103 protein-coding genes and 1 pseudogene (2 of these 104 only partly in view) are annotated in these 115,343 nt (G+C 57.9%); 51 read left to right on the forward strand and 53 right to left on the reverse strand.

Annotated elements, in window-relative coordinates; translation table 11 throughout:
* The 3 genes in view from nlpE to LGL98_RS20395 are tightly spaced (at most 42 nt apart) and all read right to left on the reverse strand, a layout consistent with a single transcriptional unit that may run on beyond the window.
* Positions 1 to 467, reverse strand: partial view of an envelope stress response activation lipoprotein NlpE gene (gene nlpE / locus LGL98_RS20385; RefSeq protein WP_136029090.1) — the 5' portion only. Its footprint begins 232 nt before the window's first position; only the first 467 of its 699 coding nucleotides appear in the window; the start codon lies at positions 465 to 467; its stop codon lies off the left edge, out of view.
* 42 nt (positions 468 to 509) lie between these two features.
* A complete protein-coding gene (arfB, locus tag LGL98_RS20390; RefSeq protein WP_136029088.1) occupies positions 510 to 923 on the reverse strand; it encodes an alternative ribosome rescue aminoacyl-tRNA hydrolase ArfB in 414 nt (137 codons plus the stop codon).
* Positions 920 to 1,465: a YaeQ family protein gene (locus LGL98_RS20395; protein ID WP_136029085.1), complete on the reverse strand. Its 546-nt coding sequence runs from the start codon at positions 1,463 to 1,465 to the stop codon at positions 920 to 922. The genes arfB and LGL98_RS20395 overlap by 4 nt, the downstream gene beginning before the upstream one ends.
* Before the next feature lie 196 nt (positions 1,466 to 1,661).
* Here LGL98_RS20395 and LGL98_RS20400 point away from each other — a divergent pair, with 196 nt between their 5' ends.
* Together LGL98_RS20400 and rof are read left to right on the forward strand one after the other, a co-directional pair.
* Positions 1,662 to 1,862: a YaeP family protein gene (locus tag LGL98_RS20400; protein ID WP_002889429.1), complete on the forward strand. Its 201-nt coding sequence runs from the start codon at positions 1,662 to 1,664 to the stop codon at positions 1,860 to 1,862.
* A complete protein-coding gene (gene rof, locus LGL98_RS20405) occupies positions 1,849 to 2,109 on the forward strand; it encodes a Rho-binding antiterminator (RefSeq protein ID WP_002889424.1) in 261 nt (86 codons plus the stop codon). The genes LGL98_RS20400 and rof overlap by 14 nt, the downstream gene beginning before the upstream one ends.
* Before the next feature lie 13 nt (positions 2,110 to 2,122).
* Here rof and tilS read toward each other — a convergent pair whose 3' ends face one another.
* From tilS to rpsB, 20 genes are all read right to left on the reverse strand, one after another.
* Positions 2,123 to 3,436: a tRNA lysidine(34) synthetase TilS gene (gene tilS / locus LGL98_RS20410; RefSeq protein ID WP_136029084.1), complete on the reverse strand. Its 1,314-nt coding sequence runs from the start codon at positions 3,434 to 3,436 to the stop codon at positions 2,123 to 2,125.
* Between the two features lie 53 nt (positions 3,437 to 3,489).
* A complete protein-coding gene (locus tag LGL98_RS20415) occupies positions 3,490 to 3,879 on the reverse strand; it encodes a VOC family protein (protein WP_004894112.1) in 390 nt (129 codons plus the stop codon).
* Between the two features lie 46 nt (positions 3,880 to 3,925).
* Positions 3,926 to 6,079, reverse strand: coding sequence for a lysine decarboxylase LdcC (locus LGL98_RS20420; RefSeq protein WP_136029104.1), 2,154 nt, complete (start codon positions 6,077 to 6,079; stop codon positions 3,926 to 3,928).
* Positions 6,080 to 6,192: 113 nt separating this feature from the next.
* Complete coding sequence (accA, locus tag LGL98_RS20425) at positions 6,193 to 7,152, reverse strand: acetyl-CoA carboxylase carboxyl transferase subunit alpha (RefSeq protein WP_004145855.1); 960 nt, start codon at positions 7,150 to 7,152, stop codon at positions 6,193 to 6,195.
* A gap of 12 nt (positions 7,153 to 7,164) precedes the next feature.
* Positions 7,165 to 10,647, reverse strand: coding sequence for a DNA polymerase III subunit alpha (gene dnaE, locus LGL98_RS20430; protein ID WP_136029082.1), 3,483 nt, complete (start codon positions 10,645 to 10,647; stop codon positions 7,165 to 7,167).
* A gap of 17 nt (positions 10,648 to 10,664) precedes the next feature.
* Positions 10,665 to 11,264: a ribonuclease HII gene (gene rnhB, locus LGL98_RS20435; protein WP_025712352.1), complete on the reverse strand. Its 600-nt coding sequence runs from the start codon at positions 11,262 to 11,264 to the stop codon at positions 10,665 to 10,667.
* Entirely contained in the window at positions 11,261 to 12,412 is a 1,152-nt protein-coding gene (lpxB, locus tag LGL98_RS20440) for a lipid-A-disaccharide synthase (protein WP_136029080.1), read from the reverse strand. Before lpxB ends, rnhB begins: the two co-directional genes overlap by 4 nt.
* A complete protein-coding gene (gene lpxA / locus LGL98_RS20445; RefSeq protein ID WP_004178647.1) occupies positions 12,412 to 13,200 on the reverse strand; it encodes an acyl-ACP--UDP-N-acetylglucosamine O-acyltransferase in 789 nt (262 codons plus the stop codon). The genes lpxB and lpxA overlap by 1 nt, the downstream gene beginning before the upstream one ends.
* 3 nt (positions 13,201 to 13,203) lie before the next feature.
* A complete protein-coding gene (gene fabZ / locus LGL98_RS20450) occupies positions 13,204 to 13,659 on the reverse strand; it encodes a 3-hydroxyacyl-ACP dehydratase FabZ (protein ID WP_004145858.1) in 456 nt (151 codons plus the stop codon).
* A gap of 105 nt (positions 13,660 to 13,764) precedes the next feature.
* Positions 13,765 to 14,790, reverse strand: coding sequence for a UDP-3-O-(3-hydroxymyristoyl)glucosamine N-acyltransferase (lpxD, locus tag LGL98_RS20455; RefSeq protein WP_080924768.1), 1,026 nt, complete (start codon positions 14,788 to 14,790; stop codon positions 13,765 to 13,767).
* Between the two features lie 3 nt (positions 14,791 to 14,793).
* On the reverse strand, positions 14,794 to 15,279 hold the full coding sequence (gene skp, locus LGL98_RS20460; protein ID WP_002889325.1) for a molecular chaperone Skp: 486 nt from the start codon (positions 15,277 to 15,279) through the stop codon (positions 14,794 to 14,796).
* 121 nt (positions 15,280 to 15,400) lie between these two features.
* Positions 15,401 to 17,830, reverse strand: a complete 2,430-nt coding sequence (bamA, locus tag LGL98_RS20465; RefSeq protein WP_025712348.1) for an outer membrane protein assembly factor BamA — start codon at positions 17,828 to 17,830, stop codon at positions 15,401 to 15,403.
* 31 nt (positions 17,831 to 17,861) lie between these two features.
* Positions 17,862 to 19,214: a sigma E protease regulator RseP gene (gene rseP / locus LGL98_RS20470; RefSeq protein WP_136029078.1), complete on the reverse strand. Its 1,353-nt coding sequence runs from the start codon at positions 19,212 to 19,214 to the stop codon at positions 17,862 to 17,864.
* 11 nt (positions 19,215 to 19,225) lie between these two features.
* The gene (gene cdsA / locus LGL98_RS20475; RefSeq protein ID WP_023292047.1) at positions 19,226 to 20,083 is read right to left on the reverse strand and encodes a phosphatidate cytidylyltransferase; all 858 of its coding nucleotides are present in this window, start codon (positions 20,081 to 20,083) and stop codon (positions 19,226 to 19,228) included.
* Between the two features lie 12 nt (positions 20,084 to 20,095).
* Complete coding sequence (gene ispU, locus LGL98_RS20480; RefSeq protein WP_002889316.1) at positions 20,096 to 20,854, reverse strand: (2E,6E)-farnesyl-diphosphate-specific ditrans,polycis-undecaprenyl-diphosphate synthase; 759 nt, start codon at positions 20,852 to 20,854, stop codon at positions 20,096 to 20,098.
* Positions 20,855 to 21,091: 237 nt separating this feature from the next.
* Positions 21,092 to 22,294, reverse strand: coding sequence for a 1-deoxy-D-xylulose-5-phosphate reductoisomerase (gene ispC / locus LGL98_RS20485; RefSeq protein WP_136029074.1), 1,203 nt, complete (start codon positions 22,292 to 22,294; stop codon positions 21,092 to 21,094).
* Between the two features lie 227 nt (positions 22,295 to 22,521).
* Entirely contained in the window at positions 22,522 to 23,079 is a 558-nt protein-coding gene (gene frr / locus LGL98_RS20490) for a ribosome recycling factor (RefSeq protein WP_002889308.1), read from the reverse strand.
* Between the two features lie 149 nt (positions 23,080 to 23,228).
* Positions 23,229 to 23,954 carry a UMP kinase gene (gene pyrH / locus LGL98_RS20495; RefSeq protein ID WP_004098747.1) on the reverse strand — a complete coding sequence of 242 codons (726 nt, stop codon included), beginning with the start codon at positions 23,952 to 23,954 and terminating at the stop codon, positions 23,229 to 23,231.
* Positions 23,955 to 24,104: 150 nt separating this feature from the next.
* Positions 24,105 to 24,956 (reverse strand): translation elongation factor Ts, encoded by an 852-nt coding sequence (gene tsf, locus LGL98_RS20500; RefSeq protein WP_025712342.1) that lies wholly within the window; start codon positions 24,954 to 24,956, stop codon positions 24,105 to 24,107.
* A gap of 119 nt (positions 24,957 to 25,075) precedes the next feature.
* Complete coding sequence (rpsB, locus tag LGL98_RS20505) at positions 25,076 to 25,801, reverse strand: 30S ribosomal protein S2 (RefSeq protein ID WP_025712341.1); 726 nt, start codon at positions 25,799 to 25,801, stop codon at positions 25,076 to 25,078.
* Positions 25,802 to 26,123: 322 nt separating this feature from the next.
* On the opposite strand from rpsB, the gene map reads away from it, so the two are divergent.
* From map to LGL98_RS20525, 4 genes are all read left to right on the forward strand, one after another.
* Complete coding sequence (map, locus tag LGL98_RS20510) at positions 26,124 to 26,918, forward strand: type I methionyl aminopeptidase (RefSeq protein ID WP_136029072.1); 795 nt, start codon at positions 26,124 to 26,126, stop codon at positions 26,916 to 26,918.
* 57 nt (positions 26,919 to 26,975) lie between these two features.
* The gene (gene glnD / locus LGL98_RS20515; RefSeq protein ID WP_136029070.1) at positions 26,976 to 29,639 is read left to right on the forward strand and encodes a bifunctional uridylyltransferase/uridylyl-removing protein GlnD; all 2,664 of its coding nucleotides are present in this window, start codon (positions 26,976 to 26,978) and stop codon (positions 29,637 to 29,639) included.
* A gap of 30 nt (positions 29,640 to 29,669) precedes the next feature.
* Positions 29,670 to 30,494, forward strand: a complete 825-nt coding sequence (dapD, locus tag LGL98_RS20520; RefSeq protein ID WP_002889295.1) for a 2,3,4,5-tetrahydropyridine-2,6-dicarboxylate N-succinyltransferase — start codon at positions 29,670 to 29,672, stop codon at positions 30,492 to 30,494.
* A 107-nt stretch (positions 30,495 to 30,601) separates the two neighbouring features.
* Positions 30,602 to 30,988 (forward strand): DUF3461 family protein, encoded by a 387-nt coding sequence (locus LGL98_RS20525; RefSeq protein WP_002889292.1) that lies wholly within the window; start codon positions 30,602 to 30,604, stop codon positions 30,986 to 30,988.
* A 92-nt stretch (positions 30,989 to 31,080) separates the two neighbouring features.
* On the opposite strand, the gene cdaR is transcribed toward LGL98_RS20525, so the two are convergent.
* From cdaR to dgt, 3 genes are all read right to left on the reverse strand, one after another.
* Positions 31,081 to 32,238, reverse strand: a complete 1,158-nt coding sequence (cdaR, locus tag LGL98_RS20530; RefSeq protein WP_012968907.1) for a DNA-binding transcriptional regulator CdaR — start codon at positions 32,236 to 32,238, stop codon at positions 31,081 to 31,083.
* A gap of 166 nt (positions 32,239 to 32,404) precedes the next feature.
* Positions 32,405 to 33,838, reverse strand: a complete 1,434-nt coding sequence (degP, locus tag LGL98_RS20535; protein WP_004145870.1) for a serine endoprotease DegP — start codon at positions 33,836 to 33,838, stop codon at positions 32,405 to 32,407.
* 134 nt (positions 33,839 to 33,972) lie between these two features.
* Positions 33,973 to 35,487, reverse strand: coding sequence for a dGTPase (gene dgt, locus LGL98_RS20540; protein ID WP_136029068.1), 1,515 nt, complete (start codon positions 35,485 to 35,487; stop codon positions 33,973 to 33,975).
* Positions 35,488 to 35,570: 83 nt separating this feature from the next.
* Between dgt and mtnN the strand changes: the two genes are divergently transcribed.
* The 3 genes from mtnN to LGL98_RS20555 are packed head-to-tail and all read left to right on the forward strand — an operon-like array spanning position 35,571 to position 37,721.
* Positions 35,571 to 36,269 (forward strand): 5'-methylthioadenosine/S-adenosylhomocysteine nucleosidase, encoded by a 699-nt coding sequence (gene mtnN, locus LGL98_RS20545; RefSeq protein WP_004204440.1) that lies wholly within the window; start codon positions 35,571 to 35,573, stop codon positions 36,267 to 36,269.
* A complete protein-coding gene (gene btuF / locus LGL98_RS20550; protein ID WP_136029066.1) occupies positions 36,262 to 37,062 on the forward strand; it encodes a vitamin B12 ABC transporter substrate-binding protein BtuF in 801 nt (266 codons plus the stop codon). Before mtnN ends, btuF begins: the two co-directional genes overlap by 8 nt.
* Positions 37,063 to 37,097: 35 nt before the next feature.
* Positions 37,098 to 37,721, forward strand: coding sequence for a TRIC cation channel family protein (locus LGL98_RS20555; RefSeq protein ID WP_002889277.1), 624 nt, complete (start codon positions 37,098 to 37,100; stop codon positions 37,719 to 37,721).
* A 70-nt stretch (positions 37,722 to 37,791) separates the two neighbouring features.
* Here the strand turns inward: LGL98_RS20555 and erpA are convergent, their stop codons facing one another.
* Both erpA and clcA read right to left on the reverse strand, forming a co-directional pair.
* Positions 37,792 to 38,136 carry an iron-sulfur cluster insertion protein ErpA gene (gene erpA / locus LGL98_RS20560; RefSeq protein ID WP_002889275.1) on the reverse strand — a complete coding sequence of 115 codons (345 nt, stop codon included), beginning with the start codon at positions 38,134 to 38,136 and terminating at the stop codon, positions 37,792 to 37,794.
* Positions 38,137 to 38,217: 81 nt separating this feature from the next.
* Positions 38,218 to 39,636, reverse strand: coding sequence for a H(+)/Cl(-) exchange transporter ClcA (gene clcA / locus LGL98_RS20565; RefSeq protein WP_136029064.1), 1,419 nt, complete (start codon positions 39,634 to 39,636; stop codon positions 38,218 to 38,220).
* Positions 39,637 to 39,816: 180 nt separating this feature from the next.
* Here clcA and hemL point away from each other — a divergent pair, with 180 nt between their 5' ends.
* Positions 39,817 to 41,097, forward strand: coding sequence for a glutamate-1-semialdehyde 2,1-aminomutase (gene hemL, locus LGL98_RS20570; RefSeq protein WP_136029062.1), 1,281 nt, complete (start codon positions 39,817 to 39,819; stop codon positions 41,095 to 41,097).
* A gap of 310 nt (positions 41,098 to 41,407) precedes the next feature.
* Here hemL and fhuB read toward each other — a convergent pair whose 3' ends face one another.
* From fhuB to mrcB, 5 genes are all read right to left on the reverse strand, one after another.
* Positions 41,408 to 43,390, reverse strand: a complete 1,983-nt coding sequence (gene fhuB, locus LGL98_RS20575; protein WP_136029060.1) for a Fe(3+)-hydroxamate ABC transporter permease FhuB — start codon at positions 43,388 to 43,390, stop codon at positions 41,408 to 41,410.
* Positions 43,387 to 44,277, reverse strand: coding sequence for a Fe(3+)-hydroxamate ABC transporter substrate-binding protein FhuD (gene fhuD, locus LGL98_RS20580; RefSeq protein WP_136029058.1), 891 nt, complete (start codon positions 44,275 to 44,277; stop codon positions 43,387 to 43,389). Before fhuD ends, fhuB begins: the two co-directional genes overlap by 4 nt.
* The gene (gene fhuC / locus LGL98_RS20585) at positions 44,277 to 45,074 is read right to left on the reverse strand and encodes a Fe3+-hydroxamate ABC transporter ATP-binding protein FhuC (protein ID WP_136029056.1); all 798 of its coding nucleotides are present in this window, start codon (positions 45,072 to 45,074) and stop codon (positions 44,277 to 44,279) included. Before fhuC ends, fhuD begins: the two co-directional genes overlap by 1 nt.
* A gap of 45 nt (positions 45,075 to 45,119) precedes the next feature.
* On the reverse strand, positions 45,120 to 47,333 hold the full coding sequence (fhuA, locus tag LGL98_RS20590) for a ferrichrome porin FhuA (protein ID WP_136029054.1): 2,214 nt from the start codon (positions 47,331 to 47,333) through the stop codon (positions 45,120 to 45,122).
* 234 nt (positions 47,334 to 47,567) lie between these two features.
* Positions 47,568 to 50,120, reverse strand: coding sequence for a bifunctional glycosyl transferase/transpeptidase (gene mrcB / locus LGL98_RS20595; RefSeq protein WP_136029052.1), 2,553 nt, complete (start codon positions 50,118 to 50,120; stop codon positions 47,568 to 47,570).
* 390 nt (positions 50,121 to 50,510) lie between these two features.
* Here mrcB and LGL98_RS20600 point away from each other — a divergent pair, with 390 nt between their 5' ends.
* A complete protein-coding gene (locus LGL98_RS20600) occupies positions 50,511 to 50,645 on the forward strand; it encodes a hypothetical protein (protein WP_168435173.1) in 135 nt (44 codons plus the stop codon).
* A gap of 62 nt (positions 50,646 to 50,707) precedes the next feature.
* Positions 50,708 to 51,082, forward strand: a complete 375-nt coding sequence (gspS, locus tag LGL98_RS20605) for a type II secretion system pilot lipoprotein GspS (RefSeq protein ID WP_136029103.1) — start codon at positions 50,708 to 50,710, stop codon at positions 51,080 to 51,082.
* Positions 51,083 to 51,121: 39 nt separating this feature from the next.
* Here the strand turns inward: gspS and gspB are convergent, their stop codons facing one another.
* Both gspB and pulA read right to left on the reverse strand, forming a co-directional pair.
* The gene (gene gspB, locus LGL98_RS20610) at positions 51,122 to 51,679 is read right to left on the reverse strand and encodes a type II secretion system assembly factor GspB (RefSeq protein WP_136029050.1); all 558 of its coding nucleotides are present in this window, start codon (positions 51,677 to 51,679) and stop codon (positions 51,122 to 51,124) included.
* A 256-nt stretch (positions 51,680 to 51,935) separates the two neighbouring features.
* Positions 51,936 to 55,226, reverse strand: coding sequence for a pullulanase-type alpha-1,6-glucosidase (pulA, locus tag LGL98_RS20615; protein WP_136029048.1), 3,291 nt, complete (start codon positions 55,224 to 55,226; stop codon positions 51,936 to 51,938).
* 184 nt (positions 55,227 to 55,410) lie between these two features.
* Between pulA and LGL98_RS20620 the strand changes: the two genes are divergently transcribed.
* The 14 genes and pseudogenes from LGL98_RS20620 to LGL98_RS20685 all read left to right on the forward strand — a co-directional run bounded on the left by LGL98_RS20620 (position 55,411) and on the right by LGL98_RS20685 (position 67,140).
* Complete coding sequence (locus LGL98_RS20620) at positions 55,411 to 55,530, forward strand: hypothetical protein (protein ID WP_168435180.1); 120 nt, start codon at positions 55,411 to 55,413, stop codon at positions 55,528 to 55,530.
* Positions 55,531 to 55,532: 2 nt separating this feature from the next.
* Complete coding sequence (gene gspC / locus LGL98_RS20625; protein WP_136029046.1) at positions 55,533 to 56,375, forward strand: type II secretion system protein GspC; 843 nt, start codon at positions 55,533 to 55,535, stop codon at positions 56,373 to 56,375.
* A gap of 9 nt (positions 56,376 to 56,384) precedes the next feature.
* Positions 56,385 to 58,358: a GspD family T2SS secretin variant PulD gene (pulD, locus tag LGL98_RS20630; RefSeq protein ID WP_136029101.1), complete on the forward strand. Its 1,974-nt coding sequence runs from the start codon at positions 56,385 to 56,387 to the stop codon at positions 58,356 to 58,358.
* Entirely contained in the window at positions 58,355 to 59,848 is a 1,494-nt protein-coding gene (gene gspE / locus LGL98_RS20635; RefSeq protein WP_136029044.1) for a type II secretion system ATPase GspE, read from the forward strand. The genes pulD and gspE (LGL98_RS20635) overlap by 4 nt, the downstream gene beginning before the upstream one ends.
* Before the next feature lies 1 nt (position 59,849).
* Positions 59,850 to 61,050 (forward strand): annotated as a pseudogene (gene gspF / locus LGL98_RS20640) (type II secretion system inner membrane protein GspF).
* A 20-nt stretch (positions 61,051 to 61,070) separates the two neighbouring features.
* Positions 61,071 to 61,493, forward strand: a complete 423-nt coding sequence (gene gspG, locus LGL98_RS20645; protein WP_136029042.1) for a type II secretion system major pseudopilin GspG — start codon at positions 61,071 to 61,073, stop codon at positions 61,491 to 61,493.
* Positions 61,493 to 62,008, forward strand: a complete 516-nt coding sequence (gene gspH / locus LGL98_RS20650; RefSeq protein WP_136029040.1) for a type II secretion system minor pseudopilin GspH — start codon at positions 61,493 to 61,495, stop codon at positions 62,006 to 62,008. The genes gspG and gspH overlap by 1 nt, the downstream gene beginning before the upstream one ends.
* A complete protein-coding gene (gene gspI, locus LGL98_RS20655; protein WP_136029038.1) occupies positions 62,005 to 62,370 on the forward strand; it encodes a type II secretion system minor pseudopilin GspI in 366 nt (121 codons plus the stop codon). Before gspH ends, gspI begins: the two co-directional genes overlap by 4 nt.
* On the forward strand, positions 62,367 to 62,963 hold the full coding sequence (gspJ, locus tag LGL98_RS20660; RefSeq protein ID WP_136029036.1) for a type II secretion system minor pseudopilin GspJ: 597 nt from the start codon (positions 62,367 to 62,369) through the stop codon (positions 62,961 to 62,963). Before gspI ends, gspJ begins: the two co-directional genes overlap by 4 nt.
* The gene (gene gspK, locus LGL98_RS20665) at positions 62,960 to 63,940 is read left to right on the forward strand and encodes a type II secretion system minor pseudopilin GspK (RefSeq protein WP_136029034.1); all 981 of its coding nucleotides are present in this window, start codon (positions 62,960 to 62,962) and stop codon (positions 63,938 to 63,940) included. The genes gspJ and gspK overlap by 4 nt, the downstream gene beginning before the upstream one ends.
* Positions 63,933 to 65,129, forward strand: coding sequence for a type II secretion system protein GspL (gene gspL, locus LGL98_RS20670; RefSeq protein WP_136029032.1), 1,197 nt, complete (start codon positions 63,933 to 63,935; stop codon positions 65,127 to 65,129). The genes gspK and gspL overlap by 8 nt, the downstream gene beginning before the upstream one ends.
* Complete coding sequence (locus LGL98_RS20675; RefSeq protein ID WP_136029030.1) at positions 65,122 to 65,607, forward strand: type II secretion system protein M; 486 nt, start codon at positions 65,122 to 65,124, stop codon at positions 65,605 to 65,607. Before gspL ends, LGL98_RS20675 begins: the two co-directional genes overlap by 8 nt.
* The gene (locus tag LGL98_RS20680; protein ID WP_136029028.1) at positions 65,597 to 66,343 is read left to right on the forward strand and encodes a type II secretion system protein N; all 747 of its coding nucleotides are present in this window, start codon (positions 65,597 to 65,599) and stop codon (positions 66,341 to 66,343) included. The genes LGL98_RS20675 and LGL98_RS20680 overlap by 11 nt, the downstream gene beginning before the upstream one ends.
* Entirely contained in the window at positions 66,340 to 67,140 is an 801-nt protein-coding gene (locus LGL98_RS20685; RefSeq protein WP_136029026.1) for a prepilin peptidase, read from the forward strand. The genes LGL98_RS20680 and LGL98_RS20685 overlap by 4 nt, the downstream gene beginning before the upstream one ends.
* 47 nt (positions 67,141 to 67,187) lie before the next feature.
* Here the strand turns inward: LGL98_RS20685 and hrpB are convergent, their stop codons facing one another.
* On the reverse strand, positions 67,188 to 69,617 hold the full coding sequence (hrpB, locus tag LGL98_RS20690; RefSeq protein WP_136029024.1) for an ATP-dependent helicase HrpB: 2,430 nt from the start codon (positions 69,615 to 69,617) through the stop codon (positions 67,188 to 67,190).
* A gap of 72 nt (positions 69,618 to 69,689) precedes the next feature.
* On the opposite strand from hrpB, the gene thpR reads away from it, so the two are divergent.
* The 9 genes from thpR to panD all read left to right on the forward strand — a co-directional run bounded on the left by thpR (position 69,690) and on the right by panD (position 76,684).
* On the forward strand, positions 69,690 to 70,226 hold the full coding sequence (thpR, locus tag LGL98_RS20695; protein WP_136029022.1) for an RNA 2',3'-cyclic phosphodiesterase: 537 nt from the start codon (positions 69,690 to 69,692) through the stop codon (positions 70,224 to 70,226).
* Positions 70,226 to 70,942, forward strand: coding sequence for a DNA/RNA nuclease SfsA (gene sfsA / locus LGL98_RS20700; protein ID WP_136029020.1), 717 nt, complete (start codon positions 70,226 to 70,228; stop codon positions 70,940 to 70,942). Before thpR ends, sfsA begins: the two co-directional genes overlap by 1 nt.
* Positions 70,943 to 71,104: 162 nt before the next feature.
* Positions 71,105 to 71,560 (forward strand): RNA polymerase-binding protein DksA, encoded by a 456-nt coding sequence (gene dksA, locus LGL98_RS20705; protein ID WP_002888845.1) that lies wholly within the window; start codon positions 71,105 to 71,107, stop codon positions 71,558 to 71,560.
* A gap of 59 nt (positions 71,561 to 71,619) precedes the next feature.
* Positions 71,620 to 72,501: a tRNA glutamyl-Q(34) synthetase GluQRS gene (gluQRS, locus tag LGL98_RS20710; RefSeq protein ID WP_136029018.1), complete on the forward strand. Its 882-nt coding sequence runs from the start codon at positions 71,620 to 71,622 to the stop codon at positions 72,499 to 72,501.
* A gap of 62 nt (positions 72,502 to 72,563) precedes the next feature.
* Positions 72,564 to 73,958 carry a polynucleotide adenylyltransferase PcnB gene (gene pcnB / locus LGL98_RS20715; RefSeq protein WP_071784135.1) on the forward strand — a complete coding sequence of 465 codons (1,395 nt, stop codon included), beginning with the start codon at positions 72,564 to 72,566 and terminating at the stop codon, positions 73,956 to 73,958.
* Positions 73,955 to 74,434, forward strand: coding sequence for a 2-amino-4-hydroxy-6-hydroxymethyldihydropteridine diphosphokinase (gene folK / locus LGL98_RS20720; protein WP_136029016.1), 480 nt, complete (start codon positions 73,955 to 73,957; stop codon positions 74,432 to 74,434). The genes pcnB and folK overlap by 4 nt, the downstream gene beginning before the upstream one ends.
* Before the next feature lie 119 nt (positions 74,435 to 74,553).
* Positions 74,554 to 75,345, forward strand: a complete 792-nt coding sequence (panB, locus tag LGL98_RS20725) for a 3-methyl-2-oxobutanoate hydroxymethyltransferase (protein ID WP_136029014.1) — start codon at positions 74,554 to 74,556, stop codon at positions 75,343 to 75,345.
* Positions 75,346 to 75,356: 11 nt separating this feature from the next.
* On the forward strand, positions 75,357 to 76,211 hold the full coding sequence (gene panC / locus LGL98_RS20730) for a pantoate--beta-alanine ligase (RefSeq protein ID WP_025714106.1): 855 nt from the start codon (positions 75,357 to 75,359) through the stop codon (positions 76,209 to 76,211).
* A gap of 92 nt (positions 76,212 to 76,303) precedes the next feature.
* Positions 76,304 to 76,684, forward strand: coding sequence for an aspartate 1-decarboxylase (gene panD, locus LGL98_RS20735; protein WP_025714107.1), 381 nt, complete (start codon positions 76,304 to 76,306; stop codon positions 76,682 to 76,684).
* Positions 76,685 to 76,719: 35 nt separating this feature from the next.
* Here the strand turns inward: panD and LGL98_RS20740 are convergent, their stop codons facing one another.
* From LGL98_RS20740 to LGL98_RS20755, 4 genes are all read right to left on the reverse strand, one after another.
* Entirely contained in the window at positions 76,720 to 77,973 is a 1,254-nt protein-coding gene (locus LGL98_RS20740) for a polysaccharide deacetylase family protein (RefSeq protein ID WP_136029012.1), read from the reverse strand.
* A 58-nt stretch (positions 77,974 to 78,031) separates the two neighbouring features.
* The gene (locus tag LGL98_RS20745; RefSeq protein WP_136029011.1) at positions 78,032 to 78,472 is read right to left on the reverse strand and encodes a PTS sugar transporter subunit IIA; all 441 of its coding nucleotides are present in this window, start codon (positions 78,470 to 78,472) and stop codon (positions 78,032 to 78,034) included.
* Between the two features lie 122 nt (positions 78,473 to 78,594).
* Positions 78,595 to 79,365, reverse strand: a complete 771-nt coding sequence (locus LGL98_RS20750; protein ID WP_025714110.1) for an ABC transporter permease — start codon at positions 79,363 to 79,365, stop codon at positions 78,595 to 78,597.
* Complete coding sequence (locus LGL98_RS20755; protein WP_136029009.1) at positions 79,362 to 80,288, reverse strand: ABC transporter ATP-binding protein; 927 nt, start codon at positions 80,286 to 80,288, stop codon at positions 79,362 to 79,364. The genes LGL98_RS20750 and LGL98_RS20755 overlap by 4 nt, the downstream gene beginning before the upstream one ends.
* 184 nt (positions 80,289 to 80,472) lie before the next feature.
* On the opposite strand from LGL98_RS20755, the gene can reads away from it, so the two are divergent.
* Entirely contained in the window at positions 80,473 to 81,135 is a 663-nt protein-coding gene (gene can, locus LGL98_RS20760; protein ID WP_004204385.1) for a carbonate dehydratase, read from the forward strand.
* 58 nt (positions 81,136 to 81,193) lie between these two features.
* On the opposite strand, the gene hpt is transcribed toward can, so the two are convergent.
* Entirely contained in the window at positions 81,194 to 81,730 is a 537-nt protein-coding gene (gene hpt / locus LGL98_RS20765) for a hypoxanthine phosphoribosyltransferase (protein WP_004204384.1), read from the reverse strand.
* A 4-nt stretch (positions 81,731 to 81,734) separates the two neighbouring features.
* Positions 81,735 to 81,854: a hypothetical protein gene (locus tag LGL98_RS20770; protein WP_012542835.1), complete on the reverse strand. Its 120-nt coding sequence runs from the start codon at positions 81,852 to 81,854 to the stop codon at positions 81,735 to 81,737.
* 79 nt (positions 81,855 to 81,933) lie between these two features.
* Between LGL98_RS20770 and LGL98_RS20775 the strand changes: the two genes are divergently transcribed.
* Positions 81,934 to 84,324, forward strand: a complete 2,391-nt coding sequence (locus LGL98_RS20775) for a glucose/quinate/shikimate family membrane-bound PQQ-dependent dehydrogenase (protein ID WP_136029007.1) — start codon at positions 81,934 to 81,936, stop codon at positions 84,322 to 84,324.
* Between the two features lie 74 nt (positions 84,325 to 84,398).
* Here the strand turns inward: LGL98_RS20775 and cueO are convergent, their stop codons facing one another.
* Positions 84,399 to 86,000, reverse strand: a complete 1,602-nt coding sequence (cueO, locus tag LGL98_RS20780; RefSeq protein WP_136029005.1) for a multicopper oxidase CueO — start codon at positions 85,998 to 86,000, stop codon at positions 84,399 to 84,401.
* A 145-nt stretch (positions 86,001 to 86,145) separates the two neighbouring features.
* Between cueO and LGL98_RS20785 the strand changes: the two genes are divergently transcribed.
* The 5 genes from LGL98_RS20785 to speD all read left to right on the forward strand — a co-directional run bounded on the left by LGL98_RS20785 (position 86,146) and on the right by speD (position 90,899).
* Positions 86,146 to 86,493: a YacC family pilotin-like protein gene (locus LGL98_RS20785; RefSeq protein ID WP_002888808.1), complete on the forward strand. Its 348-nt coding sequence runs from the start codon at positions 86,146 to 86,148 to the stop codon at positions 86,491 to 86,493.
* A 241-nt stretch (positions 86,494 to 86,734) separates the two neighbouring features.
* The gene (locus LGL98_RS20790; RefSeq protein WP_136029004.1) at positions 86,735 to 87,145 is read left to right on the forward strand and encodes a YuaE family lipoprotein; all 411 of its coding nucleotides are present in this window, start codon (positions 86,735 to 86,737) and stop codon (positions 87,143 to 87,145) included.
* A gap of 410 nt (positions 87,146 to 87,555) precedes the next feature.
* Positions 87,556 to 89,073 carry an FKBP-type peptidyl-prolyl cis-trans isomerase gene (locus tag LGL98_RS20795; protein WP_407660582.1) on the forward strand — a complete coding sequence of 506 codons (1,518 nt, stop codon included), beginning with the start codon at positions 87,556 to 87,558 and terminating at the stop codon, positions 89,071 to 89,073.
* A gap of 146 nt (positions 89,074 to 89,219) precedes the next feature.
* Positions 89,220 to 90,080 (forward strand): polyamine aminopropyltransferase, encoded by an 861-nt coding sequence (gene speE / locus LGL98_RS20800; RefSeq protein ID WP_136028999.1) that lies wholly within the window; start codon positions 89,220 to 89,222, stop codon positions 90,078 to 90,080.
* A gap of 24 nt (positions 90,081 to 90,104) precedes the next feature.
* A complete protein-coding gene (gene speD, locus LGL98_RS20805; RefSeq protein ID WP_136028997.1) occupies positions 90,105 to 90,899 on the forward strand; it encodes an adenosylmethionine decarboxylase in 795 nt (264 codons plus the stop codon).
* 155 nt (positions 90,900 to 91,054) lie between these two features.
* Here speD and yacL read toward each other — a convergent pair whose 3' ends face one another.
* Positions 91,055 to 91,417 carry a protein YacL gene (yacL, locus tag LGL98_RS20810; protein ID WP_136028995.1) on the reverse strand — a complete coding sequence of 121 codons (363 nt, stop codon included), beginning with the start codon at positions 91,415 to 91,417 and terminating at the stop codon, positions 91,055 to 91,057.
* A gap of 186 nt (positions 91,418 to 91,603) precedes the next feature.
* A complete protein-coding gene (gene acnB / locus LGL98_RS20815) occupies positions 91,604 to 94,201 on the reverse strand; it encodes a bifunctional aconitate hydratase 2/2-methylisocitrate dehydratase (RefSeq protein ID WP_136028993.1) in 2,598 nt (865 codons plus the stop codon).
* A 432-nt stretch (positions 94,202 to 94,633) separates the two neighbouring features.
* Here acnB and LGL98_RS20820 point away from each other — a divergent pair, with 432 nt between their 5' ends.
* Positions 94,634 to 96,232 carry a DUF3300 domain-containing protein gene (locus LGL98_RS20820; protein WP_136028992.1) on the forward strand — a complete coding sequence of 533 codons (1,599 nt, stop codon included), beginning with the start codon at positions 94,634 to 94,636 and terminating at the stop codon, positions 96,230 to 96,232.
* Positions 96,233 to 96,243: 11 nt separating this feature from the next.
* On the forward strand, positions 96,244 to 97,044 hold the full coding sequence (locus tag LGL98_RS20825; RefSeq protein ID WP_136028990.1) for a DUF2950 family protein: 801 nt from the start codon (positions 96,244 to 96,246) through the stop codon (positions 97,042 to 97,044).
* 44 nt (positions 97,045 to 97,088) lie between these two features.
* Here LGL98_RS20825 and LGL98_RS20830 read toward each other — a convergent pair whose 3' ends face one another.
* The 5 genes from LGL98_RS20830 to pdhR form a co-directional block, all read right to left on the reverse strand.
* Positions 97,089 to 97,373 (reverse strand): hypothetical protein, encoded by a 285-nt coding sequence (locus tag LGL98_RS20830; RefSeq protein WP_136028988.1) that lies wholly within the window; start codon positions 97,371 to 97,373, stop codon positions 97,089 to 97,091.
* Between the two features lie 164 nt (positions 97,374 to 97,537).
* Positions 97,538 to 98,962 (reverse strand): dihydrolipoyl dehydrogenase, encoded by a 1,425-nt coding sequence (gene lpdA, locus LGL98_RS20835; protein WP_002888731.1) that lies wholly within the window; start codon positions 98,960 to 98,962, stop codon positions 97,538 to 97,540.
* 206 nt (positions 98,963 to 99,168) lie between these two features.
* On the reverse strand, positions 99,169 to 101,064 hold the full coding sequence (gene aceF, locus LGL98_RS20840; RefSeq protein WP_136028986.1) for a pyruvate dehydrogenase complex dihydrolipoyllysine-residue acetyltransferase: 1,896 nt from the start codon (positions 101,062 to 101,064) through the stop codon (positions 99,169 to 99,171).
* A 14-nt stretch (positions 101,065 to 101,078) separates the two neighbouring features.
* Positions 101,079 to 103,742, reverse strand: coding sequence for a pyruvate dehydrogenase (acetyl-transferring), homodimeric type (gene aceE / locus LGL98_RS20845; protein ID WP_136028984.1), 2,664 nt, complete (start codon positions 103,740 to 103,742; stop codon positions 101,079 to 101,081).
* A 136-nt stretch (positions 103,743 to 103,878) separates the two neighbouring features.
* Positions 103,879 to 104,658 carry a pyruvate dehydrogenase complex transcriptional repressor PdhR gene (pdhR, locus tag LGL98_RS20850; protein ID WP_002888699.1) on the reverse strand — a complete coding sequence of 260 codons (780 nt, stop codon included), beginning with the start codon at positions 104,656 to 104,658 and terminating at the stop codon, positions 103,879 to 103,881.
* Positions 104,659 to 105,300: 642 nt separating this feature from the next.
* Between pdhR and aroP the strand changes: the two genes are divergently transcribed.
* The 3 genes from aroP to LGL98_RS20865 all read left to right on the forward strand — a co-directional run bounded on the left by aroP (position 105,301) and on the right by LGL98_RS20865 (position 109,212).
* Positions 105,301 to 106,671: an aromatic amino acid transporter AroP gene (gene aroP, locus LGL98_RS20855; protein WP_080924727.1), complete on the forward strand. Its 1,371-nt coding sequence runs from the start codon at positions 105,301 to 105,303 to the stop codon at positions 106,669 to 106,671.
* Positions 106,672 to 106,855: 184 nt separating this feature from the next.
* Complete coding sequence (locus LGL98_RS20860; protein WP_136028982.1) at positions 106,856 to 108,262, forward strand: glycoside-pentoside-hexuronide (GPH):cation symporter; 1,407 nt, start codon at positions 106,856 to 106,858, stop codon at positions 108,260 to 108,262.
* On the forward strand, positions 108,262 to 109,212 hold the full coding sequence (locus tag LGL98_RS20865) for a glycoside hydrolase family 43 protein (protein ID WP_136028981.1): 951 nt from the start codon (positions 108,262 to 108,264) through the stop codon (positions 109,210 to 109,212). Before LGL98_RS20860 ends, LGL98_RS20865 begins: the two co-directional genes overlap by 1 nt.
* A gap of 235 nt (positions 109,213 to 109,447) precedes the next feature.
* On the opposite strand, the gene ampE is transcribed toward LGL98_RS20865, so the two are convergent.
* Both ampE and ampD read right to left on the reverse strand, forming a co-directional pair.
* Complete coding sequence (ampE, locus tag LGL98_RS20870; RefSeq protein ID WP_136028979.1) at positions 109,448 to 110,302, reverse strand: beta-lactamase regulator AmpE; 855 nt, start codon at positions 110,300 to 110,302, stop codon at positions 109,448 to 109,450.
* Positions 110,299 to 110,862, reverse strand: a complete 564-nt coding sequence (ampD, locus tag LGL98_RS20875) for a 1,6-anhydro-N-acetylmuramyl-L-alanine amidase AmpD (protein WP_136028977.1) — start codon at positions 110,860 to 110,862, stop codon at positions 110,299 to 110,301. Before ampD ends, ampE begins: the two co-directional genes overlap by 4 nt.
* Before the next feature lie 133 nt (positions 110,863 to 110,995).
* On the opposite strand from ampD, the gene nadC reads away from it, so the two are divergent.
* The 4 genes from nadC to hofC all read left to right on the forward strand — a co-directional run bounded on the left by nadC (position 110,996) and on the right by hofC (position 115,093).
* Positions 110,996 to 111,889, forward strand: a complete 894-nt coding sequence (gene nadC / locus LGL98_RS20880) for a carboxylating nicotinate-nucleotide diphosphorylase (protein WP_025710981.1) — start codon at positions 110,996 to 110,998, stop codon at positions 111,887 to 111,889.
* A gap of 181 nt (positions 111,890 to 112,070) precedes the next feature.
* Positions 112,071 to 112,502 (forward strand): prepilin peptidase-dependent pilin, encoded by a 432-nt coding sequence (ppdD, locus tag LGL98_RS20885; protein ID WP_002888683.1) that lies wholly within the window; start codon positions 112,071 to 112,073, stop codon positions 112,500 to 112,502.
* A 10-nt stretch (positions 112,503 to 112,512) separates the two neighbouring features.
* Complete coding sequence (gene gspE / locus LGL98_RS20890; protein WP_136028975.1) at positions 112,513 to 113,898, forward strand: type II secretion system protein GspE; 1,386 nt, start codon at positions 112,513 to 112,515, stop codon at positions 113,896 to 113,898.
* Positions 113,888 to 115,093 carry a protein transport protein HofC gene (gene hofC, locus LGL98_RS20895; RefSeq protein WP_136028973.1) on the forward strand — a complete coding sequence of 402 codons (1,206 nt, stop codon included), beginning with the start codon at positions 113,888 to 113,890 and terminating at the stop codon, positions 115,091 to 115,093. Before gspE (LGL98_RS20890) ends, hofC begins: the two co-directional genes overlap by 11 nt.
* A gap of 36 nt (positions 115,094 to 115,129) precedes the next feature.
* Here hofC and LGL98_RS20900 read toward each other — a convergent pair whose 3' ends face one another.
* Positions 115,130 to 115,343, reverse strand: the 3' end of a protein-coding gene (locus LGL98_RS20900; RefSeq protein ID WP_136028971.1) for a GMP reductase. It continues 830 nt past the right edge of the window; the window shows 214 of its 1,044 coding nt (coding positions 831-1,044); its start codon lies beyond the right edge, outside the window; its stop codon occupies positions 115,130 to 115,132.

A 115,343-nucleotide genomic window follows, 5' to 3' on the forward strand; every position in this document is an offset into this window, starting at 1 on the left:
GCCATATAGAAATACATACCGCGCATCGCCATCGGGGTGATCGGTAGACTGGCCTTCACTGGCTCCAGGGTATAGTTGAGAGGAGACTGAACGGGGCTCCCGTTGCGGTCAAGCATCTCCAGCTTGTCGCCCTTCGCGCGAAAGTAAGATTTCTCGCCTTTGCTGTCGGTCAGCACCAGTTTATCCGCGGTACGCGCCCAGGTGCCATAAGAGGCAAAGGATGACGGTTCACGACGGGCCCCCAGGTAGTGCTCGTTCATCACCCAGGTTCCGTCTTTTTCCAGGAATAGTGAGGTGTCGATGCCTTCGCAATCCGCGCAAGGCAGCACGCCGCGCCAGCTTTGCTGCATCGGCTTGAGCTCTTCCATCGCCGACGGTTGGACCGTGTCAGTCTCGGCGCGATGGTTACAACCAAACAGCGCGAACAGCGAACAGGCCGCTATCACGGAGAATACGATTTTCTTCACTTTGCTTTCCTTATCATCCATTTTACCCGTTCGCCGACGCCTTCACTGGCGAACTTTCCCACGCAGCGCCTTGACTGAGGACTTTTGTGCCTTGGAAGCAAGGCGTCGCTCTTTGGATGCCCGAGTCGGTCGCGTCTCCCGGCGACTTTTTTGCACTGCGGTTAATTCTTTTATGAGGGCCACCAGCCGCGAGATCGCCGCTTCGCGGTTCATCTCCTGGCTGCGATATTCCTGAGCCTTAATGATAACCACACCGTCAGCAGAAATTAAGTGGTGGCTGGCGGCGAGCAGGCGCTCTTTGTAAAACGCCGGCAGGCTCGAGGCCTTGATATCAAAGCGGAGATGGATCGCCGTCGACGCTTTGTTCACATGCTGGCCTCCGGCCCCCTGGGCACGAATACCTTCCAGCGTGACCTCATTATCGGCAATGGCCACGCTGCGGCTAATGGTAATCATGCTGATGCTTGCCAGGCCGTTAAATGAATTTCCAGATTATTCCGAGCATCGGATAACCAGATACTACCGTCCTGCAGGGTGGCCTGCAGCGTCATGGTACGGTCGGCAAAGGCGCTAAGCTGTGCCAGTTGCGCGTCATCAAGATACCAGATGGTCAGCTTCGGGTACGCCGCAAGCTTGTTCTGATTCTGCTGCCACCAGATTTCAGCTGCCCGGCTATTATAGGCAAACAGCGCCACCGCCTGCGCCCGTGAACAGGCTTTCTTAATCCGCCGCTCATCCGGAAGCCCCAGCTCGATCCACAGATCGACCCCGAGATGATCGTTAAGCTGCCACAGCTCCGGCTCGTCTTCCGACGACAGGCCGCGGGTAAACTGCAGCCGTTCATCGGCATATTTGATCCACGCCAGCAGGCGCAGCATCATGCGCTCCTGGGTTTCTGACGGATGCTGCGCCAGCGTCAGGTTAGCATCCAGAAACTGGTTGCGATCCAGATCGGCTACATTCACCGCGGCTTTATATATCGTCGCTTTTAGCGCCATGAATAAACTCCTGAAAAAAATGGCGTACATTGTAGCGAAACTGGCGGCAAAAGGCTGTCGTCAATCGCAGCAACCTGTTTCATCCTGCTGAAATTGCTTAAATGACTATGATATAGTTCCCTTGCTAAACAGAGTTTATCTTCGTAGGCTTAAACTTGCATCCCACGGTTGAGTCAGAACGCTGACAGGAGGGCATGTGGACCACTATTGTGAGTTAATACGCAAGCGGTATGCGGAAATAGCCAGCGGAGACTTAGGGTATATCCCGGATGCGCTGGGTTGCGTGTTGAAAGTATTGAATGAGATTGCGGCGGATGAGGCCCTTTCGGAGTCAGTCAGGGAAAAGGCCGCTTATGCGGCAGCAAACTTACTGGTGAGCGATTATGTCAATGAATGATACTTATCAACCCATTAACTGCGATGATTACGACAACCTGGAGCTGGCCTGCCAGCATCACCTGGTGCTGACGCTGGCGCTGAAGGATGGCGAACAGCTGCAGGCCAAGGCCAGCGATCTAATCTCGCGTAAAAATATCGAGTATCTGGTGGTCGAACTCGCCGGCAATGTCCGCGAGCTGCGCCTGGATAAAATCGCCAGCTTCAGTCACCCGGAAATCGGCACCGTGGTGGTGAGCGAATCCTGAATCAAAAACGGGCTTAATCGCCCGTTTTCCTCCACGTCAGCCTGACCCCTTCCCCGTCCTTCACTTCACCTTCTGTGGTCACGAACAGATCGTCCGCTGCGGCAATCGGCGTTTCGCCGTAAAACAGCAACGGCGTGGTGTCTCGTCGCCATGGAGCAACGCCCAGCTCCTGCCAGATCTTCTTCAGCTTACGTCCGCCATGGCGCCCAACGATATGCAGATTGCCGCTGGCGCGAAAGCGGACTGTGATCGGTTCGTTCGCAGACGGTGGACGCAGCCTGCCGCCCGGCCGCAGCATCAGCTCACCGAGACCGTCGGCCAGCCGCAACGGCTGGCGCCAGTCGGGCCAGCGCTGGACGCTATCCGCCTGCCCAGGTACATACCTCACCCAGTACAAGCGCTGCTGAAAACGGCGGACGGTAAAATCCCCCAGCCGCAGACAAGGGCTGGCATCTTCCCGCGCCAGCGCCACCTCATGCCAGAGGCGCTCAGGCACCTCGCGGGCCGGCATCGGCGCCTGCTGCCCGGCGAGCCAGCGACGCAGCAGCGCCGCGCGGCGCGGCGGACTCATCGACGCCAGCGGCGCGATAGCCAGCGAGCCATCGTCGGCCACCAGCGACGTCAGCTCCGCCGCCAGCATCTCGTCCAGCAGTTGTTCCTGCTCGGCGCACAGGCTGGCGCTGCGGGCGACGGCCTCGCTAAAGTGCGGCCAACGCTCACGCAGCACCGGGATCACCCGCAGGCGCAGAAAGTTGCGATCATAGGTATCATCCTGATTACTCTCATCTTCAATCCACGACAGCTGATAGGCGAGCGCCCACTGGCGTAGTGATTCGCGGGTTTCATTGAGGAGAGGACGCAATAGTCGACTGCCGGCAAAGGCAGAGGATGGCGCCATCGCCGACAGGCCGGTAGGACCGCTGCCGCGTTTTAACGCCAGCAGCAGGGTTTCGCACTGATCGTCCTGGTGCTGGGCGGTCACTAACACCTCGCCAGCGTTGAGCGTTTCCTGAAAGGCCTGATAGCGTGCAGCACGTGCATGGGCCTCGACGCCCAGCCCGCCCCGGGCTAACGTCACGTGATGCACTACCAGCGGCACCTGCCACTGCTGGCAAACCTGACGACAGTGCGCCACCCAGTCGTCTGCGTGGGCGCTAAGGCCATGATGAACATGCACCGCCCGCAGCGTCAGCGAGGGATCCTGCTCCCGCAGCAGCACCAGCTGGTGCAGGAGAACCGTCGAGTCCAGACCGCCGCTGAAGGCCACCAGCAGCTGGCGATGGGGATGAAGCGTATGCGCAATATCAGCCGTCATATCCACGAACATACCGAGAAGTGATGGCCCGGCACGTTACCGGGCCAGGGTCGCGCTGGCAAGATTTACTGCTGATATATTTCCAGCGGCAGGTCGTCCGGATCGTTAAAGAAGGTAAAGCGTTTACCGGTAAAGGGATCGACGCGAATCGCTTCGCACTCGACGCCATGCGCGGTGAGATGCGCTACCGCAGCGTCGATATCATCCACGCTAAAGGCCAGATGACGCAGCCCGCAGGCTTCCGGTCGACTGGGTCGGGCCGGCGGAAACGGGAACGAGAACAGCTCAATCACGTACTCGCCGTTTAGCGCCAGATCGCCCTTCCAGGAGTCGCGCTCGGCGCGATAGAACTCGCTTTGCAGCGTAAACCCCAGAATATCGCAATAGAATGCTTTACTGCGGGCGTAGTCAGTCGCAATGATGGCAATATGGTGAACCCGTTTCAAACCCAGCATGGTCAAACTCCTTCTGTTAAGCCAGCCACGTTACTCGTGCACGCCGTTAACGCGCAAGCCTTTCGTCATTTTTTAAGACTCGTACCCGATACACGCCGTCCTCATCGCGCTTCGCCCCGTGAATATCGGTCTCAAACCCCGGGTAATGACGGCCGATGGAGCAGAGCATCAGCAGGAAATCGAGCACCGCCCGGCTTTCCTCCGTGATCATCTCTCCCGGCATCAGCAGCGGGACACCCGGCGGATAAGGGAGGATCATGTTGGCCGAAATCCGCCCCACCAGGTTCTCCAGTTCAATGGTTTCTACCTCACCTTTGATCTGGCGCTGCCAGGCGTGGTGCGGCGTCATTTTCATTTCCGGCAGGACGTCAAAGGCGCTAAGCATCAGCTGCGGCAGCTGGTGCTGACGGATCAAACGGTGGATCCCCTGCGCCAGCTCCTGGATCCGCATGTTGCGGTAGAAGTCGGGATCTTCGGCGTACAGATCCGGCAACATATTTTTGACCCGCAGATTGAGATCGTAGGCGCGCTTAAACTCGGTCAGGCCGCGCAGCAACCCCATCGCCCGGGTTTTATCGATGCCGATACTGAACAGAAACAGCAGATTGTAGGGGCCTGTTTTCTCTACCACCACGCCCCGCTCGTCGAGAAACTTCGCCACCAGCGCCGCCGGGATCCCCTCTTCATCCATATTCCCCTGCTCGTCCATGCCCGGCGTTAGAATGGTGACCTTCACCGGATCGAGATACATATGATCCGCATCGGCATCTTTGAAGCCGTGCCAGTCCTCGCCCGGCGCTACCGGCCAGCACTCGGCTTTATCCACGGCTTCCGGCTGCCAGATATCAAAGAACCAGCCATCCGACTCCTCACGCAGTCGCTGCACCTCTTTGCGGAAGTCCAGCGCCCGCTCAATGGAGCGCTGGATCAGACGTTTACCGGAGTTACCGCGCAGCATCGCCGCCGCGGTCTCAATCGACGCGACGATGGGGTAGCTCGGCGAGGTCGAGGTATGCATCATAAAGGCTTCATTAAAGGTCTCTTCATCATAGTTGCCCTTAATGTGGATCAGCGAGGCCTGCGACAGCGCGGCCAGCATCTTATGCGTCGACTGCGTCTCGAAGATGACTTTTCCGGGGATCCGCTCCCCGCTCATGCCGCTTTTCCCCTGATATATCGGATGGAAATGGGTGTACGGCACCCAGGCAGAATCAAAATGGATCGACGGGACGTCGAGCGTCTCCTTAAGCCAGGTGGTGTTGTAGAGCAGTCCATCGTAGGTAGAGTTGGTGATCACCGCATGCACGGGCCACTGCGCTCCACCTGTGTCGCGCACTTTCTGTTGAATGCTGTCGCGGGTGAACTCGCGCCGGGGGATACCGCCGAGGATCCCCAGCGCGTTGCGGGTCGGCTTCAGCCACAGGGGAACCACATCGCTCATCATCAGCAGGTGAGCCAGCGATTTGTGACAGTTACGGTCAATCAGCAGCGTGCTGCCGGCGGGCGCCGAGTACATACCGACAATTTTGTTGGACGTCGAGGTGCCGTTGGTCACCATGTAGCTCTGTTCAGCGCCAAAGGCGCGGGCAATATACTCCTCCGCCTCCAGATGCGGGCCGGTATGATCCAGCAGGGAGCCCAGTTCAGTGACCGAAATCGAGACATCCGCCTTCAGCGTATTGCCGCCGAAAAAATCATAAAACAGGCAGCCCACCGGGCTTTTCTGATAGGCGCTACCGCCCATATGGCCCGGCGTACAGAAGGTATATTTTCCCTCCTGCACGTAGTTAAACAGCGCGCGGGTAAATGGCGGAGTGATATTCTCCAGGTACTCGCGGGTGTACTGCCCGATGCGGGTGGCGATCTCTTCAGAGAGTCCCAGCGCATATTCGAAGAACCACAGCGTCATGCGCAGATCCTGACTGCTGACGTCCATCGTGGAGTGGGCGTTAATAAAGGCGTACAGAGGAAGGTATTCATTGAGCTGATTGATATCGCTGCACAGATCGACGCTGTATTCATCCCAGTCGAAGATCACGCCGCAGATGCGCGGGTTGTGCTCGATAAACTGCAGCAGGTCGGCGCTGTTTTGCGGCCAGATGGTCTGAAAGCCCTGGCGCTGCAGCGCCGCTTCCAGTTCTTTGATCGGCTCATCTTTGTGATAGACGCCGTGAGGCCCCATGATGGCGATGATATTCACGCTTTCCTCCTGGTATTCACCTAAGTCAAGCATCATAGCAATCCCCCGGGCGCATCGCACATAAAAAAAGGGCCGGAAAATCCGGCCCTTAGTGTTTAGTTCTGACGAAAAAGTTAAGCGTAACCGTAGCTCATCAGACGCTGATAGCGGCGGTTCAGCAGCTCTTCTTCGCTGAGCAGATCGAGATCGGCCAGGTCTGCCAGCAGCTGCGCCTTCAGGCTTGCCGCCATCGCTTCCGGGTTGCGGTGAGCGCCGCCCAGCGGTTCCGGAACGATAGAATCGATCAGCTTCAGCTCTTTCAGACGCGGGGCGATAATGCCCATCGCTTCCGCAGCCAGCGGCGCTTTATCCGCGCTCTTCCACAGAATAGAGGCACAGCCTTCCGGCGAAATGACCGAATAGGTGCTGTACTGCAGCATATTGACCTTGTCGCCCACGCCGATTGCCAGCGCGCCGCCGGAGCCGCCTTCACCGATCACGGTGCAGATGACCGGCACGCTCAGACGCGACATCTCACGCAGGTTGCGAGCGATCGCTTCCGACTGGCCGCGCTCTTCCGCGCCGACGCCCGGGTAGGCCCCCGGGGTGTCGATAAAGGTGATAATCGGCATTTTGAACCGCTCAGCCATCTCCATCAGGCGCAGCGCTTTGCGGTAGCCTTCCGGCGCCGGCATCCCAAAGTTGCGGCGGATCTTCTCTTTGGTTTCACGACCTTTCTGGTGGCCGATGATCATCACCGGACGACCATCAAGACGCGCGATACCGCCGACAATCGCTTTATCGTCAGCGAAGGCGCGGTCACCGGCCAGTTCGTCGAATTCGTCGAACGCCAGGCGGACATAATCCAGGGTGTAAGGACGGCGCGGGTGGCGCGCCAGTTGCGCAACCTGCCATGCACCGAGATCGGCGAAGATTTTGCGCGTCAGCTCTACGCTTTTCTCGCGCAGACGATGCACTTCTTCGTCGATGTTAATATCCAGTTTCTCATCCTGACGGCTTACCGCAGTCAGGGAATCGATTTTCGCTTCCAGCTCTGCAATCGGCTGTTCAAAATCTAGGAAATTCAGACTCATAGTATTCCTGTATTAGTCAAACTCCAGTTCCACCTGCTCCGAGCCGATAAGGCCCCGCAGATCGTTAAGTAAACGATCGCTCGGAGAGACGCGCCATGTTGCGCCGAAACGCAACCGCGCGCGTGCATCCGCCCTCTGATAGTAGAGGTGCACTGGAATGGTTCCCGAACGGTGGGGTTCCAGAGACTGACGGAGTCGGTTTAAAAGCTGGTCATCAATTTGCCTGTCCGTCAGCGAGATAGCAAGCCCGCGAGCATATTTTTCCCGGGCTTCGTCAATGTCCATGACTTCACGGGCGGTCATTTTAAGCCCCCCGCTAAAGTCATCAAAGCTGACCTGTCCGCTGACGATAAGTATGCGGTCTTTTTCCAGCAACTGCTGATATTTATCCAGCGCGTCGGTGAATAACATCACTTCCAGCCGCCCGGAACGGTCATCCAGGGTACAGATGCCGATACGATTGCCGCGCTTGGTGACCATTACCCGCGCCGCAATCACCAGCCCCGCCGCCGTGGTGACTTTCCCACGTTCGGTCGGATGCATGTCTTTGAGCCGCACGCCGCCGACGTAGCGCTCAATCTCTTTCAGATACTGGTTAATCGGGTGTCCGGTGAGGTATAGCCCCAGGGTCTCCCTTTCACCATCCAGCACCATCTGCTCAGGCCATGGCTGGCAGCTGGCGTAGGATTGCTCAATCTGCTCGGGCTCTTCCGCCAGCACGCCGAACATATCAGCCTGGCCGATGGCCTCGGCTTTCGCGTGCTGGTCGGCGGCTTTCAGCGCATCGCCCAGCGAATTCATCAGCGCCGCGCGATGTGGGCCGAGTCGATCGAACGCCCCGGACATAATCAGCTTTTCCAGCACCCGGCGGTTGAGCTTTTTAATATCGGTTCGCGCGCAGAGGTCGAACAGCTCGCGGAAATAGCCGCCATTGTTGCGCGCCTCAATAATCGCTTCGATCGGCCCTTCGCCGACGCCCTTGATGGCACCGATACCGTAGACGATCTCGCCATCGTCGTTGACGTGGAAATGGTACAGGCCGGAGTTAATATCCGGGGGCAAAATTTTCAGCCCCATGCGCCAGCATTCATCCACCAGGCCCACTACCTTCTCGGTGTTATCCATATCGGCGGTCATCACCGCCGCCATAAACTCGGCCGGATAGTGCGCCTTGAGCCACAGCGTCTGGTAGGAGACCAGCGCGTAGGCGGCGGAGTGCGATTTGTTAAATCCGTACCCGGCGAATTTCTCCACCAGGTCGAAGATTTTCATCGCCAGTTCGCCGTCAACGCCGTTTTTCTTCGCCCCATCTTCAAAGATAGAACGCTGCTTGGCCATCTCCTCCGGCTTTTTCTTACCCATTGCACGACGCAGCATATCCGCGCCGCCGAGGGTATATCCGGACAGCACCTGGGCGATCTGCATGACTTGTTCCTGATACAGGATGATGCCGTAGGTCGGCTCCAGCACCGGTTTCAGGCTTTCATGCTGCCACTGCACGTCCGGATAAGAGATCTCTTCACGACCGTGCTTACGGTCGATAAAGTTATCTACCATCCCCGACTGCAGCGGACCCGGGCGGAACAGGGCCACCAGCGCGATCATATCTTCGAAGCAGTCAGGCTGCAGACGCTTAATCAGATCTTTCATGCCGCGCGATTCAAGCTGGAACACCGCGGTGGTTTCCGAGCGCTGCAGCATGTCGAAGCTTTTCTTGTCATCCAACGGGATAGCGGCGATATCCAACGGCCCTTCGCCGTTCTTCTCACGGCGCTTGTTAATCATCTCCAGCGCCCAGTTAATGATAGTGAGCGTACGCAGACCGAGGAAGTCGAATTTCACCAGCCCGGCGTATTCCACGTCGTTTTTGTCAAACTGGGTGACCGGATGCAGCCCCTGCTCATCGCAATACAGCGGCGCGAAGTCAGTGATTTTAGTCGGAGCAATAACCACCCCACCAGCGTGTTTACCGGCGTTTCGCGTTACCCCTTCCAGCTTACGCGCCATGTCGATCAGCGCTTTAACTTCTTCGTCCGCTTCGTAGATTTCCGGCAGCTGCGGTTCGGCCTCAAAGGCTTTCGCCAGCGTCATGCCCGGATCGGGCGGCACCAGCTTGGAAATACGGTCGACGAAGCCGTACGGGTGACCCAGCACACGCCCCACGTCGCGGATAACCGCCTTCGCCGCCATGGTACCAAAGGTAATGATCTGCGATACCGCGTCGCGGCCGTACATATCCGCCACATGCTCGATAACCTGGTCGCGTTTCTCCATGCAGAAGTCGACGTCGAAGTCGGGCATCGAGACACGCTCCGGGTTAAGGAAACGTTCGAACAGCAGGTCGAACTCCAGCGGGTCAAGATCGGTGATCTTCAGCGCGTAGGCCACCAGCGAACCGGCGCCGGAACCGCGTCCCGGGCCAACCGGCACGCCGTTATCCTTCGACCACTGGATAAACTCCATCACGATCAGGAAGTAGCCCGGGAACCCCATCTGGTTGATAACCTGGAGCTCGATATCCAGACGTTCGTCGTACTCCGGGCGACGCTGCGCGCGCACTTCCGGATCCGGGAACAGAAACGCCAGACGCTCTTCCAGACCCTCTTTCGATTTCATGACCAGGAAATCTTCGGTGGTCATATCGCCGGTCGGGAACTGCGGCAGGAAATATTCGCCAAGCCGCACGGTGACGTTGCAGCGCTTGGCAATTTCAACGCTGTTCGCCAGCGCTTCCGGGATGTCGGCGAACAGCTCGCACATCTCCTCCTCACTGCGCATATATTGCTGCGGCGAGTAATTGCGCGGCCGTTTTGGATCGTCGAGGGTGAAGCCGTCGTGAATGGCTACGCGGATTTCGTGGGCGTCGAAGTCGCCGGTTTCAAGGAAGCGGACATCGTTGGTCGCCACCACCGGCAGGCCGCGCGCTTCCGCCAGCGCCACGGCGGCATGAAGATAGCTCTCTTCATCCTGACGACCGGTACGGATCAGCTCCAGAAAATAGCGGTCCGGGAAATGCTCTTCATAGAAAGCGACGCACTGTTCAACCAGCGGCATATTGCCGCGGATCAGGCTGACGCCGACGTCGCCTTTCCGGCCGCCGGAAAGCAGAATTAGCCCTTCCTGATGTTCCACCAGCCAGTCGCGGTCGATCCATGGGCCAAGCGCGCCATAGCCGCGCTGATAGGCACGGGAAATCAGCAGAGTCAGGTTCTGGTAGCCGGTGTTGTTCGCCGCCAGCACCGTCAGCTCGGTAAATTCGTCACCGAGCAGGTCGCACTGCACGTGGAAGTCGGCGCCGACGATCGGCTTAATGCCCGCGCCGTGTCCCGTCCCGTAGAACTTCACCAGCCCACACAGGTTAGTGAAATCAGTGATCGCCAGCGCTGGCATGCCAAGCGAGGCCGCCTTCTTCACCAGCGGCCCGGTCTTTGCCAGCCCATCGATCATGGAATAGTCGCTGTGCACCCGCAGGTGTACGAAACGTGGTTCAGCCATCTTTAGATCCCGGTGACTTAGTTGGACGCCAGGCCCAGGGCACGCTTCACCGGGCCAAAACTGCGCCGGTGATGCTCTGTTGCGCCGTGTTCCTGCAGCTTCTGCAGGTGAACAGCAGTGGGATAGCCTTTATGCTGGGCAAATCCGTAGTGGGGAAATGCAAGATCCAGCGTGGCCATTTCGGCGTCACGAGTGACTTTTGCCAGAATAGACGCTGCGCTGATTTCTGCCACCCGGCTGTCGCCTTTAACGACTGCCAGGGAGGGCATCGGCAGCGAGGGGCAGCGGTTGCCGTCGATCAGGACAAACTCAGGAACGATGCTCAGGCCGGCGACGGCACGCTGCATTGCCAGCATGGTGGCGTGCAGAATATTCAGCTCGTCGATTTCGTGCGGCTCGGCGCGGCCCAGACTCCAGCACAGCGCTTTCTCTTTAATCTCATCGTACAGCGCCAGACGACGCTTCTCGCTAAGTTTTTTGGAATCATTCAGACCCATAATCGGCTTCGCCGGATCAAGGATCACCGCCGCGGTCACCACCGCGCCGACCAGGGGGCCACGCCCAACCTCATCGACGCCGGCAACCAGATGGGTATGCGGGTAGATGAACTCCATCATTGTTTTGCTAACTCCAGTACGGCGTCCGCCGCCTGCTCATCGGCGTTGCAGCGGATCTGCTGATGCAGCGCGCGAAACGTCTCATGCATCTCATGGCTGGTTTTGCCATCGGCCAGCAGCGGCTCAAGAGCGGCTGCCAGCGCCTGGGGCTCGCACTCATCCTGCAGCAGCTCTTTGACCAGCTCGCGACCGGCCAGCAGGTTCGGTAACGAGACGTAGTCGGTTTTTACCAACCGCTTCGCCAGCCAGAAGGTGAACGGCTTCATCCGGTAGCCCACCACCATCGGACATTTCGCCAGCATACACTCCAGCGCTGCCGTCCCGGAGGCCAGCAATGCGGCGTCGCTGGCGATCATCGCATCGCGCGCCTGACCGTCCAGCAGATGCACGATCATATCCGGCGCCGTCTCAGCTTTGATTCGCTCAAACTGCTCCCGCCGTTTAGCATTAACCAGCGGCACCACCACCTGCAGATCGGGATAAGTGGCGCGCAGAAGCTGAGCGGTTTTCAGAAAGTCCGCGCTGAGCATTTCGACTTCCGCGCCGCGACTGCCGGGCAGCAGAGCGAGGCAACGCACACTGTGCGGGATCCCTAACCGGTCGCGCGCAGCGCCTTTGTCAGGATCCAGCGGCATCGCATCCGCCATGGTATGGCCGATAAAGCGGCAGGGGACGTTGAATTTGTCATAAAACGCTTTTTCGAAAGGCAGAAAAGCCAGCACCAGGTCAGTCGCTCTGCCGATTTTGAAAACGCGTTTTTGTCGCCAGGCCCAGACCGACGGGCTGACATAGTGAATCGTTTTGATGCCCTGCTTTTTCAGATTCCCTTCGAGGGTAATATTGAAGTCAGGGGCGTCGATGCCGACGAAGACATCAGGGCGCAGCTCGCCAAAACGGCGGGTCAAATCGGCGCGAATATGGAGTAAGCGACGCAGGCGACCGAGCACTTCAACAATGCCCATCACCGCCAGCTCTTCCATTTCATACCAGGCTTCACACCCTTCCGCCTGCATTAGCGGCCCCGCCACGCCAACAAAGCGCGCATTCGGGATGCGGGCTTTGAGAGCGCGGATGAGGCCTGCACCTAGAATATCGCCGGAGGTTTCTCCGGCGACCAGGGCAATCGTCAGGGGACGCGATTCAGCCATTACCGAATCAAGCCGCGGGTAGAACGAGCGAAGAAATCGACAAACGGCTGAACTTCAGGATGCTGAGCGGCCAGCTCGGCGATTTCCGGTTTGGCTTCTTCCAGCGTTTTGCCGCTGCGGTACAGCAGCTTATACGCGTTGCGGATCGCGGTGATTGCTTCCCGGCTGAAGCCGCGGCGTTTCAGGCCTTCGATGTTGACGCCGAACGGCGTCGCATGGTTGCCCTGGGCAATTACGAACGGCGGAACGTCCTGCGCCACGCCGGAACAGCCGCCAACCATAACGTGTGAGCCAATGACGCAGAACTGGTGCACCGCCGTCATGCCGCCGATAATGACATAATCATCCAGCGAAACATGGCCCGCGAGCGTCGCGTTATTGGCCAGAATGCAGCGATCGCCAAGCGTACAATCGTGCGCCACGTGGGCGTTGATCATCAGCAGGTTATCGTTGCCCACCTTTGTTAATCCACCGCCCTGTACTGTGCCGCGATGAATGGTGACGCTTTCGCGAATGCGGTTGCGATCGCCAATTTCCACCCGGGTCGGTTCGCCAGCATATTTCAGATCCTGGTTAACTTCACCGATGGAAGCGAACTGATAGATCTCATTGTCACGGCCGATTTTGGTGTGACCGTTAACGACAACGTGAGACTTCAGCACGGTGCCTTCGCCGATTTCGACGTTAGCGCCAACAATACAAAACGGACCAATGTGGACGTTAGCGCCAATCACGGCGCCTTCTTCTACAATGGCGGTAGGATGAACAAAAGCGGTTTTATCAATCACGTATCAGGCCTCCCGGCTACGCGCACACATCATCGTCGCTTCGCAAACCACTTTACCGTCAACCAGCGCAACGCCTTTGAAACGGGTCAGGCCGCGGCGGGTTTTCTCGAAAGTGACTTCCATAATCATCTGATCGCCTGGTACTACCGGGCGTTTGAAGCGTGCTTCATCGATACCCGCGAAGTAGTACAGCTCGCCTGGTTCCAGTTTTCCGACGCTTTTAAATGCCAGAATCCCGGTGGCCTGCGCCATTGCTTCCAGAATCAGCACGCCCGGCAAAATCGGCTTACCAGGGAAGTGCCCCTGGAAAAACGGCTCGTTTACAGAAACATTTTTTACTGCGCGCAGAAAACGACCTTCTTCAAAATCCAGCACGCGGTCTACCAGCAGGAACGGGTAACGGTGAGGCAGAAGTTCCAGAATCTCTTCAATGTGCAGAGTATGAGTGTCAGTAGTCAAAATACTCTTCCTGTCTAAATTTACTAAAAGGCAATAATAACACGGCCTGCGGCAATCTTTTAGCGAATGCAACAGGCCGGAAATGTCATGTGACCAAATGATGAATTAGTCTTGTTGATTAACCTTGCGCTCAATCGCTTTAAGGCGCTTGCTCATCTCGTCAATATTCATCACCAGCGCAGCGGTTTTACGCCACGCCTTGTTCGGCTGCAGCGGAATACCGGAGGAGTATACGCCAGGTTCGCTGATAGGACGCATCACCATCCCCATCCCCGTGACGGTGACCTTATCGCAGATTTCCATATGGCCGTTAATCACGCTGGCACCGCCAATCATGCAGTAGCGGCCAATTTTCAGGCTGCCCGCCATGATGACACCGCCGGCAACCGCGGTATTGTCGCCAATCACCACGTTATGCGCAATCTGGCACTGGTTATCAATGATAACGCCGTTGCCAATCACGGTATCGTCCAGCGCACCACGGTCAATCGTGGTGCAGGCACCGATCTCTACGCGATCGCCAATAATGACGCGGCCCAGCTGCGGGATCTTCACCCAGTTACCACGATCGTTAGCGTAGCCGAAGCCATCCGCGCCGATCACCGTGCTGGACTGGATCAGGCAATTTTCGCCGATCTCAATCTCATGATAAACGGTCACATTGGCCCACAAACGCGAGCCGGCGCCTATTTTCGTATTTTTCCCAACGAAGCAGCCTGCGCCGATCACCACGTTATCGCCCAGTACAACACCGGATTCGATAACGGCGTTGGCGCCGATGGCGACGTTGTTACCCAGCTTCGCCGACGGATCGATGACCGCGCTCGGCGCGATATCCTGTGCCGGCTGCGGCGTGGTATCAAGAATTTGAGCCATGCGCGCGTAGGTCAGGTAGGGGTTACGCACTACCAGTGCGGCGCTATGGGCAAAAGGTAAATCATCCTGCGTCATTACAACGGCAGAAGCCTGGCAAGCGGCCAGGTGCTCACGGTACTTAGGGTTGACCATGAAAGTGATTTGGCCCGTTTTCGCGCTCTGCATGGACGCAACGCCGGTGATGACGATATCGCCATCACCGTGTAATTCTGCATCCAACTGCTGCGCGAGATCAGCCAGTCGAATTGAAGGCATTACTTATTTAACCTGTTTCAGCACATCAGCGGTGATGTCTTTTACATCGCTGCTGTTGTATGCAACGGCATTCGCGTCAACCACCAGATCGATGCTCTGATCTTTCGCTACGCTCTGTACGGCAGTCTGGATACGGGTAACCAGTTTGCCACGCTCTTCGTTGGAACGACGTGCGCGATCCTGCTCAAACGCCTGCGCTTTCTGGGAGAAGGTCTGGCGCTGAGCCATCACGTCTTTTTCCAGTTTGGTACGATCGGCGCCCGGCTTCATGGACTGCAGACGCTGCATTTTGGACTGCAGGTCGCCTTCCATACGCTGCAGTTCGCTAGCGCGGCCTTTGAACTCGTTTTCCAGCGTGTTGGAAACGCCAGTTTTCTGGGCAACCTGTTGGAACAGGCTGTTCATGTTCACCAGGGCAATTTTATCTGCCGCCTGAGCGGAAGTTACCATTGCCAAACCCAGACCTGCAGCTAATAACCACTTTTTCACAATAAACTCCTTACCATCCCATGAGTACCCAGGGGTACCGTTATTTGCGTGGCGAGGCGATAACCACGTTATCGCCTACAGTCAGCGCTATACTGCACTTGCATTCCGTTGCCGCCAACAATTACCAGGTTTTACCAATGTTAAACTGGAACTGTTCGGCTTTGTCTCCATCGTACTTTTTGAACGGTTGGGCGTAGGAGAAGACCAACGGCCCCAACGGCGACATCCACTGCACGGCAATACCCGCAGACATACGGATGTTGCTCGGATCACTGTAATCCGGGTAACCGCCATAGGCGTTCGAATCCCAGTGAGTATCCCATACGGTACCCATATCCCAGAAGACGGAAGTACGGACCGAGTTCGCATATTTGTCACTAATAAACGGCGTCGGGGTAATCAGCTCCAGGCTGGCCACCGCCATCGCGTTACCGCCAACCGCATCATCGGATTTACACGGTGCGGATTCGGTGCTCTTACAGTCATTGGTATAACCGCTATCGCCATCATGACGGCTGCTCGACGGGAAGTACACCGCCTTCGGACCAATGGTGTTCGACTGGAAGCCACGCACGGTGCTGGAACCACCAGCATAGAAGTTCTCATAGAACGGCATCTCTTTGCCGCCGATACCATCGCCATAGCCAAAGCGGGTACGACCCAGCACTACCCACTGGTGATCGTTGTCGATCGGCACATAGGTGGCGGTATCCAGCGTCGCTTTGTAGTATTCGTTGTCTGAACCCGGAATGGTCACCTTACCGTTCAGGTTGACGCGCGAACCTTCCGTTGGGAAGAAGCCGCGGTCAAGCTTGTTATAGGTCCAACCGTAGTTGAAGGTGAAGTCATTCGCACTGAACGAGTTCCGGTCGTTGGTATTGTCCGGATACTGGCCCATTGAGTTCAGGTAACGCCACATCGCCACCTGCGGCTGCATATTGGACAGGGAGTTATGCACATACCCGACGCCGGCGCGCAGCGTGTTGTATTCGTTGATCGGGAAGCCCAGCGTAACGTCTGTACCATAGCTTTTGTTGGTATAGTCAGACAGATCCGCATCGTTCGCATCAAAGTCATTATAGAAGATACGACCGCCGAGGCTCACACCGTCTACGGTGAAGTACGGGTTGGTCACCGACAGCTCGGTATAGGTCTGGTAGTCGTTTTTGGTACCGTTGATCCCGACCGCATAGCCAGTACCTAACCAGTTATCCTGCTGAACGCCCGCCTGGAAGCTGACGCCGCTCTCGGTGCCGTAGCCGATACCGAAGTTGAAGCTACCGGTGTTACGCTCTTTCACCTTGTAGACAACGTCGACCTGGTCCGGGCTGCCCGGTACGCGCTGGGTATCGGTATCCACCGTTTCGAAGAAGCCTAAACGGTTGAGACGGTCTTTACCCTGATCGACGAGGTCGCTGCCCAGCCACGCGCCTTCCATCTGGCGCATTTCGCGGCGCAGAACGGCGTCTTTGGAGGTGTCGTTGCCTTCGAAGCGAATTTTACGCACGTAATAGCGGTTGCCCGCGTCGACGTTAACGTGCAGCTTAACGGTTTTATCGCTGTCGTTAATCTCCGGCTGCGACTGTACGCGCGGGTAGGCGTAACCATAACGACCCAACAGTTTCTTGATGTCGTTTTCCATCTTGGTCACTTTCGCGCCGTTATACAGTTCACCCGGCTCGACTTTGGTCAGCGCTTCGATTTCCGCGGAATGGCCGGCGAGGTTGCCCGTCACCTGCACTCCGGAAAACTTGTACTGATCGCCTTCGGTGATGTTGACGGTGATGTAGATCCCTTTCTTATCTGGCGTCAGGCTGACCTGGGTAGAATCGATGTTGAAACGGGCATAGCCGCGATCCAGGTAGTAGCTGCGCAGGGTTTCAAGGTCGCCCGCCAGCTTCTGCTTCTGGTATTTACGGTCGCCGACCACGTTCCACCACGGTACTTCATCGCGCAGCTGGAAGTGGGAGATCAGCTCATCGGTCGAAAACGCATGGTTGCCGACGATGTTGATCTGCTGAATTTTTGCGGAGACGCCTTCCTGGAAGACCAGCTTCAGGTCGACACGGTTACGCGGCAGCGGCGTAACGACCGCTTTGACGCTGGCGCTGTATTTACCAACGCTGTAGTAGAAATCCTCGAGACCCTTCTCGATATCCGCGATGGTCGTGCGGTCAAGCGACTCGCCCACCCGAACGCCAGAGGCCTCAAGGTTCTGCTTGAGCATGTCATCTTTCACCGACTTGTTGCCGGAGAAGGTGATGCTGGCGATCGTCGGACGCTCTTTCACCTGCACCAGCAGGGTATCACCATCGCGCAGGACGCGAACGTCCTCGAAGTTGCCAGTGGCAAACAGCGCGCGGATAGTGTTACTGATATCATCGTCGGTCACCGTATCGCCAGGACGCACTGGCATACTGAGGAGGGCCGCACCAACAGCGACACGCTGCAAGCCTTCGAAATGAATGTCCTTCACCACGAACCCTTCAGCACCGTATACAGTCGCGCTGCTAAACAGCAGCGACGCTATGAGCAACTTTTTCATCGCCATCGTTATTATGCGTTCTTCCTAACAAACTCTCTTATAACCGAGAGAAATCATTGAAAAGTGCAAGCCCCATTAACAGCACCAGCAGTATTGAGCCAATGCGATAACTAAAGTCTTGAACTCGCTCGGATACCGGCCCGCCCTTCAGCTTTTCAATCGCTAAAAACAGCAGATGTCCCCCATCCAGTACGGGTAGTGGGAACAGGTTGATAATTCCGAGGTTCACGCTAATCAGCGCAAGGAACATCAGATAATAAATCAACCCAAACTCCGCTGACATTCCAGCCCCCTGAGCGATAGAGATCGGCCCACTGAGGTTGTTCAGTTTGACATCACCGGTTATCAATTTACCCAGCATCCTGACCGTCAGTGACATCAGCTGCCAGGTTTTATCCGTGGCTTCAGCGATGGCGGCAAACGGTCCGTACTGACGTACAGTCTTGTATTCTTCAGGCAGCGGGATGACCTTTGGCACCACCCCTGCAAACCCTTCAGCCTTACCTTTCACCGTTTTCGCATCCGGCGTCAGGGTTAACGGCAGCGCACTTCCCTGCCGTTCAATCTCCAGCGCCAGCGCTTTGCCCGGATTATCGCGCACTAGATTAACAAACGTCATCCACTGCGTTAACGGTTGACCATCGACTTTAACGATCCGGTCGCCCGCTTGCAAACCCGCTTTCTGGGCTGCCGAACCCGCCTGGACTTCCGCCAGCACTGTATCAATCTGCGCGCTGCGCGGCTGGATCCCCAGTGACGTCACGGGATCTTGCTTGTCGGGCTCAAAGGCCCAGTGCCGCAGATCGACGATTTTATCCTGGCGCTGATTAGTCCCGAAAGGGGCGACGGTAAGTATTGTTTGCGGGTTGCCGATTTTGGCGACCAGCTGCATACGCACCGCATCCCAATCAGGCGTTTCGATACCATCTATCGCTTTAAGTTCCGTTCCTTTTGCAATTTGTGCTTGCGCGGCAACCGAATTGGGCGTTATTTCACCCACCACCGGCCGCACGCCGGGAACGCCGATGATGAACACCAGCCAGTAAGCAAAGATAGCGAAAATGAAGTTAGCGATGGGGCCGGCGGCAATCACCGCCGCACGCTGACCGACGGTTTTATTGTTGAAAGCGTAGTGACGCATCTCCGGCGCAACTGCTTCAACACGCTCATCCAGCATCTTGACGTAGCCGCCCAGCGGAATCAGGGCGATGACGAACTCTGTGCCCTGCTTATCCATCCGCCGCCACAGCGCTTTACCGAAGCCGATAGAAAAACGCTCAACCCGGATACCGCAGCGGCGCGCCACCCAAAAATGGCCAAACTCATGCACCGTAATCAGTACGCCAAGCGCAATGATAAAAGCCGCCAGATTCCAGAGCACGCTCAGCATATTACCTTCCGTCAAATCGTCCTGAAGACTAACAGTAGCAGACAGGCAAAGACCGGCACCGCCGCCGTCAGGCTGTCGATACGATCAAGAATACCACCGTGTCCGGGAATCAAGTGCCCGCTATCCTTAATGCCGGCCTCGCGCTTAAACATACTTTCCGTCAAGTCGCCCAATACCGAAGCCAGAGCAGCTACTACCGAACAAACCAGCAGCACCGTCGGCGTGACGTCAAGGTGCGCCCACACTCCGTAGGCCCAGGAGATCACCGCCGCGGTCAGCAAACCGCCAAAAAAGCCCTGCCAGGTTTTTCCCGGAGAAACCTTCGGCGCCAGCTTATGCTTACCGAACATTTTGCCAAACATATAGGCGCCGGAGTCCGCACCCCAGACCAGGATCATGACGTACAGCAGCCACAGCGCACCGCTGTAATGGTTATCAGTATAGTGCCAGGCGCGCAGCGCCAGCATACCCCAGAAAAACGGCACGATGGTCAGGATGCCAAAGATCAGGCGCAGCACTTTAGAATGACGCCAGAAGGCCGCTGACGCCGGGTAAGAAAGCACCAGCAACAGCGCGACGATCCACCAGGCGAAAGAGGCCCATAGCGACCCTTCGACCATCGGTTGATGGACGTCATAATGGTATTCAGGCAGCAGAAAAAGCATCGCCGCCAGCAGAAGGCCGCAGAGTACCGCCAACCAAACCCGCTGCGACGTCGAGGTGAAACCGCTCAGTTGTCCCCACTCCCAGGCGGCGAGCATACACACGACCAGGGTGACGATAGCAAAGCCCATCGGCGGCAATAAAAACAATGCCGCAATGACGACGGGGATTAAGACGAAAGCAGATATCAGGCGATACTTCAGCAAAAGTGACCCCCATCAGGCATGACTGCCACCCGGCTCAGTGCCGCCGAAACGACGCTCTCGATTAACAAAGGCATGGAGTGCACCTTCAAAGTCCTGTTCAGCAAAATCGGGCCAAAGAACATCCGTAAAGTAAAGTTCGGCATAGGCAATTTGCCAAATCAGAAAGTTACTTATTCGGTGCTCTCCCCCGGTCCTAATAACTAAATCAACGGGAGCCAGTTCATGCATGCAGACCTGCTGACTCAGCATGTCCTCTGTGATCTGCTCAGGCAGCAGCGTCCCGTCCTGTACCTGTTTCGCCAGCAGACGAACGCCCTGGGTAATATCCCAGCGGCCGCCGTAATTTGCCGCAATGTTCAGCGTCAAGCCGGTATTGTTTGCGGTCAGCGCTTCCGCTTTGCGGATACGCTCCTGCAGGCGCGCATTGAAGCGCGTGGTGTCGCCAATAATCCGCAAACGCACATTGTGTCGATGCAGACTTTTGACTTCGCTATCCAGCGCCCAGACGAAAAGCTCCATCAGCGCACTGACTTCCTGCGCAGGACGATTCCAGTTTTCACTGCTGAACGCGTATAACGTTAACGCCTCAATCCCATTATTCGCCGCGAAGGAAACCGCACGACGTACGGATTTCGCACCGGCCTTATGCCCGAAAGCGCGAATTTTACCTTGCCTTTTCGCCCAACGGCCGTTGCCATCCATAATAATGGCGACATGACGGCAGCCATGGGTGGGCGATATTTCGCTGACAGTTTGATTAGCAGACAACATCACGCGTTTTAAGTCCATAATAAGGATTAACTAGCCACCAAACAGAGGCCACCGGGCCGCGCTGGATACGCATTTTTATCCGATGCCGGGGCTGCAGCCAATCGCAGAGAACAACCAAAAGCTTTACGCAAAAAAGCCGTGTTTTGCCACGGCCACCGTAATCTTTAACAACAAAATGCAACGATCGGGTGGCGCAGACTATATCACCGAAGCCTTGCGCCCACAAATATCACCGCGTTACGCCTGTGCGCTCCACCGCTTTAGCTGCTGGTGAGCAACCGCGCGGGCATCAGCGTCGATAACCAGAACATCATCAATGCTTTGCGGCTCTTCCAGGTTCATCTTGTCCAGCACGGCCTGGTTAACCGCCGCAATATCGGTAAAGCGGATATCGCCATGCAGAAACGCCGCAACCGACTCTTCATTGGCCGCATTCAGCGAGGTGGTTGCCGCCTGGCCGACCTCAAACGCGTCCATCGCCAGCTTCAGGCAGGGGTAGCGCGTATAGTCTGGCGCGGAGAAGCTCAGATTGCTCAACTGGCAGAAGTCCAGCGGCTTAACGCCGGAATTCAGCCGCTGCGGCCAGCCCATGGTATGCGCGATAGGCGTGCGCATATCCGGCTCCCCAAGCTGCGCCAGCACGCTGCCGTCCTGATAGCGAACCATCGAGTGGATCACCGACTGCGGGTGGATCAGCACTTCCATCTGCTGTGCAGAGGCATTGAACAGCCAGCGCGCTTCAATGTACTCCAGGCCTTTATTCATCATCGTGGCTGAGTCGACGGAGATCTTACGTCCCATTGACCAGTTTGGATGGCGGCAGGCCTGATCCGGCGTCATCGCCGCCAGTTCAGCCACGGCGGTCTCGCGGAAGGGCCCGCCGGAGCCGGTCAGCAGGATTGACGAAACGCCATGCTGTGCGAGATCAGCGTATCCCAGTTGCTGCTGAATTGTCTCCGGCATACTCTGAAAAATCGCGTTATGTTCGCTATCCACCGGCAGCAGTCGCGCGCCTGACCGCTGGACCGCCTCCATGAACAGGCGACCGCAGGTCACCAGCGATTCTTTATTCGCTAACAGCACCGTTTTGCCGGCGCGGATCGCCGCCAGCGTCGGTACCAGTCCCGCCGCGCCGACGATGGCCGCCATGACCTGATCGACGTCATCCAGCGCGGCGACCTCGGCCGCCGCCTGCTGGCCGCTCAGCACCTCCGTATGGCAGCCATGCTCATGCAGACGGGTGCGCAAGCGCTCGGCGCTTTGCGCATCATCCATCACGGCGTAACGCGGGGTAAATTCCAGGCATTGTTCAACCATACGGTCAACGTTTTTCCCCGCGACCAGCGCGGCGATGGAAAAGCGACCAGGGTTATGGCGCACCACATCCAGCGTGCTACAGCCAATGGATCCGGTCGAACCGAGAACGGTTAATTGCTTCATGAAACGTCCAGAAGAGTGGAAACAGAATAAAAAGCAAAACGCCGCCAGCGAGCCCCTACGCTACCACTCTCGGGGAAAAGACGACGGCATTAGGCCTTCAACTAGCGCTAAAGGCTACAAGGCCAGCCTTCTCAACGCAATCCCGAGAATTGAGCGTACAGTCTCCTGTACGGCGTTTCAGATTTTACTCAGACCAGTCAGTACCCAGCCCGAGCAACGGCAGAGCATCAGAACTGCATCAGTTCCGCTTCTTTGTCTGCCAGCGCCGCGTCAACTTTTTTGATGGCGGCGTCAGTCATTTTCTGCACGTCGTCCTGAGAACGGCGATCGTCATCTTCGCTGATCTCTTTTTCTTTCAGCAGCGCTTTGACTTTATCGTTGGCGTCGCGGCGAACGTTGCGCACAGCAACACGCGCCTGCTCAGCTTCGCCACGGACGATCTTGGTCAGATCTTTACGGCGCTCTTCGGTCAGCGGCGGCAGAGGAACACGAATATCGCTGCCGGCAGAACTTGGGTTCAGACCGAGGTCAGAGGCCATGATCGCTTTTTCAACGGCGGCGGACATAGAGCGGTCAAAGACGTTGATTTTCAGGGTACGGGAGTCTTCGACGGTGACGCTGGCCAGCTGGCGCAGCGGGGTCGGAGTACCATAGTATTCAACAACAATCCCGTCCAGCAGGCTCGGAGAAGCACGACCCGTGCGAATTTTGCTGATTTGGTTTTTGAATGCTTCGACGCATTTTTCCATGCGGATTTCAGCATCTTTTCTGATATCGCTAATCACGTTACGAATCCTTGAAAGCTTGTCTCAGTCAGACCAGACGGTTGCCCGTCGGAAAATGAGCTAAGTATAGTCAGATTTAATGAAAATCACCGGGCAATATCCCCGCGAAAGTAAAGCGGAATATTACCCGGATTTGGCGCTGACGGGAATTATTCCGTGATCAATGTGCCTTCTTTTTCGCCCATCACCACGCGACGCAGCGCGCCAGGTTTGTTCATGTTAAAGACGCGAATCGGCAGTTTGTGGTCGCGCGCCAGGGTAAAGGCCGCCAGATCCATCACTTTCAGCTCTTTATCCAGCACTTCGCTGTAGGTCAGCTGATCGTACATGGTGGCAGAAGGATCTTTTGCCGGGTCGGCGGTGAATACGCCATCAACCTTGGTCGCTTTCAGCACCACATCGGCTTCAATTTCAATACCGCGCAGGCAAGCTGCGGAGTCGGTGGTAAAGAACGGGTTGCCGGTACCCGCGGACAGGATCACCACGCGGTTGTTACGCAGCAGGCTGATCGCCTCTGCCCAGCTGTAGTTATCGCACACACCGTTCAGCGGGATGGCGGACATCAGACGAGCGTTCACATAGGCGCGGTGGAGCGCATCACGCATCGCGAGGCCATTCATGACCGTTGCCAGCATGCCCATGTGGTCGCCCACAACGCGGTTCATACCCGCTTTCGCCAGACCAGCACCACGGAACAGGTTACCGCCACCAATTACTACGCCAACCTGAATACCCAGCTCAACCAGCTCTTTGATCTCCTGAGCCATGCGGTCAAGTATGCTTGCATCAATACCGAAGCCTTCTGAGCCCTGCAGCGCTTCGCCACTTAATTTCAGCAGAATACGTTTGTAGACGGGTTTTGCATTGGTAGCCATGTTTCTTTCCTGAGACTGTCAACGAATGAGATGTGAGAATTCCGGCGACATTGTATGTCGCATTTCAGCGCGGCCACTATAAGCCGTTGGCTGAATTTACAAAATGGGCGCAAAAAGAAGCCGCCCTCAGGCGGCTCCTTTTTTTAAAAATTAAGACTGCTTGGACATCGCAGCAACTTCTGCTGCAAAGTCAGTCTCAACTTTCTCGATACCTTCGCCCACTTCAAAGCGGATGAAGCCAGTCACGTCAGCGTTGTGCTCTTTCAGCAGCTGACCAACAGATTTGCTCGGCTCCATAACGAAAGGCTGACCAGTCAGAGAAACTTCGCCGGTGAATTTCTTCATGCGGCCTTCAACCATTTTCTCTGCGATTTCTTTCGGCTTACCGGACTGCATCGCGATGTCCAGCTGAACCTGGTACTCTTTTTCTACCACGTCAGCAGACACGTCTTCCGGCTTAACGAATTCCGGCTTGCTTGCTGCAACGTGCATTGCCAGCTGCTTAACCAGCTCTTCGTCAGCGCCTTTAGCGGCAACCAGAACGCCGATGCGCGCACCGTGCTGGTAGCTGCCCAGAACGTCGCCTTCCAGAACTGCGATACGACGGATGTTGATGTTCTCACCGATTTTAGCAACCAGGGCAACACGTTCTTCTTCGAACTGTGCTTTCAGAACTTCAACGTCAGAGATTTTACCCGCAACAGCCGCGTCCAGTACTTTGTCAGCAAATGCCTGGAAACCACCATCTTTAGCAACGAAGTCAGTCTGGCAGTTAACTTCCAGAATGTAACCGTAGTTACCTTCGATTTTGGTTTTGATCACGCCGTCAGCAGCCACGTTGCCTGCTTTCTTCGCCGCTTTGATCGCGCCGGATTTACGCATGTTTTCGATTGCCAGCTCGATGTCGCCATTCGCTTCAGTCAGCGCTTTTTTGCAATCCATCATGCCTGCGCCAGTACGTTCGCGCAGCTCTTTTACCAGGGAAGCGGTAATTTCAGCCATTCTAAAATCCTCGGGAGATGTGGATACTGCCCGGCCAGAGGCCAAACAGCGTAAATTGAAAAAAGGGGCCGATAATGGGCCCCTATTCATACACGGTACTAATAAGGGCTTAAACCTTATTATTCAGCTTCTACGAAGCTTTCTTCCGCCTGAGAAGCCAGGTCCTGAGAGCGACCTTCACGAACGGTAGCAGCCACAGCGCCCAGGTACAGGCTTACTGCGCGGATTGCATCGTCGTTACCCGGGATAACGAAGTCAACGCCGTCCGGATCAGAGTTGGTATCAACGATAGCAAATACCGGGATACCCAGGTTGTTTGCTTCTTTGATAGCGATGTGCTCGTGGTCAGCGTCGATAACGAACAGTGCGTCCGGCAGGCCGCCCATATCTTTGATACCGCCCAGGCTGTTTTCCAGCTTGTCCAGCTCACGAGTACGCATCAGCGCTTCTTTTTTGGTCAGCTTGTCGAAAGTACCGTCCTGGGACTGAGTTTCCAGGTCTTTCAGACGTTTGATGGACTGACGAACGGTTTTCCAGTTAGTCAGCATACCGCCCAGCCAGCGATGGTTCACGAAGAACTGGTCGCAGCTGTTAGCAGCGTCTTTTACCGCTTCGCTTGCAGCGCGCTTAGTACCAACGAAAAGGATTTTACCTTTACGAGCAGCGATCTTGTTCAGTTCAGCCAGCGCTTCGTTGAACATCGGTACGGTTTTCTCAAGGTTGATGATGTGAACTTTGTTACGCGCACCGAAGATGAACGGCTTCATTTTCGGGTTCCAGTAACGGGTCTGGTGACCGAAGTGAACACCAGCCTTGAGCATGTCGCGCATGGAAACAGTTGCCATGTTTAAAACCTCTATAGATTAAATTGGGGTTATGCCTCCACGTATCCCATATTACCGACCCCGAAGGGCACCCCGGAATATGTGCCGATACGTGTGTGTTATTACACAAAGTGAGCTATGTCGCTTACGTCCATCCTTGTGTATCTGAGATGGAACGGAAGTCCGGCGCGCTTTATACCACAAAACCCTGCCAGACACCAACTCTTGTTGACGTGTCGTGCTGTTAATGATTCTCAATTTGGCACCAGCCTGCCCGGACTGTTACCATTGACAAGACTTACTCTATTATTGTCGAAAAAATCGACACTGCTGGACATATTCCATGGCTATCTCTATCAAGACACCTGAAGACATTGAAAAAATGCGCGTTGCCGGCCGCCTGGCCGCTGAAGTGCTGGAAATGATTGAACCCTGGGTGAAACCGGGCGTGAGCACCGGCGAGCTGGACCGCATCTGTAACGACTACATCGTTAACGAGCAGAAGGCCATCTCCGCCTGCCTCGGCTACCATGGTTATCCGAAATCCGTCTGCATTTCGGTCAACGAAGTGGTCTGCCACGGCATTCCTGATGACGGCAAACTGCTCAAAGACGGCGATATCGTTAACATCGACGTGACGGTCATTAAAGATGATTTCCATGGCGATACCTCCAAAATGTTTATCGTCGGCAAACCGACGATTCTCGGCGAGCGCCTGTGCCGTATCACTCAGGAAAGCCTGTACCTGGCGCTGAAAATGGTGAAGCCGGGGATCAACCTGCGCACCATCGGCGCGGCTATTCAAAAATATGTGGAAGCGGAAGGTTTTTCCGTGGTTCGCGAATACTGTGGTCACGGTATCGGCCGCGGCTTCCATGAAGAGCCACAGGTGCTGCACTACGACTCGCCGGAGACCAACGTTGTGCTCAAACCAGGCATGACCTTTACCATCGAGCCGATGGTCAACGCCGGTAAAAAAGAGATCCGCAGCATGAAAGACGGCTGGACGGTGAAAACCAAAGACCGGAGCTTGTCTGCGCAGTATGAGCATACTATTGTGGTGACTGACAACGGCTGCGAAATTCTGACGCTACGCAAGGATGACACCATCCCGGCGATAATCTCGCACGATGAATGATGAAAAGCCGGCGCCCGCCGGCTTTTTTATTAGATAGTTTTTTCTTATGGTGACGCGATGAGCAACTCATTACCTGACACAGCCTGCCCTCTTCTGCTCGTCCCGCCGGAACATCCGGTGAGCTGGCCGCAGGGCGATCTGAACTGTGCCGCAATCAAGGCGCACATCGATACCTTCCAGCACTGGCTGGGCGAGGCGTTTGACTCCGGCATCGCCGCGGAGCAGCTCATTGCGGCGCGCACTGAATTTATTGACCAGCTGCTACAGCGGCTATGGATCGCCTACGGTTTTGAATCCGTCGGCGATCTGGCGCTGGTCGCCGTCGGCGGCTATGGCCGCGGCGAGCTGCACCCGCTCTCAGACGTCGACCTGCTGATCCTCAGTCGTAAAAAACTGCCGGACGACCAGGCGCAAAAAGTCGGCGAACTGCTCACCCTGCTGTGGGACGTCAAGCTGGAGGTGGGCCACAGCGTACGCACCCTCGAAGAGTGCCTGCTGGAAGGTCTCTCGGATCTGACCGTTGCCACCAACTTAATCGAATCGCGCCTGCTGATCGGCGACGTCGCGCTGTTCCTTGAACTGCAAAAACATATTTTTAGCGACGGCTTTTGGCCATCGGAAAAGTTCTTCGCCGCCAAGGTCGAAGAGCAGAACGTCCGTCATCAGCGCTATCATGGCACCAGCTATAACCTCGAGCCGGACGTGAAAAGCAGCCCCGGCGGCTTGCGCGATATCCATACGCTACAGTGGGTGGCTCGCCGCCATTTCGGCGCCACCTCAATGGATGAGATGGTCGGCTTCGGCTTTCTGACCGAAGCCGAGCGCAATGAACTCAATGAGTGTCTGCATCAGCTGTGGCGCATCCGTTTCGCGCTGCATCTCGAACTCACACGCTATGACAACCGTCTGCTTTTCGACCGCCAGCTCAGCGTGGCCCGCCGGCTCGGCTATGAAGGCGACGGCAACCAGCCGATTGAACACATGATGAAGGACTTCTTCCGCGTTACCCGCCGGGTGAGCGAGCTGAATCAGATGCTGCTTCAGCTGTTTGAGGAGGCTATCCTCGCCCTGACCGAGGATGAAAAACCACGCCCGATCGATGATGATTTCCAGCTGCGCGGCACCCTTATCGATCTGCGTGACGACACGCTGTTTATTCGCGAACCACAGGCCATTCTGCGCATGTTTTATATGATGGTGCGCAACAGCACTATCACCGGCATCTACTCCACAACGTTGCGCCATCTGCGCCACGCCCGCCGCCATCTGACCCAGCCGCTGTGCTATATCCCGGAGGCGCGCACGCTCTTTCTTAGCATGCTGCGCCACCAGGGGGCGGTAAGCCGTGGGCTACTGCCGATGCACCGTCACAGCGTGCTGTGGGCCTATATGCCGCAGTGGTCGCATATCGTCGGCCAGATGCAGTTCGACCTGTTTCACGCCTATACCGTCGATGAACACACTATCCGGGTGATGCTCAAGCTTGAGAGCTTTGCCAAAGAAGAGACCCGCAGCCGCCACCCGCTGTGCGTGGAGCTGTGGCCGCGCTTAACGCACCCGGAGCTTATCTTAATCGCTGCCCTGTTCCACGACATCGCCAAAGGGCGCGGCGGCGACCACTCGATCCTCGGCGCGCAGGATGTGCTGAAGTTTGCCGAGCTGCACGGGCTGAACTCCCGCGAAACGCAGCTGGTCGCCTGGCTGGTACGCCATCATCTGCTGATGTCGGTCACCGCCCAGCGGCGCGATATTCAGGATCCGGAGGTGATTAAGCAATTCGCCGAGGAGGTGCAAACGGAAAATCGTCTGCGCTATCTGGTGTGTCTGACCGTCGCCGATATCTGCGCCACTAACGAAACCCTGTGGAACAGCTGGAAGCAGAGCCTGCTGCGCGAGCTCTATTTCGCCACTGAAAAACAGCTGCGCCGCGGCATGCAAAGCACCCCGGACATGCGCGAACGGGTGCGCCACCATCAGCTACAGGCGCTGGCCCTGCTGCGGATGGACAATATTAATGAAGAGGCGCTGCACCAGATCTGGAACCGCTGCCGCGCCAACTATTTCGTGCGACATACGCCGACGCAGCTCGCCTGGCACGCCCGCAACCTGCTGCGTCATGATCTGAATAAGCCGATGATCCTGCTGAGCTCGCAGGCCACCCGTGGCGGAACGGAGATTTTTATCTGGAGCCCGGATCGCCCTTACCTGTTCGCCGCGGTGTGTGGCGAACTTGACCGTCGCAACCTCAGCGTCCACGACGCGCAGATCTTCACCACCCGCGACGGTATGGCGATGGATACCTTTATCGTCCTCGAACCCGATGGCAGTCCGCTATCCGCCGACCGCCACGAGGCAATCCGCCAGGGTCTGGAGCAGACCATCACTCAGCGCAGCTGGCAGCCTCCGGCCCCGCGTCGTCAGGCGGCAAAGTTACGCCATTTTTCCGTAGACACCGAGGTGAATTTCCTGCCGACCCATACCGACCGAAAATCGTTTCTGGAGCTGATTGCGCTCGACCAGCCCGGGCTGCTCGCGCGTGTCGGCCAGGTGTTCGCCGACCTCGGCATATCGCTTCACGGAGCGCGAATTACGACAATTGGTGAGCGAGTAGAAGATTTATTTATAATCGCCACCGCCGACCGGCGTGCCCTTAATAATGAGCTGCAACAAGAAGTGCAACAACGGTTGACAGCGGCCCTCAATCCAAACGATAAAGGGTGACGTATTTTTTTTAGTGAATGGAAAGAAACAATGCAGCAGTTACAGAACGTTATTGAGTCCGCCTTCGAGCGTCGCGCCGACATCACGCCGGCTAATGTGGATACCGTGACCCGCGAAGCGGTTAATCAGGTTATCGCCCTTCTGGATTCCGGCGCGCTGCGCGTCGCTGAGAAGATCGACGGTCAGTGGGTGACGCATCAGTGGCTGAAGAAGGCGGTACTGCTCTCTTTCCGTATTAACGATAACCAGGTTATCGATGGTGCGGAAAGCCGCTACTTCGATAAAGTGCCGATGAAATTCGCTGACTATGACGAAGCGCGTTTCCAGAAAGAAGGTTTCCGCGTGGTGCCGCCGGCCGCGGTGCGCCAGGGTGCGTTCATCGCCCGCAACACCGTGCTGATGCCCTCCTACGTTAACATCGGCGCCTACGTTGACGAAGGCACCATGGTTGATACCTGGGCCACCGTCGGTTCCTGCGCGCAGATCGGTAAAAACGTGCACCTGTCCGGCGGCGTCGGCATCGGTGGCGTACTGGAGCCACTGCAGGCGAACCCGACCATCATCGAAGATAACTGCTTCATCGGCGCACGCTCTGAGGTGGTTGAAGGGGTGATTGTCGAAGAAGGTTCCGTCATCTCCATGGGCGTTTACCTCGGTCAGAGCACCAAAATCTACGATCGCGAAACCGGTGAAGTCTTCTACGGCCGCGTACCGGCTGGCTCGGTGGTGGTCTCAGGCAACCTGCCGTCAAAAGATGGTAAATACAGCCTGTACTGCGCAGTGATTGTGAAGAAAGTCGATGCCAAAACTCGCGGCAAGGTCGGCATTAACGAACTGCTGCGTACCATCGACTAAAGCAAATAAAAAGCGGGAGATATCCCGCTTTTTTTATATTTGATGCTGGCGAGAATGGATTTTTTCGTTAATTATTCAATGGTTATGATGCTATCAAAGGTACCGTTATGTACGATAATCTGAAAAGTCTTGGCATTACCAACCCTGATGAGATCGATCGCTATAGCCTGCGGCAGGAAGCTAACAACGACATTCTGAAAATCTATTTTCAGAAAGACAAAGGCGAATTCTTCGCCAAGAGCGTGAAGTTCAAATACCCGCGTCAGCGCAAAACCGTGGTTGCCGACGGCGTCGGCCAGGGCTACAAAGAGGTCCAGGAGATCAGCCCCAATCTGCGCTACGTTATCGATGAGCTGGATCAGATCTGCCAGCGCGATCGCACTGAAATCGATCTCAAGCGTAAAATCCTCGACGATTTACGTCATCTGGAAAGCGTGGTCACCAATAAGATCAGCGAAATTGAAGCCGATCTGGAAAAGCTCACTCGTAAGTAAGCGCATCCCCGGGCTGGCGGTTTTCCTCCGCTACAGACAACACGCATCGTCCAGGCCGGGTAACGCTACCCGGCATTTTTTTGCCTAACGCTTTAGCGTTGTTCATCCAGCTGCAGCGCGATATACAGCAGTAGCCTGTCGTCAAAGCTCCCGAGATCGAGGCCGGTCAGCTCCGAGATACGGTTCAGCCGGTATTCCAGCGTATTCCGATGAATAAACAGCGCCTTTGACGTCGCCAGCGGCTGCACGTTATGACGAAACCACGCCTGCAGCGTCCGCCGCAGCAAACCGTTGTTATCCATTGCCTTCAGACGCGCCAGCGGACGGGCCAGCTCATTGGCCTGCCAGCCGCCGCGCAGGCTGTCGAGCAGCACCGGCAGCATCAGATCCTGGTAGAAATAGCTGCGGCTCTCCGGCATTCGTTGCTTACCCACCATCATCGTCGTGCGTGCGGTACGGTAAGAGCGGGCGATACTTCCGGGGCCGGTGAAGAAGTTGCCCAGCGCTACGCGAAAGCGGAGCTGACCATTCTCTTTCATCCTGGCGATAAGCTGCTCGACGCGTCGGACATGATCGTCAGCGTCCCAGCGGCCAAAGCTGTTCAGCGCCGGTTTCAGCACTACCATTTCCGTGAGCGAGACAATGGCGACCAGATTATTGCGATCGGGGGTGGTCAGCGCGTTCTGCAGCTGCTGCAATTCCGCCATCGCGCTGTCTACGCCGAGCTGGCCGCTGTCCACCTCAATCATCGCCACCACCCGCGGCTGATTGAGATCGATGCCTAAACGCTGGGCCCATTCGTTCAGCGCCGGGGTATGCTCTTCCGCCTGAATCAGGTTCATCACCAGCTCTTCGCGCAGGCGGCTGTCCTGGGCCAGGAGATGCATCAGCCGCGACTGCTCCAGCATCATCTCTGCCGTCATGCACACCAGCTCGCCATATTTCCGCAGCGCCTCCGGCTCGCCGGTCAGGCCGATCACCCCGACGATCTCCCCCTCCAGGCGCAGCGGCAGGTTAATCCCCTGGCGAACCCCGTGCAGATGGCGAGCGACCGCGTCGTCGATATCCACCACCCGCCCCTGAGAGAGGACCAGCAGCGCGCCTTCGTGCAATTCACCAATCCTTTCCCGATCGCCGCTGCCGATGATCCGCCCGCGGGCATCCATCACGTTGATATTGGTATCGATGATGCGCATGGTCCGCGCCACAATATCCTGCGCCATTTTGGTATCAAGATGCCAGCCAGCCATGTAGTCCTCCCCTTTGCCGGGCACCAGCATAAAAGAGTCATCGTCGCGCTGCATTGTGCATTTGCACTAAGCCGGGGTGAGATATGTGGAGTTGTGGGGGCGGTCACAGAATGAAAAAAGCCCCTGCCCTCGGCGAGGGAAGGGGCTGGGAAGCGAGCACTGGCGGTTACTGCAACAGCAGATAGATAGAGGCGTCACCGCGCTGAATGTTCAGCGCCAGTACGGACGGTTTGGCGTCGAAGATTTTCCGCAGATCGGCGATGTTTTTCACCGGCTGCTGATTCGCCCCGACGATGACGTCGCCTTTCTTGAGGCCAATCTGTGCCGCCGGGGTACCGGCTTTCACATTATTGACCACCACGCCCTTATCCTGACCCTTATTGCTCATTTCCGCCCCTTCAATCCCGTTGAAGATGGTGCTGGAGTCAACCTGGGTCTGGTTACTCTGCTGCAGTTCGACGGTCACGGTCACCGGTTTGCCGTCGCGCAGCAGGCCAAGCTCAACTTTGCTGCCGATAGGCATGGTGCCAACCTGGGCACGCAGCGCGGCGAAGCTGCTGATCGCTTTCCCGTTGAGGGAGGTGATGACATCGCCGGCTTTAATTCCCGCTTTCGCGGCCGCCGAACCTGGCATGACCTGGCTGACGAAGGCCCCGCGCTGGGCATCGACTTTCATCGCTTTCGCCAGCTCAGAGTTCAGTTCGGTGCCCATGATGCCGAGCTCACCGCGTTTCACCTGGCCATATTTCACCATCTGCTCGGTCAGGTTTTTCACCATGTTGCTTGGGATAGCAAAACCGATACCGATGTTGCCGCCGTCCGGCGCCAGGATGGCGGTGTTGATACCGATCAGCTCACCGTTGAGGTTCACCAGCGCGCCGCCGGAGTTACCACGGTTAATCGCCGCATCGGTCTGGATAAAGTTTTCGTAGTTTTCCACGTTGAGGCCGCTACGGCCCAGCGCGGAGACAATCCCGGAGGTCACGGTTTCGCCCAGACCAAACGGGTTGCCGATAGCCACGGTGTAATCACCGACGCGCAGCGCATCGGAGTCGGCGAGCTTGATCGCCGTCAGGTTTTTCGGATCCTGAATCTGGATCAGCGCGATATCAGAGCGCGGATCTTTGCCGACGACTTTAGCATCAAACTTACGGCCATCGCTCAGCTGAACCTTGATGGTGGTGGCGTTGTCCACGACGTGGTTGTTGGTCACCACATACCCTTTGGCGGCATCAATGATGACGCCGGAGCCCAGCGCCATGAATTTCTGCTGCTGGCCGCCGTCAGGCTGACCGCCCTGTCCGCCGCCCTGGCAAAACGGTGAACTCTGGAAAGGAGAACCATCCTGGCAGAACGGCGAATTATCGCCAAAGAACTGCTGGAAGTTCCGCGGCATCCGTGGGGTATTCACCGTGGTGCTACCTTCAACGTTAATGCTTACTACCGACGGCATCACCTTCTCCAGCATCGGGGCCAGGCTTGGCATCTGCTGTGCATTTGTGGCCGAAGATGCCGTTTCTGCCGCGCTCGCAGAGAGCGGGGACAACGCCAGACCTAAACTCAGAGCCAGTGCACTCATTGCTAACGTGGTTTTTTTCATCAGTTTCAATCTCAATTTCAGATAACGAAAGTTGCTGTGTACGTGACTATCAGAGTCATTTTATAGCGTTAAGTTCCGGAATTAAGTTTCTGGAAAAAGTAAAAATTTATTGTTCATCTTTACAAAACTCAGACCTATTCCACCGCCATCAGTCGCCGATATTCATCCCACGCATACAAATCTGTCATCCCGCTAATATAATCCTGAATCAGACGGCAGCGATAATAGTATTCCATCACCGGAAATTCAGCCGCCGTGCGCACCAGCTTATTTACCGCTTCAACATACGCCAGCCGATGGCGGGTCGAAAGTTTCTGATACAGTCGGGAGGCAATGGGTAAACGCCGTACCCGCTCCTGCGCCACTAATTCGCTGAAATCCTCCAGCGATAATTTCAGTAGCGGCTGATAGATATCCAGCAGGCCGCTAATCACCCGGTAGCCCTGCAATTCCAGCTGTTCGACATCCGGATGGCTAAACACCTGTTTCATCGCCACATTTTTATAGAGTTCCAGCAACTGGCTGCAATCGCTGTCGTCCTCCAGCAACGCATGATTAAAGTCGCCCGTGAAGATGGCCGGCAGGTTGTCAATAAATCGGCGCGCCGCGTAGGGCACCAGCTTATTCAGCGTATTCACCCGCAAATACATAAAAAACTGATCTTCCGCGCTCTGCTTCAAAGAATTGGCTCGCGATTTCTCCCAGGCATTTTCTACTACCTGTGAGAATAATGATCCTTTTTCATGGTTACCCCAGGCGTCGTAAAGATGCTGATAGAGCTGTTCTGCGCTAAAAATACGTTTTTCCACCGCGTCCTCGAGATCCGCGACGCAATATGAGATGTCATCCGCGGCCTCCATAATCCAGGTTAATGGGAATCGATTGTAAGGCGCGAGATCAAGTTCTTTACGCAAACGGGCGACATACTCTTCTTCGGCTAAATAATAGCCAGGCTTCTTCATTAAATAACTGTGGCTGGCAGGCGTCGCTTCGAACCACCACGCCGGACGAGTATATTTCAGAATACAGCCCACCTGCGCCCACGTCAGATTCATCCGCATCAGCGTATGGACCAGGCGAATACCCTGCGCATTGCCCTCAAAGCAGCAGAGGTCCTGACGTACTTTACGCCGCAGCGTATTGAGTGCCGTTTCTCCGTCATGCAGGCGTAAGGCCTGCACTTCACAGCGATCGTCGGACAACGGCTGCCCGAGCGCATCGCCGGGCGTCAGGCGCTGACGGAACCAGTCGTTAATCGCCGCCTCGCCAAAATGGCCAAACGGCGGGTTGCCGATATCGTGCATCAGGCAGGCCATCTCCACCACGCTCTCGAATGGCCCGGTCAGCTCTTCCAGACCATACTCCTCCAGCAGCCTCAGCTCTTTCAGCCGGCTCAGCACCTCTTTGGCAATATAGCGCCCCACCTGCTGCACCTCCAGCGAGTGGGTCAGGCGAGTGCGTACCGCCGCGTTGCGCTCCAGCGGGAAGACCTGGGTTTTTTGCTGCAGGCGGCGGATGGCCGGCGAATTGACGATCCGTCCCCGATCGCTTTCAAAGATCCGCAGGATGTCACGCTCCGTCTCCACCCGCGGCGGCGAACGAAAGCGTCGACGCCAGTTTATCTTGTTGCGAAAATCAATCTTTGCCATAGCCTCTCCCGCGCGAGCAATACGCTTCCCCTTAAGCGCATGATAGACTATGCAACTAAACCTGACACATCGCGAGTAAATCTATGAAAATTGGCATTATTGGCGCTATGGAAGAGGAAGTTACCCTTCTGCGCGACAAAATCGAAAACCGCCAGACCATCACCATTGGCGGAAGCGAAATCTATACTGGCCAACTTCACGGCGTTGACGTCGCTCTGCTGAAGTCCGGGATCGGGAAAGTAGCGGCGGCCATGGGCGCGACCCTGCTGCTGGAGCGTTGCCAGCCAGACGTGATCATTAATACCGGTTCTGCCGGCGGCCTCGCGCCGACGCTGAAGGTTGGTGATATCGTCGTCTCCGACGAAGCGCGCTACCACGACGCCGACGTCACCGCCTTCGGCTATGAATATGGCCAGCTCCCGGGCTGCCCGGCGGGCTTTAAAGCAGATGAAAAACTGGTGGCCGCCGCGGAGAGCTGCATTAACGCGTTAGATCTCAACGCCGTTCGTGGCCTGATCGTCAGCGGTGATGCCTTCATTAACGGCTCTGTCGGTCTGGCGAAAATCCGCCATAATTTCCCCCAGGCGATCGCCGTGGAAATGGAAGCGACCGCTATCGCTCACGTCTGCCATAACTTTAAGGTTCCCTTCGTGGTGGTTCGCGCCATCTCCGACGTGGCCGACCAGCAGTCCCACCTCAGCTTTGAGGAGTTCCTCGCGGTCGCCGCCAGACAGTCCACTTTGATGGTGGAAAACCTGGTACAGAACCTGGCACGTGGCTAAGTCGCTATCCTTCGCGTTTGCCGCGCTGCTGTTACTCGCCCCGGCGTGGCTGCTGGCCGCGCCGCGGGTGATCACCCTCTCCCCTGCCAATACCGAACTGGCCTTTGCTGCCGGGATCACGCCGGTCGGGGTGAGCAGCTATTCCGATTATCCTCCGCAGGCCAAAACCATCGAACAGGTTGCCAGCTGGCAGGGGATGAACCTGGAGCGCATCGTGGCGCTCAAGCCAGACGTGGTGCTGGCCTGGCGCGGCGGCAATGCCGAACGCCAGGTTAACCAGCTGCAGTCCCTGGGTATTCACGTCCTCTGGGTGCAGACCTCAACGATCGAAGAGATTATTGCCACCCTGCGTCAGCTGGCGCAGTGGAGCCCGCAGCCGGAAAAAGCGCAGCAGGCGGCGCAGACAATGCAGCAGGAATACGATGCGCTGAAAGCGCGCTATGCCAACGCGCCGAAGAAACGCGTCTTTCTGCAGTTCGGCTCTACGCCGCTGTTCACCAGCGGCCCCGGCTCGATTCAGGATCAGGTGCTGAGACTGTGCGGCGGCGAAAATATCTTCACCACCAGCCGTGTTCCCTGGCCGCAGGTGAGTCGCGAGCAGGTACTGGCTCGCCAGCCGCAGGCGATTGTGGTGACCGGCGACGCCAGGCGCGTTGCCGATGCCCAGCGCTTTTGGCAACATCAGCTCACCATTTCGTTGATTGCGTTACACAGTGACTGGTTTGAACGCGCAGGCCCACGTATTATCCTCGCCGCCAAACAACTTTGTACGGCGCTCGACCAGGTAAAATAACCTCCGGTAACCCGGATGCTTAGTGGGAATCAACGATGCTTGTCTATTGGCTGGATATTATTGGCACAGCTGTCTTCGCGATCTCCGGCGTTCTGCTGGCCGGAAAGCTGCGAATGGATCCGTTCGGCGTGTTGGTGTTAGGCGTAGTGACGGCGGTGGGCGGCGGGACCATCCGCGACATGGCGCTGGCGAATGGCCCGGTGTTCTGGGTCAAAGATCCCACCGATCTGGTGGTGGCGATGGTCACCAGCATGCTGACCATCCTGCTGGTTCGCCAGCCGCGCCGGCTGCCAAAATGGATCCTGCCGGTCCTTGATGCCGTCGGTCTGGCGGTGTTTGTCGGCATTGGCGTGAATAAAGCCTTTCTCGCCGGCAGCGGCCCGCTAGTGGCCGTGTGCATGGGCGTAGTAACCGGCGTGGGCGGCGGCATTATTCGCGACGTGCTGGCGCGCGAAATCCCCATGATCCTGCGCACCGAGATCTACGCCACCGCCTGTATCGTCGGCGGTATTGTCCACGCCACGGCACATGACACCTTTCATCTCCCACTGGAGAATTCGGCAATGATGGGGATGGTGGTCACCCTGGTGATCCGTCTGGCGGCGATCCGCTGGCATCTGAAGCTGCCGACATTTGCGCTGGACGATAACGGACGCTAATAAAAGCAAAACGGTAACCTTAAGGTTACCGTTTTTAGGGTTTGCTCCCTCCCGCTGGAGAGAGCTCGCTTTAAACGCTGAACGAGGAGCCGCAGCCGCAGGTGCTTTTCGCGTTCGGATTGGTCACGATAAAGCGCGAACCTTCCAGCCCTTCGGTATAGTCGACAGAGCCGCCGACCAGATACTGCAGGCTCATCGGGTCAACCACCAGGCCGACGCCCTGTTTCTCAATGGTCATATCCCCTTCGTTCACCTGATCGTCAAAGGTGAAGCCATACTGGAAACCGCTGCAACCACCGCCGGTGATGTACACGCGCAGTTTCAGGTTCGGATTATCTTCATCCGCAATCAGATGTTTTACTTTGTTGGCTGCGGCTTCGGTAAACTCCAGCGGCAACGCTACGTCATCACTCATTTTCTGCTCCCATTGATACTTCCGGCCGGTTAAAGAATAACCGGACCTTTTGAGCCATTATCTAATACCCTGGTAAATCGTTCAAGTATTCTCCCGGGGGGCCTGTTGCGCTTTTGCCGCCTGCTCAGCCTCCTGCTTCGCCAGAGTACGTTGCAGAATGGTCGAATACAAAGGCTTACCGCCGAGGAATTGCGCCAGTAGTGTTGCGCCAAGGCAGGTAATAATCATTGGCAAAATGAGCTGATAGTTATCGGTCATCTCCAGCACCAGCACAATCCCGGTCAGCGGCGCGCGCACCGAGGCGGCGAGCAGCGCCCCCATGCCGGCAATGGCGAAAGTACCGGCATCCAGATGATAGGCCGGAAACAGCGGAATCGCCGCCATGCCGAAGGCCGTGCCCAACAACGTGCCGAGCGCCAGCATCGGCGCGAAAATGCCGCCCGGCGCACCGGAAGAGAAGCAGATCAGCGTGGTCACCACGCGGGCAATAAAGATAAACAGCAGCAGGCCGACGGAGAAATTACCGGCAGCGGCGATAGGGATCAGGTTAAAGCCACCGCCCACCGTGGAGGACTGCATCAGCCCCAGCAGGCCGCAGAGTCCGCCGATTAATCCGCCAATCAACACCCATTTTTTGATGTTGCCACCGTGGATGCGCTGAAACAGATCCTGAGTGCGCAGCACCAGAAAATTAAACAGTGGACCAAAGCAGCCAAACAACATGCCCAGCACCAGATACAGCCACAAGGTGTTCACCGGGGCGTTGCTCAGCTTGCCCACCTCAATAATCGCCGCTTCGCCGTTGAAAATACGAAACACAATGCTCGACATGATCACGCCGGTAAACACGGCTTTAATAGAGATCAGGTTGTAGCGGAACTGCGGGCGCATCTCTTCGATGATAAACAGAATCCCGGCCAGCGGCGCGTTAAAAGCCGCCGAAAGCCCCGACGCCGCACCGGTCGCCAGCAGCGTATGCCGCGCTTCCGGGCTGCGCATGCGGAAAACGTCCAGCACCATGCGTCCAATATTGCCGCCAAGCTGCACCATTGGCCCTTCGCGACCCAGCACCATCCCGGCGCCGAGCGTCCCCATGCCACCAATGAACTTCACCGGCAGCACGCGCCACCAGCGCACCGGACGCAGCTCCTCCAGCGCCCCTTCGATCTCCGGGATACCCGAGCCGCCGGCCTCCGGCGCAAAGCGGCGCACGAGGAAATAGCCGACCATCGCCAACAGCGCCGACAAAATAAACGCCAGCGGCCAGACCAGATACCAGTGGTCTGCGACCTGCGCCAGCGCGCCAATCCGCTGGTTCTGCACCCAGTTCACGCTCTTTTCAAAGGCGACGCCCACCAGCCCCGCCAGCGTGCCGACCACCGCCGCCATAAACAGAACCGCCAGCGGCGTTTTATCACGCTGAATCAAACGGCGCACCGCATCACCGCGACGCACCCGCACGAACTGATGTGCTTCAAAAGAGGGAGTTTCTGCTTTCATGCCATTATCAATTATTGGTAATACAAATGAGGAGAGAGGCATTTTAGCCGTCCCGGCGCACTGCGTCGTCAAAAAAATGTCCCTGCGGCACATTGTTTCAATTGGGCAAAACTTTCATAACCATCCTGGAATAACTTAGAATAGCCGATAAAACATTTTTCACGAACCAGGACCCTGGCCATGAGCAAATCTGAAAATCTGTACCACGCTGCGCGCGAACTGATCCCCGGCGGCGTTAACTCACCGGTCCGCGCCTTCACCGGCGTCGGCGGCACCCCGCTATTTATCGAACGCGCGGATGGCGCCTACCTCTATGACGTCGACGGTAAAGCCTATATCGATTATGTCGGCTCCTGGGGTCCGATGGTGCTGGGCCACAACCACCCGGCTATTCGCAATGCGGTGATCGAGGCGGCTTCCCGCGGCCTGAGCTTTGGCGCGCCGACCGAAATGGAAGTGAAAATGGCGGCCCTGGTGACCGAGCTGGTACCGACCATGGATATGGTGCGGATGGTGAACTCCGGTACCGAAGCCACCATGAGCGCCATTCGTCTGGCGCGCGGCTTCACCGGCCGCGACAAAATCATTAAGTTCGAAGGTTGCTACCACGGACATGCCGACTGCCTGCTGGTGAAAGCCGGATCCGGCGCACTGACCCTCGGCCAGCCGAACTCACCGGGCGTACCGGCCGATTTCGCCAAACATACCCTGACCTGCACCTATAACGACCTTACCTCAGTGCGGGCGGCATTCGAGCAGTATCCGCAGGACATCGCCTGCATCATCGTCGAACCGGTGGCCGGAAATATGAACTGCATTCCGCCGCAGCCAGAGTTCCTGCCGGGCCTGCGCGCGCTGTGCGATGAGTTCGGCGCCCTGCTGATTATCGACGAAGTGATGACCGGCTTCCGCGTGGCGCTGGCGGGTGCCCAGGCTTATTACGGCGTGGAGCCGGATCTGACCTGTCTCGGGAAAATCATCGGCGGCGGGATGCCGGTAGGCGCCTTCGGCGGCCGCCGTGAGGTGATGGACGCCCTGGCGCCCACTGGCCCGGTCTATCAGGCGGGCACCCTCTCCGGCAACCCGATCGCCATGGCGGCTGGCTTCGCCTGCCTGAACGAAGTGGCGCAGCCGGGCGTGCATGAAACCCTGACCGAACTGACGAACCAGCTGGCGCAAGGCCTGCTGGACGCAGCGCGTGACGCCGGGATCCCGCTGGTGGTTAATAACGTCGGCGGTATGTTCGGCATCTTCTTTACCGATGCCGAAACCGTCACCTGCTACCAGGACGTGGTGAAGTGTGATGTCGAACGCTTCAAGCGTTTCTTCCACCTGATGCTGGAGGAAGGGGTGTACCTGGCGCCGTCAGCGTTTGAGGCCGGCTTTATGTCCGTGGCCCACAGTGAACAAGATATCGACAATACCATCGACGCCGCGCGTCGGGTGTTTGCCAAGCTGTAAGGTGCTTGAATGCCTGGTGGCGCAGGGATTTTCCCGGAGGCGGCGCGCTGCGCCTTATCCGGGAGACCAAATCGCACAACGCAGTAGCCCCGGTAAGCGCTGGCGCCACCGGGGGTTTTCCCGGAGGCGGCGCGCTGCGCCTTATCCGGGCTACCAAGTCGCACAGCGCTGTAGCCCCGGTAAGCGCTAGCACCACCGGGGATTTTCCCGGAGGCGGCGCATTGCGCCTTATCCGGGAGACCAAATCGCACAACGCTGTAGCCCCGGTAAGCGCTAGCGCCACCGGGGATGTTGAAGCCATCCAGGATCGTTAGCGACTCTGCTTTCTCAGCAAATAAATAAAGTACGGCGCGCCGATAAAGGTCGACAGTAGACCCGCCGGGATCTGGTAGGGGAACATCATCATCCGTCCGCACCAGTCGGCAAAGACCAGCAGCACTCCGCCAGTCAGCCCGGAAATCACCATATGCGGCATGGTCCGACGAAAGCCCATCATGCGCGCGATATGCGGCGCCATCAGCCCGACAAAGCTCAGCGGGCCGATGGTCAGCGTCGCCGTCGCCGTCAGACAGGCCGCCAGCAGCAGCAGAGCAATCCGCGATGACGTCAGCGCCATGCCCACTGCCCGCGCCGCCTCCCCGCCCAGCGGCAGAATGGTTAACCAGCGACGGCAGAGCGGCGCCAGCGCCAGCAGCGCCAGCATCACCGCGCCGCTGCGAACCACCTTCTCCGGCGTCGCGCTGTAGGTCGACCCCGAGATCCACGTCAGGATCTGGGCCATGCGCGGATCGCCGCTGGCCTGCAGCATCATCAACAGCATGGTGAAAGCGGTACTGAGCGCCATCCCCGCCAGCAACATCCGGTGCGGCGAGAAACCGCCGCGCCCGGCGGCCAGCAGAATAATCAGCAGCGTGGCCGCCGCGCCAAGACTGCCGGCTGGCAGCAGCCAGCCAAAGGCGTCGCCAGGCACGAAGAACAGCATCAGCACCACGCCAAAGGCGGCGCCAGAGCTAATGCCCAGCACTTCCGGGCTGGCCATCGGGTTGCCGGTCAGGCGCTGGATAATACAGCCGGCGACCGCCAGCATCACCCCGGCGAACAGCGCCGACAACACGCGTGGCCAGCGCCAGGGCAGCAGTTGATCCAGCAGATCGCCGTGAGCCCACAGCCAGCCGTGGGCATCGCGACCAAAGGCCAGCGCCACGCTCACCGCCAGCAGCAACAACGCGACGCCTGCAAGAACAAACCATTGCACGTGATAGCGCTCAGGCTGCACATTATCGCCGCCATTCATCACCGGGGCGCTGATGCTGCGCAGCCGCGGCAGCAGCCACAGCAGCAGCGGCGCGCCAATCAGGGCGGTGACCGAGCCGGTGGAGACTTCCCGCCATACCCGGCTCAGCCAGAGGATCACCTGATCTGAAAGCCACAGGAGCAGCGCGCCGATCAGCGCCGCCAGCAGCAGCCGCACCAGCAGCCGACGGGCGCCAAGCATTTTCGCCAGCAGCGGCGCGAACAAGCCGATAAAGCCGATAATGCCGACCGCATTCACCAGCAGCGCGCTGATGACGATCGCCAACGTCAGGGCGCCAAGGCGCGCCAGGGACAGCGCCAGCCCAAGATTGCGCGCCACTCCGTCATCAAGCCCCATCAGGGTCAGCGGACGCAGCAGCAGCAAGGTGAGTATTGCCCCGCCAAGCAGCTGCGGCCACAGGCGCTGCGCCACGCTCCAGTCGGTTTGCGTCAGCGTTCCGGTGCTCCACAGGAACATGCTCTGCAGCTGGTCGTGATGGAAAATCACCATCAGCTGATTGATCGCGCCGCAATAGAGACTCACCACCAGACCGGCCAGAATCAGCGTCACCGGCGACAGGCGCTTGCCCCACGAGACGCCAAATACCAGCGCCCCGACCAAACAGGCCCCGGCCAGGGCCGCGAACTGCGACGCCAGCACGCCGGGGATGGCCCACAGGGTGGTGACGGTTATCCCCAGCTGCGCGCCGGTGGCGACGCCAAGGGTGGTCGGCTCCGCCAGCGGATTACGCAGCACCTGCTGGAACAGGACGCCGACCAGTCCCAGCCCGGCGCCCACCAGCAGCGCAACAGCCAGCCTCGGTAACAAACTATAATGAAACAGCATTTGGGCGATATCATCGACATCCGGCTGCCACAGCGCTTGCCGCCACTGCGCATAGGGCAAGGCGACATTGAGGTTGACGATACTCAGCGCGAAGGCGGCGACCAGCAGCCCGGCCAGCAGGATAATAGCTAACGGCGAGAGACGCGTATTCATGCCGGACTCCCCTGGGCATCGGCCAGCACGCGGGCAAAATGCATCGCCGACAACGTCGCGCCGTAGAACCAGACCGCCGGAACGCGCTGGAAGCGGCCCGCGCGCACGAAGGGCATCGCCTGCCATAGCGGCGTCGCCAGCAGCTGAGCCATATCCCGCTCGTTACCATGATCGAAACAGATCACATCGGCCTCGTTAAATTGCGCCAGCCGGTCGATACCGACGCTGACGCTGCCCCAGAATGCCGCTTCGCCACGCCAGGCGTTTTTAATGCCAAAGCGGTCAAGCACTTCCTGGAACAAGCAGTTTTCGCCAAACACCAGCACGTGGCGCGGATCGAGCAGGGAGATCATCAGCAGAGGGCGATCGCCGCGCCCGGCAAAACGCGGCCTCAGGCTCGCCATCAGCGCCTCAAACTCCGCCAGGTGGCGCTGGGCCTGCTGCGCTTTACCCAGCAAGTCGGCCATCTCCAGTAGCGAACGCTGAGCCATCGCCAGCGGCCGTTTGCCGTCGCTGAAGGTGAAACCGCGGCCGGGCGCGATACGCGCCAGCTTCTCCGGCGACGGGCCGTAGCCCGCCGACCAGACAATAAATGACGGTTTCATCTGCGTCAGCAGTTCAAGGTTGGGTTCGGTGCGCAGACCAACATCGATCACCGAGTCGGGCAGCGCGGGTTCGTTCACCCACAAGCGATAGTTGGGAATATCGGCCACGCCATAGGGCGTCACGCCGAGCGCCAGCAGCAGCTCCGCGGGCAGCCACTCCAGCGCCACCACGCGCTGCGGGTCGACGTCAGCCGCCTGCGCGCCGCGCATCTGCCACAGCAGCGGCGACAGCGCCATCGCGGTCAACAGGCGGCGTCGGGTTATCAAAGTCGGGTTCATCATCAATAGACAAAACTTACCGGCGCTGCGCCGGCCGGGTGCGGTAGGATCCCCATCGGGATGCCGTAGATCTGCTCCAGGGTGTCGCTACGCATCAGTTCTGCTGGCGTCCCCTGGGCAATCATTTCCCCACCGCGCAGGGCCACCAGATAGTCGCAGTAGCGCGCCGCCATATTAATGTCATGCAGGACGGCGATCACCGTCAGGCCGCGCTGCTGGCTCAGACGATGCACCAGCGCCAGGACATCTACCTGATGGGCGATATCCAGCGCCGAGGTGGGTTCATCCAGTAGCAGACAGCGGCTGTCCTGGGCCACCAGCATGGCAATCCACGCCCGCTGGCGTTCACCGCCAGAAAGACTATCTACCAGGCGATGGGCGAGCGGCTTGAGCCCCACCAGCGCGATCGCCTCTTCCACCTTTTCCCGATCCGCCGCGCCAAAGCGCCCCAGCGCACCATGCCATGGGTAGCGGCCGATCGCCACCAGCTCGCGCACCGTCATGCCTTCGGCCGCCGGCAGTTGCTGCGGCAGGTAGGCCACTTTGCGGGCAAAGGCTTTGCTGCCCCAGCTCTCCAGCGGTTGTCCGTCTAACAGCACTTCGCCTGCGGAAGGTGGCTGATGACGGCCAAGCATTTTCAGTAACGTCGATTTGCCGGAGCCATTATGGCCGATCAGGCCGGTGACTTTTCCAGCCGGGAAAATGAGGGAGAGCGGATGAAGCAATGTGCGGCCAGGCACACGGAAAGTGACACGATCCAGTGCGAAGGTGGTTTCAGCGTGCGGAGTCTGTTCCTGCATAGCGGTAACCTGATAGAGGGCGCGGCGAACCGCGCCCGTAGGTGGTTAGAAACGGAAGGTTGCGGTGGCAACGACCTGGCGTCCGGCGCCCCAGTAGCAGGCGTATTCGCTATAGCAGCTGGAGACATATTCGCGGTCAAACAGGTTGTTGACGTTGACGCCGACCGAAGAGCCCGGCAGGCCGAAGCGCGCCAAATCGTATTTTACTGTCGCATCCATCAGCGCATAACCGGCCACATTGAAGGAATCGTTTTTCTTACCGGTGCTGGTGTCATTTTTGTAGTAACTGACCGTTGAACCGATATAACGCGCCCCGGCGCCTACCGTCAGACCGCTGAGCGCGGTTTCGTGGAAGGTATAATCCGCCCACAGGGAGGCCATGTTACGCGGCACTTCCGCCGGACGCTTGCCTTCGAAAACGGTATCGTGGGTGTACTCGGCATCGGTGTAGCTGTAGGCCGCGGTCAGGTTGATATTGGCGTTAACCGCCGCCTTCGCCTCCAGCTCAAAGCCGCGGGAGCGGATTTCGCCGGTTTGTACGCTGAACAGCCCGGTCGGATCGTTCGGGTCTGCCGTCAGGTTCTTATCTTTGGTCAGCTGATAGACCGCCGCGGTGACCACCACCGGCATATCTTTCGGCACGTATTTTACGCCGGCTTCATACTGCTTACCGCGCGACGGATCGAACGGCTTACCGCTGCTGTTGGAACCCGATACCGGTTCAAACGATTCGCTATAGCTGAAGTACGGGGAGATGCCGTTATCAAAGAGATAGTTGATACCGCCGCGCCAGCTGAACTGCTGGTCGTGATTCTCCGCCATGCTGCTGGTTGAACGGGTGAAGGTCGACGTAGTGGCGTAATCGTAACGGCCACCTAACGTCATCACCCATTTGTCCCACTCCATCTGATCCTGCGCGTACAGGCCCGTCTGCTCCATCCGGTTAAGGACCGCGTACGGGAAGTTGACGTTCACGTTCGGATTACCGTACTGCGGATTGGTCATGCTAATGGCATCGGCCGTACCGTAGTCTGCGTCAACGTCGTTACGCATCCGCGAGTAGTCCACCCCGGTCAGCAGCGTATGGCTGACCGCGCCGGTGGCGAAATCAGACTGTAGCTGAGTATCGACGGTAAAGGTGTTCAGGTGCTCATCAGAACGCACGTAGGCGCGATTCATGTAACCCGGCGCGACATAGCCGTTGCCGTATACCGAACGATACAGCGTATGCACATCGGCATAGCGCAGATTTTGACGCACGGTAAAGGTGTCATCGAACTGATGGGAGAAGCTATAGCCCACCATCTGCTGGCGACGCGCCATTTTGTTATCGGACTCGCCTTCGTTGAAATCGGTTGGCAGCTTGTGCGCCTTACCGTTGGCATCGTAATACGGCACCACGGTGCCTTCACGCGGCAGCCAGCCGTAGTAGCCCGCGTACGGGTCATTCTGGAAGTTGCTCAGGAAGGTGAAATCGGTTTTATCATCGGGACGCCAGCTAAAGGATGGCGCCACCGCGTAGCGGGTCGATTTCGCCATTTGCTGCTGGGCATCCTGGCTGCGTCCCAGGCCGGTCAGGCGATAGGACCAGACGCCGGCATCATCAATGGCGTCGCTAAAGTCAAACCCGGTCTGCCACAGGTTATCGGTGCCCATCTTGAACTGCACTTCTTTCAGCGGCTCGGTAGTCGGGCGCTTGCTGACCATACTGACGATACCGCCCGGGTTGCTGTTGCCGTACAGCACCGAGGTTGGCCCGCGCATCACTTCCACGCGTTCCAGGAAATACGGGTCCATGGAGACTTCAGAGTAGTTGTTACCCTGCAGCTTCATGCCATCCAGATACTGGTTGGTATTGACGGTCGACGAAGTGGTGAAGCCGCGGATGGTGACCACATCATAGGTAGTTGAACTGCCGCGGGTGGAGAAGACGCTTGGCGTATAGGAGAGCGCCTCTTTTACCGTCGTCGGCTGGCGCATCTCCATCTCCTGGCGCGTTACCACCGAGACAGACTGCGGCGTTTTTTCGATCGGGGTATCGGTCTTGGTCGCCGTGGCAGAGCGTTTTGCCGCAATGGTCGGCGCCGGTCCCCAGGCGCTTTCCTGGGCGGTCGGGGCCGCGACGACGGTGATAGTTTCTTCTTGCTTCGGTTGTTCTGCTGCCTGTGCGTAGACAGACATGCCGCTAACCGCCGTGGCTACTACAACTGCGACTTTACGCAGCGAGTGATTTGGCTGAGCAGTTTTTGGACGCGCCATGGGTATATCTCTGATGAAAGTGAATGATAACGTAAACGAGAATTATTATTATGACGGGCGATATAATAGGCGAAACGTTGAAGGCAAGGCAAGCGATATGCCTGTCGGGCCGGACCGAAGGCCGAATTAATAACCAGATAGTTATTATGGGGTTAAAGAGCGGTTAAGTTTTTTACAGGAATAAAAAAACCCCTTAATACTTTCGTAGTAAGGGGTCTGGTCAGACGACGCGAATCAGTTGCTGCCGAACATATCCTTGATCCAGCCCGCCACGCCGTCGCTCTTTTCCTGCTGCTTCGGCGGCTGTTGCTGCTGTTGTTGTTGCTGCGGCTGCTGCTGCCCGGACTGATTGAACGGGTTGTTCGCTTCCTGCTGCTGCAACTGCTGCTGCTGCATCATCTCGCCCTGACGGCACAGCGCATCCGGCTGCGTGGTCCACACCGGCAGCGAACGCATACCGCCGCTGCAGACGAAGTTGCCATTGCTGTCCACGCCCATGTCGACGACATCTTCCGGCGCCGTCAGCACCAGCGGCGTTGGCGTCTGGTTCGCCAGATAGCGTTGGTAAATCGACATCGCACCGCTGGCACCGTACAGTTTGGTCGGCTGGTTGTTATCGCGTCCCACCCAGGTGATAGTCACCTGGCTACCGTCGATGCCGGCGAACCAGGTATCGACGTTATTGTTGGTGGTCCCGGTTTTCCCCGCCAGATGCAGGCCAGGATACTTCGCGCCCAGCTGACGCCCCGTCCCGCGCTGTACCACCTGCTGCATGGTCCACAGCGTCATGTAAGCCGCCTGGGCAGGCACGGCGCGCTCTGCCTGTGGATAGCTCTGATAGAGCACGGTGCCATCTTCAGCAATTACTGACCGCAGAGCGGATAACGGCGCGCGGTTACCCCCGCTGGCGATGGTCTGGAAGGCCTGCGCCACTTCAATCGGCGTCAGGTTTAGCGCACCCAGCAGCATCGACGGTACCGCGTTGAGCTGGTTCTTCGGCGCCCCCAGCTTCGTCCAGGTATCAACCACCGCCGGCAAGCCCAGCGCCATCCCGAGGTTAACCGTCGGCACGTTCATCGAGCGGGTCAGGGCATCCACCAGCATCACCTGGCCGCTGAAGCGACGATCGTCGTTCTGCGGGGACCACGTCTGGCCGTTGGACAGGCGAATGGTCACCGGCGCATCGGCGATCCAGGTATTCAGGCGATACTGATTCGGCTGGCTCAGCGCGGTCAGATAGGTCGCTGGCTTAGCCAGAGAACCAATTGATCGGCGGGCCTGCATCGCGCGGTTATAACCCGCGAATTGCGGCTCCGCGCCGCCAACCATCGCCCGCACTTCGCCGGTAAAGCGGTCAACCACTACCATGGCGGTTTCCAGGTCTGCCAGTTTGCGCTGTTTCTTCAGTACCGGGATCCCTTCGGAGGCCGCTTTTTCCGCCGCATCCTGGGCCACCGAGTCGAAGGTAGTGAAGATTTTCACGCCAGAAAGATCTTTCACTTTATCGCCCAGCTTCGCCTGCAGCTCCTGACGCACCATCTGCATAAACGCCGGCTGCGGTGAAATCACCCCACCGCGCGGCTGCACGCCCAGCGGACGGGCGCTCAGCATGTCGTACAGTTCCTGGTCGATAACCTGCTGCTGCTGCAGCAGACGCAGCACCAGATTGCGTCGCTCCAGGGCCAGCTTCGGGTTGCGCCACGGGTTATACACCGACGCCCCTTTCACCATCCCCACCAGCAGCGCCTGCTGATCGAGGCTCAGCTCTTCCACCGGACGGCCAAAATAGTACAGGCTGGCCAGCGGGAAGCCGCGAATTTCGTTATCACCGCTCTGCCCGAGGTACACCTCGTTCATATACAGCTCAAGGATGCGATCCTTGCTGTAGCGGGCGTCGACGATCAGCGCCATATACGCTTCGTTGGCTTTACGCCAGTAGGAGCGTTCGCTGGAGAGGAACAGGTTTTTCACCAGCTGCTGGGTCAGGGTACTCGCCCCCTGCACCGTCCGGCCCGCCGTCAGGTTTGCCAGCACCGCACGGCCGATGGAATAGAGGCTGATACCATCGTGCTCGTAGAAGTGGCGGTCTTCGGTCGCCAGCAGGGTATCCACCAGCAGATCGGGGAAGCCGCTGCGCTTCACGAACAGGCGCTGCTCGCCGTTCGGCGACTGCAGCATGGTAATAAGACGCGGATCGAGACGGAAGAAACCGAACTGGCGGTTGTTATCCATATTCTCGATAGTTTCCAGATGGTCGCCGTCGAAGGTCAGACGCGCGCGCACCTGTCCTTCTTTACTGTCCGGGAAATCGAACGGACGACGGATCATCTCGATGCTGTTAGCCTGCACGGTGTATTCACCCGGGCGCGTCATCGCGCTGACCTGACGATACTGCGTGGCGTTCAGCAAACGCACCATTTCGTTTTTGCTGATCTGCATGTCCGGCTCAAGGTTCACCATCCGGCCATAGACCGCGGCCGGTAGCTCCCAGACTTTACCGTCAATGCGGCTGCGGATTTTCTGATCGAGGTAGACGCCATAGGCGGCAATCAGCACCGCGAAGACAATCCCCAGCTTGACCAGCAGCCACAGCCAGCTGCGCTTCCGACGAGGCTTACCACCTTTGCCTTTAGATTTTCTCGGCACCGGTTTCTCATCCTCATAATCATCGTCATCATACTCGTCGTCGTAGTCCTCTTCCCGGACCCGGCGACGGGTGACTTTCTGTTTTGTCGGACGTGAGGGTCTTCCCTTACGTCCGATAGGCTCGCGGTCATCTCCCGCCATGCTTTTTCTCCGCAACGTTCAGGCGCAAAGGCCTGATTCTCAATACTTCCCCTGCTCAGAGGAAGAAGAAATCTCTCAAATTAACGTCCAGGCTGCTTATCCTTCGGACGACAACCTGCTGGCAGGCAGGACGCGCCGCCAGCCTTTCAGAGGGTTGGTTTGCTTCGTGTTACATGATACTAACAATAAAAATTCACCATAAAATCATTGTGTTAAACGCATCATCGGCAGAATAAGTCAGAACATAGCACGTAATGTTCAGGGCATACAGGATAGCACTAAAATGCGACATTCTTAACCAGCATTTTACCTCCTGCGCACGTAACAAGATGGGAAAGAGTATGTTTTTTAATAACATAAAAAACGGCGCGCTCCCCTCCGGTCAACGCAGTGGCCTTATCCGCGGAGGAAAATATATTTCCCCAGCGCCAACGTTTATTATGGGAAAAAGTAAAGTCGATTAATCGGCTTTCCGTTGATAAAAATGAGAGCCTGTTAACATTTATGCAGAATAATATTTTATGATGACACCAGGGAAATATTTGTTAAACTAACGGCCAGTGATTCATTATTTTGATTACTCTATGATGCGTATTCCGCTTATATTTCCGCTTTGCATGGTAGCTCTTCTCTCTGGCTGCCAACAAAAACCCGCCTCAACGCTCAGCCCGGCCATCAGCAGCCAGGCGCAGCTCGAGCAGCTCTCGTCCGTGGCGGCAGGAACGCGCTATCTCAAGAATAAATGTAATCGTAGCGATCTCCCCGCCGATGAAACGATATATCGGGCGGCGGTGAATGTCGGTAAAGCGCGCGGATGGGGAAATATTGATGTGGCGACGTTAAGCCAAAATAGCGACCGGCTTTACCAACAGCTTTTACAGGACAGCACCCCGGAAGCCACACAGTGCAGTCAATTTAATCGCCAGCTTGCTCCCTTTATTGCCAGCCTACGCGGCGACTAAGCAAAATATCTTCAACGCGCATTTAATTGCGCGTGCCCCTTATTCGCCTTTCGGCTCCTCGTCAATTTTCCCGCCGGGCCAGTCCTCCAGCGCCGCGAGGGTAAAGGTCGTGCCGTTGAAGCTAAAGATCGTCACATCCTGCTGGATCTGCTCCACCACCAGATTGGGCAGCGGGGAATCGCCCTCGGTCCACGCTTTGCCGTTTAACACAATGCTGCGTTTTTCCGCTAACGAGGCGTAGACATGGGCGGTGTAGCGCAGCGGCGGCAGCGTATCGCTGTCCACCACCGGCGCGACGGGCGCGCTGGCTTTTGCCGCCGGCGGCGGCGTCTTTGGCGCGGCCTCTCCGGCAGCGGTTAACGGCAGAAGCGCCGCATGCGCCACCGGCAAGGGCAGCGTTTGCGGCGGTGCCGGGTGACGCCACTGCTCGCCGCCAAACCAGCCGAGCGCGATAAATAATCCGGCGTACAGCGGGATAATCCAGCCGGGGATCTGTACCATCCGGCCGCGGCTTACCGGCGCGTCCGCCAGCGCGGTGGACGGCTGATGCGCCACCAGCGGGGGGATCCCTCTTTCACTGTCATCACGAACAATCACAACCGTCTCCTGTTCCCTCACGATAACGAGAAGGCGCCCTTACGGACACCCCAGACTGCTGACAAAGTGCAATCATCAGGAATTGCCCGGCGGCGCTACGCTCGCGCGGGCCTATAGATAACTGCATAACTATTTGATATTGCAATCTTTCGTAGGCCGGGTAAGGCGAAAGCCGCCACCCGGCAGAAAGGCGAGCACAATAACGAAACAGGTTTGTCATCAGCCAGAGGCGCCCTGACGGGCGCCCTACGTTATGTTATTTACTGCTCACCGGCAGGCCAGCGCCCTGCGACTCACCCTGCGGCAACTCGAGCACGGCGACCGACCAGGCCGGCAACGTGACCGAGCCATCAGCGGCAACCTGTACGCCGCTGGCCAGCGACCGGTCGCCCGCCGCCTGCTGAATAGCGCTCAGCTGCAACGATGTACCGGTGAAGTCCTGCAGCGTCCGGCTTTCCGGTGCGGCGTTGATCGCCACCACAATGCCGTCGACGCGGCTGTCCAGGCTAGCGCCAGCCTGCATCCCGTCATCGATAGTCATCACCAGCAGACCGGTTTGCTGATCGGCGCCGGTATTGCGGAAGTCCACGCGCTTCATCACCGTCGCGCCATCGCCAAGGGTAAACAGCGGGGACGATTTACGCAGCGCGGTCAGCTCCTGATAAAACGCGGTCATCTGCTTAAGCTCGGCTTCTCCCGGGGTTGCCACCCAGTCCTTCACGCGAGCGATGATGTCGTAGTTGCTGCCATCATCGCTGATGCGCGGCATACCGACGTTGTAGTTATTATCCTGCAGGGAGTAGTCCACGCGGTTAAACCAGTCACCAGAGTCATACGAATCGCGGGTAAAAGATTTAGAGCGCAGCAGCTCCGAACCCTGCTGGTCAAAGGCGATCCCCTGGCCCAGCATCACGGTGGCCAGCGACACGGCCTGCATCCGGATGCGGGTATCGAGATCCGTCTCCTGAGCGGCTTTGTAGCTGATCATGTCCCACAGCGTCTGGTTATCGTGTTTTGACACATAGTTCACGACTTCCGTCGGATCAGCCGCGTAGCCGCCGGGCGCGCCGTTATAGTCAATCTCGCTGCCTCTCTTCACCGCGCCGTCTTTGTCGATCAGCACGAAGTCGGCAAGGTTACCGGCCATGCCCAGACGGGTCAGATCGGCGAGATGGCGCGCCTGATCGTCGGTCATGCTGGTCAGCTCATTCGGCAGAACGCCGGCCCCGCTGCCCACGCCCTGGTTCTGGCGCAATGCATCGCCGGAATCGAACGGCCCGCCGCCGCGCACGGCGTCGCGCAGACGATCGGAGAACGTGCCGATCCCGGTGCCTTTCAGATTGATTTGCGAGGCAATTTCAAAGCGATCGCTCTGGTTGGAATCCCAGCCTTCACCAAAGAAGTAAATGTCCGGGTTCAGCGCTTTAATGCGCTCCCAGGCCGAGAGGATCTGCGCTTTCGGGTGGTAGCCCATCAGATCGAAGCGGAAGCCATCGATCTTATAATCGGTGGTCCATACCGCCAGTGAATCGGCGATAAGCTTGGCGAACATCCGGTGCTCTGGCGCCGAGTCGGAGCAACAGGTGGCCGATTCCACGCTGCCGGTGGTTTCATTCAGGCGCTGATAGTACCAGGGGACGATCTTATCCAGCACCGAGGTGCGGTCGGTCGGGCCGGCGGCGTTGGTGTGGTTATACACCACGTCCATAATGACGTTCATTCCCAGATCCTGCTTGATAGCCTGAATCATGGTGCGGAACTCTTTAATGCGCGCCGTGCCTTCCGGATCGGTGGCATACGATCCTTCCGGTACCGTGTAGTGGAACGGATCGTAGCCCCAGTTATAGGAGTCGGTCTGCGCCACCAGCGTGTTCAACGCCTGCACCTGCGGATTATCCTTACTGTCGTTCTGCTTCAGCTGAGTCAGCACTTCTTCGACCGTCGAACCACTGTCACAGTAGCCCGCGAACTCGCTGCTCTTCACCGCGCTGTTGACCTCGCACAGGCGGCTGAACGGCTGCTGAATATCGGCGACTTTGTCGCTGAACTCATTGACCGTCGCCAGATCGAAGACCGGCAGCAGTTCAATATGGGTCACCCCTGAATCCGACAGCTTTTTCAGATGCTGAACCATATTGCTCTCCTGGGCGGTGAGCGCCAGATACTTACCGCGCAGTTCGGCAGGTACGGTTTGATCCCAGGCGGAGAGATCGCGAATGTGCGATTCATGAATCGTCATTTTCGCCAGATCGGCTTTAGTTTTCTGCGCGTGCGGCATCGTCAGCCCGTCCCAGCCTTCCGGCTTCAGCGCGCTGTCGTTGAGATCGACCACCTGGCTGTACTCCGAGTTGGTCGACAAACTGTGGGCGTAGGGATCGGTTACTTCATACTGCTCAACTTTGCGCGATTGCGGGTGGTAGACCGTCATCGCGTAGCGGTAGAAGGCGCCTTTCAGGTCGCTTCCCCCCTGCCAGGACCAGGCGCCGGAGGCGCTGTCGCGGGTCATTGGATGGCTGGCTACCACTTTCTTGTCGGCGCTGTAGAGCACCAGCTCAACCTGCTGCGCCGTGGGTGCCCAGACGCGGAAGGTCACGCCACTATCGGTTAGCTGGGCGCCGTAGCTCAGCGCCTCGGCAGCGGCGGCATAGGTATCGTCCAGCACGCCGGCGGTCTGCACCTGGGTAGCGGAGCTCAGGATCCCATCGCTTTCCGCGGCTATCGCCACCGTCTCGCCCTGCAGCAATTCATCGACGTTGACATCATCCGGCAGTTTAAAGGCTGGATAGCTGGCGAGATGCGGGAAGCGCATGCTTACCTGCTGGCTGACAGTGGTGGGGGTCAGCTTGACATATTTATCGCTAAATTCGCCGTTACTGTCGGCAGCGACTTTACTGCTGTGACTGTAATAGAGGCGCACAATGGGTTTATTTTCCCCACCCGGCCACAGCAGAGTAGTCTTATCGACCCAGTGCGCATCGGCCAGCGCCACGCCAAAGGCGGCGCGGAAGGCGTCGGCGCGGGAGTCATAGACCGCGCTGTTGCCGGCGATAACCGATACCGTGCGATCGGTGAAATCACTGAAGGAGACACGCAGATCGCTGTCGATAAGCTTATCGGTGCCATCGCGAACGATAACGTTGATACATCCGCTCTCTTTGGTCAGCGGGATCACCCAGTAAGGGCCATATTTGTCGCTGCCGGTTGGCGTGGTACTGACATCATTCCAGTCCCCCACCGGCGCGCTCAGCGCGTCACAGGTTTCGTTGTTCCATAAATAGAGGTTTTTCGTCGCATAGTCGACCGGCGTACTGCTGGTAATACCGGCAATATCGACAAGATGAATGACAGCCTGATTGGCGGAAGCTTGCACCGCTTCGCCAGGGACAGCGACATCCGGTAAACGGACGACGACATCCTGCGGGTCGGGCGTGCCGGGAGTACCTGGATCGCCAGGTGAGCCAGAGGAAGAGGAGGAAGAGCTGTTATCACAGCCACTCAATAATACTAACGATCCAAGAAATAGGGCATGACAGGTATATCTGAGCATTCGATAGTCCCTAATATGCTTATTAAATTATAAAAGGTAAGAAAGGATGAATATCTTTACAGCGCGCTAATTAGATATTTTTGCTTTGCCAGGCGCAATCATCCCCTGAAAATGAGAGGGGGGCGTAGGAAGCCGGGGGAGAAAATGAATAAAGGGAATGACGACCGGAAACCGCAAACTGATTATGATTCGCCACGTTTATCGCCACTCTCCGGCAATAAATAATTCAACAACCAATAATCACCTACCTGTTTCGGTAGGGTATTACGCCAGCGTGCAGAAAAATAAATTAGCAAAGGAATAAATATGCCAGTTTCTGTGATGGGGTTAACAAATATAAATAAAGGGATAATAAAATTATTACCTCAAATTGTGACACTCATCATATTAATAACCGCTATCCCGCAGCTGGCGAAATTAACCTGGCGGGTCGTATTCCCTGTCAGTCCTGAGGATATTTCCGCACTGCCATTAACCGCTTCCCCAGTGGCAGAAACGGAATTAAAAAGCGTGCGCCCCGTATTTACCCTGTTTGGCCTGGCAGCGAAAAATATTCCCGCGCCAGCCCAGGCCACCAACCTCAACCAGGTGCCCGTTTCCAGTCTGAAGTTACGCCTTACCGGCCTGCTCGCCAGCAGCAACCCTGCGCGGTCTATTGCCATTATTGAGAAAGAAAAACAGCAAGTTAGCCTTAGCGTCGGCGATACCACCCCAGGATATGATGCGCGGATCGCCGCCATTCTGCCCGACCGGATTATCGTCAACTATCAGGGGCGCCAGGAGGCCATTTTATTATTTAACGACAGCCGCGCGGCGCCGCCCTCAGCCGCCGCAGTGGCCAGTCCTCCCCTCGTGAAGCGACTTCGCGAGCAGCCACAAAATATCCTCACTTATTTATCTATTTCGCCTGTGCTCAGCGGCGACAAACTGCAAGGCTATCGCCTAAACCCAGGCAAAGATGCCTCACTGTTTCGCCAGGCCGGCCTGCAGGAAAATGATTTAGCCATTGCCTTAAATGGCATTGATTTACGCGACCAGGAACAAGCGCAACAGGCGATGCAACACCTGGCCGAACTGACCGAAATAACGCTAACCGTTGAGCGAGAAGGCCAACGACACGATATCGCTTTCGCGCTGGGGGATGAATAATTGCCAACCATGAAAGGCCTGCGGAAAATGCTGCCTGTGCTGCTGATATTAACACCACTGATATTTAGCCCGGCCATTGCAGAGGAATTTTCCGCCAGTTTTAAAGGCACCGATATTCAGGAATTTATCAATACCGTCAGCAAAAACCTGAATAAAACGGTGATTATCGATCCCAGCGTACGCGGCACCATCACCGTACGCAGTTACGATATGCTCAATGAAGACCAATATTATCAATTCTTCCTCAGCGTGCTGGATGTATATGGTTTCGCCGTGATTAATATGAATAACGGCGTGCTAAAAGTGGTGCGTGCCAAAGATGCGAAAACCTCGGCCGTTCCGGTCGCCAGCGCGGCCGCTCCGGGCGAAGGCGATGAGGTTGTCACCCGGGTGGTACCTCTGACTAACGTCGCCGCCCGCGATCTGGCGCCGCTGCTCCGCCAGTTGAACGATAACGCCGGCGCCGGCAGCGTGGTCCATTATGAGCCCTCCAACGTGCTGCTGATGACCGGCCGCGCGGCGGTGATTAAACGCCTGCTGACCATTGTCGAGCGTGTTGACAACGCCGGGGATCGCAGCGTGGTGACCGTTCCTCTCTCCTGGGCCTCCGCTGCGGAGGTGGTCAAACTGGTTACCGAACTCAATAAAGACACCAGTAAGTCGGCGTTGCCGGGCTCGATGGTGGCGAACGTGGTGGCCGATGAGCGCACCAACGCGGTACTGGTGAGCGGCGAGCCGAACTCGCGCCAGCGCATCATCGCCATGATCAAACAGCTCGACCGCCAGCAGGCGGTACAGGGCAATACCAAAGTGATCTACCTGAAGTACGCCAAAGCCGCCGATCTGGTGGAAGTTCTGACCGGGATCAGCAGCTCGCTGCAGAGCGATAAGCAAAGCGCCAAACCGGTAGCCGCGATCGACAAAAACATCATTATTAAAGCCCACGGCCAGACCAACGCCCTGATCGTCACCGCGGCGCCGGACGTGATGAACGATCTGGAGCGGGTGATCGCCCAGCTGGATATCCGCCGCCCGCAGGTGCTGGTGGAGGCGATTATCGCCGAAGTGCAGGATGCCGATGGCCTTAACCTCGGTATTCAGTGGGCCAATAAGAACGCCGGCATGACGCAGTTCACCAACAGCGGTTTACCAATATCGACGGCTATCGCCGGCGCCAATCAGTACAACAAAGACGGTACCATCAGCAGCTCGCTGGCCAGCGCCCTCGGCTCGTTTAACGGTATCGCCGCCGGCTTCTATCAGGGGAACTGGGCGATGCTGCTCACCGCCCTCTCCAGCAGTACCAAAAACGATATTCTGGCCACCCCCAGCATCGTCACCCTCGACAATATGCAAGCCACCTTTAACGTCGGCCAGGAAGTTCCGGTATTAACCGGCTCACAAACCACCTCCGGCGACAACATCTTCAATACCGTCGAACGCAAAACCGTGGGCATTAAGCTGAAGGTGAAGCCGCAGATTAACGAAGGCGATGCCGTACTGCTGGAGATTGAGCAGGAAGTATCGAGCGTCGCCGATTCGGCCTCCAGCACCAGCAGCGATCTTGGCGCGACCTTCAATACCCGGACGGTGAATAACGCCGTACTGGTCGGCAGTGGCGAAACGGTGGTGGTTGGCGGGTTGCTGGATAAAAGCGTCACCGATACCGCCGACAAAGTGCCGCTGCTCGGCGACATCCCGCTGATCGGCGCCCTGTTCCGCTCCGACAGCAAGAAAGTGTCGAAACGCAATCTGATGTTATTTATCCGCCCGACGATCATTCGCGATCGCGATGAGTACCGCCAGGCCTCTTCCGGCCAGTACACCGCCTTCAACAATGCGCAAACCAAACAGCGGGGTAAGGACAGCAACGAAGCCTCGCTCAGCAATGACCTGCTGCACATCTATCCGCAGCAGGAGACCCAGGCTTTCCGCCAGGTCAGCGCCGCCATTGACGCCTTTAACCTCGGAGGCCGCCCATGACGCCAGCCGCCGAACGCCGTCCGCTGCTGCCTTTTGCCTGGGCCCGCGCGCACCATCTTGTGCTGCTCAGCGACGGCGCACGGTGCGAAGCGCTGTGCCGCCCCGATACCGCCGCCCGGGCGCTGCTGGAAGCGCGCCGCCTGGCGGACGGCCCGATGCGCGTCAGCCGTTTAACGCCAGAGGCATTCGAGAAAGTGCTGGTGCTCAGCTATCAGCGCGACTCGGCGGAAGCGCACCGCATGATGGCCGACATCGGCAATGAACTTGACCTCTATACCCTCGCCGAAGAGCTACCGGACACCGACGATCTGCTCGACAGCGAGGACGACGCGCCGATCATCCGCCTGATCAACGCCATGCTCACCGAGGCCATCAAAGAAAAAGCCTCCGATATCCATATCGAAACCTACGAGCGCCATCTGCAGATCCGCTTTCGCGTCGACGGCGTACTGCGCGAAATTCTGCGCCCGCAGCGGCGGCTGGCCGCGCTGTTAATTTCGCGCATCAAGGTGATGGCCAGCCTGGACATTGCCGAAAAGCGGGTCCCTCAGGATGGCCGCATGGCGCTGCGCATCGGCGGGCGGGCGATCGACGTGCGCGTCTCCACTCTGCCCTCCAGCCACGGCGAACGCGTGGTGCTCCGCCTGCTGGACAAAAACAGCGTCAACCTGGATCTGCTGACGCTGGGCATGCCGCCCGCCCTGCTCGATCGGGTCGATGCGCTAATCGCCCGCCCGCACGGCATCATCCTGGTCACCGGCCCGACCGGATCCGGGAAAAGCACGACGCTCTACGCCGCTCTCAGCCGCCTCGACGCCCGCGAGCGCAATATTATGACCATTGAAGATCCGGTGGAGTATGAGCTGGAGGGCATCGGCCAGACCCAGGTCAACGCCAAAGTCGAGATGACCTTCGCCCGCGGTCTGCGCGCCATACTGCGTCAGGACCCCGACGTGGTGCTGGTAGGGGAAATCCGCGATGGCGAAACCGCCCAGATCGCCGTTCAGGCCTCGCTGACCGGGCACCTGGTGCTGTCGACCCTGCACACCAATAGCGCGCTGGGCGCCATTTCCCGTCTGCAGGATATGGGCGTGGAGCCTTTTTTACTCTCCACATCGCTGCTGGCGGTAATGTCGCAGCGGCTGGTGCGCCAACTGTGCCCGCACTGTCGTCAGCCCAGGCAGGCGGATGCCGACACCGCCCGGCAGATGGCGGTCCCGACCGGCACGCCGCTGTGGCAGCCAACAGGCTGCGCCCAGTGTAATTTCACCGGCTATCGCGGGCGTACCGGCATTCATGAGCTGCTGCTAATCGACGATCGCGTGCGTGCCGCCATCCACCGCGGCGAGAACGAGATCACCCTGATCCAGCAGCTGGGGCCAGCCTGGCAGACCCTGCGCCATGCCGGGCGCGACAAAGCGCTGGCGGGGATCACCAGCTGGGAGGAGGTGATGCGGGTCACCGAACAGCAAACGGCGGAAAACGACTGAGATGGCCCTGTTTCGCTATCAGGCGCTGGACGCGCAAGGCAAAACCCGCCGCGGCGTTCAGCAGGCCGACTCCGCCCGCCACGCCCGCCAGCTGCTGCGCGACAAGGGCTGGCTGGCGCTGGAGCTGACGGCCGCCAATCCTGCGCGCCAGCTGTGGGGCGGCGGCTCCCTCATCCGGCGCACCAGCGCCGGTGATTTAGCCCTGCTCACCCGCCAGCTGGCCACCCTGGTCGCCGCCGGGATCCCGCTGGAAAAGGCGCTCGATGCCGTCGCCCAGCAGTGCGAAAAGGCGGCGCTGAGAACGTTAATGGCCGGGGTACGCGGCAAAGTACTCGAAGGCCACTCGCTGGCGGAGGCGATGCGCGGCTATCCCGCCTGCTTCGACGGCCTGTTCTGCGCCATGGTGGCGGCTGGCGAAACCTCCGGCCATCTCGACGGCGTGCTTAACCGGCTGGCGGATTATACCGAGCAGCGCCAGCAGCTTCGCTCTCGCCTGCTGCAGGCGATGATCTACCCCATCGTGCTGACGCTGGTCGCCATCAGCGTGATCGCCATTCTGCTCTCCACCGTGGTGCCGAAAGTCGTTGAGCAGTTTGTCCATCTGAAACAGGCCCTGCCCTTCTCCACCCGGCTGCTGATGAGCCTGAGCGATATCGTACGCAGCGCGGGGCCCTGGCTGGTGCTGCTGTCGCTGCTGGCGCTGCTGGCGTTGCGCTATCTGCTGCGCCAGCCCGCCCGGCGGCTCGCCTGGGACCGGGCGCTGCTGCGCCTGCCGGTCATCGGACGCGTGGCGCGCAGCGTGAACAGCGCGCGCTACGCCCGCACCTTAAGCATTCTCAATGCCAGCGCGGTGCCGCTGCTGCTGTCGATGCGCATCAGCGCCGACGTCCTCAGCAACGCCTGGGCACGCAGCCAGCGAATCGGTACGCGAAGGCGTCAGCCTGCATCGCGCGCTGGAGGCCACCGCCCTGTTTCCCCCAATGATGCGCTACATGATCGCCAGCGGCGAGCAGAGCGGTGAGCTGACAGCGATGCTGGAGCGCGCGGCGGAGAACCAGGACCGGGAGCTGAGCGCGCAGATCCAGATGGCCCTCAGTCTGTTTGAACCCCTGCTGGTGGTCACCATGGCCGGCATGGTGCTGTTTATCGTGCTGGCCATCCTGCAGCCGATCCTGCAACTGAACACCCTTATGAGTATGTAACTGTATTAATGGAGAAAACTATGCAACGGCAACGCGGTTTCACGTTACTGGAAATTATGGTGGTGATCGTCATTCTCGGCATTCTCGCCAGCCTGGTGGTACCTAACCTGATGGGTAACAAAGAGAAAGCAGATCGCCAGAAGGTGGTCAGCGATCTGGTGGCGCTCGAGGGGGCGCTGGATATGTATAAACTCGACAACAGCCGCTATCCGAACACCGAGCAGGGGTTACAGGCGCTGGTGACCGCCCCGACCGTCGAGCCGCACGCGCGCAATTATCCGGAAGGCGGCTATATCCGCCGTCTGCCGCAGGACCCGTGGGGAAATGAGTATCAGTTGTTGAGCCCCGGTCAGCATGGCGCCATCGACGTCTTCAGCGTCGGCCCGGACGGGATGCCCGACACCAATGACGACATCGGCAACTGGACCCTTGGGAAGAAATAGTGTCTCAGCGTGGTTTCACCCTCCTGGAAATGATGCTGGTCCTGCTGCTGATCGGCGTCAGCGCCAGCATGGTGCTGCTGGCGTTTCCCTCCGACCGTACCCAGGAGGCTACGCAGATCCTGGCGCGCTTTCAGGCGCAGCTGGATTTTGTCCGCGAGCGCGGGCAGCAAACCGGCCAGCTCTTCGGGATCGTCATCCACCCTGACCGCTGGCAGTTTATGCGCCTGCAGCCTGCCGACGAAGGCGCTCCGGCGGCAATGGACGACCGCTGGGGCAACGCGCAGTGGCTGCCGCTGCAGGCCGGGCGCGTCGCCACAGCGGAAAGCCTCCCGCGGGCCAGGCTGACGCTGCGCTTTCCCGATGGCCAGGCGTGGGATCCGGGCGAGCAGCCCGACGTGATCATCTTTCCCGGCGGCGAAGTCACGCCGTTTCAGCTGCGGATTGACGCCGCGACGGGCATCAACGTCGACGCCCAGGGCGACAGCCAGCCGCTGGCGGCGCGGGAGCAGCCATGAAACGCGAGGCCGGGATGACGCTTATCGAAGTGATGGTCGCGCTGGTGATTTTCGCCCTCGCCGGCCTGGCGGTGATGCAGTCCACCCTGCAGCAGACGCGCCAGCTTGGGCGTATGGAAGAAAAAATCCTCGCCAGCTGGCTGGCGGATAATCAGCTGGTGCAGCTGCGGCTGGAGAAACGCTGGCCTGCTCTTAGCTGGTCCGAAACCACCGTGGAGGCCGCCGGGACGCGCTGGTTCGTTCGCTGGCAAGGGGTGGAAACCGCGCTGCCGCAATTGCGGGCACTGGACGTGGAGGTCCGACGGCAAAAAAGCGATCCCGCGCCGCTGGCGACCCTGCGCACCTGGGTGACAGCGCCATGATCACCAGGATGCGCGGTTTCACCCTGATCGAAACGCTGCTGGCGCTGGCTATCCTCGCCGTCCTCAGCGCCGCTGCCGTGATGGTGCTGCAGAACGTCATCCGCGCCGATGGCCTGACCCGCGAGAAGAGCCAGCAGATCGCCGCCCTTCAGCGCGCTTTTCGCCAGATCGCCGACGATGTCACCCACATCATTCCTCGTCGCGCCAGAAACAGCGACACGCTTTTCTTCGCCGGACGCTTCCAGTTGCAGAGCGACGACTGGGGGCTGGCCTTCAGCCGCAGCGGCTGGCCAAATCCGCTGGGGATCCTGCCGCGCTCGGAGATCCAGAACGTCAGCTACCGTCTGCGCCAGCAGCAGCTTGAACGGCTGAGCTTCGATCAACAGGATCCGCTGACCGGCAGCCAGCCGACGGTCCGGGTGCTGCTGCGCGAGGTGACGACGTTTCGCCTGCGGTTTTACGCCGACGGGCGCTGGCAGGAGACCTGGGACCGCTCACAGACGCTGCCCCAGGGGCTGGAGATCACCCTGACGCTGGCGAAAAGCGGGGAGATAACCCGCCTGTTTTTACTTACCCCAGGAGGCAGCCAGTGAAAAATCGGCAACGCGGCGTCGCGCTCCTGATGGTGCTGTTCATCCTCGCCCTGATGATGATCCTCGCCAGCGCCATGACCGAACGCACCGCAGTCATGTATCAACATACCGCCGTGACCCTCGATAATTTGCAGGCCAGATGGTACGCCCTGGCGGCGGAAAATATGGCCGCCGCGCTGCTGCAACGCGATGCGCTGGACTCACCCAGTCAAACGAACCTGGCGCAAACCTGGGCGCAGGAGGGGCGCCGTTTTACCCTCGACGATGGCGAAATCCACGCCACGATCCGCGACGGGCACGCCTGCTTCAACCTCAATGCTATTGACCATCGCGCGGACGAGGCTGGCGACGGAACGCCCTACCCGACCGACGTCTTCGTTCGGCTGCTGGTGCTGCTCGGCGAGCCGCCGCTGCGCGCCAGCCAGATCGCCGCCGCCCTCGGCGACTGGACGGACAGCGACGGCCAGCCGCGGCTGAACGGGGCGGAGGACGAGGTCTATATGGCGCAAACCCCGGGCTATCTCGCCGCCAACCAGCCGATGCAGGATGTCAGCGAGCTGCGCCTGCTGGCCGGTATGGACGCCGCGCTCTATCAGCGCCTGCTCCCCTTCGTCTGCGTCCAGCCGGATGACGCGCTGCAGGTCAATATCAACACCCTGCGCCCCTCCCAGGCCGCCCTGCTGGTGGCCCTCTTTCCCGGCGATCTGACGCTGCAGGAGGCGCAACAGCTGCTGCACAACCGCCCGCGAACCGGGTGGAGCAGCGTCGCCGCCTTTCTCGCGCAGCCGACGCTGCAGAAAACCGATACCACGCTTGCCCGTCCCTGGCTGACGGTGCACAGCACACGCTTTATCGCCGCCTTTACCGTGGTGACCGGCAATCTCCGCTTTCAGCTGCACAGCGTCCTGCAACAATCGGGGCGCACCTTTACCGTCGTCCAGCGGCGATATGGACTCTCTATGGTGGTCGATGAATAAGATTAACGCTTCTCCCCAGGCCATGCTGATCGTGCGCCTCGCCGCTGCGCAGGCGCCGCTGCACTGGCAACTCTTTGCCCCCGGCGAGCCGCACCACGAGGCCAGCGGCCGGTGGCCGGCTGACGACGCCAGCCCTTTCCCGGCGCTGGCGGCGCACTACCCCGCCTGGGTGCTAATCCCGGCCAGCGACTGCGCGTTTCACTCGCTCACCCTGCCGGCGGGCTTGCGTAAACCGCCGCTGCAGGTGGCCCCGTTTCTGCTGGAAGAGCAACTGGCCGACGATGTCGAAGCCACTCATTTTGCTCTGCTCCACCGCCAGCAGGCCCAGTGTGAGATCGTCGCCGTACAGCGGCAAAAAATGCACGACTGGCTGGCCCGCTGCGAGTCGCTCTCCTTAAGGCCCCTGGCGTTGACGCCCGACGTGCTGGCCCTGCCCTGGCATCCACCGGCGTGGAGCGCGGTGCAGGTAGACGAGCAGTGGCTGATCCGCCACCAGCCGTGGAGCGGCATGGCGGCGGAAAGCCCCTGGCTGGCGGAGCTGCTGCAGAGCGAGGCGGAAGAGCACGTCATCGACAGCTATTCGCCGCCGCCCGCGGCGCCGGGAGAGTGGCGCGCGCAGCCTGCGCAGATGCTGCTGGCCCTCGCCGCACGCCATCCGGCGGCGCTGAAGCTCAGTCTACTGCAGGGGGAGTTCGCTCTCCGTCGGCGGCGGCTGGCGCAGGCGAGCTGGCGTCCGGCGCGGTATGCTGCGCTGGCTCTGGCGCTGCTGGTGGGGACAAACAGCGTGCTGGACCATCGCGATCTGGCGCGCCAGGCCGAGGCGGCGCAACAGGCCAGCCGGGCCTTCTATCGCCACTGGTTTCCGGCGGAGAAAAAGGTGATTAATCCGCGACTGCAGATGCAGCAGCACCTGCAGACTCAGGCCCGTCAGGCGCATCACGCCCCCCTTGTCGATCGCCTCAGCGCCTTGCAAAACATCCTCAGCGACACGCCAGGGATCCGTCTGCGGGCGCTGAGCTGGGATGCCGCGGGCAACCGTCTGCAGCTGGAAATCGCCGCGGTCTCTTCCCGGGCGCTGGAGCAGTTTACCCAGCGGGCGCAGCCGCGGTTTCGCGTCCGGCCGGGCGACATGATCACGAAACCGGATGGCATTGAAGGACAACTGACGCTGGAGGAAATCGATGGCTAATCTGCTTATCTGGTGGCGGCAGCGCACACCGTCCGAGCAGCGCCTGCTGCTAGTTCTGACAGGGCTGCTGGCGGCATGCGCCCTCTGGTATGGACTGTGGCAGCCCTGGCGAGCCCGCGAGGCGCAGTGGCGGCAAACCCTGGTGAAAGAGCAGGCCAGCCTGCGCTGGATGACGCAGCAGGCTCCGCGCCTGCAGCAGCTCAAGCAGCAACCCACGCCAGTGGCAAAAGAGGCGCTCACCGCACTGGTGATGCGCGAGGCGGCGAGCCACGGGCTGACCGTCGCCCGCCTGCAGCCGCAGGGAAAACGTCTGCAGGTCACCCTTCAGCCCTGTACCTTCCAGGCGCTGATCGACTGGCTGGACGCCCCGGCGATGCGCGGCGTCAACGCGGTTTCGCTGTCCGTAACCGGGCAGCCGTCGCGGCCGGGCTGGATCACGGTCAACCATCTGCTGCTGGAGCGCGACGATGAAAGCTAAAGCGATCGCCGGTGGGCTGCTGCTGGTCCTCTATCTGTTGTGGCTCACCGCTACGGCTCCGGCGCGCCTGCTGGCCCCCATGCTGCCGCCCGGCGTTCAGGTGGGCCACCTCAGCGGCAGCATCTGGCGCGGCGCAGCGCAGCCGGTCTACTGGCACGGCGAACGGCTTGAGCGGCTGGCGTGGTCGTTGACCCTGGCTGGCTGGCAGATCGCGCTCAGCGATCCCCGCGGCGTCGAGGGCCAGGCCCGGCTGTGGGGCCTTCGCGATCTGCGCCTACAGGAGGGGCGGCTCACCGCGCCCGCCAGCCTGATCAGCCGCTGGTTGATGTCGACCATGCCCGTCAACGCCGCGGGGGAGGTCACCTTCAGTCTGACCGAAGGGCGCTTTAGCGACGGGCGCTGCCAGCAAATCACCGCCGGACGCGCACTGTGGCGGCAGGCCCGACTGCACTCCCCGGTCGGCAGCCTGGAGCTGGCCCAGGTCAATGGCACCTTCCGCTGCACGGCAGACGGCGCCGTGGCGCTGACCCTCCGTCAGGACTCTCATCAGCTGAGCCTCAGCGGCCAGGGGACTCTGTCGCCCGATGGCCGCTATCTCTTTCGCGGTACGCTGCAGTCCCGGCAGGGGATGCCGCCGCTGCTGGCGCTGCTGGTCACGCGCCCGGCAGCGAATAACGCCCCGGGCCCGACGCCGTGGCAGATTCAGGGGAATTGGCGACAACAGGAGAAAAAATGACGACATTAACCGCATTATCGCTGCACTTTCCCCTTGTCTGGTATGGCTTCCTGCTGCTGTTCGGCCTGGCGCTGGGCAGCTTTTACAACGTGGTGATCTATCGTCTGCCGCGCATGCTGACCGAGACCGCAGACGACGAGCGGATAACCCTCAGCACCCCGGGCTCCTCCTGCCCGCAGTGCCGCCAGCCGATCGCCTGGCGGGACAATATCCCGCTGCTCAGCTTTCTCTGGCTGGGCCGTCGCGCCCGCTGCTGTCAGGCCCCCATCGCGTGGAGCTATCCGCTGACCGAGCTGGCCACCGGCCTGCTGTTTATCCTCGCCGGAGCTTTGCTCGCGCCGGGCCTGCCGCTGGCGGGCGGCCTGGTGCTGCTCTCGTTCCTGCTGATACTGGCGCGGATTGACGCCCGGACCCAGCTGCTGCCCGATCGCCTGACCCTGCCCCTGCTGTGGGCAGGCCTGCTGTTCAATCTTAACGAGGTGTACATTGCCCTGCCGGACGCGGTCGCCGGGGCGATGGCCGGTTATCTGGCGCTATGGTCGGTCTACTGGCTGTTCCGTCTGCTGACCGGGAAAGAGGCGCTGGGCTATGGCGATTTTAAGCTGCTGGCGGCGCTGGGCGCCTGGTGCGGCTGGCAGGTTCTGCCGCAGGTGCTGTTGCTCGCCTCGGCCTGCGGACTGGTGTGGACCCTGCTGCAGCGCCTGTGGACCCGGCAGTCGCTGCAGCAGCCGCTGGCCTTCGGCCCCTGGCTGGCGCTGGCCGGCGGGGGCATTTTTCTCTGGCAGCAGATGGTCTAGCGTTTGCGAGCCGACTGGCCGGGCAGGATCCCGCCCGGCAGCGGCGGCTACGAATATTTTTTGCTGCGGCGGGTCGGGGCGGCGTTGGCCGGATCGTCCGGCCAGACGTGCTTCGGATAGCGTCCCTTCATCTCTTTCTGCACCTCACGGTAGCTCCCTTGCCAGAAGGCGCTCAGATCGCGGGTGATCTGCAGTGGACGCTGGGCGGGCGACAGCAGCTCCAGCACCAGCGGCACTCGCCCCTCGGCGATAACCGGGTTCGTGGCCTCGCCGAACATCTCCTGCATACGCACCGCCAGCGCCGGCGGGTTTTCCGCATGGTAGCGGATCGCCAGGCGGCTGCCGGTCGGCACGGTATAGTGTGTCGGCAGTTCGCGATCCAGCTTCTGGCGCAGCGGCCACGGCAGCCAGTCCTGTAGCGCCTGACGCAGATCCAGCGCCTTCAGCGCCCGCAGGGAATGGACGCCGTTCATCTGCGGCAACAGCCATGCCTCCAGCGAGGCCAGTAGCGAAGCGTCATCCACCGCGGGCCATGCCTCTTCCGGCAGCCACTGCGCCGCACAGTGCAACCGCAGGCGCAGCTGCTCAGCCTCTGGCGTCCAGTTGAGCACCCCGAGGCCTTTCTCACGAATACCGTTGAGCATCGCCTGATGCAGCTCTGCCTCAGAGGGCTTCGCCAGCGGCTGGGTCTTGATCACCAACTGGCCGATCACCGTCCGCCGCCAGGCTTTCAGCGTCCCCTGGGCCTCATCCCACTCCACCGTGTCGGAACGTTGCGCCAGTTCAGGGCGGGCGGCGATCAGCTCACCGATTTCCACCGGCAGAGCCAACAGCATGCGGGCATCCGGCGAAGCGCTGCCCTGCAGCAGCAGCGGAGCGATAAGCCATTCATGACGGCCCAGCGCGTCGTCGGCGTCCAGCATCGCGCCCATGCCGTTCGCCAGCTGGTAGCGCCCCTCCTGACCGCGGCGGCGGGCGATGCGATCGGCGAAGGCCGACGCCAGCAGCCCCGCCATTCGCCCGGCATCGGGCTGGCCGCTGCGGCGGGCCAGGCGCTTCATCAGCTGCTGCGCTCGCTGCTGCCAGTTGGCCTGCTGACGGGAAAAGATGGCCCCCAAATCCACCAGTCCGCCGCGCGGTGGCTCCTCGAGGATCGCCGCCAGCTTTGCCGCTGTCGCCGCCTCGTCATCGGTCTGCGCGGCGGCCAGCATCGCCGCCAGCCGCGGCTCGTTGCCTAGCGCTGCCATTTTGCGGCCAAACGCCGACAGCCGCTCGCCGTCCAGCGCCGACAGCGTCTCCAGCAGGCGGCGCGCGGCGGCCAGGTTCACCGCCGGCGGCTGATCCAGCCAGGCCAGCGCGGCCGGATCGTGGCAACCCCACTGCAGCAGCTCCAGCAACAGCGCCGACAGATCGCTGTGCAGGATCTCCGGTTCGCTCTGCGCCGCCGCCCGTTCCGCCTGTTCTTTGCCGAGCAAATGCAGGCAGATCCCCGGGGAGAGACGACCGGCGCGGCCGGCGCGCTGCGTCATTGATGCCTGGCTGATGCGCTGCGTCACCAGCCGGGTCAGGCCGGTGCGCGGGTCAAAGCGGGCGACCCGCTCCTGGGCGCTGTCGACCACCAGGCGGATCCCCTCGATGGTCAGACTGGTCTCGGCAATATTGGTAGCCAGCACCACTTTGCGCTTCCCGGCGGGCGCCGGGAGGATCGCTTTGCGCTGTTCGCTTAAGGGCAACGCGCCATACAGCGGGCAGAGAATGACATCTTCCGCCACGCGCTCCGTCAGCTGTTCCTGAACGCGCTGGATCTCGCCGACGCCGGGCAGAAATAGCAGCATCGATCCCGGTTCCTGCCGCAGGAGATCCGCCGCCGCGACCGCCACCGCCTCATCAAAACGCTGGTGCGCGGAGAGCGGGCTGAAGCGACGCTCCACCGGATAAGCGCGCCCCTCCGAAACCACCACCGGCGCCTCAGGCAGCAGACGCTGCAGGCGATCGTTATCGAGGGTCGCCGACATAATCAGCAGCTTGAGATCGTCACGCAACCCCTGCTGTACGTCGAGCAGCAGGGCCAGCGCCAGATCCGCCTGCAGGCTGCGCTCGTGAAACTCATCGAGGATCACCAGCCCCACGCCCGTCAGCTCGGGATCGCGCTGGATCATGCGCGTCAGGATCCCCTCCGTGACCACCTCCAGGCGGGTCTGCGGTCCGACGCAGGTTTCGGCGCGCATACGGTAACCCACGGTTTCCCCCGGTTTTTCGCCGAGCAGTTCAGCCAGCCGCTGCGCGACATTGCGCGCCGCCAGCCGCCTCGGCTCGAGCAGGATAATGCGTCCCGCGATGTTGCCCTCGGCGAGGATCTGCAGTGGCAGCCAGGTCGACTTCCCGGCGCCGGTCGGCGCGTTGAGCAAAACCTGCGGCGCATGCTGCAGGGCGGATAACAGTTCTGGGAGGACAGCGGCAACCGGCAATGAGGACACAAAAGGCTCCAGGGGTTAACATTCAAGGGCTCGCATTGTAGCATCCCCCTAATTCATTACCGAGTCTCTATCATGTCTGAGCCGAAAAGGCTGTTTTTTGCGCTTGAACTGCCGTCTGCCGTCCAGAAGCAGATTGTCCAGTGGCGGGCAACGCACTTCCCCGAAGATGCCGGCAGGCCCGTCGCGGCGGATAATCTTCATCTGACGCTGGCGTTTCTCGGCGAGGTGAGCGCGGAAAAACAGCGGGCACTAGCCGATCTCGCCAGCCGCCTGCGCCAGCCGGGCTTTACCCTGACGCTGGACGATGCCGGACAGTGGCTACGCTCGCGGGTAGTGTGGCTCGGAACCCGCCAGCCGCCGCGCGGCCTGCTGCAGCTCGCCAGCATGTTGCGCGCTCAGGCGGCGCGCAGCGGCTGCTATCAGAGCCCGCAGCCGTTTCACCCGCATATTACCCTGTGGCGCGATGCTCGCCAGGCGGTGCCGATCCCGGCCCCCGGCTTTCGCTGGACGTTTCCGGTGAACGAGTTCGTGCTGTATGAGTCCAGCTTTAGCCGCGGGCGCACGCGCTACACGGCGCTGGAACGTTATCCGTTTGAGAAGGAAAGTTGATGCAGTTTAATCCGCCGTTGCAGCCCGCCATTTTGCTTAAACGTTACAAACGATTTCTTGCTGACGTGGTCACCCCCGATGGCCGCGAGCTGACGCTCCACTGCCCGAATACCGGGGCGATGACCGGCTGCGCCGCGCCGGGCGACACCGTCTGGTATTCCACCTCAGACAATGTGAAGCGCAAATATGCCCATACCTGGGAATTAACTGAAACGCAGCAGGGCGCCGTTATTTGCGTCAATACGCTGCGTGCAAATTCGCTGGCGAAAGAGGCGATTTCCGCCGGAATAATTCCTGAACTTTCAGGCTATAACCAGCTGAAAAGCGAAGTGAAATATGGCGAAGAGAATAGCCGTATCGATATTATGTTACAGGCAGATGATCGCCAAAACTGCTATATTGAAGTGAAATCGGTTACGTTGGCGGAGAAAGAATACGGTTATTTTCCTGATGCGGTGACTACGCGCGGCCAGAAGCACCTGCGGGAGCTGATGGCCGTCGCGGCAAATGGCGACCGCGCGGTGATTTTATTTGCCATCCTGCATTCGGCAATTGACCGTTTTTCTCCCGCGCATCATATTGATGCCAGATACGCACAGCTGTTAACAGAAGCCCAGGACAAGGGGGTGGAAATTCTCGCCTGGAAAGCGGAACTTTCTACGACGAGGATGACTCTGAATAAGCCGATCGCCGTGGTGTTAAACCCCGGTAAATAAGTGGCTAAATAGTGTTCGGGTCGCAAGCGCGAATACGCTTTTCTTCACAGGGTTGTCAAGTGTAACGTTTAGATAATTGCTATCCGGAAAAGCATCTGCTATTTATAGCGGCCTGATTTTCCCCCACATGGGGATCGATAGTGCGTGTTAAGGAGAAGCAACATGCAAGAAGGGCAAAACCGTAAAACATCGTCCCTGAGTATTCTCGCCATCGCTGGGGTGGAGCCGTACCAAGAGAAACCGGGCGAAGAGTATATGAACGAAGCCCAGCTGGCGCACTTCAAGCGTATTCTTGAAGCATGGCGTAATCAACTCAGGGATGAAGTGGATCGCACCGTATCGCACATGCAGGATGAAGCAGCTAACTTCCCGGACCCGGTAGACCGTGCCGCCCAGGAAGAAGAGTTCAGCCTGGAACTGCGTAACCGCGACCGCGAACGTAAACTGATCAAAAAGATCGAGAAAACGCTGAAAAAAGTTGAAGACGAAGACTTCGGCTACTGCGAATCCTGCGGCGTGGAGATCGGCATTCGCCGTCTGGAAGCGCGTCCGACAGCGGATCTGTGCATTGACTGCAAAACCCTGGCGGAAATTCGCGAAAAACAGATGGCGGGCTAATCCCCTGCTGCCCCACTCTCTGGCGGGAGTCTCTCCCGCCTGGTTCTGTTGTCCGTACCATGACTGACTCACGCTATATAGGGCGCTTTGCTCCCTCCCCCTCCGGTGAACTCCACTTCGGCTCTCTGATTGCCGCGCTCGGCAGCTACCTGCAAGCCCGCGCGAACCACGGTATCTGGCGCGTTCGTATTGAAGATATCGACCCACCGCGCGAAGTCCCCGGGGCCGCCGATACCATCCTGCGCCAGCTCGACCACTACGGTCTGCACTGGGATGGCGACGTACTCTGGCAGTCGCAACGGCACGAGGCCTACCGCGAGGCGCTGGCGTGGCTGGGCGAGCAAGGGCTGAGCTATTACTGCACTTGCACCCGCGCGCGGATCCACGCCGTCGGCGGGATCTACGACGGCCACTGCCGCGACCTGGGGTTGGGGGCGGAAAACGCCGCGCTGCGCCTGCGCCAGACTCGCCCGGTGCTGCAGTTTAGCGACCGTCTGCGCGGCACGCTCATCGCCAATGAGCCGCTGGCGCGAGAGGATTTCATTATCCACCGTCGCGACGGGCTGTTCGCCTACAACCTGGCGGTGGTGGTCGACGACCACTTTCAGGGGATCACCGAGATCGTCCGCGGCGCAGACCTGATTGAGCCAACGGTGCGGCAGATTTCGCTGTATCAGCATTTTGGCTGGCAGGCGCCGGACTACCTCCATCTGCCGTTGGCCCTCAATGCTGACGGCAATAAACTCTCTAAACAAAACCACGCGCCGGCGCTGCCGGAAGGCGATCCGCGCCCCGAAATCGTCCGGGCGCTCCGCTTTCTGAATCAGGCGATCCCCGAGGAGTGGCAGGCCCTGAGCATCGATGATTTACTCGCCCAGGCCGTCGCCAACTGGCAGCCAGCGAAAATCGAGCATTCTCAAATGGCTCCCGCTGAGCTATGATTAGCCGCTATTTTTACACTGTACAGTTGATCTGAAGTCCGTCTGACACTACGAGGTGCACCATTTTTACCCGAGTCGCTAATTTTTGCCGTAAGGTGCTAAGCCGTGAGGAGCGCGAGGCAGAAGCCGCCGTCGAACCAACGCCTATGACGGTGATCCCGCGTGAGCAGCATGCTATTTCCCGCAAAGATATCAGTGAAAACGCCCTCAAGGTCATGTACCGCCTCAACAAGGCGGGCTACGAATCCTGGCTGGTCGGCGGCGGCGTCCGCGACCTGCTGCTTGGCAAAAAGCCAAAAGATTTTGACGTCACCACCAACGCCACGCCGGATCAGGTACGCAAGCTGTTCCGTAACTGCCGTCTGGTTGGGCGACGTTTCCGCCTGGCGCATGTGATGTTCGGGCCGGAAATCATTGAGGTCGCCACCTTCCGTGGCCATCACGAAGGGCACACCACCGATCGCGTCACCTCCCAGCGAGGCCAGAACGGCATGCTGCTGCGCGATAACATCTTCGGCTCGATCGAGGAAGATGCCCAGCGTCGCGACTTCACCATCAACAGCCTCTATTACAGCGTGGCGGACTTTACCGTCCGCGACTATGTCGGCGGCATGAAGGATCTGCAGGACGGCGTGATCCGCCTGATCGGCAATCCGGAAACCCGCTATCGCGAGGATCCGGTGCGCATGCTGCGCGCGGTGCGCTTTGCCGCCAAGCTCAATATGACCATCAGCCCGGAAACGGCTGAACCGCTGCCGCGCCTGGCCGCCCTGCTTCACGATGTGCCACCGGCGCGTCTGTTCGAAGAGGTGCTCAAGCTGCTGCAGGCCGGGTATGGCTACCAGACCTACATGCTGCTGCGGGAATACAGCTTGTTCCAGCCGCTGTTCCCGACCATCACCCGCTACTTTACCGAGCGCGGCGACAGCCCGATGGAGCGGATCATCAGCCAGGTGCTGAAGAATACCGATACCCGCATTCATAACGATATGCGCGTCAATCCGGCCTTCCTCTTTGCGGTGATGTTCTGGTATCCGCTGCTGGAGACGGCGCAGAAAATCGCTCAGGAGAGCGGCCTGGCGTACTACGACGCCTTTGCCCTGGCGATGAATGATGTGCTGGATGAAGCCTGCCGCACGCTGGCGATCCCTAAGCGCATCACCACCCTTATTCGTGATATCTGGCAGCTGCAGCTGCGCATGTCCCGTCGCCAGGGCAAACGCGCCTGGAAGCTAATGGAGCATCCGAAATTCCGCGCCGCCTATGACCTGCTGGAGCTGCGCGCCGGCGCCGAGAACAACCACGAACTGCAGCGCCTGACCAAATGGTGGGGCGAATTCCAAGTCGCCGCGCCGCCAGCGCAAAAAGATATGCTCAACGACCTCGGGGACGATCCGGCACCCCGCCGTCGCCACCGTCGTCCGCGCAAGCGCGCGCCGCGCCAGGGTAACGCATGACTCTGGTCTATATCGCCCTTGGCAGTAACCTTGCTTCACCACTGGAGCAGGTGCAGGCGGCTATCCACGCCCTGGGCGATATTCCGCACAGCCGCGTGGTCGCCGTCTCTTCGTTCTACCGCACGCCGCCGCTGGGCCCACAGGATCAGCCGGACTATCTCAACGCCGCCGTCGCCCTTGAAACTTCACTCGCGCCAGAAGCGCTGCTCGATCACACCCAGCGCATCGAGCTGCAGCAGGGGCGGGTGCGCAAAGCCGAACGCTGGGGACCGCGCACGCTCGATCTCGATATCATGCTGTTTGGCGATGCGGCCATTAACAGCGAGCGCCTGACCGTTCCGCACTACGATATGAAAAACCGCGGCTTTATGCTCTGGCCGCTGTTCGAGATCGCCCCGGACCTCCACTTTCCTGACGGCCTGGCGCTGCGCGCCGTGCTGGATAATCTCGGCGCGGCAAAGCCCGCCAGCTGGTAATCCCCTCGCCTTTTTTAGCATTTGCGGCGATCGTCGTAATCGGTTGCCCAAAATCATTGCCCCTCTGAATGCTGCTGTTAGAATGCCGGTTAATATGACTTTCATCATCAGGAAATGTTATGAAACCGACCACCATTGCCCTGCTGCAGAAATGCAAACAGGAAAAGAAGCGCTTTGCCACCATTACCGCCTACGACCATAGCTTCGCGAAGCTGTTCGCCGATGAAGGCATCAATGTGCTGCTGGTGGGCGACTCGCTGGGAATGACGGTGCAGGGTCACGACTCCACCCTGCCGGTCACCGTAGAAGATATCGCCTATCACACCCGCGCCGTCCGCCGCGGCGCGCCAAACAGCCTGCTGCTTGCCGACCTGCCGTTCATGGCCTACGCCACCCCCGAGCAGACCTTTGAAAATGCCGCTATCGTCATGCGCGCTGGCGCCAATATGGTCAAACTCGAGGGCGGCGCCTGGCTGGCCGAGACCGTGAAGATGCTGGCGGAACGCGCAGTACCGGTTTGCGGCCATCTTGGTCTGACGCCGCAGTCGGTGAACGTATTCGGCGGGTATAAAGTGCAGGGTCGCGGCGATGCGGCACAGGCCCTGTTTGAAGACGCGTTAGCGCTGGAAGCGGCAGGGGCACAGCTGCTGGTGCTGGAGTGCGTGCCGGTCGAACTGGCGAAACGCATCACCGAAGCCCTGACCATTCCGGTGATCGGCATCGGCGCAGGCAACGTTACCGACGGGCAAATCCTCGTAATGCATGACGCTTTCGGCATTACCGGCGGCCACATTCCGAAATTTGCCAAGAATTTCCTTGCCGAAGCGGGCGACATCCGCGCCGCGGTGCGGCAGTATATTGCCGAAGTCGAATCCGGAGTCTATCCGGGCGAAGAACACAGTTTCCATTAAGGAGTCTTGTTGTGCTGATTATTGAATCCGTACTGCTGCTGCGCCAGCATATCCGCCGTCTGCGTCAGGAAGGTAAGCGTATCGCGTTGGTCCCGACGATGGGCAACCTGCATGATGGTCATATGAAGCTGGTTGATGAAGCCAAAGCCAGTGCGGATGTGGTGGTGGTCAGTATTTTCGTCAATCCGATGCAGTTTGACCGCGTCGACGACCTGGCGCGCTACCCGCGCACCCTGCAGGATGATTGCGAAAAGCTGAACAAGCGTCATGTCGATTTTGTCTTCGCGCCGACACCGGCGGAAGTTTATCCCCAGGGCACCGAAGGCCAGACCTACGTTGACGTTCCGGGATTATCCACCATGCTCGAAGGCGCCAGCCGGCCGGGCCATTTCCGCGGCGTGTCGACCATCGTCAGTAAGCTGTTCAACCTGGTTCAGCCGGACGTCGCTTGCTTCGGCGAGAAGGACTTCCAGCAGCTGGCGCTGATCCGCAAGATGGTCGCCGACATGGGCTACGATATTGAGATTATCGGCGTGCCGATCGTTCGCGCGAAGGATGGCCTGGCGCTGAGTTCGCGCAATGGCTACCTGACCGCCGACCAGCGCAAAATCGCGCCTGGCCTGTATAAAGTGCTGAGCGCAGTGGCGGAAAAACTGGCCGCAGGCGATCGCCAGCTCGACGAGATTATCGCTATCGCTGAACAGGAGCTGAACGAAAAAGGCTTCCGCGCCGACGACATTCAAATCCGCGATGCCGACACCCTGCTTGAGCTGACCGATGCCAGCCAGCGCGCGGTGATCCTGATGGCCGCCTGGCTGGGCCAGGCCCGCCTGATCGACAATCAGATCGTTACGCTCGCTCAGTAGACAGCGGGTAAAAATCGGGCAATACTGCCCGGGCTTTTCTCAGGGCGGGCGCCGTGTCCGCTCTGCTACATTAAGGTTGAAGGGTAGAAGTTATGATGCGTAATATGCTGCAGGGCAAGCTCCACCGCGTAAAAGTCACGCAGGCGGACCTGCACTATGAAGGTTCTTGCGCCATTGACCAGGACTTCCTGGATGCGGCCGGTATTCTGGAGAATGAAACCATTCACCTCTGGAACGTCACCAACGGCAACCGTTTCTCCACCTACGCCATTGCCGCCGAGCGGGGCTCCCGGATCATCTCCGTTAACGGCGCCGCCGCCCACTGCGCCAGCGTCGGCGATATCCTGATCATCGCCAGCTTCGTTACTATGTCGGACGAAGAAGCGCGTAACTGGCAGCCTAACATTGCCTACTTCGAAGGCGATAACGAAATGAAACGCCAGGCGAAAGCCATTCCGGTACAGGTCGCCTGATGGCCGCGGCGCTGTGCTCAGGCGCAGCGTCGGTATTACCCCTGCGGCTGGTTACTGATCAGCCGCGACATCGTCTCCAGCGAATCCGTGCGTAAGATATATAACCGCTTAAGCAGGAACGGATTATCCCCCGGCTTCACCTTCCCCCGCACCGTCGTCACTGCCATATGAAACCCGGCGTCATTCGCCGCCTGCACCGCGGTGGCGTTATAGCCGCCGAAGGGATAGGAAAGATAGAGCACATGCGGATTAAACTGACCCAGCGCCCGACGCGAGCGGGCAAAATCAAACAGAATATTGTGGTAATTGCGGCTGAATAAGATCGGTCGCCGGTAGGCGTCCACCCGATGCAGAAAATGGGTATGCGACTGAATATCAAAGACGTCCTGAATCTGGCGTAGCTCGGAAATGCTCATAAACTGCAGCGATTTCGGATCCCACTTCTGCGGATGGCGCTTAATACGCGAGGAGATAATAAACGCGGTGGCGTGGAAGCCGTACTGTTTCAGCACCGGATAAGCGTAGCGGTTTACCGATTTCAGACCATCATCGAAAGTGATCGCCACCGCCCGCGCCGGGAGATTGATTTTATTGCGCACATAGCCTTCAAGCTGGTACAGGGTCAGCGTGGTGTAGCCCTGATCGCGCAGCCAGGTCATCTGGTTATTGAAGGCGCGTACCGAGGTGGTGGTGGACGTATGACGAAAACGGGTATTCTCTTCATCGCGCAAAATATGGTGATAGGTCAGCACGGGAATGCCATTATCTTCCTGCGCATCCAGACTACTGACCCACGCCAGCCGGTCGCCAATGCGGATCTGAAACCAGGTCTGATTAAGTCGGTCTTTCAGCTTGCTGAGGATCGGATAACGCAGATTAGTGGCCAGCGTACCGAACGGCGCGCTACTCACCGAGGGCGCGTCATAGAGCGGGGTGTCTTTCCAGGTGAGTAAATTCTGGTTACTCAGCGGTTTATTGAGATCCCCTAAACGGTCCTCCACCCGCTGCTTCCCTTGTACCGGCTCGAGATGGCCTTTATCAATAAACCCGGTGCCGAAACCAAAACGAAATTCATAGTAGTCAGCCGCCGTCGGGACGACCGCGAGGATCTGCCCGGCACGTACATTGCCGACGCTTATTACATGGTTCCCCACCTGCGCCCAGATAACCGCATCTTCGGTGGTTTGCATATAGCGTACAGGCTTGCCCTGCTGGCTAAGCAGGCTGGCGGAAGCGCTAAGCGAGGTCAGGAAAAGAAGTAGAGTAAAAAATCGGGCAAACATGCGCATCGAACCGGTCAACCATCAACGGCCGCTATTGTAACAAAAGCGGCATCAATACCGATGCTTAATTTCCGAAGGTATCGTGACGCAGTCGGAACGGGGGATTTTTCTGCTGTTGATGCCACAGGCTGCTCACCAGCGGCCCACCCGCGCTAACGATAGTCTGGCGAAACGCATCGCTGCTTAACGTGCCCCGCAGCAGATACATTCGTTCAAGTAATGAATAGCTGATACCGGAGATGACTTCACAGTGGGTATGCTTGTGGCTCATCAGCGCCGCGGCCCGATAAGGCGCCGCGCCGGTTTTGTCGGTGAGGAAAATGACGCCGTCCCCGGAGTCGGTGGCATGCAGCGCATCGCACATCATCCGGCTCAACATATTGTTGCTGAGATTGCGCCAGTAATTGACCGCCCGGCACTGGGCCAGCGGTCCAAACTTTTGTTCAAGACGATCCAGCATCTCCTGCGCCAGTTCATCGTGACAGGTAATGACCCAACCGAGCATGTTTCCCTCCTTAGCCAGCTAATAATGTAACAAGGGGAAGGAGGCGTATCGGTGATGACGGTCAAAGATAAGCGGTTAGCGCCCCACGTATTTGCCTCGGGAAGCGCTAACCGTGAGCCGTATCAGCTACGCAGGCCGCGGCCGCGCTGAATTAACGACCAGCAGAGCAGATAGAAGGCGACAATGAAGACTACCAGCACCGCAAAGGTAGTCACCAGCGGGACATCGTTAATCCCGAGGAAACCGAAGCGGAAACCGCTGATCATGTAGACGATGGGGTTCAGATGCGACAGCCCCTGCCAGAACGGCGGCAGCAACGTCAGCGAGTAGAACACCCCGCCGAGATAGGTCAGCGGCGTCAGCACAAAGGTCGGGATCAGGCTGATGTCATCGAAGGTCTTGGCAAACACCGCGTTCAGCAGGCCGGCCAGCGAGAACAGCACCGCGGTAAGGATCAACGTCAGGGCGACAAACAGCCAGGAGTGAACCTGGAACGGCACAAAGAATAGCGAGACGGCGGTGACCAGGATGCCCACGCACAGCCCGCGCGCCACCCCGCCGCCCACGTAGCCAGCGATAATGACATGCGTCGGCACCGGCGCCACCAGCAGCTCTTCAATATTGCGCTGAAACTTGGCGCTGAAGAACGACGAGGCGACGTTGGCGTAAGCGTTAGTGATCACCGCCATCATGATCAGGCCCGGGACGATAAACTGCATATAGGTAAAACCATGCATCTCGCCGATGCGTGAGCCGATCAGGTTGCCAAAAATGACGAAGTACAGGGTCATGGTGATCACCGGCGGCACCAGCGTCTGTACCCAGATGCGCATAAAACGGTGGATCTCTTTGGTCCAGATGCTTTTCAGCGCGACCCAATAAAGCTGCATCATGCGGACTCTCCTTTTCGCTCATGCACCAGGGTGACAAACAGCTCTTCCAGACGGTTGGCTTTGTTACGCATACTCAGTACCTGCACCCCCTGGGCGCTCAGTTGGGCAAAGACGCTGTTAATCCCCTGCTCGCGCAGAACCTCCACTTCCAGCGTCGAGGTATCGACCAGCTGGTACTGGTAGCCTTCGAGCTTCGGTACCGGGCTTTTTGGCGCGAGATCGAGAATAAAGGTCTCAGACTTCAGCTTTGACAGCAGCGCTTTCATCGAGGTGTTTTCCACCAGCGCGCCGTGCTGGATGATGCCGATGTTGCGACACAGCATTTCCGCCTCTTCGAGATAGTGGGTGGTCAGGATAATAGTGGTGCCGCGATCGTTGAGATCCTTGAGAAAGCCCCACATGGAACGACGCAGTTCAATATCGACGCCAGCGGTTGGTTCATCGAGGATCAGCAGCTTCGGCTCATGCATTAACGCGCGGGCGATCATCAGCCGGCGCTTCATCCCGCCGGAGAGCATCCGCGCGCGCTCGCTGCGTTTTTCCCACAGATCGAGCTGTTTTAAATACTTTTCGCTGCGAGCGATGGCTTCTTTACGCTCAACGCCGTAGTAGCCCGCCTGGTTAACAACGATCTGCTGCACGGTCTCGAAGGGGTTAAAGTTAAACTCCTGCGGCACCAGGCCAAGCTGACGCTTGGCGTTGACGACGTCTTTCTCCAAATCGTAGCCAAAGACATTGACCTGACCAGAGGTTTTATTCACCAGCGAGCTGATGATGCCGATCGTCGTGGATTTTCCCGCACCGTTCGGGCCCAGCAGGGCGTAAAAATCCCCCGCTTCGACCTGCAGGTCGATTCCCCGCAGCGCCTGAACCCCGCCGGGGTAGGTTTTTTTGAGCTGTTTTAATTCCAGAGCAATGGTCATTAAATATCTCTTCTCGTGTCGTGACACGTCATTAACCCGCCTCACTCACGTTTGCGCTGTACTGGCGCTGGCGCCGCCAACGCATCGGTAGCCTGACGTATCACGGGTTAAGATGGTTTTAAAAAAGGTGAGCTTACCCTATATTAGCGCAACGCACTTACTTGGTTACAGGCCGATAATGTCCATGAATGATATAGATACACTCATCAGCAATAATGCACTATGGTCAAAAATGCTGGTGGAAGAGGACCCCGGCTTCTTTGAGAAACTGTCGCAGACGCAGAAACCGCGCTTCCTGTGGATTGGCTGTTCGGACAGCCGCGTTCCCGCTGAGCGACTCACCGGCCTGGAACCAGGCGAACTATTTGTCCATCGTAACGTCGCCAATCTGGTGATCCACACCGACCTCAACTGCCTGTCAGTGGTGCAGTATGCCGTTGATGTCCTCGAAGTCGAGCACATTATTATCTGCGGCCACTACGGCTGTGGCGGCGTACAGGCGGCGGTGGAGAACCCGGAGCTGGGACTCATCGACAACTGGCTGCTGCATATCCGCGATATCTGGTTTAAGCACAGCTCGCTGCTGGGTGAAATGCCGGAGGAGCGCCGTCTGGATACCCTTTGCGAGCTGAACGTGATGGAACAGGTGTACAACCTTGGGCATTCGACGATTATGCAATCGGCGTGGAAGCGCGGACAGAAGGTGACCATTCACGGCTGGGCTTACGGCATTCATGACGGATTGCTGCGCGATCTGGATGTCACCGCCGTGAGCCGGGAAACCCTCGAACAGCGCTATCGCCACGGCATCTCCAACCTCAAGATCAAACACATCAACCACAAATAGCCTTCAGGCTTAGCCACTCTGGAGAGCGCGGCGCGCGCTGTCCAGAGTGGATTTCCCTTTACTCGTCCAGCAGGGTGACTTTGCCGATATACGGCAGATGGCGGTAACGCTGAGCGTAGTCGATACCGTAACCCACCACGAACTCATCCGGAATGGCGAAACCGACGAACTCAACCGGGACGTTGACTTCACGACGGCTTGGTTTATCCAGCAGCGTACAAATGGCCAGCGACTTCGGCTCGCGCAGGCTGAGGATCTCACGCACTTTAGACAGGGTGTTACCGGAATCGATGATGTCTTCCACGATCAGTACATCTTTACCACGGATGTCTTCATCCAGATCTTTGAGGATTTTCACATCACGGGTGGTGGACATGCCGCTGCCGTAGCTGGAGGCGGTCATAAAATCGACTTCATGCGGCACCTGCACTTCACGGCACAGGTCGGCCATGAACATAAATGAGCCGCGCAGCAGCCCCACCAGCACCATTTCGCTGCCGCTGTCCTGATAATGTTCGTTGATTTGACGACCCAGTTCCGCGATACGCGCTTTGATCTCGGATTCCGGGATCATCACTTCTACAGTATGTTTCATAAGACTAACCATTTGATTCTAAATATAAATCATCAAAGCCGCTGCTTTCGCCCCGACGATGACCGGCAAGCCATCCAGTATACCAGCAAAAAGAAATCTTCGGTGCAGGGATTAATAAAGCCATATTTGTGATTCCGATCACACTTGTTAAAACCTATAATTAATTGCAGTTAAAAAATTAACAAACACATGAGTAACTTTCTATGGCTGAAACAAAGTCTCAACAATCAAGGCTCCTGGTGACGCTGACTGCGCTATTTGCAGCGTTCTGCGGCCTCTATCTTTTAATCGGCGGAGCATGGCTGGTCGTGCTTGGCGGCTCCTGGTACTACCCTATCGCTGGTCTGGTGATGCTGGGCGTGACCGTGATGCTGCTGCGCGGCAAACGCGCTGCGCTGTGGCTGTACGCTGCGCTGCTGCTGGCGACGATGATCTGGGGCGTCTGGGAAGTCGGCTTCGACTTCTGGGCGCTGACGCCGCGTAGCGATATCCTCGTCTTCTTTGGTATCTGGTTGATCCTGCCCTTTGTCTGGCGTCGTCTGCCCAACCCTTCCGCTGGTGCCGTAGGTGCCCTGGTCGTCGCCCTGCTGATTAGCGGCGGCATGCTGACCTGGGCCGGCTTTAACGACCCGCAGGAAGTCAACGGCACCCTGAGCGCCGACGCCACCCCGGCGGCACCGATCTCCACCGTCGCCGACGGCGACTGGCCGGCCTATGGCCGTAACCAGGAAGGCCAGCGCTTCTCCCCACTGAAGCAGATTAACGCTGAGAACGTGAAGAACCTGAAGGAAGCCTGGGTGTTCCGCACCGGCGACCTGAAGCAACCGAACGATCCGGGTGAAATCACCAACGAAGTGACGCCGATCAAAGTTGGCGACACGCTCTTCCTGTGTACCGCTCACCAGCGTCTGTTTGCGCTGGACGCCGCCACCGGTAAAGAGAAGTGGCATTTTGACCCGCAGCTGAACGCCGATCCATCGTTCCAGCACGTCACCTGCCGCGGTGTTTCTTATCACGAAGCGAAAGCGGATAACGCCCCTGCCGACGTCGTCGCCGACTGTCCGCGCCGCATTATCCTGCCGGTGAACGATGGTCGCCTGTTCGCGGTAAACGCCGACAACGGTAAGCTGTGCGAAACCTTTGCCAACAAAGGTATTCTCAACCTGCAGACCAACATGCCGGTCACCACGCCGGGCATGTATGAACCCACTTCCCCACCGATCATCACCGATAAAACTATCGTAATTGCCGGCGCGGTCACCGATAACTTCTCTACCCGCGAGCCATCTGGCGTGATCCGCGGCTTTGATGTGAATACTGGTAAACTGCTGTGGGCCTTCGATCCGGGTGCAAAAGACCCGAACGCCATCCCGAGCGATGAGCATCACTTCACGCTGAACTCACCGAACTCCTGGGCGCCTGCCGCTTACGACGCTAAGCTGGATCTGGTCTATCTGCCGATGGGGGTGACCACCCCGGATATCTGGGGCGGCAACCGCACGCCGGAGCAAGAACGTTATGCCAGCTCGATTGTGGCGCTGAACGCCACCACCGGTAAACTGGCCTGGAGCTACCAGACCGTCCACCACGATCTGTGGGATATGGACATGCCTTCCCAGCCGACGCTGGCTGACATTGAGGTCAACGGCAAAACCGTACCGGTCATCTATGCTCCGGCGAAAACCGGCAACATCTTTGTGCTGGATCGCCGTAACGGCGAACTGGTGGTCCCGGCCCCGGAAAAACCGGTTCCGCAAGGTGCGGCGAAAGGCGATTATGTTGCTAAAACCCAGCCCTTCTCCGATCTGAGCTTCCGTCCGAAGAAAGATCTCACCGGGGCGGACATGTGGGGCGCCACTATGTTTGACCAGCTGGTGTGCCGCGTGATCTTCCACCAGATGCGCTATGAAGGTATCTTCACCCCGCCGTCTGAGCAGGGCACCCTCGTCTTCCCGGGTAACTTGGGGATGTTTGAATGGGGCGGTATCTCCGTCGATCCGAACCGTCAGGTGGCTATTGCCAACCCGATGGCGCTGCCGTTCGTCTCCAAACTGATCCCGCGCGGCCCGGGCAATCCGATGGAGCCGCCGAAAGATGCGAAAGGCTCTGGCACCGAGTCCGGCGTGCAGCCGCAGTACGGCGTCCCGTATGGCGTAACCCTGAACCCGTTCCTGTCGCCGTTCGGCCTGCCATGCAAACAGCCAGCCTGGGGCTATATCTCCGCCCTGGATCTGAAAACCAACGAAGTGGTATGGAAAAAACGTATCGGTACTCCGCAGGACAGCCTGCCGTTCCCGATGCCGGTTAAGCTGCCGTTCACCATGGGGATGCCGATGCTGGGCGGGCCGATCTCCACGGCCGGTAACGTCCTGTTCATCGGCGCAACCGCAGATAACTACCTGCGCGCGTACAACATGAGCAACGGCGAGAAGCTGTGGGAAGCCCGTCTGCCAGCCGGCGGTCAGGCGACTCCGATGACTTACGAAGTGAATGGCAAACAGTATGTTGTCATCTCTGCCGGTGGTCACGGTTCGTTCGGTACCAAAATGGGCGATTACATCGTCGCCTATGCGCTTCCGGATGACGCTAAATAAAACGCAAAACGGCAACGAAAGTTGCCGTTTTTTTGTGTTTATTCTCTCTCCCCACGTTCGAGCGTCGTACCGCCCTAAACCGTGAAACCCAGCATCATCCCGGTATCTTCATGCTCCAGCAGATGGCAGTGGGCCATATAGGCAAACTCCTTCGGCGCCGGATGATCAAACTTCACTAATACTTCACTCACGTCCCCTTCCACACGAACGGTGTCTTTCCAGCCGCGACGGTGCGCCGCTGGCGGCTTGCCGTTTTCGCTAAGGATGCGGAACTGGGTGCCGTGGATATGGAACGGATGCAGCATCATGTCGCCCTTGCCGGAGATGACCCAGCGTTCATATTGGCCTCTGGCGGCGGCAAACATCGGCACATTCATGTCGAAGGCTTTGCCGTTGATGCGGTTGGCGGTATGGAAATCAAAACCCTTACCCGACGACATGCCATGCTCCATGCCGGCCCCGTGGTTCATGTTGCTCATGTCGCCGTGGTGCATATTCCCCATGTCGCCCATCCCGCCATGCCCCATCATGCCGTGATCCATTCCGACCATCGCCTGCTCGCCATATTTCTCCATCAACGCCTGCATGCCCATCCTGTCGAGCATCGGATCCATCGACAGCTGGAGCTGACGCTGCGTCAGCCCCGTTAGAGAGGGGAGCGCTGGCATAGCGGCCAAAGTATCCAGCAGCTTGCCGGAGGCAGGAATGACCAGCGGCTGGACGCGCAGTACCGGCTGTGGTTTATCAAAAGGCGCAATGGCCATGCCCATCTGGCTCACCGGCAGGGTCACCAGTTCGAAAGGTTTACCGTCGCTGGTGTCTACCAGCACCTCAAAGCGTTCCCCCATCAAGACCGGCAATTCATCGACCTTGACCGGCTCGGCCAACAGACCGCCGTCACTGGCCACCACGTACAGCGGGCGCTTATCACTGGTGGCAAAATTGAGGGAACGGGCATTACAGCCGTTCAGCAAACGCAGGCGTAACCAGCCGCGCGGCGCGGCATGTTCGGGATAGAGAGCGCCATTGGTTAGAAGCGTATCGCCAAACCAGCCGACGGCGGCGCTCATCACATCCAGCTGATAGTCGATTTCACCAGCGGCGGTGAACTTCTTATCCTGGACGATCACCGGCACATCATCGATTCCCCACTGCTTCGGCAGCAGCAGGCGTCCGCTCTCTTCATCCTCGATCAGCACCAGCCCTGCCAGCCCCATCGCCACCTGACGACCGGTAGTCCCGTGCTGATGCGGGTGAAACCAACAGGTGGCCGCCCGCTGCGTCGGCGTGAAGCTCACCGTACGGGTTGCGCCCGGCGCGATAATCCCCTGCGGCCCCCCGTCGACCTCGCCCGGTACCTCCAGACCGTGCCAGTGCAGCGTGGTCGCTTCCGCCAGCTGGTTGGTAATATCCACCGTAACGGCCTTACCCTGCGTCAACTGTAGCGCTGGCCCCAGCAACGAACCGTTATACCCCCAGGTAGTGGCATTCAGGGCACCAAACTGCGTTTTGCCCGCCTGGATGGTCAGCGCAATACGGTTGCGCGCATCGGCAGTTAACAGCGACGGCACCGGCAAAGCCGGGCGACTGGCGGCAAAGACCGCCCGGCTCCATAACGGTAATGCGCTGGCCATGCCGACCGCGGCGGTCAGTTTGAGGAAGTCTCGGCGTTGCATATTCACATCCTTTTATTCTGCGGGCGAATATTTGAGCTTAAACCCTACCGTAACGGGAAGGTCAAGCAGAAGAGTAAGAATAAAGATCGGCGCTGTGTAAAGAAGTATGCTAATTTGAAGCGTCGGTGATCTAATGGTAGAAAAAATGAAGACGCTTTTCAGAACAATGGTACTCGGCAGCCTGCTTGCTCTCTCCGCCAACAGCTACGCGCTCAGCGAATCAGAAGCGGAAGATATGGCTGATTTAACCGCGGTTTTTGTGTTTCTGAAAAACGACTGTGGCTACCAGAACCTGCCCAACACGCAGATCCGTCGCGCGCTGGTGTTCTTTGCTCAACAGAACCAGTGGGACCTCAGCAACTATGACAGCTACAACATGAAAGCGCTTGGCGAAGACAGCTATCGCGATCTTAGCGGTATTAACATTCCGACAGCGAAAAAATGCAAAGCGCTGGCCCGTGATTCGCTCAGCCTGCTGGCTTACGTTAAATAATTCCCTGCGCGGGCGACAATGCTCCGCGCCTTTATCATTTCATTTGTCACACTCGAATATTTATTATTGTATATAAATAAATCTTATTCCCGTTCAAACATATCAACCCGCCAAATAAATTAAACCACTACTAGTAATGAATTACTAAAAAACTAATAAAATATCATTATTCATATATTGCAAAATAAAAAACACCCTTCTAGAATCCGGTGAAAATATCCCTACTTCATGGACTGAAATTGTGAATATCTCGCCGACTCTTCGTATTATCCCGCTTACCGCACTTTTATTAGTGGGCTGTAGCAATACCTCATCTCGCCAGCAGGTAAAACCGATTGCCACGCCGCTAACGTCGCAACAACAGGCTGAGCAGGAGCGCGCTGCCAGCGAACAGGAGCGTATTGAGTCCTGCCGTCAGGCGCTGGATTCGCTTAAAGAGGTGAACCCACAGCAGGCAACTAAACTCAGCAACGAGTTCAATGCTCTGGTGCGCGCGGCGTCACAATATAACAAGGTGCGCGAGAAAGTTGCCGATCCAACCCGGATGGGTATTGACTCCATGTATCAGTTCAAATCTATCAAGCTGTGCTCCGATATCCAAAAAACGCTGATCGATAGCCTGGTACAGCGTGGTGAAAGCAAACAACCATGAACAGAACCGCCACGCTGACCCCAAAAGCACCTCTGCTGATGCTCGCCGCGGCGCTGGCGCTTTTACCCTCATTTTACGCCGGCGCCGCGCCGGCCTTCCTCGACTACGCTCAACAGCAAACTCAGGCGCAAGAAAAAAACGATACTGACACCGTGAAGCAAACGTCAGGGGATCGTCAAAATGCGGATAATAAAAAAAATGCGATCAACACCGCACAGTTGCAAAAAAAAATCGCCAGTCAGCAGGCAACGATTGCGCAAAAAGATAAAACTATTCAGCAATTAAAAAAACAGCTTACCGCAACGCCGTCAACGGAAACATCCACCGCAGATGAACAAGCGGCATTGAATAAAAAAATAACTCAATTACAGAAAGCGTTAGCCGCCGCGACTGCGGAAAATGAGGCGTTGATAAAAAAAGGGAGCCTTGGCCAGAATAATAATCTGCAGCAAAGCCAGACTGCCGCGCTTAAACAGATCCAGCAACTCACCTCGCAGCTTCAAAACGCCGAAACTGAAAATCAGCGGCTCAGCGCCAGCCTCACCACGCTGAATACGGATAAACAAACGCTGACCACCCGACTGGCCGCCGTGGAAAAAGCACAGCAGACCGCCCTCAGCCAGGCCAAAGCCCTCGATGCTGATAAGCAGTCGCTTATTACCCGGCTGGCCACTGCGGAAAAAGTCCAGCAGATCGCCCTTAACCAGGCTAAAGCCCTCGATACTGAAAAGCAGTCGCTCACGACCCGATTGGCCGCCGCAGAAAAAGCACAGCAAACAGCGATCGATCGGGCTAAAGCCCTTGATGCCGACAAGCTGTCGCTGGCCAGCCGGTTGGCCGCCGCGGAAAAAGCCAAACAGACCGCGCTTGAGCAGGCCAAAACGCTTCAGGCCGATAAACAGCCGCAGGCTACCCAGCTGGCCTCAGTGGAAAAAGCACAGCAGGCAGCCCTCGACAAAGTCAAAGCGCTTGACGCCGATAAGCAGTCTCTTACCGCCCAACTGGCCGCTGCGGAAAAAGCCAAACAGAGCGCCCTCGCTCAGATCACCGCCCTTAACGCCGATAAGCAGTCCCTCGCCACCCGGCTCGCCGCTGCGGAAAAAGCGCCGCCAGGGCACGATACCGCCGCCGCTTCAAAGAACGAACCATCCGAGATGGCGGCGGTTGTTGCGGCCTATCGCCTGCAGGCAGACAAAGACAACGCCCAGCTAAGGATTAAAGAAGACGAAATTCAGCTGCTGAGAACTCAACTGTCAGTACAGCCTAAAAGCACGGGTAGCAAGGATGCTACTGTCAAACTCAACGCCCCTGGCGAACAGCAGGCTTATGCCATCGGTGCCTCAATGGGCACCGAGGCCCTGAACGTCCTTACCACCCGTCGCAAACAGGGAATTACCGTCGATGCCGGACTGGTACTGCAGGGTATCGAAGATGCCTTTAGCAGCCAGCTTCGCCTCGGAGAACAGGAGCGGAACAAAGCGCTGTTTGACGTTTCACAGCAGGTGTTCCAGAACCTGAATAAAATCGAACAGAAAAACATCAGCGCGGGCAAAAAATATCAGCAGGCTTTTGCGCGCAAAAAAGATGTAGTCTTTAAAGAGGGCGTCTACAGCCGTGTCGATTACCTGGGTAAAGGTAAAATAAGCGGCAACGACATGGTCACCGTGGTGATCAAAGAGATGCTGACGGATGGGACAGTGATCAACGATATGGAAGCGAAAGATCAGGCGCTCACCCAGAAGCTGGATGCTTATCCGCCGGTGTTTCGCGGACCGCTGCAACGTCTGCAGAACCATGGCTCCGTTACGCTGGTCGTACCGCCTGACAAAGCCTATGGCAGTAAAGGATTACCGCCGAAAATCCCGCCTGGCGCCACCATGGTTTATTCCGTGCGGATAGTGGATACGCAACCCGCACCGGCGAAATAACTTCCCGCCCACCGCCCTCTCCGGGCGGTGGGCGTTATTCCTGCCGCATTGCTGCAATAACCGCCGTGCATCCTCATCTATAGTTGTCTATGATGTTGCACTCGTTTTACGGGTGTAACAGATGTTAACGAAGGAGGAGCCTCACCGTGGCCGATAATCCACTGTGGCATGAAACGCTGCATGACCATTTTGGTCAGTACTTTAGCGTTGATAACGTGCTGTACCACGAAAAAACCGATCATCAGGATCTGATCATCTTTGACAACCGCGCTTTTGGCCGGGTGATGGCGCTGGATGGCGTCGTACAAACCACCGAACGCGATGAGTTCATCTATCACGAAATGATGACCCACGTGCCGCTGCTGGCTCACGGCAACGCGAAGCATGTGCTGATCATCGGCGGTGGTGACGGCGCGATGCTGCGCGAAGTCTCTCGTCACCACAGCATCGAAACCATCACCATGGTGGAAATTGACGCCGGGGTAGTCTCATTCTGCCGCCAGTACCTGCCGAACCATAGCGCTGGCGCCTATGATGACCCGCGTTTTACGCTGGTGATTGATGATGGCGTCAATTTTGTTAACCAGACAACGCAAACGTTTGACGTGATCATTTCTGACTGCACCGATCCTATCGGTCCGGGCGAAAGTCTCTTCACTTCGGCTTTTTATGAAGGCTGCAAACGCTGCCTGAACCCGGGAGGCATCTTCGTTGCGCAGAACGGTGTCTGCTTCCTGCAACAGGATGAAGCGGTGGGCAGTCATCGCAAGCTGAGCCACTATTTTCGCGACGTCAGCTTCTACCAGGCGGCAATTCCAACCTATTATGGCGGGATCATGACCTTTGCCTGGGCGAGCGACAACGAAGCGCTGCGTCATCTCTCCAGTGAAATCATTCAGGCGCGTTTTCACAAAGCCAACCTGACCTGCCGTTACTACAATCCGGCAATCCATACGGCGGCCTTCGCCTTACCACAATATCTGCATGATGCTCTGTCCGCACCGTGACGCGAAGTAAGGGGGTGAACTAAATTGAAAAAATTGAAGCTGCACGGCTTTAACAACCTGACCAAAAGCCTGAGTTTTTGTATCTACGATATCTGTTACGCCAAAACGGCCGAAGAGCGCGACGGCTACATCGCCTATATCGACGAACTCTATAATGCCAATCGCCTGACGGAGATCCTGACAGAAACCTGTTCTATTATTGGCGCCAATATCCTGAATATCGCCCGCCAGGATTATGAACCCCAGGGCGCCAGCGTGACTATTCTGGTCAGCGAAGAGCCTATCGATCCCAAGCTCATTGACCAGACCGAACACCCCGGCCCGCTACCGGAAACCGTGGTTGCCCATCTCGATAAGAGCCATATCTGCGTGCATACCTACCCGGAGAGCCACCCGGAAGGCGGGCTATGCACTTTCCGCGCCGATATCGAAGTGTCAACCTGCGGCGTCATTTCCCCGCTTAAAGCGCTGAACTATCTGATCCACCAGTTGGAGTCAGACATTGTCACTATTGACTACCGCGTGCGCGGCTTTACCCGTGATATCAATGGGATGAAACATTTTATCGATCATGAAATCAATTCGATTCAGAACTTTATGTCTGACGATATGAAGTCGCTGTATGACATGGTCGACGTCAACGTTTATCAGGAAAATATCTTCCATACCAAAATGTTGCTTAAGGAGTTCGATCTTAAGCACTACATGTTCCATACCCGACCGGAAGAGTTGACCGCCGAAGAACGCAAGGTCATTACCGACCTGCTGTGGAAAGAGATGCGCGAGATCTACTACGGCCGTAATATTCCTGCCGTGTAATGCCTCAAATGCCCGGCGGCGCTGGTGCTTGCCGGGCATGGGGTTCTGCGCCGCCTGGCCGTCCGGGTACGGCGCCAGCCCCTTCGGGGATTTCCCCTGTTCACGCTACGCTTAGCAGGCCCAGGGTTTTGCGCCACCCGGCATAAACGTCGTCATTAACGCTGCTGCATAAATTCACGATAAGCGGCAACCACCTGCAGGAAATCCTCAACGCCGCACAGAGAGAGGCTCTCTTCGTCGTAGTAATTCATCCCCTCTTCCATTTCATCACCGGAAAATTCCAGCTGATTGGCGCGGATCATCACCTCTTCGCCATCCAGCCACAACGTATATTCATGGCCAGCCCGCTGCCAGGAACGTTCACTGCCCTTCACGGTGCGCGCAGCCTGCTCCACTTCGTCCAGCAGAGCAAGATTGCCTTTCACCTCCTCGTTGAACCAGTGGCCAATCGCCTCGTGATCCATCGACATTCGCACCTTTACCACTCCGGTAATATCGCGCAGAAATTCGTAGTCCATAGTCTTTTCCTCTGCAAGGGCAATGCGTCACCGCTGCACTGTACCCATGCAGTAATTATCGCAGCAGACAGAAAGAAAAAAAGCGTAGCGGGCAGGAGGTTTGGAAATAAAAATGCCCGGTGATGCAATGTTCACCGGGCATTGGAGAGTTTATCGCCAACCGGTCAGCCGGGCTGACCGAATGGTTTACACCGCGGTCTGGAAGATCACGCCGTCAGCTTTTTCAGTGTACTGATCCAGCTGGTTGAAGTTCAGATAACGGTAGGTATCTTCCGCCGTCTTATCCACCTGCGCCACGAAGTTCTGGTACTCTTCCGGCGTCGGCAGTTTGCCGAGCAGAGAAGCCACCGCTGCCAGTTCGGCAGAGGCCAGATAGACGTTAGCGCCGGTACCTAAACGGTTCGGGAAGTTACGGGTGGAGGTGGAGACCACCGTCGCACCGTCGGCCACGCGCGCCTGGTTACCCATACACAGGGAACAGCCAGGGATTTCGATACGCGCCCCGCTCTTACCAAACACGCTGTAGTAGCCCTCTTCGGTCAGTTGCGCGGCGTCCATACGGGTTGGCGGCGCCACCCACAGGCGAGTCGGCAGTTGGCCTTTATGGCTGTCCAGCAGTTTACCAGCCGCACGGAAGTGACCAATGTTGGTCATGCAAGAGCCGATGAATACTTCGTCAATCTTCTCGCCCTGCACGTCAGACAGCAGACGGGCATCGTCCGGATCGTTCGGCGCGCACAGGATTGGCTCTTTGATATCCGCCAGATCGATGTCGATCACTGCCGCGTATTCCGCGTCAGCATCGGCTTCCAGCAGCTGCGGATCCGCCAGCCATTTTTCCATGCCCTGGATACGGCGTTCCAGGGTACGGCGGTCGCCGTAGCCTTCGGCGATCATCCACTTCAGCAGGACGATGTTGGAGTTCAGATACTCAACGATCGGCTCTTTGTTCAGCTTGATGGTGCAGCCTGCGGCAGAACGCTCAGCGGAAGCATCGGTCAACTCGAACGCCTGCTCGACTTTCAGATCCGGCAGACCTTCGATCTCAAGGATGCGACCAGAGAAGATGTTTTTCTTACCTTTCTTCTCAACGGTCAGCAGGCCCTGCTTGATGGCGTACAGCGGGATAGCGTGGACCAGGTCACGCAGGGTGATCCCCGGCTGCATTTTGCCTTTGAAGCGTACCAGCACCGACTCCGGCATATCCAGCGGCATCACGCCGGTCGCGGCGGCGAAGGCCACCAGACCAGAGCCCGCCGGGAAGGAGATGCCGATTGGGAAACGGGTGTGGGAGTCACCACCGGTACCCACGGTATCCGGCAGCAGCATGCGGTTCAGCCAGGAGTGAATCACGCCATCGCCCGGACGCAGCGAAACACCGCCACGGTTCATAATGAAGTCCGGCAGAGTATGATGCGTGGTGACGTCAACCGGCTTCGGATAGGCCGCGGTGTGGCAGAAGGACTGCATCACCAGGTCAGCGGAGAAGCCCAGGCACGCCAGATCTTTCAGTTCATCACGGGTCATTGGACCGGTGGTGTCCTGAGAACCGACGGAGGTCATTTTCGGCTCGCAGTAGGCGCCCGGACGGATACCGGCAACGCCGCAGGCGCGGCCAACCATTTTCTGCGCCAGCGAGAAACCGCGGCTGCTTTCCGCTACGTCTTTCGCCTGACGGAAGACATCGCTGTGCGGCAGGCCCAGCGCTTCGCGCGCTTTGGTGGTCAGGCCGCGACCGATGATCAGCGGAATACGGCCGCCGGCGCGCACTTCGTCGATCAGCACATCGGTTTTCAGCTCGAAGCTGGCCAGCAGTTCGTTGGTTTCGTGGTTACGCACTTCACCTTTGAACGGGTAAACGTCAATCACGTCGCCCATGTTCAGGTTTGACACATCCACTTCGATAGGCAGCGCGCCCGCATCTTCCATGGTGTTGAAGAAGATTGGTGCGATTTTGCCGCCCAGGCACAGGCCGCCGCCGCGCTTGTTCGGCACGTTCGGGATATCGTCGCCCATAAACCACAGCACCGAGTTGGTCGCGGATTTACGCGAGGAACCGGTACCGACCACGTCGCCGACGTAGGCCAGCGGATAGCCTTTCTGCTGCAGGGCTTCGATCTGTTTGATCGGGCCAACCACGCCCGGCTGATCCGGTTCAATACCTTCGCGGGCGTTTTTCAGCATGGCCAGCGCGTGCAGCGGGATATCCGGGCGCGACCAGGCATCCGGCGCGGGAGAGAGATCATCGGTGTTGGTTTCGCCGGTGACCTTGAAGACGGTAACCGTGATTTTTTCTGCCAGCTGCGGACGGTTCAGGAACCACTCAGCGTCAGCCCAGGATTGCATGACCTGTTTAGCGTGCTCGTTACCTGCTTTGGCTTTCTCTTCTACATCGTAGAAGTTATCAAACATCAGCAGGGTATGAGACAGCGCTTTCGCGGCAATCGGCGCCAGTTTCGCGTCGTCCAGCGCATCGATCAGCGGATGAATGTTGTAACCACCCTGCATGGTGCCCAGCAGTTCAACGGCTTTTTCAGGGGTTACCAGGGGGGAGGTTGCTTCGCCCTTGGCAATCGCGGCAAGGAATCCAGCTTTCACATAGGCGGCTTCGTCGACGCCCGGCGGTACACGGTTAATCAGCAGGTCTAACAGGAATTCTTCTTCGCCCGCAGGCGGGTTTTTCAGCAGTTCTACCAGCGCGGCCATTTGGGTTGCATCTAAGGGTTTGGCAACAATCCCCATGGCGGCACGCTCAGCTACGTGCTTACGGTATTCTTCTAGCACGACGGTTCTCCTCGCTTCTCATTGTCATAATGCGGCCTACACGTCTTCTATCAATCTGCTTCGGTATTGGCTTCGTTTGCCGCGTGACGCATCTTGAAGGATTTAGTGGCTGGGCGATTTTCTTCACGCTCCTGTGAGACAGCAGTTTGTAGGGTAAATGCCCGATACCGCGTCGGCAGCATAGCAGGATTTTTGAAAGGTGTTAATCTGTTTACAAAAAAGCAACATTAAAATTTAGCTGAATCGTTAAGGGCAGGATATTGCAGGCTTTCTGTTCAAATCCCGCGACAAAAATTCCTGTTCGCATACAACGCTACGGGTCGATCCCAACAATAATCAATAAAAAGCCGTACCGCATACCTATACTCAGCAGACGAGCCGTTTTCGCCGATACTTAAGCGAGATGGGTTACCTTTTGGGTCAGGAGCTTCCATGTCACTGCCGTTCAAACCCCATATTATCGCCCTGCTCTGTAGCGCTGGCTTACTCGCGGCGGCGGGAACACTCTATGTGCAAAGCCGAACCCCGGCGACGATCGCTGAACCGCCAGCCCAGCCAGCGCCCGCAGCGTCGACGACGCAGCCGGTGACCACCACCTACACCCAGGCGCAAATTGATCAGTGGGTCGCGCCTATCGCGCTCTACCCGGACAGTCTGCTGTCGCAGGTGTTGATGGCCTCCACTTATCCCGACAACGTCATGCAGGCGGTCCAGTGGTCCCAGGATAATCCCGCCATGAAAGGGGATGCGGCGGTTCAGGCGGTTGCCAGCCAGCCGTGGGACCCTAGCGTCAAATCCCTTGTCGCTTTTCCTGCCCTGCTGGCGATGATGGGCGAAAATCCGCCCTGGGTGGAGAACCTCGGCAATGCATTTTTGGCCCAGCCGCATGATGTGATGGATTCAGTGCAGCGCCTGCGCGCCATTGCCCAACAGACCGGGACGCTCAAATCCACACCGCAGCAGAAAGTGATTGTCACCCCTGCCGCACCGGCCCCCAGCAGCAACAGCACGGTAGCAACCTCAACCGCCCACACAGCGGCGCCTGCGCCCACGCAGGTCATTAAAATAGAGCCGACCAATCCACAGGTGGTCTATGTTCCCAGCTATAACCCCTCCACCGTCTATGGTACCTGGCCGAACAGCGCCTATCCGCCGGTCTATCTGCCGCCCCCTCCTGGGGAGCAGTTTACCGATAGCTTCGTCAAAGGCTTCGGTTACAGCCTCGGCGTGGCCACTACCTGGGCGTTATTTAGCAGTATCGACTGGGATGATGATGATGACCACCACCATCACGATGACGACTATCACCACGGCGATTACTCACATAATGGTGATAACATCAATATTAATGTAAATAATTTCAATCATATAACCGGAGAAAACCTGCCGGGCAACCACGTTAACTGGCAGCACAATCCTGCCTATCGCGGACACACACCGTATCCCGATAATACGGTAGCTCAGCGCTTCCATCAGACCAACGTTTCCGGCGGACTGAGCGCGACCCAACATGCGCCAGTCGATCGCGAAGCGCAGCGCCAGGCAGCGATGACCCAGCTGCAGCATAACGTACCGACGGCCACAGCGGGCAACCTGGCGGCAAACAACGCCTCACGCGATGCCCAGCGTCAGGCTGCTTCGGCGCAGCTGAAGCAAGCCACCCAGCGCAGTAATTACCGCGGTTACGACAGTACGCCTCAGCAACGTCGCGAGGCGGCAAAAACGCAGCTGAAAAATCCCACGCCGCAGCAACAGCAGCGTCGGGAAGCCGCCAGGAGCCACGAGCAGAACCGTACACCTCAGCAGCAGCAGCGCCGGCAGCAGCTCCAGTCCGCCACCCCAGCCCAGCGTCAGCAGACGGTCAGCCATCTGCGCGCCAACGCCCTTAGCGGCAACGAAAGCCGCGCTCCCTCCTGGCAAGCACAACAGGAACGAGGACTGCAAAGCCGCCAGTTTTCCGGCGTAAACCGCGAGTCACGCGACGGCGCCAGAGAGCGTTTTTCCGAACACCATGAACTGCGCCGTCGCTAAGGATGAGCAGAATGAGAAACCCATTACCCGTCGCCCTGTTCACATTACTGCTGTCGCCGCTTGCCGCCTTCGCCCAGCAGCAGTTTGCCTCGCCGGAGCAGGCAGCGACTGCGCTGGCCGAAGCGATCAGCCAGCCAAATGAGGCCGCGCTGAGCGAAGTACTCGGCGATAACTGGCAGCAATTTTTACCCACCGATGGGATCGACCCCACGGCCGTCGACCGCTTTCGACGTGACTGGCAGGTGAAACATGTCATCGTCCAGCAGGGTGATAAAGCCTGGCTCGATGTCGGCAGCGAGGCATGGCGTCTGCCTGTGCCCATCGTAAAAGCACCGAAGGGTTGGCGCTTTGATATGGCCGCAGGCGAAGAGGAGATCCTCACTCGCGCCATAGGCCGCAATGAGCTGTCAGCGATCGCCGCCATGCACGCCTACGTTGATGCCCAGCAGGATTACTATCAACTGAATCACCGCTGGGCACAGAAAATCATCAGCAGTGAAGGCAAAAAAGATGGTTTGTACTGGCCGACATCGCCTGGCGAAGCGCCAAGTCCGCTTGGCCCGGCCTTCAGCCCGACGGAGCCCGGCAGCGGTTATCATGGCTACCGCTTCCGGATGATTGCGGGTCGCGATGACCAGAGCGTCGCCCTGCTGGCGTGGCCAGTGGAGTGGGGAGAAACTGGCGTGATGAGTTTTATGATCGATCAGCACGATACGGTCTATCAGGCCAATCTCGGTGAAGAGAGTGCCGTAAAAGCACAGGCGATTACGCACTTTGCACCTGACGCCGGCTGGCAGGTGGTGAAACCATAAAAAACGCCCGGTTGCTTGCATGCAACCGGGCGTTTTATATTCGCTTAGCCCTGATGAGGCATCAGAGAAGGATCGCCGGCAAACGCCGGTTTAGTGCTGGATAATGCCGCTTCGTCAGCGCTGATGCTGCCAGAGTTTGCCGCCCATACCCCTTCATTGGTCTTCGTCACCTGCTGATGCTGGGCATTCAGATCCTGGCCCATCGCCGCAATGTGGGTCGTTTCAGTACCGCCGCTGTTGTCCGCCCAGGGAATGTTGGCGTCAGCGGCGCAGGCCACGCCGGTAAAAAATATTGCAGCGACCAGCGCTGTGGTTAAAAAGCGTTTCATCTCACACCTCATCGATATCGTTAACTACCTAAAAGTTTACCGAGTGACTATTTTCAAAGTATGTATAAGGTGTGGCGGTTTATGAACAGCGACATAGTTCTAAACATCAGGCATAAAAAAAGCGGCTCCGGGAGCCGCTTATGCTTTTTGCCTGAAAGAAAAAGTTACTTTTTCTTCGCTTTGGCGTTTGGCAGGTCGGTGATGCTGCCTTCGAAGACTTCTGCCGCCAGGCCAACGGACTCGTGCAGAGTCGGGTGAGCGTGGATAGTCAGGGCGATGTCTTCCGCGTCGCAGCCCATTTCGATAGCCAGACCGATCTCGCCCAGCAGCTCGCCGCCGTTGGTGCCGACAATCGCGCCGCCGATAACACGGTGGGTCTCTTTGTCGAAGATCAGTTTGGTCATACCGTCTGCACAGTCGGAAGCGATAGCACGGCCGGAAGCCGCCCACGGGAAGGTGGCAGTTTCGTAGCTGATGCCTTTCTCTTTCGCTTCTTTCTCAGTCAGGCCAACCCATGCCACTTCTGGTTCAGTGTAAGCGATGGACGGGATCACTTTCGGATCGAAGTAGTGTTTCAGGCCGGAAATAACTTCTGCGGCAACGTGACCTTCATGGACACCTTTGTGCGCCAGCATCGGCTGACCGACGATATCGCCGATAGCAAAGATGTGCGGCACGTTGGTGCGCATTTGTTTGTCAACGCGGATGAAGCCGCGATCGTCCACTTCCACGCCAGCTTTACCTGCATCGAGGTTTTTGCCGTTCGGTACGCGACCGATAGCGACCAGCACCGCGTCGTAACGCTGCGCTTCCGCCGGGGCTTTTTTGCCTTCCATGGAAACGTAAATACCGTCTTCTTTCGCTTCAACGGCTGTGACTTTGGTTTCCAGCATCAGGTTGAATTTCTTGCTGATGCGTTTAGTGAAGACTTTAACGACGTCTTTATCGGCAGCCGGGATAACCTGGTCGAACATTTCCACCACGTCAATCTCTGAACCCAGCGCATGGTATACGGTACCCATTTCCAGACCGATGATACCACCGCCCATAACCAGCATGCGTTTCGGTACGGATTTCAGTTCCAGCGCGTCGGTGGAATCCCATACGCGCGGATCTTCATGCGGGATAAACGGCAGCTGAATCGGACGGGAACCCGCCGCGATGATCGCGTTGTCGAAGTTGATGACGGTTTTGCCGTTCTCGCCTTCCACTTCCAGGGTGTTAGCGCCGGTAAATTTACCCAGACCGTTAACCACCTTCACTTTACGACCTTTGGCCATGCCAGCCAGACCACCGGTCAGCTGAGTGATGACTTTTTCTTTCCAGGTGCGGATCTTGTCAATGTCAGTTTTCGGTTCGCCGAAAACGATGCCGTGTTCGGCCAGCGCTTTCGCTTCTTCGATAACTTTTGCTACGTGCAGCAGCGCTTTAGAAGGGATACAACCCACGTTCAGACAAACACCACCGAGGGTGCTGTAACGTTCTACGATGACGGTTTCCAGACCTAAATCAGCGCAACGGAAGGCTGCAGAGTAACCTGCGGGGCCTGCCCCAAGTACCACGACCTGAGTTTTGATTTCAGTACTCATCATGACCTCTGTAATTTATATCCGGCGGGTCTGACGCTATTATTCTTACGCCCAAGTCCACCGGGACGTTCTATCCGCGTGTATTTTACAAAATTGTTAACAATTTTTAAACAACAAACGGCAAACGATTTTGTCCTTTGTTGCTGATAATCCCCAACAGCCTGAGGTTATCAGAAAAAAGCCGGCCGTCAGGCCGGCTTTTTCGCTTACATCACCAGGCGGCGAATGTCGCTCAGGGTGTTGTTAATGATGGTAATGAAGCGGGCACCATCAGCACCGTCGATGACGCGGTGGTCGAAGGACAGAGAGATCGGCAGCATCAGACGCGGCACGAACTCTTTACCATTCCATACCGGCTCCATCGCGGACTTAGACACGCCGAGGATGGCCACTTCCGGCGCGTTAACAATCGGCGCGAAGTGGGTGGTACCCAGGCCGCCGATGCTGGAGATGGTGAAGCAACCGCCCTGCATTTCGCCAGCCGTCAGTTTGCCATCGCGCGCTTTCTTCGAGATGGTGGTCAGTTCACGAGACAGCTCGGTGATGCTCTTCTTGTTCACGTCTTTAAAGACCGGAACCACCAGACCGTTCGGGGTATCCACCGCCACACCGATGTTGATGTATTTCTTCAGCGTCAGGCGCTGGCCATCTTCGGAGAGCGAGCTGTTGAAGCGCGGCATCTGCTCAAGCGCAGCGGCAACGGCTTTCATGATGAAGACCACTGGAGTGAATTTCACGTCCAGTTTACGCTTCTCAGCTTCGGCATTCTGCTGCTTACGGAATGCTTCCAGATCGGTGATATCGGTTTTGTCGAAGTGGGTAACGTGCGGGATCATGACCCAGTTACGGCTCAGGTTAGCCCCAGAGATTTTCTGGATACGGCCCAGTTCCACTTCTTCGATTTCGCCGAACTTGCTGAAGTCAACCTTCGGCCATGGCAGCATGCCCGGGATACCGCCGCCAGCGGCAGCCGCCGGTGCGGATTCAGCGCGTTTAACCGCGTCTTTCACGTAAGCCTGAACGTCTTCGCGCAGGATACGACCTTTACGGCCGGTGCCTTTCACTTTCGCCAGGTTAACGCCGAACTCGCGCGCCAGGCGGCGAATCAGCGGGGTCGCGTGAACGTAGGCATCGTTTTCAGCGAATTCGCTTTTACCTTCTGCTTTCGCAGCCGGTGCCGCGGCAGGCTTAGCGGCCTGAGCCGGGGCAGCAGCCGGTGCCGGGGCAGCAGCCTGAGCCGGAGCAGCAGCAGGCGCAGCGCCTTCCACTTCGAAGACCATGATCAGGGAGCCGGTTTTGACTTTATCACCGGTGCTGATTTTAATCTCTTTAACGGTACCCGCAAACGGCGCCGGCACTTCCATAGACGCTTTATCACCTTCGACGGTGATCAGGGACTGTTCCGCCGCGACTTTATCGCCAACTTTAACCATCACTTCGGTGACTTCAACTTCGTCGCCGCCGATATCCGGTACGTTAACATCTTTCACGCCTGCGGCAGCAGTCGGAGCCGCAGCAGCCGGCGCGGCAGCCTGTGCCGGTGCGGCTGCAGGCGCAGCGCCCGCCACTTCGAAGATCATAATCAGGGAGCCGGTGGAAACTTTATCGCCGGTATTGATTTTAATCTCTTTGACGGTACCGGCGAACGGCGCCGGGACTTCCATAGAGGCTTTATCGCCTTCTACGGTGATCAGGGATTGCTCAGCGGCGATGGTGTCGCCTACTTTCACCATGATCTCGGTGACTTCAACTTCATCGCCGCCGATATCCGGGACGTGAACTTCTTTCGCTGCCGCGGCAGCCGCTGGAGCAGCAGCCGGAGCGGCTTCTTTCTTCTCTTCCTGCGCAGGTGCAGCGGCGGCTGCACCCTCGGCGGAATCGAAAATCATAATCAGTTTGCCAGTCTCGGTTTTGTCGCCGACGGAGACTTTAATCTCTTTCACGACGCCAGCCTGCGGAGACGGGACTTCCATAGAGGCTTTGTCGCCTTCTACGGTGATCAGCGACTGTTCAGCTTCTACTTTGTCGCCAACTTTGACCAGGATCTCGGTGATTTCAACTTCATCAGCCCCGATGTCCGGTACTTTGATTTCGATAGCCATTATTCTTTTACCTCTTACGCCAGACGCGGGTTAACTTTTTCTGCATCGATGTCGAATTTCGCGATAGCGTCAGCCACCACTTTCTTATCGATTTCACCACGTTTAGCCAGTTCGCCCAGCGCTGCTACGACCACGTAGGAAGCATCAACTTCGAAGTGGTGACGCAGGTTTTCACGGCTGTCGGAACGACCGAAGCCATCGGTACCCAGTACGCGGTAATCATCAGCCGGTACGTAAGTACGAACCTGCTCGGCGAACAGTTTCATATAGTCAGTGGATGCCACTGCCGGAGCGTCGTTCATCACCTGAGCGATATACGGCACGCGCGGGGTTTCCAGCGGGTGCAGCATGTTCCAGCGTTCGCAATCCTGGCCATCACGCGCCAGTTCGGTGAAGGAGGTGACGCTATACACGTCAGAACCCACGCCGTACTCTTTCGCCAGGATCTGCGCTGCTTCACGCACGTGACGCAGGATAGAACCGGAGCCCAGCAGCTGAACTTTACCTTTGCTACCTTCGATGGTTTCGAGTTTGTAGATACCTTTACGGATACCTTCCTCGGCGCCTTCCGGCATCGCCGGCATGTGGTAGTTTTCGTTCAGCGTAGTGATGTAGTAGTAAACGTTCTCTTGCGCTTCGCCGTACATACGGACCAGACCATCATGCATGATGACAGCCACTTCATAGGCGTACGCCGGGTCGTAAGAGATACAGTTCGGGATAGTCAGCGACTGAATATGGCTGTGACCATCTTCGTGCTGCAGACCTTCGCCGTTCAGGGTAGTACGACCGGAAGTCCCGCCAATCAGGAAGCCGCGAGCCTGCTGATCGCCAGCCGCCCAGCACAGATCGCCGATACGCTGGAAGCCGAACATCGAGTAGTAGATGTAGAACGGGATCATCGGCAGGTTGTTGGTGCTGTAAGAGGTCGCCGCAGCCAGCCAGGATGCGCCTGCGCCCAGCTCGTTGATCCCTTCCTGCAGAATCTGGCCTTTCTCGTCTTCTTTGTAGTAAGCAACCTGCTCACGGTCCTGCGGGGTATACTGCTGGCCGTTCGGGCTGTAAATACCGATCTGACGGAACAGACCTTCCATACCGAAGGTACGCGCTTCGTCGGCGATGATCGGCACCAGACGATCTTTGATCGACTTGTTCTTCAGCATCACGTTCAGGGCGCGAACGAAAGCGATAGTGGTAGAGATTTCTTTGTTTTGCTCTTCCAGCAGCGCGCTGAAGTCAGCCAGGGTCGGCAGCTCCAGTTTCTCAGTGAACTTCGGCTGACGAGTCGGCAGATAGCCATTCAGCTTCTGACGCTGAGCGTGCAGGTAAGTGTGCTCTTCGGAACCTTCCGGGAAGGTTACGTAAGGCAGTTTTTCGATATCGGCATCCGCCACCGGCACATTGAAACGATCGCGGACGTAGCGAACGCCGTCCATGTTCATTTTCTTAACCTGGTGCGCGATGTTCTTACCTTCAGCGGTATCGCCCATACCATAACCTTTGATGGTATGCGCCAGGATCACGGTCGGCTGACCTTTGGTTTCCTGCGCTTTTTTCAGTGCAGCGTAGACTTTCTTCGGATCGTGACCACCGCGGTTCAGGGCCCAGATCTGCTCGTCAGTCCAGTCGGCAACCAGGGCGGCAGTTTCCGGATATTTACCGAAGAAGTGCTCACGAACGTAAGCGCCATCTTTGGATTTGAAGGTCTGGTAGTCGCCGTCAACGGTTTCGTTCATCAGCTGAATCAGCTTACCGCTGGTGTCTTTACGCAGCAGCTCATCCCAACGGCCGCCCCAGATAACCTTGATAACGTTCCAGCCAGCACCACCGAAAATGCCTTCCAGTTCGTTAATGATTTTACCGTTACCGGTGACCGGGCCGTCCAGACGCTGCAGGTTGCAGTTGATGACGAAGACCAGGTTGTCCAGTTTTTCACGGGTCGCAATGGTGATAGCGCCTTTAGATTCTGGCTCATCCATTTCGCCGTCGCCCAGGAAAGCGTAAACGGTTTGTTCGGAGGTGTCTTTCAGACCACGGTGTTCCAGATATTTCAGGAATTTAGCCTGATAGATCGCACCCAACGGCCCCAGCCCCATGGATACGGTCGGGAACTGCCAGAATTCCGGCATCAGTTTCGGGTGCGGATAAGAGGACAGACCATTACCGTGAACTTCCTGACGGAAGTTGTCCATCTGCTCTTCGGTCAGACGGCCTTCCAGGAACGCACGTGCGTATACGCCCGGAGAGATGTGGCCCTGGAAGTACACCAGATCGCCGCCATCTTTCTCAGTGCGCGCACGGAAGAAGTGGTTGAAGCAGACTTCGTAGAAAGTCGCGGAAGACTGATAGGACGCCATGTGGCCGCCCAGTTCGAGATCTTTTTTCGACGCGCGCAGAACGGTCATGATGGCGTTCCAGCGAATCGCAGAACGAATACGACGTTCCAGATCCAGATTGCCCGGGTATTCCGGTTCATCTTCAACGGCAATAGTGTTGACGTAGTTGCCGGCGGAAGAGCCTGCCGCAACCTTCACTCCGCCTTTACGGGCTTCAGAAAGGAGTTGGTCAATCAGATACTGAGCGCGCTCAACACCTTCTTCACGGATGACCGATTCGATCGCCTGTAGCCAGTCGCGAGTTTCGATCGGATCCACGTCATTGTGTAAACGTTCTGACATGGGGGTATTCCTTATCTATCTAATCGTTGATTAATCTGGAACCTGTCCCATTGAACTCTTCGTTCTTCACGCTGGAACAACCAAAAATTCAATAAGACAGGTTCTGCGTTTAGTTGCCGCGCTCTAAAAATGGCGCTTAAGAACCGGAGTTCTCGTCCTTTCGTTGCTGTAAACGACGCAGTGAGCGCTCTCGACGACTCTGCTCACGGCTACGATCCAGCAAAATTTCCTCAATGAACGCCAGGTGACGGTGCGACGCCTCACGCGCCTGCTCCGGCTCCCCGGCCATTATCGCCTCGAAAATGCGAGTACGATGGTTGCTGACCAACGGGAGCATTTCCCGGCGGGCATACAGCAATTCAAAGTTCTGACGAACGTTTTGTGCCAGCATCGGCTCCATACACCTTAGCAGATGGAGCAACACCACATTGTGTGCCGCCTCAGTGACGGCGATTTGGTACTGGACGACGGCGCCGGACTCGGCGTCGAGATCGCCGGACTGTTGAGCCCGCTCAATAGCCTGATGCAGCTCGCGGATACGATCGCGATCTTCATCGTTGCTGCGCAGCGCTGCGTAATAGGCCGCAATGCCTTCCAGCGCATGACGGGTCTCAAGCAGATCGAATTGGGATTCAGGGTGATCGGACAGCAGCTCGACCAGCGGATCGCTGAAGCTCTGCCACAGGCGGCTCTGAACAAACGTTCCACCTCCCTGACGACGAAGCAACAAGCCCTTGGCTTCGAGGCGTTGAATCGCCTCACGCAGCGAGGGACGGGAAACGTCAAACTGTTTAGCCAGTTCGCGTTCTGGCGGGAGTTTTTCACCGGGGCGCAATGTCCCCTCAAGGATCAGGAACTCCAGCTGCTGCTCTATCACATCGGATAATTTTGGTTGGCGGATTTTGCTGTAGGCCATATTCCCTGTCTCTGCCATTAGCCCGGAGTCAATTGGTCTTACCAATTTAAAGTTCGTAGCGCTAAAGTAACAAAGTATTCACCTTCTGTCCATACAGGTTTTGATTGAAATCAGTAAACCACGGACATTTTAACAACCTTACAGAAATAACATTTCAGAAATGTAACCTTGCACAAATGTTACGTTTACTCATAAAGAGGTAGCGTTAACTTAATAGAAACGAAAAATTACGCTTTCTGAACCGATTCAACTCTGCAATATACGAATAAAAAAGCAAATAAAATGAATAAATAGACAGCACAGGACATGCATGTGAATATGACAAATTGTGACTATTGATGTCTTTTTAGACACTTCGTCATCATCCCTTCATAAAGCAGGTGCATTCAAACGCGCTTACCACTATTCTCCCTGAGACGAAAGGCCTTTTTCTGAATTAACGCACAGCCTTCCGTAAACAAAACAATACAGAAACGGAAGTCGCAAAATACACAAACACAACAATATGTGCGCGACATCACTCAGGTAAAAAGTGGGCCACAGCGCCCAAATTTTCGCTGGCTATGCTTTCTGCAGGGACAGCAGTGAAGCAGCAACCTGACGGATGACGTACACAAAAAATAACCACACACGAGGTTTCATATGGAAGGTCAACAGCACGGCGATCGGCTGAAGCGCGGCCTGAAAAACCGCCACATTCAGCTCATCGCGCTGGGCGGGGCTATCGGCACCGGCCTGTTTTTGGGGAGCGCGTCCGTCATTCAGTCCGCCGGCCCGGGTATTATTCTTGGTTATGCTATCGCCGGTTTTATCGCCTTTCTGATCATGCGTCAGCTGGGTGAAATGGTGGTGGAGGAGCCGGTAGCCGGCTCGTTTAGCCACTTCGCGTATAAATACTGGGGCGGCTTTGCCGGCTTCGCCTCCGGCTGGAACTACTGGGTGCTGTATGTCCTGGTAGCCATGGCGGAACTGACCGCTGTGGGCAAATACATTCAGTTCTGGTGGCCGGAAATCCCGACCTGGGCCTCAGCGGCGGTTTTCTTCATCGCCATCAACGCCATTAACCTGACCAACGTGAAAGTGTTTGGTGAAATGGAGTTCTGGTTCGCGATTATCAAAGTAGTCGCCGTAGTGGCGATGATTCTGTTCGGCGGCTGGCTGCTGTTCAGCGGCAACGGCGGCCCGCAGGCGACGGTACGTAACCTGTGGGATCAGGGTGGATTCCTGCCGCACGGCTTTACTGGCCTGGTAATGATGATGGCGATCATCATGTTCTCCTTCGGTGGTCTGGAGCTGGTGGGCATCACCGCCGCGGAAGCGGATAACCCGGAACAAAGTATTCCGAAAGCCACCAATCAGGTTATTTACCGCATTCTGATCTTCTATGTTGGCTCGCTGGCGGTGCTGCTCTCTCTGCTGCCGTGGACCCGCGTCACCGCAGACACCAGCCCGTTCGTCCTCATCTTCCATGAGCTTGGTGATACGCTGGTGGCCAACGCCCTGAACGTAGTGGTGCTGACGGCCGCTCTGTCGGTGTACAACAGCTGCGTCTACTGCAACAGCCGTATGCTGTTCGGCCTTGCCCAGCAGGGGAATGCGCCGAAAGCGCTGCTTAGCGTTGACAAACGTGGCGTGCCGGTGAATACCATTCTCGTCTCTGCCCTGGTCACCGCGCTGTGCGTACTGATCAACTATATGGCGCCGGAGTCCGCTTTTGGACTGTTGATGGCGCTGGTGGTCTCCGCTCTGGTGATCAACTGGGCGATGATTAGCCTGGCGCATATCAAATTCCGTCGCGCCAAGCAGCAGCAGGGCGTCGTCACGCGCTTCCCGGCTCTCTTCTATCCGCTGGGCAACTGGCTGTGCCTGCTGTTTATGGCGGCGGTGCTGGTGATTATGCTGATGACCCCGGGCATGGCAATTTCCGTCTGGCTGATCCCGGTCTGGATCGCGGTGCTGGGCGTGGGCTATCTGTTTAAACAAAAAGCCGCCGCCACCATAAAAGCACAATAATACATCTCATCAATAGCTCTCTTTGCTCTGCGTCTGCTTGTGAATAACGGGCGCAGAGCATTGTTATCTGCTTCACACTTTCCTCTCCATAGCTGTTTTATCCATATCGTCAACGCGTTACTGCAACGTATTTCCCTCCATAGCAGCCAATAATTCTCTCCATACTGCAACGGAGAGACCGCACATGGCAGACAACAAATTATCTATAAAAGAGAAGATTGGTTACGGGATGGGGGATGCCGGATGCAATATTATCTTTGGCGCCATCATGCTGTTTGTGAACTATTTTTATACCGATATTTTCGGCCTGGCGCCGGCGCTGGTGGGCGTATTACTGCTGTCAGTGCGCGTTATCGACGCGGTGACCGACCCGATTATGGGCGCCCTTGCCGATCGCACCCGCAGTAAATATGGCCGCTTTCGTCCATGGCTGCTGTGGATTGCCTTCCCCTACGCCCTGTTTAGCGTGCTAATGTTCACCACCCCTGAGTGGACCTACAACAGCAAAGTTATCTATGCGTTTGTCACCTACTTTCTGCTGTCGGTAACCTATACCGCGATTAACATTCCCTACTGCTCGCTGGGAACGGTGATGACCGCTGATCCCAAAGAGCGCGTGGCCTGCCAGTCCTATCGTTTCGTGATGGTGGGTATCGCCACGCTCCTGCTGTCATTGACGCTGCTGCCGATGGCCGACTGGTTCGGCGGTGCCGATAAAGCGAAGGGCTACCAGATGGCGATGACCGTGCTGGCCTTTATCGGTATGTGTATGTTCCTGTTCTGCTTTGCCACCGTGCGCGAACGTATCCACCCGGCAGTGCAGACCAATGATGAACTGAAAAAAGACCTCAAAGACGTGTGGAAAAATGACCAGTGGGTGCGCATCCTGCTGCTCACGCTGTGCAACGTCTGCCCTGGCTTTATCCGCATGGCTGCCACTATGTACTACGTCACCTGGGTGATGGGACAAAGCACTCATTTTGCCACCCTGTTTATCAGTCTCGGTGTGGTCGGGATGATGATTGGCAGCATGCTGGCGAAAGTCCTCACCGACCGCTGGTGCAAACTGCAGGTCTTCTTCTGGACCAACATTGTGCTGGCGATCTTCTCCTGCGCCTTCTATTTCTTTAATCCGCACGCCACCATGTTGATTATGGTGCTCTACTTCCTGCTCAATATCCTGCATCAGATCCCTTCTCCGCTGCACTGGTCGCTGATGTCCGATGTTGACGACTACGGCGAGTGGAAAACCGGCAAGCGCATCACCGGCATCAGCTTCTCCGGCAATCTGTTCTTCCTCAAGGTTGGTCTGGCGGTCGCCGGGGCAATGGTCGGTTTCCTGCTGTCATGGTACGGCTACGACGCCGGCGCGAAAGCGCAAAGCGCCTCCGCGCTGAACGGTATCGTGCTGCTGTTCTCGGTCATCCCCGGCATCGGCTATCTGATCACCGCTGGCGTGGTGCGCCTGCTGAAAGTTGACCGTACCCTGATGCGCCAGATTCAAAGCGATTTAGAGAAGCGCCGCAGCAACTACAGCGAGCTGAATGAATACCAGGAACTGAAAACCAGTGAACACGTAAGGAAAGCCTAATGAACAACTGGCCAAACCCCTTTATTGAACAGCGCGCAGATCCCTTTATTCTGCGCCACCTTAATCACTACTACTTTATTGCTTCAGTACCGGAATACGATCGGCTGGAGATCCGGCGCGCGGCAACCCTTGAAGGATTACGTGATGCTGAGCCGGTAGTGGTCTGGCGCGCGCCGCAAAGCGGGCCGATGAGCCAGCTGATTTGGGCGCCGGAGCTGCATGAAATAGACGGTAAGTGGTATATCTATTTTGCCGCCACCCATACCCATGAACTGGATGCGCTGGGGATGTTTCAGCATCGCATGTTCGTTCTGGAGTGCGCCGACAGCGATCCGCTAACCGGCCGCTGGCAGGAAAAAGGCCAGGTGGTCACGCCTTTCGATACCTTCGCCCTCGATGCCACCACCTTTACCCATCAGGGGAAACGCTGGTATCTGTGGGCGCAAAAATCCCCGCATATCGAAGGCAACTCAAACCTGTATCTCGCTGAAATGGCTAATCCGTGGACGCTAAAAGGCGAGCCGGTCATGCTGAGCAAGCCGGAGTTCGACTGGGAGTGCCGGGGATTTAAGGTCAACGAAGGGCCCGCGGTACTGGTGCATGGCGATAAGCTATTTATCAGCTATTCCGCCAGCGCCACCGATGAAAACTACTGCATGGGGTTACTCTGGATCGACCGGCAGGCCGATCCGCTGCAGCCGACAAACTGGCATAAAGCCCCGCAGCCGGTATTCCGTACCAGCTATGAAAACCGCCAGTATGGCCCGGGCCATAATAGTTTTACCCAAACGCCGGCAGGGGAAGATGTACTGGTGTATCACGCGCGGAATTACACCGAGATAGAAGGCGATCCGTTGTATGATCCTAATCGCCATACGCGTTTGAAACTCGTCAGTTGGCGGGAGGACGGGATGCCAGACTTCGGTATTCCACCGGCGGATACGCTGTAGCGATTCGGTATATGACCCGCTAGCGCAGATTCTGTAGGCCAGGTCAGGTGAAGCCGCCACCTGGCAACATGGCGGGCACGACGTCGGTTATATCGCCCGGCGGCGCTGTTGCTTGCCGGGCCTACATGGTGTGAGCCTGCGGGTGATTTACCTGGCCGGATAAGCACAGCGCCATCCGGCAATCAAAGCCCCGCAGATGCATGCCTCGTGGCAGGCAGCGCGCGGGCTCAGGCTATTAAACCAGAGTGCCGTAAATCGTCAACAGCGCCATGATCACCACCACTACCAGCGAGGTTTTTTTGGCCATCGATACGGCAGCTTTGGGTGTGGCGACTTTATCTACATGCGGTTCACGGGCCAGGGAATACTGCGCCAGGCGGGTCAATACTTGATACTGCGACGAATGACGGTCGCCCAGCGAAGCAAACCACGCAGGGAGTGCTTTTTCACCATGCCCCACCAGGGCATAGACCACTCCCACCAGACGTACCGGCAGCCAGTCCACAATATGCAGAATACCATCGATCCCGGACTGCAAACGGTGATGCGGCGTCTGGTAGCGCGCCAGCCATGTCTGCCAGGCGCGCAGCACGCTGTAAGCGATAAGCGTCAGCGGGCCCCAGGCTCCCCCCACCACAAACCAGAAAAGCGGCGCCAGATAGTATCGATAGTTAATCCATAGCAGCGCATTTTGCAGTTCACTCAGGTATTCACGCTCATCACAGCCCGGCGGTACGCCGTGGATCAGCGTCAACTCGCTGGCCATGGCATCGCAGGCGCGACTGTCATTGCGCGAAGCCGCTTTCAGATAAGCATGATAATGCAGCCGAACCTTGCCTGCCCCAATGCATAGCAAACCCAGTAAGATCCAGAACACCAGCAGAGGTACGTTAAATAGCTGCCCCTGCAGCAGACGCTGAATGATATAGACAACCGCGACGGCCACCAGCGTCATCAGCAACGTGCCCGGTAGCGAGAAATGTTTTATCCGGCGAAACACCACCTCCAGCCGATGATCAAGCTGCCAGTGTTCGCCCAGCTTAAACAGCCGTTCGGCGATAAGCACCAGCAGCGTCGTAAACAGCGTCATGAGGTCTCCTTTTCTGACGGGGCGCTGAGCAGCGCACGGTATTTTATCCAGTCAAAGGCCGGTCCTGGATCGGTTTTCCGCACGGGCGCGATATCGCTGTGGCCCGCGATGTTTTCGGCAATAGCAGGATAAATCGAGATAAGCAGATCCGTCACCGCCGCCAGCTGCCGGTACTGCGCATCGGTATACGCCAGGGTATCGGTGCCTTCCAGCTCTATGCCGATGGAAAAATCATTGCAGCGTTCGCGTCCCTGATAACAGGAGACCCCTGCATGCCACGCCCGCTTATCAAAAGGCACATACTGCACGATTTCGCCATCTCGGCGAATCAGACAATGTGCTGAAACGCGCAGATGAGCAATCTCGGCAAAGAAAGGATGCGCCTGCGGATCCAGGCTACCGGTGAACAGTGCATCAATCCACGGGCCACCAAATTCGCCCGGTGGCAAGCTAATGTTATGCACCACCAGTAAGGAAGGGGTTTCTTCATCCGGACGACAGTCATGGTGCGGCGAGGGTACCCGACGCGCGCCGACCAGCCATCCCTCGTTCAACTGCATGCGGGATCTCCTTTCGCGAACTCATGCTTCCGGGCCATACGCCGGCCCAAAGGATGAAGTGTGTATGGTACTGAAACGTTGTTCAGGTTAGCATGTTTCCCACTTCTGAATCTTATCTATCTGGAGCTTTATCATGTCGCCTCGTCGTTATAACCCCGACCGCCGCCGTGACGTGCTGCTGGAACGTATTAATCTCGATATTACCGATGCTGTGGCACACTCTCTGCGGGAAGATTTAGGCGGCGAAGTCGACGCCAACAACGATATTAGCGCACAATTATTGCCGCAGGATGCACGCTCCCATGCGGTGGTCATTACCCGTGAAGATGGTGTCTTCTGTGGCAAACGCTGGGTGGAAGAGGTCTTTATTCAGCTCGCTGGCGATGACGTGAACATCACCTGGCATGTGGCCGATGGCGACGCCGTCAAAGCCAACCAGCCGCTGTTCGAGCTGGAAGGCCCGTCGCGTATCCTGCTCACTGGCGAACGTACGGCACTGAACTTTGTGCAAACCCTCTCCGGCGTCGCCAGCGTCGTCCGTCGCTATGTCGACCTACTGGCCGGCACTAAAACCCAACTGCTGGATACGCGTAAAACGCTGCCAGGGCTGCGTACCGCGCTAAAATATGCCGTACTCTGCGGCGGCGGCGCCAACCACCGTCTGGGCCTGTTCGACGCTTTCCTGATTAAAGAAAATCACATCATCGCCTCCGGCTCGATCCGCCAGGCGGTGGAAAAGGCGTTCTGGCTGCATCCTGATGTACCGGTGGAAGTGGAAGTGGAAACCCTGGATGAACTGGAGCAGGCGTTAAAAGCCGGGGCCGATATTATTATGCTCGATAACTTCACCACCGATCTGATGCGCGAGGCGGTGAAAATCACCGCAGGCCAGGCGGCGCTGGAGGTCTCCGGTAACGTCACCTTTGACACCATCCGCGAATTTGCCGACACCGGCGTCGACTATATCTCCGTCGGCGCCCTGACCAAACATGTGCAGGCGCTCGACCTGTCGATGCGTTTCCGTTAAGGAATTGGCCTTCTCGCCTCCGGGCGTGAAGGCCTGAATTTGCGACCCGACTCGCAGCCCCTCTTGCTCGCCATGAAATCCCGGTAAAAACCCTGGAACCCGGTTTCCCGGATCGTTTTCGCCTCCTCGCCTGATATCCCAAATCCCGTCACAGTGCTCCTGTCACAACAAGGAGCGACTTATGGATAAACAACGAGGTTTTACTCTGATTGAACTGATGGTGGTCATTGGGATCATCGCCATTCTCAGCGCCATCGGCATCCCGGCCTACCAGAACTACCTGCGTAAAGCCGCCCTCACCGACCTGCTGCAGACCTTTGTCCCTTACCGGACGGCCATCGAACTTTGCGCGCTCGATCATGGTGGCCTGACGCCATGCGACGGCGGCAGCAACGGCATTCCCTCGCCGACAACCACCCGCTACCTTTCCGCCATGAGCGTGGCCAAAGGCGTCGTTACCCTCACCGGCCAGGAGAGTCTGAACGGACTGGGTGTCACCCTGACCCCGACCTGGGATAACGCCGAGGGGGTCACCGGCTGGCAGCGCGTCTGTACTATCACCGGCAATAGCGCGCTTCAGCAGGCCTGCGAAGACGTCTTTCGGGTGAAGTGAGGGCGAAAATATGAAAACAGAACAGCTGATCCCCCTTTGCCATCGCTACCATGCCCTGCTGCTGCATAGCGATGAGCAGACGATTTCTATCGCGGTAGTCGATACCCCACCGGCGGAGCTGATGGAGGCGTTACGCTTCGCGACGCAAAAACGGATCGACATTGAATGCTGGAGCCAGGAGCAGATGGATAAACGTCTGCAGGCCCAGGAAAAGCAGACGCAACTGGCGCAGAACACCGGGCCGGAAAACATCGCCGAACGGGTCAACCAGATCCTCGAACAGGCTCTACGTCAGCGAGCGTCCGATATTCATATCGAGCCTACGGAAACGCACTTACGCATCCGCCTGCGAGTCGATGGCGTCCTGCACGCCCTGCCGCTGCTGGCGCCCGAGCTGGCCGCGCCGGTTATCGCGCGACTCAAGGTCATGGCCAGTCTCGATATTGCCGAGCACCGTTTACCGCAGGATGGCCAGTTCGCGCTGAACCTCGCCGGACGGCCGCTCTCCTTTCGCATCGCCACTCTGCCCTGCCGCTATGGCGAAAAGATTGTCCTGCGCCTTCTGCATCAGGTAGACCAGGCGCTGGATCTGGAGGCCCTCGGCCTCTCATCCTCCCAGCTGGCGGCCTTTCGCCAGGCGCTGAACCAGCCGCAGGGGCTGCTGCTGGTCACTGGCCCAACCGGAAGCGGAAAAACAGTGACCCTCTACAGCGCCCTGCAGGCCAGAAATCGTGAGCAAGTGAATATCTGTAGCGTGGAGGATCCGCTGGAGATCCCCATTGCCGGAATGAATCAGACGCAAATCAACCCCCGCGCCGGACTGACCTTTCACAGTGTGCTGCGCGCCCTGTTACGCCAGGACCCGGATATTGTCATGGTGGGTGAAATCCGCGATGCCGAGACTGCCGAAATCGCGCTCAAAGCCGCCCAGACCGGTCATCTGGTGCTCTCCACTCTACACACTAACTCCACCAGTGAAACCCTGACTCGTTTGCAGCAAATGGGCATTGCTCGCTGGATGATCTCTTCTGCGCTCTCGCTGGTTATCGCCCAGCGTCTGGTCCGCAAGCTATGTCCCCACTGTCGGCGTAATGCCGGCAGCGCCGCCGACCTACCGCATAGTCTGTGGCCACGTCCGCTGCCACGCTGGCAGGCGACGGGCTGCGAACACTGCTATCACGGGTATTACGGCCGTCTGGCGTTGTTCGAAGTATTACCTGTCACCCCAGCATTACGTCAGGGAATTGTTCAGGGGTTGAACGCCATTGAAATTGAATCTCTGGCGCGAGCCGCGGGGATGATGACGCTTTTTGAAAGCGGCTGTCAGGCTATCGAGCAGGGATTGACCAGTCTTGAAGAGGTGGTGCGGGTGCTGGGGATACCTCATGGCGACTAAGCGTCTCTGGCGCTGGCGAGGTGTCGATGCGCAGGGCGCGCCTTGTCAGGGAATGTTATGGCAAGCCAGTCGTCTGCAGGTGCTGCATCACCTCCAGCAACAGCGCATCATGCCGCTGGTCGTGCGCCGCTGTCCAGTGAAGCAGAGCCTGTGGCATCCGCGCTACAGTAGCGAAACGATCCGTCAATTGGCGACCTTACTGCAGGCAGGGTTGCCGCTGGCGGACGGGTTATCGCTGCTGGCGCAGCAACAACCGCATGCGCAGTGGCAGGCGCTGCTTGAGGCGCTGGGCCGCGAGCTGGGGGAAGGCGTCGCGTTCTCTGCCGCGCTGGCGCAGTGGCCGCAGGCCTTTCCGCCACTTTATCTGGCGATGATTAGCACCGGCGAACTAACAGGCAAGCTCGATATCTGCTGTCTGCAGCTGGCCAACCAGCAGCAGGAGCAGCAGCGGCTCGCCGGCAAAGTCAAAAAAGCGCTGCGCTACCCGCTGATCGTGCTATCCCTGGCATTGGTGGTGGTGCTGGGGATGCTCTATTTTGTCCTGCCCGAGTTCACTGCCATCTACCAAACGTTCAATACACCACTGCCGCTGTTGACGCGGATCGTCATTGCGGCAGGCGATATGCTGAGTCGTGGTTGGCCATTGCTGTTGGCCTTGCTGCTGAGTCCATTGCTGCTCAACCAACTGGTTCGGCAGCGTAGCGACTGGCTGCTGCGTCGCCAGCGTTTGCTTAACGCCCTCCCCCTCGTCGGCCCCCTGATCGGCGGTCAACAGCTGAGTCTGATATTCACCATCCTGGCATTAACCCAAAGCGCGGGCATTAGCTTCCTGCAAGGGCTGCAAAGCGTTGAAGAGACTCTGTCGTGTCCGCTGTGGCGTCAGCGCCTGACACAGGCGCGTGAGCGGATAGCTCAAGGAGAACCCATCTGGCAGGCGTTAAGCCGCTGCGGCGGTTTTACACCGCTGTGTCTGCAGCTCATTCGCACCGGTGAAAGCGCTGGAGCCCTGGATCAGATGCTGGAAAACCTGGCGCACCATCATCAGGAACAAACCCATCAACGAGCCGACAGTCTGGCTGCGCATCTGGAACCCTTGATGCTGGTGATAACCGGTTCACTGGTCGGCATCCTGGTGGTGGCGATGTATTTGCCCGTTTTTCACCTGGGCGATGCCATTGGCGGGGCGGGAGGATGAGAAACGCTGGCACCGTCCAGGCGCCAGCGCAGCCGGTTACAGGCTATTGAATACCCGGTTCTCTTGTTCCTGAACGCGGATAAAGGTCGTACGTTTGGTCAGCTCTTTCAAACGCGAGGCACCTACATAGGTGCAGGCAGAACGCAGGCCGCCAAGAATATCACGAGCGGTATTGTCTACCGGACCACGCAGCGGCAGCTTAACGGTTTTGCCTTCCGCCGCGCGGTATTTCGCCACACCGCCCACGTGA

Origin of the sequence: Klebsiella africana, assembly GCF_020526085.1 — a bacterium.
In the GTDB taxonomy this organism is placed as follows: domain Bacteria; phylum Pseudomonadota; class Gammaproteobacteria; order Enterobacterales; family Enterobacteriaceae; genus Klebsiella; species Klebsiella africana.

What these genes read in the sequence shown, in the direction of transcription:
- ampE (WP_136028979.1), bottom strand. Translation starts at nt 110,302, where the DNA reads ATGACGCTGTTTACGACGCTGCTGGTGCTTATCGCCGAACGGCTGTTT.
- rof (WP_002889424.1), top strand. Translation starts at nt 1,849, where the DNA reads ATGTCAATGAATGATACTTATCAACCCATTAACTGCGATGATTACGAC.
- fhuC (WP_136029056.1), bottom strand. Translation starts at nt 45,074, where the DNA reads ATGCAGGAACAGACTCCGCACGCTGAAACCACCTTCGCACTGGATCGT.
- LGL98_RS20415 (WP_004894112.1), bottom strand. Translation starts at nt 3,879, where the DNA reads ATGCTGGGTTTGAAACGGGTTCACCATATTGCCATCATTGCGACTGAC.
- tsf (WP_025712342.1), bottom strand. Translation starts at nt 24,956, where the DNA reads ATGGCTGAAATTACCGCTTCCCTGGTAAAAGAGCTGCGCGAACGTACT.
- pyrH (WP_004098747.1), bottom strand. Translation starts at nt 23,954, where the DNA reads ATGGCTACCAATGCAAAACCCGTCTACAAACGTATTCTGCTGAAATTA.
- ampD (WP_136028977.1), bottom strand. Translation starts at nt 110,862, where the DNA reads ATGCAGTTGAACGAGGGATGGCTGGTCGGCGCGCGTCGGGTACCCTCG.
- LGL98_RS20865 (WP_136028981.1), top strand. Translation starts at nt 108,262, where the DNA reads ATGAACAACTGGCCAAACCCCTTTATTGAACAGCGCGCAGATCCCTTT.
- LGL98_RS20555 (WP_002889277.1), top strand. Translation starts at nt 37,098, where the DNA reads ATGCTTGTCTATTGGCTGGATATTATTGGCACAGCTGTCTTCGCGATC.
- panB (WP_136029014.1), top strand. Translation starts at nt 74,554, where the DNA reads ATGAAACCGACCACCATTGCCCTGCTGCAGAAATGCAAACAGGAAAAG.
- lpdA (WP_002888731.1), bottom strand. Translation starts at nt 98,962, where the DNA reads ATGAGTACTGAAATCAAAACTCAGGTCGTGGTACTTGGGGCAGGCCCC.
- LGL98_RS20770 (WP_012542835.1), bottom strand. Translation starts at nt 81,854, where the DNA reads ATGGCTTTATTAATCCCTGCACCGAAGATTTCTTTTTGCTGGTATACT.
- fhuD (WP_136029058.1), bottom strand. Translation starts at nt 44,277, where the DNA reads ATGATGAACCCGACTTTGATAACCCGACGCCGCCTGTTGACCGCGATG.
- cdaR (WP_012968907.1), bottom strand. Translation starts at nt 32,238, where the DNA reads ATGGCTGGCTGGCATCTTGATACCAAAATGGCGCAGGATATTGTGGCG.
- dnaE (WP_136029082.1), bottom strand. Translation starts at nt 10,647, where the DNA reads ATGGCTGAACCACGTTTCGTACACCTGCGGGTGCACAGCGACTATTCC.
- LGL98_RS20525 (WP_002889292.1), top strand. Translation starts at nt 30,602, where the DNA reads ATGTACGATAATCTGAAAAGTCTTGGCATTACCAACCCTGATGAGATC.
- mtnN (WP_004204440.1), top strand. Translation starts at nt 35,571, where the DNA reads ATGAAAATTGGCATTATTGGCGCTATGGAAGAGGAAGTTACCCTTCTG.
- hofC (WP_136028973.1), top strand. Translation starts at nt 113,888, where the DNA reads ATGGCGACTAAGCGTCTCTGGCGCTGGCGAGGTGTCGATGCGCAGGGC.
- degP (WP_004145870.1), bottom strand. Translation starts at nt 33,838, where the DNA reads ATGAAAAAAACCACGTTAGCAATGAGTGCACTGGCTCTGAGTTTAGGT.
- aroP (WP_080924727.1), top strand. Translation starts at nt 105,301, where the DNA reads ATGGAAGGTCAACAGCACGGCGATCGGCTGAAGCGCGGCCTGAAAAAC.
- yacL (WP_136028995.1), bottom strand. Translation starts at nt 91,417, where the DNA reads ATGGACTACGAATTTCTGCGCGATATTACCGGAGTGGTAAAGGTGCGA.
- erpA (WP_002889275.1), bottom strand. Translation starts at nt 38,136, where the DNA reads ATGAGTGATGACGTAGCGTTGCCGCTGGAGTTTACCGAAGCCGCAGCC.
- LGL98_RS20395 (WP_136029085.1), bottom strand. Translation starts at nt 1,465, where the DNA reads ATGGCGCTAAAAGCGACGATATATAAAGCCGCGGTGAATGTAGCCGAT.
- LGL98_RS20620 (WP_168435180.1), top strand. Translation starts at nt 55,411, where the DNA reads ATGATTCGCCACGTTTATCGCCACTCTCCGGCAATAAATAATTCAACA.
- lpxD (WP_080924768.1), bottom strand. Translation starts at nt 14,790, where the DNA reads ATGCCTTCAATTCGACTGGCTGATCTCGCGCAGCAGTTGGATGCAGAA.
- ispU (WP_002889316.1), bottom strand. Translation starts at nt 20,854, where the DNA reads ATGTTGTCTGCTAATCAAACTGTCAGCGAAATATCGCCCACCCATGGC.
- LGL98_RS20755 (WP_136029009.1), bottom strand. Translation starts at nt 80,288, where the DNA reads ATGACCATTGCTCTGGAATTAAAACAGCTCAAAAAAACCTACCCCGGC.
- LGL98_RS20745 (WP_136029011.1), bottom strand. Translation starts at nt 78,472, where the DNA reads ATGCTCGGTTGGGTCATTACCTGTCACGATGAACTGGCGCAGGAGATG.
- bamA (WP_025712348.1), bottom strand. Translation starts at nt 17,830, where the DNA reads ATGGCGATGAAAAAGTTGCTCATAGCGTCGCTGCTGTTTAGCAGCGCG.
- aceF (WP_136028986.1), bottom strand. Translation starts at nt 101,064, where the DNA reads ATGGCTATCGAAATCAAAGTACCGGACATCGGGGCTGATGAAGTTGAA.
- LGL98_RS20820 (WP_136028992.1), top strand. Translation starts at nt 94,634, where the DNA reads ATGTCACTGCCGTTCAAACCCCATATTATCGCCCTGCTCTGTAGCGCT.
- hemL (WP_136029062.1), top strand. Translation starts at nt 39,817, where the DNA reads ATGAGCAAATCTGAAAATCTGTACCACGCTGCGCGCGAACTGATCCCC.
- sfsA (WP_136029020.1), top strand. Translation starts at nt 70,226, where the DNA reads ATGCAGTTTAATCCGCCGTTGCAGCCCGCCATTTTGCTTAAACGTTAC.
- ispC (WP_136029074.1), bottom strand. Translation starts at nt 22,294, where the DNA reads ATGAAGCAATTAACCGTTCTCGGTTCGACCGGATCCATTGGCTGTAGC.
- fhuA (WP_136029054.1), bottom strand. Translation starts at nt 47,333, where the DNA reads ATGGCGCGTCCAAAAACTGCTCAGCCAAATCACTCGCTGCGTAAAGTC.
- gspS (WP_136029103.1), top strand. Translation starts at nt 50,708, where the DNA reads ATGCGTATTCCGCTTATATTTCCGCTTTGCATGGTAGCTCTTCTCTCT.
- pulD (WP_136029101.1), top strand. Translation starts at nt 56,385, where the DNA reads ATGAAAGGCCTGCGGAAAATGCTGCCTGTGCTGCTGATATTAACACCA.
- gspE (WP_136028975.1), top strand. Translation starts at nt 112,513, where the DNA reads ATGAAAACAGAACAGCTGATCCCCCTTTGCCATCGCTACCATGCCCTG.
- tilS (WP_136029084.1), bottom strand. Translation starts at nt 3,436, where the DNA reads ATGTTCGTGGATATGACGGCTGATATTGCGCATACGCTTCATCCCCAT.
- LGL98_RS20740 (WP_136029012.1), bottom strand. Translation starts at nt 77,973, where the DNA reads ATGCGCATGTTTGCCCGATTTTTTACTCTACTTCTTTTCCTGACCTCG.
- dksA (WP_002888845.1), top strand. Translation starts at nt 71,105, where the DNA reads ATGCAAGAAGGGCAAAACCGTAAAACATCGTCCCTGAGTATTCTCGCC.
- gspC (WP_136029046.1), top strand. Translation starts at nt 55,533, where the DNA reads ATGCCAGTTTCTGTGATGGGGTTAACAAATATAAATAAAGGGATAATA.
- cueO (WP_136029005.1), bottom strand. Translation starts at nt 86,000, where the DNA reads ATGCAACGCCGAGACTTCCTCAAACTGACCGCCGCGGTCGGCATGGCC.
- gspJ (WP_136029036.1), top strand. Translation starts at nt 62,367, where the DNA reads ATGATCACCAGGATGCGCGGTTTCACCCTGATCGAAACGCTGCTGGCG.
- LGL98_RS20775 (WP_136029007.1), top strand. Translation starts at nt 81,934, where the DNA reads ATGGCTGAAACAAAGTCTCAACAATCAAGGCTCCTGGTGACGCTGACT.
- LGL98_RS20785 (WP_002888808.1), top strand. Translation starts at nt 86,146, where the DNA reads ATGAAGACGCTTTTCAGAACAATGGTACTCGGCAGCCTGCTTGCTCTC.
- LGL98_RS20675 (WP_136029030.1), top strand. Translation starts at nt 65,122, where the DNA reads ATGGCTAATCTGCTTATCTGGTGGCGGCAGCGCACACCGTCCGAGCAG.
- can (WP_004204385.1), top strand. Translation starts at nt 80,473, where the DNA reads ATGAATGATATAGATACACTCATCAGCAATAATGCACTATGGTCAAAA.
- LGL98_RS20680 (WP_136029028.1), top strand. Translation starts at nt 65,597, where the DNA reads ATGAAAGCTAAAGCGATCGCCGGTGGGCTGCTGCTGGTCCTCTATCTG.
- LGL98_RS20750 (WP_025714110.1), bottom strand. Translation starts at nt 79,365, where the DNA reads ATGATGCAGCTTTATTGGGTCGCGCTGAAAAGCATCTGGACCAAAGAG.
- gspI (WP_136029038.1), top strand. Translation starts at nt 62,005, where the DNA reads ATGAAACGCGAGGCCGGGATGACGCTTATCGAAGTGATGGTCGCGCTG.
- rseP (WP_136029078.1), bottom strand. Translation starts at nt 19,214, where the DNA reads ATGCTGAGCGTGCTCTGGAATCTGGCGGCTTTTATCATTGCGCTTGGC.
- mrcB (WP_136029052.1), bottom strand. Translation starts at nt 50,120, where the DNA reads ATGGCGGGAGATGACCGCGAGCCTATCGGACGTAAGGGAAGACCCTCA.
- dgt (WP_136029068.1), bottom strand. Translation starts at nt 35,487, where the DNA reads ATGGCAAAGATTGATTTTCGCAACAAGATAAACTGGCGTCGACGCTTT.
- gspG (WP_136029042.1), top strand. Translation starts at nt 61,071, where the DNA reads ATGCAACGGCAACGCGGTTTCACGTTACTGGAAATTATGGTGGTGATC.
- lpxB (WP_136029080.1), bottom strand. Translation starts at nt 12,412, where the DNA reads ATGGCTGAATCGCGTCCCCTGACGATTGCCCTGGTCGCCGGAGAAACC.
- hpt (WP_004204384.1), bottom strand. Translation starts at nt 81,730, where the DNA reads ATGAAACATACTGTAGAAGTGATGATCCCGGAATCCGAGATCAAAGCG.
- LGL98_RS20860 (WP_136028982.1), top strand. Translation starts at nt 106,856, where the DNA reads ATGGCAGACAACAAATTATCTATAAAAGAGAAGATTGGTTACGGGATG.
- ppdD (WP_002888683.1), top strand. Translation starts at nt 112,071, where the DNA reads ATGGATAAACAACGAGGTTTTACTCTGATTGAACTGATGGTGGTCATT.
- panD (WP_025714107.1), top strand. Translation starts at nt 76,304, where the DNA reads ATGATGCGTAATATGCTGCAGGGCAAGCTCCACCGCGTAAAAGTCACG.
- glnD (WP_136029070.1), top strand. Translation starts at nt 26,976, where the DNA reads ATGAGCAACTCATTACCTGACACAGCCTGCCCTCTTCTGCTCGTCCCG.
- accA (WP_004145855.1), bottom strand. Translation starts at nt 7,152, where the DNA reads ATGAGTCTGAATTTCCTAGATTTTGAACAGCCGATTGCAGAGCTGGAA.
- LGL98_RS20685 (WP_136029026.1), top strand. Translation starts at nt 66,340, where the DNA reads ATGACGACATTAACCGCATTATCGCTGCACTTTCCCCTTGTCTGGTAT.
- LGL98_RS20830 (WP_136028988.1), bottom strand. Translation starts at nt 97,373, where the DNA reads ATGAAACGCTTTTTAACCACAGCGCTGGTCGCTGCAATATTTTTTACC.
- gspL (WP_136029032.1), top strand. Translation starts at nt 63,933, where the DNA reads ATGAATAAGATTAACGCTTCTCCCCAGGCCATGCTGATCGTGCGCCTC.
- pulA (WP_136029048.1), bottom strand. Translation starts at nt 55,226, where the DNA reads ATGCTCAGATATACCTGTCATGCCCTATTTCTTGGATCGTTAGTATTA.
- clcA (WP_136029064.1), bottom strand. Translation starts at nt 39,636, where the DNA reads ATGAAAGCAGAAACTCCCTCTTTTGAAGCACATCAGTTCGTGCGGGTG.
- LGL98_RS20825 (WP_136028990.1), top strand. Translation starts at nt 96,244, where the DNA reads ATGAGAAACCCATTACCCGTCGCCCTGTTCACATTACTGCTGTCGCCG.
- fhuB (WP_136029060.1), bottom strand. Translation starts at nt 43,390, where the DNA reads ATGAATACGCGTCTCTCGCCGTTAGCTATTATCCTGCTGGCCGGGCTG.
- folK (WP_136029016.1), top strand. Translation starts at nt 73,955, where the DNA reads ATGACTCTGGTCTATATCGCCCTTGGCAGTAACCTTGCTTCACCACTG.
- gspE (WP_136029044.1), top strand. Translation starts at nt 58,355, where the DNA reads ATGACGCCAGCCGCCGAACGCCGTCCGCTGCTGCCTTTTGCCTGGGCC.
- pdhR (WP_002888699.1), bottom strand. Translation starts at nt 104,658, where the DNA reads ATGGCCTACAGCAAAATCCGCCAACCAAAATTATCCGATGTGATAGAG.
- rpsB (WP_025712341.1), bottom strand. Translation starts at nt 25,801, where the DNA reads ATGGCAACTGTTTCCATGCGCGACATGCTCAAGGCTGGTGTTCACTTC.
- gluQRS (WP_136029018.1), top strand. Translation starts at nt 71,620, where the DNA reads ATGACTGACTCACGCTATATAGGGCGCTTTGCTCCCTCCCCCTCCGGT.
- map (WP_136029072.1), top strand. Translation starts at nt 26,124, where the DNA reads ATGGCTATCTCTATCAAGACACCTGAAGACATTGAAAAAATGCGCGTT.
- rnhB (WP_025712352.1), bottom strand. Translation starts at nt 11,264, where the DNA reads ATGATGGAGTTCATCTACCCGCATACCCATCTGGTTGCCGGCGTCGAT.
- arfB (WP_136029088.1), bottom strand. Translation starts at nt 923, where the DNA reads ATGATTACCATTAGCCGCAGCGTGGCCATTGCCGATAATGAGGTCACG.
- thpR (WP_136029022.1), top strand. Translation starts at nt 69,690, where the DNA reads ATGTCTGAGCCGAAAAGGCTGTTTTTTGCGCTTGAACTGCCGTCTGCC.
- aceE (WP_136028984.1), bottom strand. Translation starts at nt 103,742, where the DNA reads ATGTCAGAACGTTTACACAATGACGTGGATCCGATCGAAACTCGCGAC.
- dapD (WP_002889295.1), top strand. Translation starts at nt 29,670, where the DNA reads ATGCAGCAGTTACAGAACGTTATTGAGTCCGCCTTCGAGCGTCGCGCC.
- nadC (WP_025710981.1), top strand. Translation starts at nt 110,996, where the DNA reads ATGTCGCCTCGTCGTTATAACCCCGACCGCCGCCGTGACGTGCTGCTG.